The organism is Staphylococcus sp. 11007852 (assembly GCF_011394325.1).
Classification (GTDB): domain Bacteria; phylum Bacillota; class Bacilli; order Staphylococcales; family Staphylococcaceae; genus Staphylococcus; species Staphylococcus agnetis.
Genome location: NZ_JAANBJ010000022.1, coordinates 57,672 through 173,014, shown reverse-complemented (window position 1 = coordinate 173,014; position 115,343 = coordinate 57,672). Strand labels below are relative to the sequence as shown.

Sequence of the window (115,343 nt, the reverse complement as noted above, 5' to 3'; positions counted from 1 at the left end):
ACTTGGGATGTGTTTAATATTCTCACTAATCTCATTCCATGTCATACTATCTCGCAAACTAAACATGTCTTTAAGAATACTAATACTATAGTTATTGAAAACAAATGTACTTAACTGACCATCAGAAGGTGACAAATCGGTCATTGGTATTTTACCACCACCAATAAAACGGCCATTGGCGAAAAGAATCATTGAGGTTTCACCGGAGTAAGTTTTTCCATCGATTTCAAGGTCATAATTAAAATGTTCTGGATTGGCTAAAGTTTTAAAAGTTGAGGAAATGTAACTTAGTTTTCCGAAAACATCTTTAGACTTACCCTCTACATTTTCAGCATTTTGAACCATAAGTCCAATTCCCGCAAAATTTAAAGCATATTGGTCATTCACTTTCATCACATCATAAGATTTAGGTTCTGATAGAAGTAGATCATGTGCTGCATCACCTGCATTGTTTGAAAGGTTTAACGTCTTTGCAAAATCATTAAATGTCCCTCCTGGAATTACTCCAACAGGAAGGTCTAATTCATTTTTTAAGACACCATTGATTAATTCATTGACTGTACCGTCACCGCCTAAAATAAAAAGAACATCAATGTCATCAGCGTTATTGGACTGCGCAATTTGTTCGCAATAACGTTCGATATCTCCTTCGTTTTCACTCAGTTGAATTGAGAACTTCTTGCATAATTGTGTTAATGCGACAGTGACTTCGCCTAACCCTTCATGAATTTTATTTAACCCTGAATGTTGATGATAAAATAATAATCCATTGTTATATTGATATGCCATACAACTTCCTTCTTTCATTAAACCTATTTACTGACATATATACCGCATTGAAATGTTTTTTAATCCTCTTTATGTGAATTCGTTAAAAAATCAACCGTAAGGATAAACATTGCTTTAGTGTGGGGGAACATACGATGGCTATATAAAAAGGGGATTTGACTCTTCTGAAATGAGAGCACTCGTACATGGCTATTAAGAAATTGAATAAAGGTGCTTCTCTCACTTTCGCGCCATCATTAAAATCATTACTAGAGCGCAAATAAATAGCCCCTCAACGTTCGTAGATAACTATTTTGAAGGGCATAGCTTGCATGTAACGTATTTATTTTACACCTTGCATTAATTTTCTAATGAATGGTGAGATGAGGAAAAGTAATATACCGATAACAATAGCGACAATACCTGAATACATAAAATACTTGTTAGGGTCGATAGATGTATAAACTTCAACCATCTGAGCATTTAAACCTTGAGCCATTGCATTGGATAAGAACCAAATACTCATCATTTGAGCAGTAAATGCTTCAGGTGCCAACTTTGTTGTCGTAGATAATCCAATTGGAGAAATACATAATTCACCTAACGTTACGATTAGGAAACTCGCGATTAACCAAAATGGATTTATTAACGGTGCGTCCGCTGATAATGGCACGACCATAATTAAATAAGAGACACCCGCTAAAATAACACCAATAGCAAATTTAAGTACAGTAGGAGGATTAAAGCGTCCTAATTTTACCCAAAGAATAGAAAACAATGGCGCCAATAATACAATAAAAAATGGATTTAATGATTGGAACCATGCAGGCGGGATATGGAAATCAATGAGACCACCTGTTACTTTAGCTAAACTCAATTGTGTTTTAGTGTCAGCGAATTGTGCGAGGACTGTAGAACCTTGTTCTTGAATCATCCAGAACGCAACGGATGCTATGAATAATGGAAAATATGCAAAAACGCGTTTGCGCTCATAACTTTTTGTTTTCTTACTGATAATGATTTTACCGAAGTATAATAATGGAATGACAACGCCAAGAATTGTTACCAAGTTAGCAAAATTAGACAACGTCATCATATTTAAATAAGCTGACACCAATGTTAATAATGCTAGAACTACAACTACGATGGCAACAATTTTAATAATTTTAATACGTTCTGCTTTAGATAAAGGGTCTGGTACTTCGAGACCAGCCACACCTAAATTTTTCTTGTTCGTAATTAAATAAGTGAGCAATCCAAGGAACATACCTACAGCGGCAATTGCAAAACCTAAATGGAAACCAATATTGGCTTGTGTCCATCCTACAAGTAATGGCGAAATTAATGCACCTAAATTGATCGACATGTAAAAAATGGTAAATGCTGCGTCTAAGCGTGGGTCATTTTTATCATAAAGAAGCCCAACAGTTGATGAAATATTAGGTTTTAATAGCCCTGTACCAATAATTAAAAATAGTAACGCAATAAGAAGTAATGTGAAGTTGTTCGGCAGTGATAAAAGAATGTGACCGACCATAATAAGAACGCCACCATAAAATAGTGCGTGTCGAGTACCTGTAATACGATCGGCAATCCAACCGCCAATAACACCACTCATATAAATAAGTGCACCATAAATGGATACAATTTGTAGTGCTAATCCTTGATCAAGTCCAAATCCACCATTTGAGACGGAGTAATAGATATAATAAGCTAAAATTGCTCTCATACCATAATAACTAAATCGTTCCCAGAATTCTGTGAAAAAGAGTGTACTTAACCCTTTTGGATGCCCGAAGAACCCTTTGCGGGGCGTACTAGCAAGGATTTCTTCTTTGCTATAGTGTTGATTCATCTAATCATTTCCCCCCTAAATGTTGAACATAGAACCATTTTAAACCTAATGTAAATTTTTAACAAGAAAATTCAGTAAATTTTGAATGATTCAGAGGCAAATTCGTGACAAATGCTAACTAAATGCCATGTTTTTAATATTAAATACTACTTCACAATAATATTGATAAAGCAAAATCAAAAAACCTTCAAAATTCATCATAATGTGAATTTTGAAGGTGATATAAGTCTTCAGTTGGTAGAAACCGAACTATTTAAGATGTAAAATGTGCACTGTTTCCAAACGGAGTTGTATGTTCAATTTCATTGCGCTTGAACGCTTAAGGTAAATAGCTATAATGTATCAATGGTTAAAGACAAACCGCTTTATGCAATTTGAAGCATAATCGTTAAAATTAATAACAAATCAATGCTTATCGGTTATCAATATTTTCAGGATACATATCGTGATTCATGAGACGATGTTCGGCCATTTTTTCATATTTTGAATTAGGGCGACCATAGTTTGTATAAGGATCGATTGAAATACCGCCACGTGGCGTAAATTTGCCCCAAACTTCGATGTAGTGAGGATCCATTAAGTCAATTAAATCATTCATAATAATATTCATGCAGTCTTCATGAAAATCGCCATGATTTCTAAAACTAAATAAGTATAATTTTAATGATTTAGATTCGACCATTTTAACATTTGGAATATATGAAATATAAATTGTTGCAAAGTCGGGTTGTCCCGTAATTGGACATAAAGATGTGAATTCTGGACAATTGAATTTCACAAAATAGTCGCGCCCTTGGTGTTTATTATCAAATGATTCGAGCACATCAGGGCGGTAATCAAATTCATATTTGTTATTTTGATTGCCAAGTAAAGTGATGTCTTGCAGTTCGTCTTTAGAACGTCCTTCTGTCATAGTATGACCTCCATTAATTTGATGTGTTTTTATGAGATTGTTGAGCACGTGTTTCTTGTCTTGCTTTTTCAAACATAAAGTAACTTGCGCTTAAAATAATGACGTAACCGATGACAGCGATAAAATCGGGGGATTCGCCAAATAAAATAAAACCTATACATGCAGTAAAGATAATAGATGCGTAAGTGAAAATAGATATGTCTTTTGCAGGTGCATAACTATAGGCAACAGTAATTCCGATTTGACCCACAGCTGCGGATAGTCCGGCTAAAACAAGATAAATGATTTGTATTGTTGTCATAGGTTGATACGTAAATATGACGAACGGAAAAAGTGCAACGACTGAAAATAGTGAGAAATAAAAAACAATCGTATAAGGTGCCTCTCTCGTACTCAATGCACGCACTGCTGTATAGGCTGCTGCTGCAAAAATACCAGATAATAAGCCCATTAAGGCAGGTATGATATCTGATGAAAATTCAGGTTTGACTACAAACAACATACCAATAATGGCAATCATCATTGCTGTAATTTGATATTTTTGAATGTATTCTTTTAAGAAGATAAGACTTAATAGAATCGTCCAAAAGGGGTTAAGTTTCATTAAAATGTCAGCATCACTTAAAACCATATGATCGATGGCATAAATATTAAGAAGTACACCCGTTAATCCAAGTATTGAGCGTGTGATCAAAAGGGGTTGGCTACTTAGCTTACCAAACATGGGTTGCTGATATTTTATAATAAAAAATAAGGGTATCAACATCGCGACTAAATTACGTGCTAATGATTTTTGAAAGACTGGTAAATCACCAGCAAGACGAAAAAAAACTGCCATAAAACTAAATCCAATAGCAGATATCAAGATAGCGATGATGCCTTTCATTTTTGAATTCATAATATCGCCTCTTATTTTTAAAATCAATGTGTTTATAGTAGCATAGTTTCATCTTTTATGCATAAGAAGTTGCAAAAATTTCATAATAACGTTACACTAAAAACGAACAAATGTTCGGTATAATACTACTTTCTGCATCGAAAGTCAAGCCATATTAGATAGATAAATTGATAAAAATTAGGCTTTCAATTTTCATGAATTTTCATTTGTTGATATGACCGCATTTGGTGACAATCGGTGTCAAAAAAATTTTTTTCTGCTTTAAAAACTATGGCGACTGATGTACAATGAAACACATAATATAGTATGAACTTAGAACGTTAAACACAATATATAGTGTTTTAAAGGGGTAATACATAATACGAAACTACAAGTAGTAAGCAAGATTACACTTTTGGATGAGGATGAAAACCCTCTCATTTACAACATCTTGTAGTTACGTTTAATCAGTCGGTTAACACTAAAAGAAAAGGGGAACGCTTTTATCACACCCTCATTTAAATGATTAAAACAACCGAAATATATGTTCGCGTCTATGTCATTTTATTAAGAGATTGCTATCTTCTGTTATTTAACTCTTTTTTATTTTACCAATAAAACATAATGCGCCATACGTCATACACAAATGATAAGTAACCAGATTAAATAGATAAGCAACATGTTGAGTCAAAGCACGTTTAATAGCGCACAAGAAAGGAAGTCCTTGAGTATGAAAGTGGTATTTTATTCTTTTACAGGAAATGTTAAACGTTTTATTAAACGAACAGAGCTTACCGACACAATGGAGTTGACTGAAAACTGTGCCTCAGAGCGTATTGAGGACCCATTTATTATTGTAACAGGGACTATTGGCTTTGGTGAGGTACCTCAGCCAGTAAAACAATTTTTAAATGTAAACCATGACAATTTAAGAGGTGTAGCCGCTAGCGGTAATCGAAATTGGGGACAAAATTTTGCAAAAGCGGGCATTGCGATTGCAGATGAATATAATGTCCCATTGTTAATGAAATTTGAATTGCATGGAAGTATACAAGATACGAAGGAATTTAAGGAGAAGGTGGTTAATTTTTATGAAGACAATGGAACAAAAGCAGTATAATCATATCGAATTGAATAACCAAGTCACTAAGCGTAATGAAACAGGCTTTTTTGATCTAGAAAAAGATCAACAAGCGCTTGAAGTTTACTTAGAAGAAATTGACGATAAAACAGTAAAATTCGATAGTGAAATAGAACGTTTACATTTTTTAGTTGATCAAAACTTCTACTATAATGTATTTAAAGATTACAGCGAAGAAAAATTAAATGAAATTATCACCTTTGCTAATGCTATTCCATTCCATTTTGCAAGTTATATGTCAGCAAGTAAATTTTTTAAAGACTATGCGTTAAAAACAAATGATAAAGCCAAATATCTTGAAAATTATCATCAACATGTTGTGATAGTGTCACTTTATTTAGCAAATGGACAAGTTGAATTGGCAAAGCAATTTGTACGTGCCATGATTGAACAACGCTATCAACCAGCGACACCGACCTTTTTAAATGCGGGTCGTGCGCGTCGTGGAGAGCTTGTGTCTTGTTTTTTATTAGAAGTGGACGATAGCTTAAATTCAATTAACTTTATAGATTCAACAGCCAAACAACTTAGTAAAATTGGTGGCGGTGTAGCCATTAACCTTTCTAAACTACGTGCACGTGGTGAAGCAATTAAAGGCATTAAAGGTGTGGCTAAAGGTGTGCTACCTGTTGCAAAAGCACTTGAGGGCGGATTTAGTTATGCGGATCAACTTGGCCAACGACCAGGTGCGGGTGCTGTATATTTAAATATTTTCCATTATGATGTCGAGGAATTTTTAGATACTAAAAAAGTAAATGCGGACGAAGACTTACGATTATCTACAATTTCTACAGGTTTAATTGTGCCTTCTAAGTTTTTTGAACTCGCGAAGGAAGGCAAAGATTTCTTCATGTTTGCACCGCATACTGTTGAGGCAGAATATGGTGTGACATTAGATGATATTGATATTGATGAATATTACGATCGTCTGGTTGAAAATCCAAACATCATGAAAAAGTCTAAAGATGCGCGTGAAATGTTAAATATGATTGCGCAAACGCAGTTACAATCTGGATATCCTTATTTAATGTTTAAAGACAACGCCAATAAAGTACATCCAAATGCCAATATTGGCCAAATTAAAATGAGTAATTTGTGTACAGAAATCTTCCAACTTCAAGAAACGTCAATTATTAATGACTACGGTGTTGAAGATGAAATTAAACGTGATATTTCATGTAATTTAGGTTCTTTAAATATTGTGAATGTAATGGAATCCAATCGTTTTAGAGATTCTGTTCATACAGGGATGGACGCGCTCACATTCGTCAGTGACGAAGCCAATATCCAAAATGCCCCTGGTGTCAAAAAAGCAAACCGTGAATTACACTCTGTAGGTTTAGGTGTCATGAACTTACACGGGTTTTTAGCTAAAAATCAAATTAATTACGAATCTGAAGAAGCAAAAGATTTCGCAAATGTTTTTTTTATGATGATGAATTTCTATTCATTAGAACGTTCAATGGAAATTGCTAAAGAACGTGGCGAAAAGTTTGCAGATTTCGATAAATCGGATTATGCAAATGGGCGTTATTTTGAAAAATATACGACGCAAGACTTTTTACCAAAGTATGATAAAGTAAAAGCATTATTTGCACATCACACGATTCCGACTAAAGAAGATTGGAAAGCGTTACAACATGAGGTACAACAATACGGTTTATATCATGCTTATCGTCTAGCGATTGCGCCAACACAAAGTATTTCGTACGTACAAAATGCGACAAGTTCAGTCATGCCAATCGTGGATCAAATTGAACGTCGTACGTATGGTAATGCAGAAACATTTTATCCTATGCCATTTTTATCTCCACAAACAATGTGGTATTACAAATCAGCATTCAATACGGATCAAATGAAACTGATTGACCTTATTGCAACTATCCAAACACATATAGACCAAGGTATCTCGACAATTCTTTATGTTAACTCTGAAATTTCGACACGTGAATTATCACGTCTCTATGTCTATGCACATTATAAAGGATTGAAATCGTTATACTACACACGTAACAAATTATTAAGTGTTGAAGAATGTACGAGTTGTTCAGTTTAATTTCAATGGGTTTCTAAATGTATGGGGGACGCATTTACGTTATGGAGAATCAATGTGTACAAACCTTACACGTAATATCCAGGTATGAGTTGATTGGTATGAAGGGAATATCAGACTCATTTGAAGAGAGGTAATATTAAAGATACATGTAGCATGTATGAATATTATCTCTCATTCATCATAATAAGATAAGAATAGGAGATCTAAATTGCGATGATAGCTGTAAATTGGAATACTCAAGAAGATATGACAAATATGTTTTGGCGCCAAAATATTGCACAAATGTGGGTAGAAACAGAATTTAAAGTTTCAAAAGATATTGCAAGTTGGAAAACATTAACAGACGATGAACAAAATGCCTTTAAAAAAGCGCTTGCGGGTTTAACAGGATTAGACACACATCAAGCAGATGATGGCATGCCACTCATCATGTTGCATACGAAAGACTTACGTAAAAAAGCAGTGTATGCATTTATGGGTATGATGGAACAAATCCATGCGAAAAGTTATTCGCATATTTTTACTACGCTGCTGCCATCTAAAGAAACGAACTATTTATTAGATGAATGGGTGTTACAAGAACCGCACTTAAAATTTAAATCTGAAAAAATTGTTGGTACGTATCATAAACTCTGGGGAGAAGAAGCCTCAATTTATGATCAATATATGGCAAGAGTAGCGAGTGTATTTTTAGAAACATTCCTATTTTACTCTGGGTTTTATTATCCACTCTATCTTGCAGGACAAGGTCGTATGACAACGTCAGGAGAAATCATTCGTAAAATTTTACTTGATGAATCGATTCATGGTGTTTTCACTGGTCTTGATGCACAACATTTACGTAATGAATTATCTGAAAGTGAAAAATTAAAAGCAGATCAGGAAATGTATAAATTGCTTGAAGAGCTTTACCAAAATGAAGCGTCATATACACGTGAATTATATGCGCCTTTAGGTCTTGAAGAAGACGTATTGAACTACGTACGCTATAACGGTAACAAAGCATTATCAAACCTTGGATTTGAACCTTATTTTGAGGAACGCGAATTCAATCCGATTATTGAAAATGCGTTAGATACATCTACGAAAAATCATGACTTCTTCTCAGTAAAAGGGGACGGATATGTCCTTGCTTTAAATGTTGAAGGACTTAAAGACGAAGATTTTATATTTGATGATAAATAAAACAAAAAAAGCATATTGTGGCTAAGTATATTCAAATCTTAGCCACAATATGCTTTTTTATATTTCGAAATATAAATGGTAATGTAGCTTACAACGACTGTTGAAATGTGCATTACACCGAGGGCATGCTTCTATAAGCATATACTCATTAATCGTCATTTCATGCTTACAAACACCACATAAAATTGCCTTTTCATTAAATTCATGTTCTTTCCACCGTTTAGGTCGGTGAGATTCCGCTTCGTTATGACATTTGTAACACGGGTAATATTTATTACAACATTTAAACTTAATCGCAATAACATCTAGTATAGTTGAATAATGGACACAACGTGTTTCATCATCAATGACTTGACCATAAACAGTAGGCATCATTTCTACTCCTTTACTGACGTTCGTCTATTTTTTCGCCAATAATACGCACTTCGCGTTCTAATGTAACATCAAATTTAGATTTTACGACTTTTTGTACATAATGAATTAAGTCTTCATAGTCTGTTGCCGTACCATGATCAACATTTACCATAAATCCAGCGTGTTTCGTTGACACTTCTACACCACCGATGCGGTGACCTTGAAGATGCGCATCTTGGATGAGTTTTCCAGCAAAGTAGCCTGGTGGTCGACGGAATACACTGCCACAAGAAGGATACTCTAATGGTTGTTTAGATTCACGACGCTCAGTTAAATCATCCATCACACTTTGAATGTCAGCTTGTTTCCCAGGTGCTAAAGTAAAAGCGGCCTCTAATACGACATAATGTTCTTGTTGAATAATGCTATTACGATAATCAAGCTCTAATTCATTATGCGTAAGTTGAATCATTTCACCTTTTTCATTAATAACACGCGCATAATCAATGACATCTTTAATTTCTCCGCCATATGCCCCTGCATTCATATAAACAGCACCACCTACTGAACCGGGAATGCCACATGCAAACTCAAGACCTGTTAAAGATAAATCTCTCGCTTTTCGTGAAACATCAATAATAGCTGCACCACTGCCAGCGATTATCGTTGTATCCGAAGCATCGATATAATTGAGTTCTAAAAGGCTAAGGACAATGCCTCTAATACCACCATCACGAATGATAATATTTGAACCATTGCCTAAATAAGTTAAAGGAATGCCAGCATTGTAAGCATATTTAACAACAGCTTGAACCTCTTCATATTTATGAGGCGTGATATAAAAATCCGCGTTACCTCCAGTTTTCGTATATGTGTAGCGTTTTAGTGGTTCGTTTACTTTGATGATATGTTCTGGGATGATTTCTTTTAATTGTTGTAAGATGTTAGCGTTATCCAAAAATAACATCCTTTCTTTGATTTCATTACTTTTATTTTAACGCTTTTGAGCCTCCAAAGTCATCTCGTAACGTTAATTTGATTGGTTGAGGTGTAACAAATTTTTGAAATGTTCATTCTTAAGATTTTCATATTCTCGAATAGATAATGTTGATGAAATGTCTGTCTTAAATGCTTTAAATTGTGCTATTGCCATTGGATTTGAAGTGAGTAATGCATCTAGTGCTTCATACTGATGATATGTTTCAGTGTTGCGTTGAATAATGTGTAATCGTACGGTTTGTTTTAATTCAGTTAAATTATTGAACTTTGCCATTAGTACTTTTTTATACATTGGCTGATGTATACGATAAAATCCAGCGTAATTCAAACGCTTTTCATCTAAAGAGGTAATATCATGTAAATTATCAACACCGACCAAAATATCAAGGATTGGTTCAGTAGGGTAGTTAAAATGTTTTGTTCCACCTATATGTTGGGTACTTTTAATAGGTGAGTCTAAAAGGTTAAATAATATTTCACGGTATGCTTGATACTGTTCGTTATAGTTCATTTGAGATGATTTTGAGATAAATGGTTGAACGTGGTGATACATCGTATACTCCTTTTATTATTCATAAATTCTGAACTACTATACCATACATCATTTTTAAGTTGAATATGATTGGAGAAAAATCTATAAGGAGGGATGCTATGAAGCATATTTTCTTATGTTTACTTGTAATTTTAATGCTATTGGCACTTGTAGGTTGTGGTCATCATAATGCGCAAGAAAAAGCAACTTTTGACCATAAAATGAAAATAGTCGAACAAAAAGAAAAAGCTTATTATAATGAACTTGAGGCAGCTCATTTAGAACAACTTAAATCAATAAATCGTAATGATGCTATAGAGGATAATAAAGCATTGTTTGAAAAGAAAAACGAAACGATGCAACATACGTTAGAGCCAAAATTTAATGTCTACAAAAAAGCGGCAAATCAATTACCCGCAAACAATCATGAGTTAGATACTCTAAAAACAACCTATATGGAAGCAGTGAAGAAAAAAGAACATGCACTTAAACGAATAGAAGCGTTCCTTTCATTGTATTTACAAACAATTGAATCAAACGAAAATATTGTAGCGCATACTCAAAAATTTGACGCATTACGTTCAAAGGTAGAGCGCAATTTAATGGCATCTAAAGCGACACAAAATGGCAATAATGAAAGTGAGCAACTTGAAGAAACGCTCATTAATCAAAATGCGCATATTAAGAGAGTGGCCACGAATGTGCTTGAAGAAAAAGATGGGCGTCAACAATCTGAAAGTATTAAATCAGAAGTAGTGCCAGTTATTGAACAAAATGTAAAAACATTAAATCAACTGCGCATTAACGATGCAAACGTAAATAAAGCACGCCAAAATGCGATTCAAATGAATTATGCTTTAGAAGATTTTTATAAAGAACGTGCCCAAAGTGCGACTTATAGTCACCGTTTATCTAAAATAAATATTAAACAGATTGTTAAAACGCCTGAAGAATTAGAGGCTTATGAAGCGAAATATAATGAAAAAAATGATGAAATTGAAAGTAAATTGCAATAACATTTCCTTAACTGGGAATATCGTTTTTTAAAATAAGGTTAACAATAACTTAGATTATGTGTATAATGAATACCATTGAGAAAATACACAAGATGTACGAATAAAATAATAAACAAGAAAATAACTTAGAGGTGAAAAGTATGGCGACGAAGCTGACGTCTATTGATCAGTTTGAACAAGTCATCCAACAGAATCCATATATCTTTGTATTAAAACATAGTAATACGTGCCCGATATCAGAACGTGCAATGGATCAATTTAATAAATTCCTTTATGAAAGGGATATGGATGGGTATTATCTCATCGTTCAAGAAGAACGCGAATTATCCAATTATATTGAAGAGAAAACAGGGGTTAAACATGAGTCACCCCAAGCATTCTATTTTGTGAATGGTACAGCGACTTGGCATGGCAATCATGATCAAATTACTGTCGCAACATTAGCTAAAGCTGAGTAAAGTGATTAAGAACGCTTTTAGGTTAAATGTCATGACCTATTAGCGTTCTGTTCATTTGTATTTAAATATCAAGCAAGGCTATAATGGATAATAATTAAACATGTCAAGAGGTGACAAATATGAGAGTACTCGTAGCGATGGACGAATTTAATGGCATCCTTTCAAGTTATGACGCCAACCGGTATGTTGAAGAAGCGGTTGCGAGTCAAATTAAAGATGCAGACATCGTGCAAGTACCATTATTTAATGGTCGACACGAATTATTAAATTCTGTATTTATGTGGAAATCAGGAACACAATATCGTATTCAGGCGCATGATGCAGAAATGAATGATATAGAAGTGCGTTACGGTCAAACAGAAGATGGTTTGACCGTGATTCAAGCTGAACAATTTTTAAAGGGAACATCTAATTATTTGAATCATACAAGTTACGGCCTTGGTGAAGTCATTCATCATGCTTTAAGTAAAAATGCGAAAACAATAGCGATATCTGTTGGAGGAACTGACACATTTGACGGCGGTGCAGGATTGTTACAAGCGTTAGGTGCAGTATTTTATAACGATGATGGCGAGATTGTAGATATGCGAAAAGGATTAAATCAACTGAAGCATATCCGTCGTATAGATACGCGTGGACTAGATGAAAGATTGAATCAAACGCACTTTCAAATTCTGATTGATTTTGATAGTAAAATGTACGGTAAGCATAGTGCCATTTTACAAAGTTACCAAGCATTACACTTATCGCGTGATGAAGCGGTTGAAATCGACAATTTAATTTGGTATTTCAGTGAGATTTTAAAACACGAGTTACAACTATCATTGGGTCACATTGAGCGTGGTGGCGCTGGTGGGGGTATTGCTGCTGTATTTAAAGCAATGTTTAATGCTGAATTAATGACAAGTCACGAACTGGTAGATCAAATTACTGGTCTCGAATCTTTAGTCAAACAAGCTGACCTTATCATCTTTGGTGAAGGCATCAATGAACGTGATTTGGTTATTGATACGTCATCATTACGTATTGCTGAATTAGCCCATCAATATGATAAAGTTGCTGTAGCCATATGCGGTACTTCTGAGAAATTTGAACGTTATGAAAAACAAGGTATAACTGCAATGTTCAATTTATTTGATGAAATGCCACCGCTTTATCCAGATTTTAAATTAGGAGTGCAACTCCGTACACATGTAATTCAATCTATCAATTTATTAAAAGCATCTTTATAAAGAAACCGACGAAGTTAGGAATGATGACTTTCCTAATTTCGCCGGTTTTATTTATGCTTCTTTTTCAATTTCTTGAACAATACCTACAATGACTTTGATAGCTTGTGCCATCACATCAATTGATGCGTATTCATATGGACCATGAAAATGATCACAACCTGTAAATAAATTCGGTGTAGGGAGGCCCATAAATGACAATTGAGAGCCGTCCGTCCCACCGCGTATTGGTGCAGTATTTGGTGTAATGTCCAACGCTTTATAAACACGTTTTGGTATTTCAATAATTTGCGGATGTGGCGTGATTTTTTCAGCCATATTGCGATATTGGTCATTAATCACAATACGAACAGGATCGTAGTAGTATTGCGTGTTAATGTCTTTTTGAAGTTGAATCAATTTTTGTTTGCGTTTTTCAAATGTTTCATAGTCATGATCACGTATGATATAGTGTAACGATGCTTTTTCAACAGTGCCATTCATTTCTGTTAAATGGTAAAAGCCTTCATAACCTTCAGTATGTTCAGGAACTTCTTTTTTAGGCAATTGTGAGTGAAATGACGTTGCGAGCGATAGGGCATTCACCATTTTATCTTTAGCAGAACCTGGGTGCACATTGACTCCTTCAAAGAAGATGTGCGCTTCAGCAGCGTTAAAGCTTTCAAATTGCAATTCGCCTAACTGACTGCCATCCATCGTATAAGCAAAATCAGCATTAAATCGTTCGACATCGAATTGATGTGGCCCGCGTCCAATTTCCTCGTCAGGAGTAAATCCAATGCGTATGCGTCCGTGTTTAATTTCTGGGTGATCGATTAAAAATTGCAGTGCCTCCATGATTTCTACAATGCCGGCTTTATCATCCGCACCGAGGAGAGTTGTACCATCGGTAGTCATTAATGTATGGCCTTTGACTTGATGCATATCAGGAAAAACTTGAGGATCTATAGTTTTGCCAGAATCGCCTAAATGAATGATACCGCCGTCATAGTTTTCGACAATTTGAGGTGATACGTCTTTAGCATTAAAGTCAGGGGATGTGTCTACATGTGCTAAAAATCCAACTGTAGGAACGGTTTTTTGCGTGTTACTTTCAAGCGTGGCAAATAAATACCCATGGCCATCTAATTCCGTTTTCAAACCCATTGATTTAAGTTCATCTTCTAATAAACGTAGTAAATCCCACTGTACGCTAGAAGATGGTGTCGATTCGCTGTTGGGGTCGGATTGTGTATTAATTTTGACATAACGTTCTAATCTTTCGATGATGTTTGCTTTCATGTTAACACTCCCTTATATACGATTATTCATATGATAGCCTCTTTTGTAAGACTTACCTTTTAGTTTAGCATAGTGGTGTTTCATTCGCGTATAAATGTAATAAAAGATTTCAGCACATAATATCCCGAATGCAATCGCGCCAGAAGTTAAAGTAACTTCTAAAAATTGGTTCACAGCTTTGGTATATTCATTTGAAACAAGTAACCGTGTCGCTTCATAAGCGGCGCCACCGGGTACAAGTGGAATAATACCAGGGACGATAAAGATAATAACAGGACGTTTGTAACGCCGGCTCATAACGTGACTCATTACACCTAAAATAAAGCTGCCTAAAAAGGCGGCCGGAACAGCTCCATAATTTAAATCAATCGTGAATTTATAAATGATCCATCCCATTGCGCCAACAAAACCTACAGCAACAAGTAATTTTTTAGGTGCGTTAAAGATTATTGAAAATAACATTGTGGAAATAAAACTGATTAAAAATTGAGCAATATAATAAAACATATACGTCATTTTCTACACACCTTCCTAAAATATAATTAATACGACTGCTACGCCAGCCCCAATAGCAAATGCAGTAAGCGCAGCTTCAACACCGCGTGACATACCTGCAAGGAGTTCTCCAGCCATTAAATCACGTATAGCGTTGGTAATTAAAATACCAGGAACTAAGGGCATAACCCCAGCAATCGTTATGATATCTTGGTTGACCGTCATTCCTAACTTTGTAAAAGAGGCAGCAATAGTAATAACAACCATGGAACTTATAAATTCAGAGAAAAATTTAATTTGAATATAGCGTTGAACGAGGTCAAATGTTAAAAATGCACCGGCACCAGCCATAACAGCATAAATAAAATCATGCGCGACGCCACCAAACATAAATAGAAAGAACCCAGAAGCAATGGCAGCTGAAATAAATTTTAGAATAAACGAATATTGTAGTGACGCATGCTCAAGATGGATTAACTCGGATTTTGCTTGATCTAAAGTCAGTTGATTTTGCGAAATTTTTCGAGAAACATTATTGGCAATCGCAATCTTTTCAAGATCTGTTGTTCTTTCGCGTACACGTACTAAACGCGTATTCGTACGGTCGTTTAATGAAAACATGATTGCTGTTGATGTGACAAATGCGTACGTATCTTCGAGACCAAAACTCGCCGCAATTCGCCCCATGGTATCTTCAACACGGTATGTTTCGGCACCACTTTCTAATAAAACTTTTCCAGCTAATAGCACAACATCAATGACTTTATTTTCATCGATAATTGTTAAGGAATCTGCCATGTGCTTCTCCTCCTTATCTTTTAAATCAATTGTCAGTCTACATGTGATAGGGTGATGTTGCAAGAGACTGAGGTAGAAAACGTTGATAATTTATCATGTGTGTGATTTCAAAAACAGAATAGTTTGGACCATCATTTGATATAATGTTGGCATGTTTCAATCACTTAACATGTTTATTGAATAAATAACATCAGGATTCTTATCCCATTATCTCATATTTCGTGACGTGCTAGTCGGTGAGGTTATTCATTTTGTTATTGTCACCTATACAGCAACATAAATGAAACCATCTAAAGATATATAAGTGTAACTCCCGAAATCGTTCTGTTACATGCAATGACTTCGGGAGTTGACAACTATCTTAGATGGTTTGTTATTTGAGTTTAATAATTGGATTAAACATCACTTTATTACGACCTTCATTTTTAGCGATATGCAACATATCGTCTGCATCTTTAAAGACCTTACGTTGTGATTTGTAATCTTCATTTGTTAAATAGCCTACACCAATAGAAACTGATAACTTAATAACCGATTTATTAGGTAAATGAAAATTAGATTTTTCTACCCCTTTACGGATACTTTCGGCTAATTTCACACATTCATCTAATGAATAATTTTTAATAACAATAGAAAACTCTTCGCCACCGTTTCTAAAGATTTTATGTTTTGGTGGCACATAATTTTGAAGTAAGTGTGAAATCTGTTTTAAAATAGCATCACCAGCCTCATGTGAATGCGCATCATTTACATCTTTGAACCCATCGATATCAATTAATATTAATGCGAGACTTTGTTTTTTAGCTTCAGCACGTTGCGTGAGTGCATTAAGATGACGATCAAACTCTTTTACATTTCCTAAGCCGGTTAAATAATCAATTTTACTTTCGTTATCGTAACGATCAATGAGAGTAAAGAACCGATGTAAATCAACATAAAAAAGTGCAGTGATTAATGTCGCAATGATGGATAATGGGAGTAAATATAAGACTTCAATGATATCGAAACTCGGTACAAATATGGCGATGATACATAGTAGTACGATTGTAATAATATTTAAAATTTGAATGGCAATAATATGATTTTGTCTTATAAATGGTCCAATAGTACTCACTACGATTGCTATCATTAAAAGTGTAATTGCAAATATTAATGGTGTCGCTAGGACAAAGTAGCTCACTGTTGCAATCAGTAATGCCGATATAAATGTATAGAACGCATTCGTATAACGGCCTAAAAATAATAAAGGAACAAATGAAAGTTGAATGTGATATGTTTCAATAGGAACTGGATAAAGTGCCAGTAATAATCCAACAATCGTCATCAATACAGTAATATAACTTTTTGAGAACCTAAAATCGTGAGATTCTGCATATTGAAGACGGTGAAATAGATAGATACCAGCAATGGATACTGATATATTATAAATAATGGCTTCAATCATAGTTATGACTCCTTTACTTAACCCTATGTTATTGTAAGTGAAAAGTTACATTTTGTCATTAAATAAATGGTGATATTGTTAAGTAATTGTAAATCTCAGATTGATTTTATTCATAATATAAAAAGTTCACCTTCAAGTATGTATTTAAACGTATATTGCGGGGAGTCACAGTGAAGAAAGCCTTCGAAATTCAAGTGAGAATTTTGAAGGCTTTCAATAGTTTGCATCTACAATCAATGATTTGAGGTGGGCGGAGAAAATAAATTTAACCGATGACGCCGCCACCTCTCTTTATAAAAAGGGCAAAATATATTTATGAAATTTATGAGCGAAGGAGAGTTGCTTATTTAAAAACACAGGGTGTTACTTCTTGATAAAAGTCATTTTAGGTGAGGTTCCTAAAGCATTTACATTTTTAATATTTAGTATAATTTCAGTTGGATGAGCGATGTGTATTTCTATAATAATTGAGCTGTTCTTTTTATGATACAGTAAAATATCATGGCGTGTTTTATTGACGCGTTCACATATAAAATGAGAAGCATCAGGTGAGTCCAGTTTAAACTTCAAAGGTTTCGTATCTATACCTTCAGGGTACCACTCTCCCTTAAGTAAATGAAGAAGATCTTGCGTTTCCTCGATAGAACATTGTTTATCTATACTAAATACGTCAAAATGTGTCATACTATAAAATCCTTTCTAATTTAATCGCTATTAATATCCGTAGATAGAAGAATACCAGTGATAATGATCACCATTAGATACTGGAATAACTCTACTTTGTGCATCTTGTGTCATAAAATCTCTATCCCATGGATTCCAAACGATAATGACTTCTTTACCGTTTTCCAATTTTGCATTTCCAACTACAGCCATTGCATGACCAGCATGAAGACCATTAGTGGATTCAATTTGTTTTCCTAAAATGGCAATCCCTTTATTTTGATTAGTGAGATCATTTACTTCATCATATGAAGTCATTCTGTTTAATAATTTTGGGTCTCTACCTTGATCTCTTCCAAATTTAATCATTTCATCAGAGGTTAAACCAGTAAATTGAAAATCTTCGCCAGTTAAATCTGGGTGAAGATACCTCATTACACCTTCAGCATAATACTTATCAGTATTGTAAGTGGCATTTAATAATGCAGCCATTGTATAACCCGCACACCAACCATTATTACCTTGTTGTTCACGGATTTTGAAGTTTTTAAGTTTATTTACGTACATATTATTATATGTCGCAGTATTTTTTTGATATTGACGTGTAGGTTTTGTAACAGAGGCTTTATGTTTGAATTCAGTAATATCTGTCACTTTCGATGTATCATCTGATTCTTTTAAATTATCTTTACTTAAACGTGGGGTTTTTAAAACTTGTTTAGCTTTATGATTTCGAGTGAGCACATAATAACCTTTAGAATTGGTTAAAATTGTAATGTCTTGATTTTTGTATTGATTTAAAGCTTTTGATAAAAATGGAGAGACGTTAATCGTATAATTCGATTTTAAATCAGGATTTTTAGCGGTTTTAGGAGATATTGTAACAATGTAAGAGACGTTACCTTTCTCATCTAATACAGGGAAGTAATAGTTACCATCACTTTTTTTATTAAACTTATAGATTTTGAAAGGTTCACCTAATGTGTAGGATGATTTTTCTTTGTTATATAATTTGTCTAAAGAAGTGACGTAAGAAAGGTACTCTTTTTGAGCCAAGTTTTGAACGGCAACAGGAACGCCTTTATCAGCAACATTGACTTGTACATGCTGTTTGTCAGCTGTATTAATTTGTGAATTCACCTCGGCATTAGCGACAGAAGTAGTGCTTAGAGAAAAGACTAAACTGAGCAACACAAAACTACATAATTTTTTGTTCATATAAAAACTCCTTTCATTAATATAAATCTATTATACAAAAATTTTAGAAAAATGCAAAAAAATAATTGGAAAAATAAAAAAATATTTCTTTTGGGGTTCGGTGAAGTATATGTCAAAGGGCTTGTATAACGTGTGTTTATCTATATCAAAGGCTTTATCATAAAACAAAAAGCGTTAAAAAAGAACTTAATTATAGAAAATATTTAATTAACTGTGTATTATATTTATGATTTAGAATAGATTTAAGTGACAATGAATACAATTATGTATGAACATCTAGAAAATCTCATGTGCCCATAGTGGGTCGTTTCAAAATATGTTAGTTTAAAAGTACGTGTAATGTACCGTTTTTTTTATTATGTGATGATAATTTATGCTCCAATGCTATGTGAGAGAAAGCACACGTTTTAAACGGTGTAATGATATCAATTATTGGTTGTTATATAGAACATAGAGGTTATGAAGAGAAGTCTTTTTATATAAAATTATATATATGAAATTATTCATACATAATACTTAAATTTGTTAGAATGAAAATAACTATTTGACAGCGCTACATTACTTTTAGCATCATGTATTTTTAAGATTATATTGAACAGTGATGCCTTACATGTCATTTCGTGTTACTATATAATCAGATTGTTTGACTGAAACAGTTGTTTTTAAATTTAAAATTAAAATGTAACAGATATATTATTTTGAAATTTGTAGGTGAACGGATGTATACTCTAACGTTGATAGTATTTTCAATGATTGTCAGCTTAATCTTAACACCTATAGTAATAGCAGTTTCCAAAAAATTAGATATCGTTGATCGTCCTAACTTTAGGAAAATACATACGAAACCTATTTCAATGTTAGGTGGTTCAGCGATATTGCTATCTTTTTTCATAGGAATTTGGCTCGGTGCTCCTATTGAACGTGAAATCAAACCGCTATTACTGGGTGCTATCGTCATTTATTTCGTTGGTCTTATTGATGATTTATACGATTTAAAGCCAATATTAAAATTGATTGGGCAAATTTTTGCTGCGACCATTGTCGTTTATTATGGTGTGACGATTGATTTCATATCAATTCCGATTGGACCGACAATTCATTTCGGTTTATTTAGTATTCCAATTACGATATTTTGGATTGTAGCAATAACGAATGCGATTAATTTAATTGATGGTTTAGACGGTTTGGCTGCCGGTGTCTCTATGATTGCGTTAGTGACAATCGCATTTATCGCAATCTTGCAAGGAAATATATTTATTATCATGATTTGTAGTGTCCTCATCGGTTCGCTATTAGGATTTCTTGTATTTAATTTTCATCCTGCTAAAATCTTTCTTGGAGATAGTGGGGCTTTATTACTAGGATTTATAATCGGCTTCTTATCTTTATTAGGGTTTAAAAATATTACGTTTATATCATTATTCTTCCCAATCGTTATTTTAGCGGTGCCATTTATTGACACATTATTTGCGATGATTCGAAGAGTGAAGCAAGGACAGCATATTATGCAAGCGGATAAATCCCATCTTCATCATAAATTATTAGATTTAGGCTATACGCATAGACAAACAGTTATTTTAATATATGCGATGGCAATCATGTTTAGTGTCGTGAGCGTTATTTTATATTTATCCCAACCATGGGGTGTCTTTTTAACAATCATCCTCATCATTGTCACAATTGAACTTATTGTTGAATTTACCGGACTTATCGATGATGATTATCGGCCATTATTAAATTTAATATCTCGTCGACATACAAAATAGAAATCCTGTTACTTTAAGCAACACGTGCTTAAAAGTAACAGGATTTTTTATGTTTCAATATCAAATGCGAGCGGTTTGACGTCTTTTTCAGTTAAATCAAATTGACCTTGCGTATGTTGATTTAGAAATTGTATAAATGCGTCACGTTCTGCTTCTATGACATCAATGTGATACGTAACTTTATCTGTATATGTTGTATCTCTTAAATAAAAAGAGGTGGATTGAAGTTCATATTCGAACTTTCCTGTCAGATCATAAGCAATAGTGACATGACATGGGATGGCTGGTTTCAGTTCCACGCGTCCCACTGCTTTAATCACATCTCGCACAGCGCCTCCATATGCACGAATTAAACCGCCAGTCCCTAATTTAATACCACCAAAATAACGCGTAACCACGACAGCGGCATTATGTATCTCGTGTTTTTTTAACATCTCTAACATAGGCACACCGGCAGTACCACTAGGCTCACCGTCATCATTCGCTTTTTGAATATGCATCGTATCTCCAATTGTATATGCGGAACAATTATGAGTTGCTTCGCGGTGTTCTTTTTTCTTAGCATCTATAAACGCTTTTGCTTCCTCTTCAGATTGAACTGGCTTTATATGCGCGATAAAGCGTGATTTACTAATTACATTTTCAATGATATGTTCGTCCTTTATAGTAATGATGTTATCTTCCACAAGCCCATCTCCAATCTACAAAAGTGTGTATGATGATTATACTATAATTTATAGTTGAACTTGAAAAAAATCAATAGCTTAAATGACTGAAATTTGATATAAAAGATTGTATGATAGTATTAATCAAAAATTAAAAAGTACCATACGATGACATCTTAAATATGTTGTTTAATATAAGTGTATTAGCGTTACTTTCTGAGATTGACATTGAATAGGCGGTAGATCTTTTAATGAAATCATAGATCATTAGATTTTATTCGCTCTCCATTAAGTTATAAAGATGAATTTTGTTCAAAATTTAGGAGGACAAGAAAAAATGAAAATAGCTGTTATGACAGATTCAACAAGTTACATTCCTCAACACTATTTAAAAGAAAATAATATCCGTGTAGTGCCGTTAAGTATTACGTTAGAAAATGGCGAAAATCATAAAGAAAATGAATCCATCACTTCAGAAGAATTTTATTCAATATTAGCAAAATCAAATTCAATACCGACAACAAGTCAACCAGCTATAGGAGAAATGATTCATGCATTTGAAGCTTATAAAGCTGAGGGATATACAGATGTCATTACAGTACATTTATCTAGCGGTATTAGTGGTGCATATCAAACCTCTGTTCAAGCCGCTTCGATGGTTGAGGGGATTAATGTTCACCCCATTGATTCCAAAATCGCATGTCTAGTTGAAGGTGCCCTTGTCATTAGAGCCATTGATTTGATTAATGAGGGAAAGCATATTGACGAGATTTTAGAAGATTTAGAAGATATGCGTCAACACACAGGTGCCTACCTCGTTGTGGATGATTTGAAAAACTTAAGTAAAAGTGGTCGCATCACAGGTGCACAAGCTTGGATAGGTAATTTACTAAAAATGAAACCTGTTTTAACATTTGAAGATGGTCTCATTGTACCTTACGAAAAAGTTCGCACGAAAAAGAAGGCGCTAAAATTGATTGAAGATAAAGCGATTGAAATGTCCAATCAATATAACATTGCAACGGTAATAATTATTGGTGGAGACAACAAAGATGAATCGCAACGTGTATTGAATGATTTAAAAGCCAAGTATCCTGAAAAAAACATCATTTTCTCTGAATTCGGCCCCGTCATCTCTTCTCACTTAGGACTAGGTGGCTTTGGCATAGGTGTTGTGAATAGACATATTGAATTGTATTAATTGCTTAAACAGTAGCGCATTCATAAGAATGTTGTTGCTGTTTTTTATTTTAATATATGCAGTGGCAAATAAATGATGTAATGAAAATGGGAAAAGTAAATGACCGCGTTAGATCGAGTATATAAGTGAAAGGAGGCATTCATTGAAACGATATGGTCAATTAGTTAGATTACCTGATACTTTAACGGATGAAAAAATTGCTGAAACCACGCCTGGTGTTTGTCAAACAGATAAAGGTTTTAAGTGTATCCAATGTGGTACAACGGAGAGGTTTCACTTTTACTGTTATAAAAGCCCTTTTTTCAAAGAAGATATTATATATTGTCGGAATTGTATTGCGATGGGGAGGATGGATACAAAGCGCCATGTTGTTATAACTCAAACGAAAAGAATGAAGAGTGACGGATATTATCAGCTGCCATTTTCACTATCTGAACAGCAAACGTATGCCTCTCGCAAAATAGTATCTGCCGTCGAATCAAAGCAACCGTTACTTTTGCATGCGGTTACAGGTGCCGGCAAGACTGAGATGATGTTTGAAGCCATTTCTGTAGCACGTCAAAAAGGAGACAATATTGCCATCGTCTCGCCGCGTGTAGATGTAGTGGTAGAAGTGAGTCAACGTGTATGTCAAACGTTTACAAGAGAAGAAATTGATATTTTACATCAGTCGAGTAGACAAAAATACAATGGTCATTTTGTCATTGCAACAGTGCATCAATTATACCGATTTAAAAATCATTTTGATGTCATTTTCATAGATGAAGTGGATGCATTTCCACTCTCGATGGATCGACAGTTACAACAAACGATTGCACGGGCTGCACGCGCGACACATGCCTGTATATACATGACTGCTACACCTCCAAAACCTCTCATGCGTTCGTTTCATGCTACTCAAATCATTACGTTACCTGCACGGTTTCACCGTCATCCTCTAGTTGTACCAGAATTCCGCTACATGAAAATAAAATATTCACAAGCACAACATAGTCTTATAAGTGAGTTAAAAAATCAAATGAACCGTCAACGTACGACATTACTGTTTTTTAGTAATATTGAAAACATGAAACGCTTTTATAGTGCATATCGTACAACTTTCAAAAACATGTGTTATGTCTATAGTGAAGATGCTGATAGATTAGAAAAAGTACAACAGCTTAGAAATGGTATGTATCAAATTGTCTTAACAACAACGATTTTAGAACGAGGTTTTACAATGGCGTTTCTAGATGTATGGGTAATGGATAGTCATCATTTTACAGCTGATGCGCTCGTGCAAATTGCTGGGAGAGTAGGGCGAAAACAAGAATCTCCCAATGGATTGGTTCGTTTTTACCATGAAGGGAGGACATTAGCAATGTACAAAGCTCGACGTAACATACGCCAAATGAATCGAATGGCATATCTTAAAGGATGGGTTGATTATTGAGATGTCACATTTGTCATTCGTTTTATGATGAATTATTTACTTTAGAGCTGTTATTTCAACCCACAAACATTCTATGTGAACATTGTAGGAATTTATTAGAACAATGCATTTTTAATTCTACGGGGAGATGTAGCTATTGTTTAGGTGAATACCAGAATTCAAAATGTATCAATTGTGACTCAGTTAAATACGTTTATACATTTGATTCGATAGATGCATGCTTTCATTATGAAGGTTTTTATAAAACCCTTTTCCATCAATACAAATTTCTTGGGGATGTTGCACTTGCTCAAGTTATTGCAAAGTACATATCCATTAAAGCTCAACATTATGATTACATTATTCCAGTACCGTCTGTAAAAGAGAATGACATCGAAAGGACTTTCAATCCTGTACAAGTTAATTTTAAGTGCGTTAAGTATCGATTTTGAAGACTGTTTAAAGATGCATCGACGACCAAAACAATACCAACTCACTTTAAAAGAGCGAATGTCATTAAGTAATGATATTGAAGTGAAAGGTGATATAAACCTCGAAAATAAACGTATTTTACTTGTGGATGATATTTACACAACAGGCCGAACTGCGCATAACGTTGCGGTTAAGCTGTTTCAAAGAAAAGTCAGAAAATTGAGTATGTTAACGTTTGCACGTTAGCATAAACATGGTAAAATATAAGTAAGAAATACAATAACAAGAGGTTGAAAGGAGCGAGCACTATGATTAACTTTGAAATTCATGGAGACAACCTCACAATCACAGATGCTATTCGCAATTACATTGAAGACAAGATTGGTAAATTAGAAAGATATTTCACTAACGTACCTAATGCAACAGCACACGTTAAAGTGAAAACTTACCAAAATTCAGGTACAAAAATTGAAGTAACAATTCCGTTGAAAAATGTTACTTTAAGAGCGGAAGAGCGTCATGATGATTTATATGCAGGCATCGACTTAATTACGAATAAATTAGAACGTCAAGTTCGTAAATATAAAACGCGTGTTAACCGCAAAAATCGCGACCGTGGAAATGAACAAGATATTTTTGTAGATGCTGAAGCAACATCACCGGATATCGACAACGAATCAAGTGATTCGGAAATCGAAATTATCCGTTCTAAAACATTTGGATTAAAACCAATGGATTCTGAAGAAGCAGTACTTCAGATGAATTTATTAGGCCATGATTTCTTCGTGTTCCATGACAGAGATACTGAAGGAACAAGTATTGTTTATCGTAGAAAAGACGGAAAATATGGATTGATTGAAACAGAATCATTAGAATAAATGATTGAATCTCATACGAGTTGTATCACTTTAGGGGCTGGGACATAATGTAAATGTTCTGGTCCCTTAGTCCATTATAAAATGATAGTGATAGTCATTCCGGTTCATCACTTTATCATTAATTCGTGTAGCTATGTTTTTGAGGATGTATAGGATGCGCATTTAGGTGATTGATTCACAATACAAAATCAACATAAATAGAGCGTAATTGAACATTGCGTTAAATCTTCAAAGTTTTAACACGTATGTTGCCTCATTATGATGTGTTGAAACTTAGATCTACGTTAAATTGAGGTCATACATTATTCTCCTGAGAACCATTAATGAGTTGCTACAGTATACACTTAACAAGCGTTTAAAAATAATAAAGCATGGTGTTTTATTTTCATAGCTCAATAAGTTTTGAATAGGGCTATTAATATTAGTATTTTCTTAAGACATAAGTATATGAGTATAAATTTATACCTAAAAATGATATGATGTGTTGTTGTAAGCGATAGAGTTTATTGCTAAAGGAGCGAAATAAATGGGTTTTATAACAAAACTGGTTGAAGGTAATAACCGAGAAGTGAAACGTCTTGGAAAAATTGCTGATAAAGTCATTGCATTAGAAGAAGATATGGCAATTTTAACTGATGATGAGATCAAAGCAAAAACACGTGCGTTTCAAGAACAATTACAAAGTATTGAAGATAAAAGAAAACAAGATAATATGTTAGATGAGATATTACCAGAGGCATTTGCATTAGTTAGAGAAGCATCAAAACGTGTCTTCGGTATGATTCCTTATAGAGTTCAAATTATGGGTGGTATTGCCATTCATAAAGGTGATATTGCGGAAATGAGAACAGGTGAAGGTAAGACCTTAACAGCAACGATGCCAACGTATTTAAATGCACTCACAGGTCGCGGTGTACACGTTATCACAGTCAATGAATATCTTGCATCATCACAAAGTGAAGAAATGGCGCACTTATATGAATTTTTAGGCCTAACAGTTGGTTTGAATACAAACAATTTACAAACAGATGAAAAACGTGAAGCATATGCGCAAGATATCACTTATAGTACTAACAATGAACTTGGTTTTGACTATTTAAGAGATAACATGGTGAATTACAAAGAAGACCGTGTCATGCGTAAGCTGAATTTTGCGATTATTGATGAGGTTGACTCTATTTTAATTGATGAAGCACGTACCCCTTTAATTATTTCGGGAGAAGCGGAAAAATCAACATCATTATATACACAAGCGAATGTTTTTGCCAAAATGCTTAAAGCTGAAGATGATTACAACTATGATGTTCAAACGAAAGCCATTCAACTTACAGAACAAGGCATCGATAAAGCAGAACGCATGTTTAAATTAGACAACTTATATGATGTTAGACATGTGGATATCATTCATCATATCAACCTTGCGTTAAGAGCGCATTATACAATGGCTAGAGATATCGACTACATGGTTACTAATGGTGAAATCTTAATCGTCGATCAATTTACTGGACGTACAATGCCAGGGCGCCGTTTTTCTGAAGGGCTTCATCAAGCGATTGAGGCTAAAGAATCAGTTAAAATTCAAAATGAATCTAAAACTATGGCCTCAATTACATTCCAAAACTATTTCAGAATGTATAACAAATTAGCAGGAATGACAGGTACAGCGAAAACAGAAGAAGAAGAGTTCAGAAATATTTATAATATGACGGTAACTCAAATTCCAACGAATCGCCCTGTACAACGTGTGGACCATTCTGACCTAATCTACGTAAGTCAAAAAGGGAAATTTGACGCAGTTGTTGAAGAAGTAATTGAAAAACACCGTAAAGGTCAACCAGTCTTATTAGGTACTGTAGCAGTGGAAACAAGTGAATACATTTCTAATTTACTTAAAAAACGCGGTATTCGTCATAGTGTCTTAAATGCTAAAAACCATGAACGTGAAGCTGAAATCGTCGCTGATGCGGGTCAACGTGGTGCAGTTACGATTGCAACAAACATGGCTGGTCGTGGTACAGATATTAAATTAGGTGAAGGTGTAGAAGAGCTTGGTGGACTTGCCGTTATCGGGACTGAAAGACATGAGTCACGTCGTATTGATGATCAGTTACGTGGACGTTCAGGACGTCAAGGCGACCGAGGAGATAGTCGTTTCTATTTATCATTACAAGATGATTTGATGGTGCGTTTTGGTTCAGAGCGTATGCAAGCAATGATGAATCGTTTAGGCATGGATGACTCTACGCCAATTGAATCTAAAATGGTTTCGCGCGCTGTAGAATCAGCCCAAAAACGTGTTGAAGGTAACAACTTTGATGCACGTAAACGTATTCTTGAATACGATGAAGTATTGCGAAAACAACGTGAAATTATGTATGAAGAACGTAATCGTATTATTGATGATGAAAGCAGTTCAGAACTTGTAATCGAAATGTTGAAATCGACGTTACAACGTACGATTCAATATCATGTCAATGAAGATGCAGAAAATCCAGATTATGAACCGTTAATTCATTACGTAGAGGATGTATTCCTCCATGAAGGAGAATTAAAAGAATCTGAAATCAATGGTAAAGATCGTGAAGATATGTTTGATATCATTTGGGCTAAAATTGAACAAGCATATCAACGTCAAAAAGATGCATTGGGTGACCGTATGCCTGAATTTGAACGTATGATTTTACTACGTTCTATTGATGAAAGATGGACATCTCACATTGATACTATGGACCAATTAAGACAAGGGATTCATTTACGTTCTTATGGTCAACAAAATCCGTTACGTGATTATCAAAATGAAGGTCATGAACTGTTCGACATTATGATGCAAGGCATTGAGGAAGATGTAAGTAAATATATCTTAAAATCTGTAGTCACTGTTGAAGATGATGTACAACGTGAAAAAACAAAAGAGTTTGAAGGTCAACACGTTTCAGCTAATGATGGCAAAGAAAAAGTAAAACCAAAACCAATTGTTAAAGATCAAGAAATAGGACGTAATGAACCATGCCCATGTGGTAGTGGTAAAAAGTATAAAAATTGCTGTGGCAATTAAACTTTGATGATTAGGAGTACAGACATGGAACGATCTGAAATTAAACGTGTAATTGAAAATTTCGAGTCAAAACTCGATCAACTCAGGGGGTCTCTTTGACTTAGAAAAAAAAGAGACAGATATACAAGAATATGAAGAAATGATGGCGCAACCCAACTTTTGGGATGATCAAGCGAAAGCGCAAGAAATCATTGACCAAAATAATGCTTTAAAGGCAATCGTGACTACGTATCATGACATTAATAATGAAATCGAAGACATGAAAGCAACGTTTGAACTTTTGCAAGAAGATGATGATGAAGAACTCAAAAATGAACTGGAATCACTCGTTGAAAGCTATGGTACAACAATTGACCGCTTTGAGCTTCAACTTTTACTTGATGGTGAACATGATGCAAATAATGCGATTTTGGAGTTGCATCCAGGTGCTGGTGGTACAGAATCGCAGGACTGGACAAATATGTTGCTCAGAATGTACCAGCGCTTTTGTGAACAACAAGGGTTTAAAGTAGAAATCGTTGACTATCAAGCTGGTGATGAAGCAGGAGTTAAGAGTGTGACGATGATTGTTAAAGGTCATAATGCTTATGGTTATTTAAAAGCTGAGAAAGGTGTGCATCGCTTAGTACGCATTTCACCATTTGATTCTTCAGGACGTCGTCATACATCATTTGCTTCATGTGATGTCATACCTGAATTCAATAATGAAAAAATCGAAATTGAGATTAATCCTGATGACATAACTGTCGACACGTTCCGTGCTTCGGGTGCTGGTGGTCAGCATATTAATAAAACAGAATCAGCAATCCGAATTACGCATCATCCGACTGGTATTGTCGTAAACAACCAAAATGAGCGTTCACAAATTAAAAACCGTGAAGCTGCAATGAAAATGCTAAAAGCGAAATTGTATCAACTTGAAATTGAGCAAAAAGAGCGTGAACTTGCTGAAATTCGTGGAGAACAAAAAGAAATTGGTTGGGGCAGTCAAATTAGATCGTATGTTTTTCACCCGTATTCTATGGTGAAAGACCATCGTACCAATGCGGAAACGGGAAATGTAAACGCGGTTATGGACGGAGAAATTGGGCCGTTTATAGATGCTTACCTTAGAAGCCAATTGAATTAAAATGTATAGAAACTTGGAGTGTGGACTTGAACGTAATACTCCAAGTTTTTCTATTTAGAAAGGAGTACAGAAAGAATCTATGTTACGAACTTATGTCATTGCGTTGATCGTTGCGAACACATCACTCACACAAAGTATTGATGTCCATAATCGTGCATCACTGAACGATTTGTCACAAAAAACAGGTATATCTGTTCAAGAATTAAAAAGTTTAAATCCCTCATATGGGCAACCATCGCAAACGATTAAAAAAATTCGTATCCCTAATAAACATGTTCATATTGTAGAAGAAGGTGATACCTTAAATCGTATTTTGGCACGTTATCATTTAACAACGCACACATTTTATCAATATAATCCGACCTTTAAAACATTAGTACCCAAACAATGGTTAGCGATATCTCCTAAAGGAGCCGCGTTGTTATTTCAACCACGACAGATACCAACGCCTACGATAGCATCTCCCTCGCGTACTTCCCAACCAAAACATCACACATCGTATCAAGATAGGTCACTTTCCACTTTAAATATTCTTCATAAAACAACAGCCTATTTCCAAGGAAACAAAACCTCCTCAAAAACACAGCCACCTATTAAAGATAAATCAACATTAAACTTTTTAAATCATAAATCAGATTCCTCGCAAAATTTATATTTACAAGGTCAATGCACGTATTATGCTTTTCAAAGACGAATGGCACTAGGACGTCCGATTCACAATCATTGGGGTGATGCCAAACATTGGTATGCACATGCGCGAGCCCAAGGATTTCATGTTTCAACGTCACCTCAAATAGGTGCAATCATGGTTTCGCAGGAAGGCCCTTTTGGGCATGTGGCCATTGTCGAAACGATAAAAAGCAATGCAATCGTCGTATCAGAAATGAATTGGGTGGCACCTTTTGTCGTCAATCATCGCGTGATTGAATCATATGAACAATTTTATTTTATTCATTAAATTTGAATATTTATCGTACATTAATTTATATAGTGATAGAATCCTTCATTTTGTGTTATATTATCATCAAACTAGAAAAATACTTTCGCTTACGGTAATAGAACGGTTTCAAAACATTAAAGGAGGTCTGGTAATGGGTGTACATCAATATTTTAAAAGACTATCAGATTTAGAAAAACTAATTCGTTTGCCAGGTAAATTTAAATATTTTGAACATAATGTCGCTGCCCACTCTTTCAAAGTGACTAAGATTGCGCAATATTTAGGAACGGTTGAAGAATATCATGGCAAAGATGTTGATTGGAAAAGTTTGTATGAAAAAGCGTTAAATCATGATTTTGCAGAAGTGTTTACCGGAGATATCAAAACACCTGTAAAATATGCGAGTGGAGAATTAAAAAAATTATTTTCACAAGTTGAAGAAGAAATGGTGGATACCTTTATTACCGAGGAAATACCAGAACGATATAGAGCAATATATCGACAACGTCTTCAAGAGGGGAAAGACGATTCTTTAGAAGGGCAAATATTAGCAGTCGCAGACAAAATTGATCTTTTGTATGAAACTTTTGGGGAAATTCAAAAACGTAATCCAGAACCTCTATTCTTTGAAATTTATGAAATGAGTTTAGAAACAATTATGCAATTTGATCATTTGCATGCGGTTCAAGATTTTATTGAAAACATCATTCCTGAGATGTTAACAGAAAAATTCATACCTCGTACAGAATTACGAGAAATGACGATGCAAATTCTTAAAAATAGGAAAGTGTGATAATCATGATATGGTATATGTTAGCCGCATTCTTTCCATGTGTTCTCGTAGTTATATTTAGTGCAATCACGAGAAGCAAGTGGGTGGGCACACTCATTACACTTATTTTAATAGGTGCATCAGTATATAAAGAATTCTTTCACAATGAATGGATTATCTTTTTAGATGTTGTATCGTTATTAGCTGGCTATATTATTGTTGACCAGTTGCAAATTCATAAACAACAGGATAATGAAGGGTAAGATTTCCTTAAGAAAGGAATCTTATCCTTATTTGTGTTTAAGATAAGAAAAGTTAATTACTAAAATCCCGAACAGATGTTTGTACTTGCTGTGAAATTTTTGCTAAAATAAACTTACTATTGCGTTGAAAGGAGCGTACACGAATGGAGCATCATGCTTTTAAAATTGCATCCACATTTGACCCTCAAGGTGATCAACCTAAAGCGATTGCTGAACTTGCTAAAGGTATTAAAGAAGGTAAGCGTCATCAAACCCTTTTAGGGGCTACAGGTACCGGCAAAACGTTTACAATGAGTAATGTGATTAAAGAAGTCGGTAAGCCGACATTAATCATTGCACATAATAAAACATTAGCGGGTCAATTGTATAGTGAATTTAAAGAGTTTTTCCCTGACAATAGAGTGGAATATTTTGTAAGTTATTATGACTATTACCAACCAGAAGCGTACGTCCCGTCAACAGATACGTTTATTGAAAAAGATGCTTCTATTAATGATGAAATTGATCAGTTGCGTCACTCTGCAACAAGTGCATTATTTGAGCGTGATGATGTCATTATTATCGCAAGTGTGAGTTGTATTTATGGTTTAGGTAACCCAGAAGAATATAAAGATTTAGTGGTAAGTATTCGTGTGGGCATGGAAATGGATCGTAGTGAACTATTAAGAAAACTTGTTGATGTACAATATACACGGAATGACATTGATTTTAAACGGGGAACATTTCGGGTTAGAGGCGATGTCGTAGAAATCTTCCCAGCCTCTAGAGATGAGTTATGTATCCGTGTGGAATTTTTTGGCGACGAAATTGACCGAGTCAGTGAAATTAATTATTTAACAGGAGAAGTGCTACGTGAACGTGAACATTTTGCACTATTTCCAGCATCTCACTTCGTTACCCGCGAGGAAAAAATGAAGATTGCTATTGACCGTATTGAAAAAGAATTAGCCACGCAACTTGAAAAATTGCGTAATGAAAACAAACTACTTGAAGCCCAAAGATTAGAGCAACGCACGAACTACGATTTAGAAATGATGCGTGAGATGGGATTTTGTTCAGGTATTGAAAATTATTCTGTGCACTTAACGTTACGTCCGTTAGGTTCAACGCCGTATACGTTACTCGATTATTTTGGAGACGATTGGCTAATTATGATAGATGAGTCACATGTGACTTTACCTCAAATTAGAGGGATGTACAATGGTGACCAAGCACGAAAAAATGTGTTAGTTGAACATGGTTTCCGTTTGCCTAGCGCATTGGATAACCGTCCTTTAAAATTTGAAGAATTTGAATCGAAAGCACGACAACTGGTCTATGTATCCGCTACACCTGGTCCTTATGAACTAGAGCATACGGATGAAATGGTTGAACAAATTATAAGACCAACTGGATTATTAGATCCTAAAATTGAAGTGCGACCGACAAAAAATCAGATTGATGATTTATTATCTGAAATACAAGAGCGTGTAGACCGTAATGAACGTGTGCTCATTACGACATTAACGAAAAAAATGAGTGAAGATTTAACAACATATCTTAAAGAAGCTGGGGTAAAGGTAAACTATCTCCATTCAGAAATTAAAACGCTAGAACGTATCGAAATCATTCGTGATTTACGTATGGGGACGTTTGATGTTTTAATAGGCATTAATTTATTAAGAGAGGGTATCGATATTCCAGAAGTGTCATTAGTTGTTATATTAGATGCAGATAAAGAAGGATTTTTACGTTCGGAGAGATCGCTCATTCAAACCATTGGACGCGCTGCACGTAATGATAAAGGTGAAGTGATTATGTATGCTGACAAAATCACTGATTCTATGCAATATGCGATTGATGAGACAGAACGACGTCGTAGTATACAAATGGCCTATAACGAAAAACATGGTATCACACCAACTACTATTAATAAAAAAATACATGATGTCATTAGTGCTACGGTTGAAACAGATGAAATCAATGATGACCACCGTAAAGAAGTCCCTAAAAAACTGACGAAAAAAGAACGAGAAAAAACGATTAAAAATATAGAAAAAGAAATGAAAGAAGCTGCAAAAGCGTTAGACTTTGAAAGAGCTACGGAACTCAGAGATATGTTATTTGAATTAAAAGCAGAAGGGTGAATAAAATGAAAGAACCGTCAATCGTTGTGAAAGGTGCTCGTGCACATAATTTAAAAAATGTAGATATTGAATTGCCGAAACATAAACTTATTGTCATGACAGGATTGTCAGGTTCTGGTAAGTCTTCTCTTGCTTTTGATACGATTTATGCAGAAGGACAACGCCGGTATGTGGAGTCGTTAAGTGCTTATGCCAGACAGTTTTTGGGTCAGATGGATAAACCTGATGTAGACACGATTGAAGGACTTTCTCCGGCAATTTCTATTGATCAGAAGACTACAAGTAAGAACCCTCGCTCAACAGTGGCGACAGTCACGGAAATTTATGATTATATTCGACTATTATATGCTAGAATCGGCAAACCTTTTTGTCCGAATCACGGCATTGAAATTGAATCACAAACGGTTCAACAAATGGCCGACCGTATACTTCAATTAGAAGAACGGACGAAAATTCAATTGCTCGCACCTATCGTGAATCATCGTAAAGGGACACATGAAAAATTACTCAATGATATTAGCAAAAAAGGATATGTACGGGTGCGCGTTGATGGGGACATCATGGATATAACGGCAGTACCTGAATTAGATAAGAATAAAAATCATACGATAGAAATTGTAGTCGATCGTTTAGTTGTGAAACCTGGCATCGAAACACGTCTCGCAGATTCAATTGAAACCGTTTTAGAATTATCAGAAGGTCGACTCGTTGTAGATGTGATAGACGGAGAACAATTGGAGTTCTCTGAAAAACACGCCTGTCCAATCTGTGGGTTTTCAATTGGTGAATTAGAACCACGGATGTTTAGTTTTAATAGCCCATTCGGTGCATGTCCAACGTGTGATGGTTTAGGACAAAAGTTAACAGTAGATTTAGACTTGGTTGTTCCGGATAAAGAAAAGAGCCTCAATGAGGGGGCTATTTTAGCCTGGGAACCTACAAGTTCTGATTATTATCCAACACTTCTTAAACGCGTATGTGAAGTGTATAAAATTAATATGGATAAACCGTATAAAAAGCTCACCGAGCGTCAAAAAAATATTATTTTGTATGGATCTGGAGACAAGGAAATTACGTTTACTTTTAAATCGAAATTTGGCCAGTCGCGTAAAAGAACGATGGTTTTTGAAGGTGTCGTTCCTAATATTGAACGTCGCTATCATGATTCACCGTCAGAGTATGTTCGAGAAATGATGCAAAAATATATGGCAGAGCAAGTATGTGAAACGTGTCAGGGTCAGCGTTTAAGTAAAGAAGCGTTATCTGTCTATGTTGCAGGTAAAAATATTGGAGAAGTCGTTTCACAATCTATTCACGACGCATTACATTATTATCAAAATATCCAGTTGTCTAACCAAGATCAGCAGATTGCACGACTGATCTTAAAAGAAATCATTGCACGATTAGAATTTTTAAATAATGTTGGATTAGGATATTTAACGTTAAACCGTGCTTCAGGTACATTGTCAGGTGGCGAGGCACAACGTATACGCCTTGCGACGCAAATCGGTTCACGTTTGTCTGGGGTGCTCTATGTTCTTGATGAACCTTCAATCGGTTTACATCAACGTGATAACGATCGTTTGATTTCAACATTAAAAGATATGCGTGATTTAGGAAATACCCTTATCGTTGTTGAACATGATGAAGACACGATGATGGAAGCGGATTATCTTGTCGATATTGGTCCTGGAGCTGGAGAACATGGTGGTCAAGTGGTTGCAAATGGCACACCGAAACAAGTGATGCGAAATAAAAAATCGCTGACAGGTCAATATTTGAGTGGCAAAAAATTTATTCCTGTTCCAGAAGCACGGCGTGACATTACAGAACGTAAAATTGAAATTAAAGGGGCACGCAGCAATAATTTGAAAAATGTTGATGTTGCTTTTCCGCTCTCTGTGATGAATGTCGTGACAGGTGTGTCGGGTTCTGGTAAAAGTTCTCTTGTAAATGAAGTGTTATATAAAGCATTAGCAAAGCAAATTAACAAATCTAAAGTACGTCCAGGTGCCCATGTTGCGATTCACGGTGTAGATGAAATTGATAAAATTATTGATATTGATCAATCGCCAATTGGGCGTACACCACGCTCAAATCCTGCAACGTATACCGGCGTATTTGATGATATTCGTGATGTTTTTGCATCTACAAATGAAGCGAAAGTAAGAGGGTATCAAAAAGGGCGTTTCAGTTTTAACGTGAAAGGTGGCCGTTGTGAGGCGTGTAAAGGTGACGGTATCATAAAAATTGAAATGCATTTCTTACCTGATGTGTATGTACCTTGTGAAGTGTGCGAAGGCAAACGATATAATCGTGAAACATTAGAAGTCACTTATAAGGGCAAAAACATTGCTGATGTTCTAGCTATGACTGTTGAAGATGCAACACGCTTTTTTGAAAATATACCTAAAATTAAACGTAAATTACAAACACTTGTAGATGTTGGTTTAGGATATATTACACTTGGACAGCCTGCTACTACATTGTCTGGTGGAGAAGCGCAACGTGTTAAATTAGCCTCTGAATTGCATAAACGGTCGACCGGTCGCTCAATATACATTTTAGATGAACCTACAACAGGACTACACGTTGATGATATTAGTCGATTGCTTAAAGTGCTTAACAAAATCGTCGATAACGGTGATACGGTTGTTATTATTGAACATAATTTAGACGTGATTAAAACAGCAGATCACCTTATCGATTTAGGACCTGAAGGTGGAGAAGGTGGTGGCACCATTTTAGCTACTGGGACACCTGAAGAAATTGCTGAAACAAAATCGTCCTACACGGGCAAATATTTAAAACAAGTTCTTGCCCGTGATAAAGCACGGATGGAGGGTGAGCTATGAAAGAGGCACAAATGAAAGTTTTAGAATTGTTAGAAGCGCATAAAATTTCTGTGGAGTCTGCGGCGATTTTATTGGATGCAATGTATGGGAAAACACATGAGCATCAACAATCTGAGTGTAAAACAACCCAACACCAAGACATGTCAGCGAAGCCTCCAAATCACTCAACAGAAAATCAGTCGCATTCACATCAACACGAACGTCAATCCGATTCTTCAATGGAAGACTTTATGAATCAAACATTGAAACAAGTCACATCTACATTAAAAAAAGCTACAGATAAAAAGAATGAGTCCTCAAAAAAAGACCGTGAACAAAATGATAGTGCCATGGATACGTTTAGCCAAATTGAAAAAACATTTCGTGATGTGACTGAAAAACTGAATAAGTATGGCAAATAGCTTTTAAATCACAGGGTGAGCGTTGAAAATAAGTCAAAAAGATTTATTTTTATACTCTCACCCTGTTCATGTATAATGGAATGATAAACGATGAAACTTTATACGTATAGATTATTTTGTATACTATAATTGAAATCATTGATGAAAGCACTAATTGAGGTGAACGTATGTTAACGACAAAAGACTTAGTGGAAAAGTTCAAATTGAATGTGATTGCTGGTGAAAAAGGATTGGATCGACCGATAATGAATACAGATATCTCTCGACCTGGTTTAGAAATGGCAGGCTATTTTTCACATTATGCATCCAATCGGATTCAACTTTTAGGGACAACAGAATTATCTTTTTACAATTTATTGCCTTTGGAAGAACGTAAAGGACGGATGCGTAAATTATGTAGGCCTGAAACCCCAGCGATTATTATCACAAGAGGTCATGAAGCACCAGAAGAATTAATAGAAGCTTCACATGCAACGGATACGCCACTTATGTATATTGATGAAGCCACAACACGTGTTATGGGACGATTTACAACATTTTTAGAGCATGAACTTGCGAATTCAACATCATTGCACGGTGTGCTTGTCGATGTTTACGGCGTAGGTGTATTAATTACGGGTGATTCTGGTATTGGTAAAAGTGAAACAGCATTAGAGCTGGTTAAACGTGGACACCGATTAGTAGCTGACGACAATGTAGAAATTAAGGAGATTAATAAAGATCAACTCATTGGAAAACCACCTAAAATTATCGAGCACTTATTAGAAATTAGAGGATTAGGCATTATCAATGTGATGACTCTATTTGGTGCAGGATCAATATTAACGCAAAAGCGTATTCGTCTCAATATTAATTTAGAGACTTGGCGACAAGATAAACTGTATGATCGTGTTGGCTTAAATGAAGAAACATTAAAAATTATGGATACTGAAATTACAAAGAAAACGATACCCGTACGTCCAGGACGCAATGTCGCAGTCATTATTGAAGTCGCGGCGATGAATTACCGATTAAATATTATGGGGATCAACACTGCAGAAGAATTTAACGAGCGGTTAAATGCTGAAATATTAAAAAATAGTCAACGTAAAGGAGATGTGTAATGTTGTTAGGTTATATCGATCCTATCGCATTTTCACTTGGGCCAATTCATGTGCGATGGTATGGCATTATTATTGCAACTGCCATTTTATTAGGGTATGTCCTTGCACAAAAAAGCGCTCAAAAAATTGGTTTTAAAGAGGAAGAACTTATCAATACGATACTCGTTTGTGTTGTAGTTGCAATTTTAACTGCACGGCTTTATTTTGTAGTCTTTAATCTCAATTACTATCTCATGCATCCCGTCGAAATACCGATGATTTGGTTAGGTGGACTCGCGATACATGGAGGGCTCATAGGGGCATTTATTACAGGGATTTATTACTGCTATCGCAAAGATTGGCATCCATTCCAATTAGGTGATATTGCCGCGCCGAGCATCATTTTAGCACAAGCCATTGGACGTTGGGGTAATTTTATGAATCATGAAGCACATGGTGGTCCGGTGTCTCGTGCCTTTTTAGAAGATTTACACTTACCTCAATTTATCATTGATAATATGTTGATTGATGGTGTGTATTATCATCCTACATTCTTGTATGAATCGTTATGGAACCTTATTGGGTTTATCATTCTTATTTCACTGCGCAAGCATCTACTTGTAGGTGAAACCTTCTTCTTATACTTAATATGGTATTCTATCGGTCGTTTCTTTGTAGAAGGTTTACGTACAGATAGTTTGATGTTAACTGAGACAATACGTGTGGCACAGTTAATGTCTATCTTGCTCATACTCATAGGTGTAGGTATGATTTTATGGAGAAGATTAAAAGTAAAACCACCGAAATATAAAGATGTTTCAATTTTACCTTGGCCAACGCAAAGGAAGGGTAAGTCTTATGGCAAGAAAGGTTAAGGTCATAGTATCAAAAGGCAAATATAACCCATTGTGGTATTTGTATCGATTTATTTCGTTTGCCAAATTATTCAAAAATGTAATCATTATCGAATGTTTGCGCTATTTTCCATGGATTCAGCTTAAACCTCTGTTGTATCGACGTTTACTACATATGAATATTGGTAACCATACAGCTATTGCTTTTAAAGTTGTACCTGATTTAATGTATCCAGAGAAAATCACAATAGGGCACAATGTGACTATAGGCTACCATACGACAATATTAACGCATGAATTTTTACCTGATCAGTTACGGTTAGGTGATGTCAATATTGGAAACGATACGCTTATAGGTGCAAATGTTACAATTTTACCTGGCGTGACAATTGGAGATAACGTACTAATAGGGGCCAATGCCGTCGTATCCAAAGATATTCCTAGTAATTCGAAAGCGATAGGCAATCCAATACAAATTAAACCGTTGTGAAAGTGAGGTGACAAGGATGACACAGCAGCGCAAAATTATTCAACTTGATACTGATGTAGCATTATATGAGCGATTGGCACATCAAAAAATGTTACAGCAAGAATACGCAAAAGCAAAAAAATATTTGGACAAAGTGTTAGAATTGTCACCAGATAATTTTGATGCAAAACAACAACTTGCAACGTGTTATGTGAAGTTACGTCAGCCTAAAAAAGCGGAAGCGATTTATTATGAAGCATTGAGCAAAGATGATGAAATTGAAACGTGTTTGTATGAATTGAGTCAGTTAAACATTGACTTGAATGAACCGAATAAAGCGTATTTATTCGGGCTGCGGTATGCGTTTTTAACGCAAGATGAAGATTATCGTGATGAATTAGAACACATGTTTGAAGTTACATTGATGGGTGACGCGCAATTAGAGCTTGAAAGTGAATTATTTGTCGCTCAAATCATCTTTCAATATTTATTTGGTCAAGGTAGACTACTTGATGCACGTGAATATATATTGAACCAAGAAACGCATATTAAAAATCATAAAGTCATGAGAAACCTTTTAGCAATGTGTTATCTTTACCTCAATGAAAATAAAGAAGCTAAAGCAATGTTTGAGACTTTATTAGAGGAAGACGCGTCAGATGTACATGCGTTATGTCATTACACGTTACTTTTATATAACATGAATGAAACAAAGCAATATGCGCATTACATTAAAGTTTTAAACAAAATTATACCAATGAATGATGACCAATCTTTTAAATTGGGTATCGTTTTAAGTTATTTAAAGCAATATGAGGCGTCGCAACAATTACTTTTACCCCTTCATCGAAAAGGAAGTTTCCAAACGTTCCAACTGTTTCATGCCTTGTCTTTTAATTATTATTATTTAGGTCAACCATCTCAAAGCGAACACTTCTGGAAAAGATTGCAAGATTTTGCTAAAGCCACGCCGGGTGTGCCGCCATGGATTATGGATACGAGTGAGACTTATTTTAACGAACACATCGCGCCATTACTTACGAGTGATGATGGGCATCGACGTCTTTACGGATTGTTTTTACTTCATCAACTGAATGGAAAAGAAGTATTGATGACGAAAGATGTTTGGTCAATATTGGAAGATATGGGAGATTATGAAAAACTATATTTATCGTATCTCATCCAAGGTCTACAATTGCGAAAGTTAAATTTTATTCACAAAGGAATGCAACAGATATATCAAATATCTGAAACGAAAGACGAAACAGCATTGTTTTTAAGTTGGATTAATTATGCCGAATCTTTATTAGAAACGGACGTAGATACAGACAATGTCAATGCGTATACTGCAGCAGTAAGTTATTTGTACTTTAATACAACAAATCAATCGATGCTAAAATCAAAGTTAAGTGAAATGTTCGGTGTTTCAGAAGATAAGTTAGAACGTGCATTAGCGCATTTATTGAGCATTTAACTTCATATTTAGGCTCAAAATGTTGTAAAATGCGTATGATAAAGAATAGAGGAGGATTCATCTATGTCAGAACAAAAAAGATATGATGTTGCGATTATCGGTGCGGGTCCAGCAGGTATGACAGCATCAGTATATGCCTCACGTGCGAATTTAGACACAGTTATGATTGAACGTGGTATGCCAGGTGGTCAAATGGCAAATACCGAAGAAGTAGAGAATTTCCCGGGTTTTGAAATGATTTCAGGGCCGGATTTATCTACTAAAATGTTTGAACATGCCAAAAAATTTGGTGCGGAATATAAATACGGTGACATCAAAGGTATTGAAGATAAAGGTGATTACAAAGTTATCGATTTAGGTTCTAGTCAAGTTGAAGCGACTGCTGTGATTATCGCTACAGGTGCAGAATACAAAAAAATTGGTGTGCCAGGTGAATCTGAGCTTGGTGGCAGAGGTGTAAGTTATTGTGCCGTTTGTGATGGTGCATTCTTTAAAAATAAAAATGTTTACGTGATTGGTGGAGGTGACTCTGCGGTTGAGGAAGGGACATTTTTAACTAAATTCGCAGATAAAGTGACAATCGTACATCGACGCGATAAATTACGTGCACAAAAAATTCTTCAAGACCGTGCATTTAAAAATGAAAAAATCGATTTTATTTGGAACCACACTTTAAAATCTGTAAATGAAAAAGACGGTAAAGTGGGTTCATTAACACTTGTATCTACTGAGGATGGTTCAGAACAAACAGTAGATGCAGACGGATTATTTATTTATATCGGTATGAAACCATTAACGCAACCATTCGAAAATTTAGGTATTACGAATGAAGCTGGGTACATTGTTGCAAACCCAGATATGAGTACTGCAGTTGAAGGTATATATGTTGCGGGAGATGTTAGAGAAAAAGGCTTACGTCAAATCGTTACTGCAACAAGTGATGGTAGTATTGCTGCACAAAGTGTTCAAGAATATATCGAAGAACTTAAAGATAAAGCCGAAGCTTAATTTATGATAAATATTTAGGTCATAACTTCATATACAAAAAGAGTGGGTCAGTCCATCAAATGCACATGATGAGAACACTGATGCACTCTTTTTTTACACAAACGCTACTACTGAAGTAGGATTTCATGTACACTTAAATAGAATATGATTGGATGGTGGATACGTATGCAACATGAAGAAAAAAATGAAATCGTCAAAAGCGAATTATTAGTGATCACTGGGTTGTCGGGGGCTGGAAAGTCAGTTGTGATACAAAGTTTAGAAGACTTAGGTTATTTTTGTGTCGATAATTTACCACCGATCTTGTTACCGAAATTTGTAGAATTGATGGAACAAGGAAATCCGACATTACAAAAGGTGGCTATTGGCATTGACTTAAGAGGACGCGAATTTTTTAAATCGCTAGTTAAAGAAATTGATGATATTTTAAGTCGTAAAAATGTTATTACGGATGTACTATTTGTAGACGCAACGACTGAAAAATTAATATCACGCTATAAAGAAACAAGACGTCGACACCCATTACAAGATCAAAATAATTTAACGTTAGTAGAAGCTATAAGTGAGGAGCGAAATTTATTATCTGATATTCGCAGTATGGCAAATTATAATGTGGACACTACACATTTAAAGCCAAAAGAATTACGTTCTCGTGTATATGAATATTTCAATAAATCGAATCATCCTACTTTTACGATTAATGTACAAAGTTTTGGGTTTAAGCATGGGATACAAATCGATGCCGATCTTGTTTTTGATGTTCGATTTTTACCGAATCCATATTACGTTAAATCATTACGTCCATTAACAGGGATGGATGATGATGTCTATAATTATGTAATGAAATGGAAAGAAACTAACACATTTTACGAAAAATTATTAGATTTATTATTATTTATGATTCCAGGGTATAAAAAAGAAGGGAAGTCACAACTTGTTATCGCAATCGGATGTACAGGTGGTCAACATCGATCCGTTGCATTAGCACAACGTCTATCTGAAGATCTTAGACAGCACTTTGACTATGATATTCATGTGCATCATAGAGACGCACATATTGAAAGTGGCGATAAGCATGAAGCAAATTAAAATAGTGTTAATTGGAGGCGGCACAGGACTATCTGTGCTTGCGAGAGGCTTAAAAAAGTTTCCAATAGATATTACGTGTATTGTTACTGTTGCGGATGATGGAGGCAGTACAGGTAAAATACGGCATGAAATGGACATTCCAGCTCCTGGTGATGTACGAAATGTGCTTGCGGCATTAAGTGATGTCGAACCTACGTTAGAGCAATTATTCCAATATCGCTTTGAAGAAGATAAAATCAGCGGTCATTCATTAGGTAACTTACTCATCGCTGCAATGACAAACATTACAGATGATTTCGGGCATGCGATTAAGGAATTAAGCCGAATATTAAATATAAAAGGTCGCGTCATTCCCTCAACCATATCCAGCGTGTCTCTTAACGCTGTGATGGAAGATGGTGAAATTGTCGTTGGTGAATCGAATATCCCAAGTAAACATAAAAAAATTAGCCACGTATTTCTTGAGCCAGCGAATGCTGAGCCTATGGATGAAGCCGTCGAAGCTTTGTTGGAAGCGGATTTAATTGTTTTAGGACCAGGGTCACTTTACACTAGCGTGATTTCAAATTTATGTGTAAAAGGAATTGCGAATGCCATTGTTAAAAGCGAAGCAAAAAAATTATATGTATCGAATATTATGACACAACCAGGTGAAACAGATGGATACTCTGTTCTTGATCATATTGATGCGATTCATCAGCAGTTAGGCCATCATGTTATCGATTTTGTCATTGCGAACGAAATCACGTTTTCGAATGAAATATTGGAAAAGTATGAGCAAAAAGGGGCACGGCCAGTCTATTATGATGCCGGCGAACTTATAAAAAGTGGGATTAAGCTTGTCACAGGTAAAGGACTGGCTCAAATATCTGAAAATCATCATGTACGACATTGTAATGATGTTTTGGCGGACATGATTTATGATATTGCTCTTGAGGAAATCAGCACCATTGAATTTGATCCGAACCGTATCAAACATCGACGAAAAAGATAATGATGACAATATCGCTTTCGGACAATGAATTGAAAACAATGATAGTGGTGCACCTCGTTTAATCACATTCATGATACAATGAAAGATAAGCATTCTATTAAAGATAATGTACGGTGAAGAGAGGAATCGATAATCATGAGCTTTGCATCCGAAATGAAAAATGAATTAACCCGCATAGAAACAGATGCGAACAATGCAAAAGCAGAGCTCAGCGCATTGATTCGAATGAATGGGGCTTTGAATTTTTCGAACCAGCAATTTGTTATTAATATTCAAACAGAAAATGCGACGACTGCACGACGCATTTATTCTTTAATCAAACTTGTTTTTCATGTAGAAGTCGAAATATTAGTGCGTAAAAAAATGAAATTAAAGAAAAACAATATTTATATCTGTCGTATTAAGATGAAGACAAAAGAGATATTAGATGAACTTGGCATTTTAAAGGACGGTATGTTTAGTCATGATATTGATGACGAAATGGTTAAAGACGATGATATGAAACGTAGTTATTTACGTGGTGCATTTTTAGCAGGGGGTTCTGTGAATAATCCAGAAACGTCTTCTTATCATTTAGAAATATTTTCACTTTATGAAGGTCATTCTGAAGGGTTAACCGCTTTAATGAATGATTATGAGTTAAATGCCAAAAAATTAGAGCGCAAAAAAGGATGGATCACATATATTAAAGAGGCTGAACGTATCGCAGAATTTTTAAGTTTAATTGGCGGTTATCAAGCATTATTAAAGTTTGAAGATGTACGTATTGTACGCGATATGCGTAATTCAGTTAATCGACTTGTGAATTGCGAGACAGCGAATTTAAACAAAACAGTGAGTGCCGCTATGAAACAAGTTGAAAGTATTCAATTAATTGATCAAGAAATTGGTTTGGATAATTTGCCTGACCGCTTACGTGAAGTTGCTAAATTAAGAATTGAACATCAAGATGTATCGCTTAAAGACCTAGGAGAGATGGTCAGTACTGGTACGATTTCTAAGTCGGGTATTAATCATCGTTTGCGAAAATTAAATGAAATGGCTGATAAAATTAGAAATGGCGAACCATTTGAAGTATAAAAAAGCGAGCCATCTCAAAGTTGGCTCGCTTTTTATCATTTTTATTCAGGGTGCATAACTTCGTCAATTAAGCCATATTCTTTAGCTTCTTCAGCTGTAAGGAAGTTATCGCGATCTGTATCTTTTTGGATTTTTTCAATCGATTGACCTGTACGCTCTGATAAAATTTTATTTAATTTCGCGCGTGTTTTTAAAATGTGATTCGCTGCAATTTCAATTTCGGTTGCCTGACCTTGCGCACCACCTAATGGTTGGTGAATCATTACTTCAGCATTTGGTAATGCATAACGTTTACCTTTAGCACCTGCTGCAAGTAAGAATGAACCCATTGAAGCTGCCATACCGATACAAATTGTTTGTACATCTGGTTTAATGTGTTGAATCGTATCATAAATAGCAAATCCAGCAGTTACACTACCACCTGGAGAATTAATATAAAGATAAATATCTTTTTCAGCATCTTGTGCTTGTAAAAATAAAAGTTGTGATACAATAGAATTTGCGACATTGTCATCAATCGCAGAGCCTAACATAATAATACGGTCTTTTAAAAGACGTGAGTAAATATCATATGCGCGTTCACCGCGGTTTGTTGTTTCAATAACTGTAGGAATTAAATTCATAACTCTTTCCTCCTATAAATAGCTTTGAATCTATTTTAACTTAAAAGTCAAAAATGGTCAAAAAATAAACATTTGAATCGCTATTGATTTTAAGGCATTAGAAACGGCTTTACCAATTTAATACTATTAACCCCTCGTAGTGTAATGGATAACACTTAAGATTCCGGTTCTTACAATAGAGGTTCGATTCCTCTCGAGGGGGTTATATAACTAATTACTCGGGGTTTTGGGTTCGAAAAGAGTTCCATTCTCTTTTGGCAATAAGGGCAACTGTTACGACGGTTGCCCTTTTTTTATTAATGACTTCAGTCAGTTGAGCACGTAAAACGTGCGAAACAATAAACCACCTGCTATGGGGGTGGGCAACAAAAGTTATACTAAAAAATCCCTGCTTAGCGTTATAATTAAGGTGTTCAAGCCAAATTAATAACGAAAGTAGGGATTTGTTATGGCTAATGAAGCCAAGAGTTTAGCACATACAAAATGGATGTGTAAATACCACATTGTATTTACTCCAAAGTATAGAAGAAAAAGCATATACAATCAATACAGACCATCAATTATTGAAATTATAAAGTTATTGTGCAAATACAAAGGTGTGGAGATTATAGAAGGACATATGATGCCAGATCATGTACATCTATTAGTGAGCATCCCACCTAAAATAAGCGTTTCAAGCTTTATGGGGTATTTAAAAGGTAAAAGCGCTTTGATGATATTTGATAGACATGCAAATTTGAAATATAAATTTGGAAATCGTCACTTTTGGGCAGAAGGATATTATGTAAGTACAGTTGGATTAAATGAAGCTACAATAAAAAAATATATACAGAACCAAGAAAAACACGATAAAGCGATTGATAAGTTGAGCGTAAGAGAATATGAAGACCCTTTTAAGGGTTATTGAAGTTAGTCAAAAGCCTCTTTAGAGGCTAGCTAAAGAGACAATGGCATTTTGGCTTGAGCATGAAATGAAAAAGCCAGCGCCTTTAGACGTTAGCCGGTATAGCGGGCTTATAGCCCAAGAGCAAACCACCCGTTTTACGGCTGGTCCTGATTAATTGGTCACTCTGTGGTAACAAAAATGGGTTAAATCCTATTATTACGTATATAACCTCTCTCGAGGGGGTTATTGTCATCTTTAAACATGGATTTAGAGGCGTTTTTTAATATTATAGAAAATTATGTGCTTTAAGAACGGATATCATAACATTCCTATTGCAGTGATTTGACATCCTGTTAATTGTTTTTGTAATATAATTTCTTATGATTAAAGAGAGATGAAAAAGAGGGTTGGAGTTATGGGGAATAAGATAGATTTGGTTTCAATACCTAAAGTAGAGTTGCATTGTCATTTAGATGGTTCTGTAAGTTTTGAATTTTTAAAAAGACAATCGGCACTACAAAATATCACAATCGATTTTCATAAAATAACGGTAGGGGAAACGTGTAAAAGTTTGGATGAGTACTTGCAATCCTTCGATGAAATTTTAAAAGTAATGCAAACAGCACAGAGTTTAAAAGAAAGTGTCATTGATGTTGCTAAACAAGCCGCACGTGATGGTGTGAAATATATTGAAATCAGATTTGCGCCAAGGTTACATACGCATAAAGAAGAATCAATTGCTTCTGTTTTACAAGCGGTATGTGAAGGTGCGAAAGAGGCTGAATCTGCATGTAATATGACCATTCGGATTTTAGTGTGTGGCATGAAACATCATTCAGAACAAGATAATATTGAAATTTTAAAAGAAATTAAAGCCAATGCGTTACTAGAATATTATATTGTTGGTGGGGATTTGGCAGGTGGTGAACAGGATGCCTCTATGTCCAAGTTCTCTGAAGTGCTTCAATATGCGAACTCAATAAATTTAAATATGACCTTACATACTGGAGAGTGTGGTTGTATTAAAAATGTTCATGATGCGGTTGCACTTTGAGCTAAAAGAATTGGTCATGGTGTTGCTTTATTTCAAGACAAAGAAGCGCTCTACAATTTTAAAAATAACGATGTGTTATTAGAAATCTGTCCAAAAAGTAATCTTCAAACGAAAGCGATCAACCACATCCATGAGTTGGATTTACCGCAATTAAAGCAATACGGGATTCCATATTTAATCAACACAGATAATCGCGTTGTGACGCAAACAAATTTAATAGAAGAATATGAATTATTGTTACATCATGACTTAATTACAATTGAAGAAATAGAAAGAATTAATTTAGAAGCAGTATCTTATACATTTTTAAACGACGCACAAAAACAATTACTTTTAAATCATTCGTTTAATAATAAATGATTCAAAGGTGATAGAAAGTAGATACGCTGATTTAAAACACTATGTACGGTCAATCAGAATCATATCCTTTAAAAAGCTATTCACCCCGCTAAATTTCAAAAAGTGCTTACTATTCATTATTGAATGTGAGCGCTTTTTTATATGGATAGGTAATGTTAAATATAGATCATCATCTTGACCTCATTTAAAAAATGAATATGTAACAAAATCATTCGATGAAAATGAGCGCATAATATAAACGTGCATATTTGATTTTAATCTTTGTGAGGTCATGTTGTAGGTTAGACTCAAGTGTAAATATGTGAGAGTTTAATATATGTGATAAAGATTTAAAAAAATAAGCACATCATTCATAAGAATGTGTGCTTATTGTTATGTTATTCAGTCATGTTATTGATACGTTTTTGTACTTTTTCATATTTTTTTGCAGTGTCTTCGCCTAAATGCTTTTTAATATCATCTAAAGTAATACCGCCCATATCGACTTTCTTAGACTCTTCTTCATATTTTTTCATATCTGCTGCGAATTCTTTTTCAGAGATTTCTTTTTTAAAGAATTTATCTAAACTCGTTGCGATACCATTATATCCTTTAGAAACAGACTTGTTTGACTCTAAAAAGCTAGATTCAATTTTACTTAAAGTTTCTGGTGTTTTAGCATCGACTTTCTTAGATTCATAATTTTTTCTTGATTCATCTAATGATTGTGAGACTGATTTGAATTCTTTTACAATTTTATCTTTATTGCTCAAGTCTAAGTTTGACAATTTGTCCATCGTATTGTCGTAAGTATCAAGATCTTTGTTAACAAACGTCTTTAAGTTTTCTTTGTATTTTTTTAACGTGTCTTCTTTTTGCTGTGTTTCTTGTTTAGCTTCTTTTTTACCTGAGTCGTTTTGACCACATGCACCTAATACTAATAAGCTCGATAAACTAATAACTGCCAATTGTTTCAATTTCATAATTTAAACCCCTTAATATGTAATGTTTTAGTATATGTCCACAAATTTAAACAGAATTTAAGAATGTGGGTCACAATGATTATATCAAAAAAAGCGTATCAATATTAGTGTTTTTTTATAAAATGTTGTAGTTTTTCTTATGGTTCATAATCAGATTGTTTATACATAATAACGTTAAAAGAAAAGAATGATTTATAATTATATTAGAGAGGGTTTTTGGAGTGTAAAGAGAAAAAAATACAAGAATTTAAAGTTTTTCTTTACATTTGGTCAAATTGCGTGTATAGTTAACTTTATCGTAATAAAAGATCGTGAAATTGATTGAAGTTTATTATTTAGAATATACTCCTTTTAATGAATGAATTTTTTTTACAAATAAAACGTGCATCATGCACAACGGAGGTATTCTATATGTATAACGGTACAGTAAAATGGTTTAACGCAGAAAAAGGTTTTGGATTTATCGAAAGAGAAAATGGCGACGATGTATTCGTACATTTTTCAGCAATCGTTGGAGATGGATACAAATCTTTAGAAGAAGGTCAAAACGTTGATTTCGAAATCGTTAACGGTGACCGTGGCGAGCAAGCTGCTAACGTAGTAAAAATGTAATTAACATAAATCAGACCGTGTCGAAAGAAAATTCGACACGGTCTTTTTTTATACATAAACGCGACCATATTCATCAGCTGGTATAAGTAATACTAAAATACCACTAATGATGGCAATGATATGAGGGATACCAGTCCAAAAGAATGCGATGTGCAAGAGACCTTGAATGGGTTTACCAGCATAAAACTTGTGGATACCAAAGGATCCTAAAAAGAATGCTAATAAAATATAGGCTAATTTATTTACATACATAAAAATCCTCCTTTATAAATTGAGAATTATTTATTCCAAATATATATGAAATTAACTGTAATTACTATTTAAGTGCTCGGAGTACTTAAGTCTAAGAGTAATTTGGAGCAATGTAACAGCATATGTGGTATATTTAATATACTTAAATATATTCAAGTGAGGTGTCGAGATGGATTTTCATCATTCTAATCTCATTCATGTCAATCGTATCACTTTAAATGTAAAATCTTTACAAAAACAAAAAAGGTTTTATCATTCCATTTTAGGCATGCCAATCAAACATGAAACCCCAATTCAAATCATCTTTGCTATTGGTGATTGGGGAGATGAATTGGTCTTAAATTTGCTCGAAAATGGCCGTACTGCTGAAAGTAGTGAAGAAGGTTTATTTCATTTAGCATTGTTATTAGACCGTGAGGAACAACTAGGTGCGTTCATAAAACATATGTCTTCACACAACATTCCTATTGGTGGTGGAGATCATTTAGTAAGTCAAGCGGTATATTTTACTGATTTTGAAGGTAATGGGATAGAAGTATATGTGGACAGACCTTTTAATAAATGGGAATGGGTAGATGACATGGTAAAAATGGATACTTTACCACTTAATGTAGAAGATATTTTACATCACGCGGAAGGTACTTTATGGGGAGGTATGAAGACAGGTGCACGCATTGGACATTTACATTTAAAAGCAGCGAATTTAACAGAAGCGCAACAGTTTTATGAAAATGTAGGGTTTCAACTCGTGTCAACTTTCCCGAAGGCGTTATTCATGTCTGATTACCATTATCATCATCATCTTGCTTTAAATAATTGGCAGTCTCATAATAAACGAATTCATTTAAATGAAACGTATGGATTAACATCTTTTAATATTGTTAAACCAGACGCAACTGAAGTGGCATTAACGACGCCTGAAGGTATAGTAATGACTATAAATAGAGCTTCAAAAACAAATGCTGAGACAACTTAATGTCTCAGCATTTGTGCCTTATCAATAGCTGATAGGGCGATAACTTGAATCGAAATTGACGTATGTTGGTGATACATATGTTTTTATCTTTATATACATATTTACAATACATCATCGTTCAAGTAATGATTTCGTTCATATTTATAAATGATGAAGGAGTATTAGGAAAATAGAGAAGTGTATATATTTAAAGTTTCAAACGCAAAAATTCATAAAAGTCTTAAACGCCTACTTCGTTCCACGCTTCAGTAACTTTTTGTTTCGCAGATGCACCATATAAATCTTGTGCTGATTGTTCAAGCGCACGTTTTGCATCAGCAAATTGAGAAGTAGATGTTAAATATTGAGAAAGCGCACGATAGTAGATTTTTTCTGATTTTGATTTACCTAACTTTTGAGTAGTTAAGTATGCAGCTTTGTTCGGAATACCTGAGTTAATATGAACGCCACCATTATCGTAGCGGACATGTTTATAATCTCTCATATGTGCTGGTTGATTGAATTTTGTTGGGTCGCTAAAACTACGGAAAGCTTTGTTAGGACCAGGATTGATGTATGCATCCTCACCTAATAACGTATCTTCAAAATCAATAAAGTAAGCAAATACATCTGAAAAACTTTCGTTTAATGCACCTGGTTGATCTTGATAAACTAAAGCAGCAGTTTCTTGTGTCACGCCATGTGTGATTTCGTGTGCAATAATATCATCAGCAGCAGCTAAACTATGCATTTCACGACCATCACCATCACCGTAAATCATTTTATCACCTAACCAAGCAGCGTTTGTACTATTATCTTCACCTTGGAAAGTATTTACGTGTGTAATAGAAGCAATCGGACTACCTTTGTCATCATAAGAATCTCTGTTGTGAACATTCTTATAGTAATCATAAACCTTACCTGCATAATAGTTTGCATCTACCCCAGCTTTTTGATCATTTGCATCAAATGTACGATCTCTGTCTGTAATTAAGTTTGCAGTATCAGTAGCTTGATTATAACTATATGCAGATAATACACCGTTACGTGTAACATCTTCTAATGTGTAACCGCCTGATGTTGAATTAATATTAATTTGCTTGCGATCGTTACGGACACCCACTCCCGTACCTGTTGCAGCAGCATGTTTGATTAAGTCTTGCTTTTCAACAACTTGACCTGTTTTAGCATCGATTTGTACTTTCCAGTGCGATGGTTGAGGATCAATTGTTGTGATTTCGACTTCATAAACAAACTTGTTTTCATCACCATTGATGACAACTTCATTAGATTTTACAACTTCGTCTTTACCATTTTTTACTTCGCTACGATTTAATTTTACCGCTTTGAAAGCATCATTTACAGCATCCTCTTTGCTTAGCGAAACGTCATTTTTAGGTTTAACTTCCGGTGCTTTAACTTCACCGTTCACCATTACCACTTTACCTTTAGGATCGACGTGAACTTTTACTTCACGGTCTTTCGCAATGTGATTTTTCACTTTAGGATACAGTGTGTAATGCGTGTAACCCATGTCATCCTTTTGTTCTTTTTCAATGCTGTAATACTTGTTGTAATTTTTAATGCCTTTGTCTGGTGCTATTTGCTTGAGCGCTTTCATCACGTCAGATTTATTTTTGACAGTGATTTGGTCGGTAGGTGCTACAGACTCAGCCCCAGCAGTTGGTGTGTAGACGGTACCTAAAAGAGATAAAGATAATGCACAAATTCCAAGTTTTTGATACATTTAAAAACCTCCTAATTAAAAGATAATTTTATTATATCATAAATGAGGGAATAAATAATAAACATATTTTAAGATAAAAAATTGTTTCACATACTATGGTTTCCCATAATACAATATATCTAAAGGGCATGAGGCGGTATGATAGCACTTAATATATTATTTATTCAAAATTATTAGAAAATTTAGCGAATGAGGTATTTTTATGATTAGAGAAGCAACGATAGGGGATATTCCAGCAATAACTGAAATTTACAATGATGCCATCATCAATACGACGGCAGTTTATACATATCATGAAACCACAGTAGAAGAACGTGAAAAGTGGTTTGAGAATAAAGTGAATGCTCAGTGGCCAATATGGGTTTTTGACATAGATGGTAATGTGGCAGGATTTGCCACTTATGGTACATTTAGAAATTGGCCGGGATATCAATATACGGTAGAACATTCAATATATGTTAGTACATCTTACCGGAGACAACGCATTGCCTCGCAACTGCTTGAATACATGATAAAAGATGCAACGCATAAGGGGTTTAAAACGATGATTGCGGGTATTGATGCTGCGAACCAAGGAAGTATTCATCTGCATGAAACATACGGTTTTGAAGCGGCTGGCACACTCAAGCAAGTCGGTTATAAATTTAATCGATGGTTAGACCTAACATTTTACCAATTATTATTAAAATGACAACACATAAGTTTGATTTTAAATGAGTATATAATAAAAAAACGTCTTCAGAGTAAATGGTTTTACCTTTGAAGACGTCATTCATTTAAGCGTTGTATGACAAGCTAGTTTTGATAAATAGCTTGAAGTGCGGAATTTAATTCAGGATATTCAAATTTAAAACCTAACATTTGTATACGTTCAGGTACCATATATTGCGTATCTAAAATAAGTGTCGACATTTCGCCTAACATGACACGCAACATAAAACCGGGAACGCGTGTATAATGCGGTCGATGTAATGCGCGACCTAACGCAATACCAAAATCATTTTGTGTTTCTGGAAGTGGGGCATTGAGATTATAAACACCTTGAGCGTCAGGATGCTTAATTAAGAATAGAATGCTTTGTACTAAATCATTGAGATGAATCCATGAATACCATTGCTTACCATCGCCTACTTTACCACCGACACCATATTGGTATGGCAGAGCCATCATCGGTAATGCACCACCTTGATCGGATAATATTAATCCGAAACGACCTTTAATCACACGAGTGCCTAACGTTGAAAAATGATCAGCTTCACGTTCCCACTGATAGACAATCTCAGATAAAAAATCATGGGGTAAGGTTTTATAGTTTTCGGTGTAAGCATCTTTTTTGGATGGTGGATAGTAGCCCATGGCACTGGCATTAAATAAGATGTTTGGTTGATGCGTTCGATTTTCAAATAACTCAAATAATGCATGTGTAGCTTGAATGCGACTGGTCATCATAAGTTGCTTGTGCGCGTCCGTCCAACGTTTGTTTAAGCTAGCACCTGCAAGATTAATCACAATATCAATATCAGGTACTTGGTCTTCCCACTGTACTTTTTGCCAGTTAATATATGTCACGCGTGGATGTTCAGATGTTCGAGCAGAACGCGTTAAAATATAAATAATATTATCCGTTGCTTTCAAAAGTTCATCCACAAGATGCCGGCCCACTAAACCGGTGCCTCCTGAAATTAAAATGTTTGTCATAATATCCCTCCGTTTCATGTCGTTCATAAAGAGGTCAAAAATCTGTCAAGAATCTATCAAAAAAATGGCGTTTGACTATGTTTATTTTTTCACAAACTACGTTATAATAAAAGTGCCTTCGATAAATTGGTTAATTAACCCATCTCTTAGTTAGCGTATACCCCATAATATACGACGAAGGTTTAACTCCCTTTAGTTAAGAAAGGCCAGAATGATGCAGCATTCTGGTCTTACCTTTTTTTATTAAAGAAATTTGAGATTAACTTAATGACTACCACTCGAATAATCATACGTAAAATAGATTTCAACATGTAAACCCCCTAATTACCAATCTGTCCTAGTCTTTATGTTCCTTATTTTTACCAAAATTAAACGCAGATTAAGAAATAAATGATGTAAGTCTAAAAGGTAAACGTTTATTTTTATTTTTTACTGGAGAGTTGTTATAATGAATCATACTGAAAATATAAATAGGCGGTCTGTAATTAACAAAAATATTCTAAGTCATCACATGTCATGTCAGTATTAAAAAGTGAGGTTAGATTATGGGGTTAAACAACCAACAAATTCCTTCGCATAATGATGGGAATCAAAAGAAAAAAGTAGCTACAGGTTGTTTGAGTATACTGATCATATTGTTATTGATCGGAGGTTTAATTTTTGCAATATTTGCTTTTGTAGATCAATCACACAAAGGTAATGAGCGTCTTCATGACAAGTCTGTGGAGGAACAACAAAAGAAAAAAGAGGCTGAAAAAGAAAAAGCGCGCCAACAACGTGTAAAAGAAAAAAGGGAACGAGAGGCAAGTTTAGAACAACAACAAGCGATACAAGCATCACTTGAGCAAGAACGACAAGCTTCACTTGAGCAACAGAGATTAGCCTCTATCGAAGCGGCGCAACGAGCGAACAGTAAACCAAAGACGACTGAGCAACCTACGAAAGAAGATAAAAAGCCACAAGAAAAACCTTCATCAGAAGAAAAACCACCTTCAACAGAAGAGAAGCCCACTCAAGAACATACAAATGAGCCACCATCAACAGCTGAACCTTCTACAGAAAACAAGTCACCTCAGCCATCTACTGAAACTAGACGGTCAACTGAGACAAGTCATAATGGCTCACGACAAACAACGACAAGAGAGACATCGAACGAACAAGCACATACACGTTCAACAACGACGACAACACAATCAGCAAAACCATAACAATATGAGAAATCCCATTGAGCACATGTTTAATGAAATAACAGTGCCCAATGGGATTTTTTATGATAAAAACATATTTAATAATAGGGTGAGGATGATGGACAATATAATTGAGAAAAGGCACCCTGGAAAACACCCAGGCGTACATCCATAAGAACGATAATAGATATGTCTACCATTTCTCTCGGAATCTTGATATCGATGATTATAAAAATCGCGGTCTTGATGTTGACCATTTTGGCGGTTAAAATCTTCAGGCTTTCTATATCGAGGGTCATCAGGATCTATAACTTCGGGCTTATCATCAGAATATCTCATTTAGAACCTCCTTCATATGAAACGATTATACACGTAAATCACATACCCGTTCATCTTTAACTACATACATAAATTGAAAATACTATTAAATTTAGCATAATATCACTTTGTTTGGGACGTTATAAGTCCAACCAATTTCGAAGTGGGATTGTTTTTGACTTGCATTTTTGTTTAAACCATAGTATGATGAAAAATGTAAACAGGTTATATTTTTTTGTGACGCATGGGACTGAATTTGTCAACGCTTGGCTTTTACACGACCATCCTGTTTCACTAATAAGGAGGCATGCCTCTTGAAAAACATCATTCAAGTGCAGCAAAAGATTGTTCCTGATTTGGTAGACAAGATGTATCGGCGTTTTTCAATTTTAAGCACCATCCAAAAGTATCAACCTGTTGGACGTCGGACACTTAGTGATAAATTAAATCTTACTGAACGTGTCTTACGTTCTGAAACCGATCTTTTAAAAGCTCAAGATTTAATTTCGGTCAAATCAACAGGAATGACATTAACTCATGTTGGTATCGACGTATTGAGTGAACTCAATGTCTACTTTAACAATTACACAGACTACCACAGTTTAGCGAAACAAATTAAAGATTTGTATCAAATCAAGGAAGTACACGTGGTGCCTGGCAACAGTGATAAAGATTTGAGTGTTAAGGTAGAAATCGGACGCATAGCAGGTCAGCTGTTAGAAAAACAATTATATAATGATGCAATTGTCGCTGTAACAGGTGGATCTACCATGGCATCTGTTAGTGATGCGATGTCACCATTACCCTTTGATGTATTGTTTGTACCAGCACGAGGCGGTCTTGGTGAAAATGTAGTGTTCCAAGCAAATACAATTTGTTCGACTATGGCTCATCGTACAGGCGGTAGTTATACGACACTGTATGTACCTGATAATGTGAGCGAACTTACTTATCAAAATTTACTTAAAGAACCTGCAGTGATACAAACATTAGAGAAAATTAAAGATTCACAAATAACAATTCATGGTATCGGTGATGCGCTGAAAATGGCTAAGAGAAGACAATCTTCGCCAGAAGTAATAGAGAAACTTCAACATCATAATGCCGTAGGTGAAGCATTTGGTTATTACTTTGATGAACATGGCCAGATTATTCACAAAGTAAATACAATTGGACTTCAACTAGAAGAAGTTCGTCTGAAAGAGCATAATTTTGCTGTGGCAGGAGGTTGTTCGAAAGGTAATGCAATGAAGGCTTACCTTAAGATCGCTCCTAAAAACACTGTTTTGATTACAGATGAAGAAGCAGCAAAAATGATTGTTGAGCAATAATTATTAAAATAAGTAAAAAGTGGTTTATAAATCATGCTGAATTGAGCTTGTTTTCAAGACTTCAATGAAAGTACTGTTTCAGAGAGACAAGTCTAACAGTCGGGGCATATAACACTTTTTAAATATCATTAAAGGAGGCCATTAACATGGCAGTAAAAGTAGCAATTAACGGATTTGGTAGAATTGGTCGTTTAGCATTTAGAAGAATTCAAGACGTAGAAAACATTGAGGTAGTAGCTGTCAATGATTTAACTGACGACGACATGCTTGCACACTTATTAAAGTATGATACTATGCAAGGACGTTTTACTGAAGAAGTAGATGTAATTGATGGTGGTTTCCGCGTAAATGGTAAAGAAGTGAAATCATTCTCTGAACCAGAACCATCTAAATTACCTTGGAAAGATTTAGAAGTAGATGTTGTATTAGAATGTACTGGTTTCTTCACATCTAAAGAAAAAGCTGAAGCACACATCGAAGCTGGTGCTAAAAAAGTTTTAATTTCAGCTCCAGGTACTGGCGATCTTAAAACAATCGTATATAACGTTAACCATGAAGAATTAGACGGTTCAGAAACAGTTGTTTCAGGTGCATCTTGTACTACAAACTCATTAGCACCAGTAGCGAAAACATTACACGATGAATTTGGCATCGTTGAAGGTTTAATGACTACGATTCACGCTTACACAGGTGACCAAAATACACAAGACTCACCTCACAGAAAAGGTGACAAACGTCGTGCACGTGCAGCAGCTGAAAACATCATCCCTAACTCAACTGGTGCTGCAAAAGCAATCGGTTTAGTTATTCCAGAAATCGCTGGTAAATTAGATGGTGGGGCACAACGTGTACCAGTTGCTACAGGTTCATTAACAGAATTAACTGTTGTTTTAGAAAAAGAAGTTTCTGTTGAAGAAGTAAACAATGCTATGAAAAATGCAACGAATGAATCATTCGGTTACACTGAAGATGAAATCGTATCTTCTGACGTTGTAGGTATGACATTTGGTGCATTATTCGACGCAACTCAAACACGCGTTATGACTGTTGGCGATCGTCAATTAGTTAAAGTTGCATCTTGGTATGACAATGAAATGTCATATACAGCACAATTAGTTCGTACATTAGAATATTTAGCAAGTCATGCTAAATAATTAGATTTATAATATACTAAAAGGGGTAGGACTTACGCGTTTAAATTGCGTTTGCCACTCTCTTAACTGGTATAAGTTAAGCAAGTATTAAATGTACGTGCTTCTAACTGAAATTTAGCTTATAGTAAGCGGAGGAGCACAACGCTTCTCCGCTTATTTTAAAATAACGAGTGTTTTTGAGGAGGATTTTTATGGCTAAAAAAGATGTAACAGATGTTTCGTTAAAAGGTAAAGTTGTCTTAGTTCGTGCAGACTTCAATGTGCCAATGAAAGATGGAGAAATTACGAATGATAACCGTATTGTCCAAGCTTTGCCAACGTTAGAATATATTATTGAACAAGGTGGTAAAATTGTAGTTTTCTCTCACTTAGGTAAAGTTAAAGAAGAAAGCGACAAAGAAAAGTTAACATTGGCCCCTGTAGCGAAAAGATTATCTGAAAAGTTAAATAAAGATGTTACGTTTATTCCTGAAACACGTGGTGAAAAATTAGAAACAGCGATCAAAGAACTTAATGACGGAGATGTCTTAATGTTTGAAAATACGCGTTTCGAAGATTTAGATGGTAAGAAAGAATCGAAAAATGATAGCGAACTTGGTAAATACTGGGCATCATTAGGTGACATTTTCGTTAATGATGCATTTGGTACAGCACACCGTGAACATGCGTCTAACGTAGGGATTTCAACACATTTAGAAACAGTCGCTGGTTTCTTAATGGAAAAAGAAATCAAATTTATCGGTGGCGTTGTCGAAAATCCAGACAAACCAGTTGTTGCGATTCTAGGTGGCGCTAAAGTTTCAGACAAAATTGGCGTTATTGAAAACTTACTTAAAATTGCCGATAAAGTACTTATCGGTGGTGGTATGGCTTATACATTCTTAAAAGCGCAAGGTAAAGAAATTGGTTTATCACTTTTAGAAGCTGATAAAATTGATTTCGCTAAAGATTTACTTGACCGTGCTGGCGATCAAATTGTCTTACCAGTAGACGGTAAAGTAGCTAAGGAATTTTCTAATGATGCGGCTATTTCAACAGTGTCTATTGATGACATTCCAGTTGATCAAGAAGCAATGGATATTGGACCTGAAACAGTTGAATTATTTAAAAAACAACTTGAAGGTGCACACACTGTTGTATGGAATGGACCGATGGGCGTCTTTGAATTTAGTAACTTTGCGCAAGGTACAATAGGTGTATGTGAAGCGATTGCTGAATTAAAAGATGCTACGACAATTATCGGTGGAGGAGATTCAGCAGCTGCTGCAATGCAATTAGGATTTGAAAAAGACTTTACACACATTTCTACGGGCGGCGGTGCGTCTCTAGAATACTTAGAAGGTAAAGAATTACCAGGTATTAAAGCAATTGCAAATAAGTAACAAAAATATAGAAGTATTCAAGACATATTTAATGTCTTGAATACTTATAGGAGTGTTTTAATTGAGAAAACCAATTATTGCAGGTAACTGGAAAATGAACAAAACAGTTGCAGAAGCAAAAGATTTTGTTAATGCGTTACCAGCATTACCAGATACGAATGAAGTAGAGGCAGTAATTTGTGCGCCTACAATTCAATTAGACGCATTAATTTCGTTAACAAAAGAAGGTGTTGCGCCTGGTTTGAAAATTGGAGCGCAAAATACATTTTATGAAGAAAGTGGTGCGTTTACTGGTGAAACATCGCCTGTTGCGCTTCAAGATTTAGGTGTGAGCTACGTTGTGATTGGTCACTCTGAACGTCGTGATATCTTCCATGAAACAGATGAGGATATTAACAAAAAAGCACATGCTGTTTTCAATCATGGTATGACACCAATTATTTGTGTTGGTGAAAGTGATGAAGAACGTGAAAATGGCAAAGCCAACGATGTTGTTGAAGGCCAAGTTGAAAAAGCACTTGAAGGTTTATCTGACGACCAAGTGAAAAAAGTAGTGATTGCCTATGAACCAATTTGGGCTATCGGTACTGGTAAATCATCTACAGCTAAAGATGCTAACGAAATGTGTGCTGCGGTACGTCAAAAAATCGCAAAATTGACGAATGAAGATGTCGCAGAAGCCGTACGTATCCAATATGGCGGTAGCGTTAAACCAAACAACATTAAAGAATACATGGCTGAAACTGATATCGATGGTGCTTTAGTCGGCGGCGCTTCATTAAAAGTAGACGACTACGTTCAATTGTTAGAAGGTGCGAAATAATATGGCAAAAAAACCAACAGCACTTATTATCTTAGATGGCTTTGCGAATAGAGATGAAGTCCACGGTAACGCTGTTAAACAAGCGCATAAACCTAATTTTGATCGCTATTATGAAAAGTATCCAACTACACAAATCGAAGCGAGTGGTCTAGATGTTGGTCTACCAGAAGGTCAAATGGGTAACTCTGAGGTAGGTCACATGAATATCGGTGCGGGACGTATCGTGTACCAAAGCTTAACACGTATTAACAAATCGATTGAAGATGGTGACTTTTACGATAACGATGTTTTAAATCGTGCAATTGATCACGCACTTCAACACCAATCAGCGCTTCATGTGTTTGGATTACTATCTGATGGTGGGGTACACAGTCACTATCAACATCTATTTGCTATTTTAAAACTTGCGAAGAAAAAAGGTTTAGATAAAGTGTATGTCCATGCCTTTTTAGATGGACGCGATGTTGATCAAAAATCAGCGCTTATTTATATTGATGAAACTGAACAACAATTCAAAGAAATTGGTGTCGGTCAATTTGCCTCTGTAGCAGGACGTTATTACGCGATGGATAGAGATAAACGTTGGGATCGTGAGCAAAAAGCATATGATGCTATCCGAGCATTTGATTCAGCACCACGCTATGCCTCAGCGCGTGAAGGTGTAGAAGCAAACTATGCTGAAGACTTAACAGATGAATTTATCGTTCCATTTGTTGTTGAAAATCAAAATAACGGTGTGAATGATGGAGATGCAGTAATATTCTATAACTTCCGTCCAGACCGTGCAGGCCAACTTTCTGAAATCTTTACTGATAAAGCATTTAATGGTTTTAAAGTAGAACGTGTCAACGATTTATTCTATGCAACGTTTACTAAATACAATGATAATGTAGATGCAGAAATTGTCTTTGAAAAAGTAGATTTAACGAATACAATCGGTGAAGTGGCGCAAGACAATGGTTTAACACAATTGCGTATCGCTGAAACTGAAAAATATCCTCATGTAACGTACTTTATGAATGGTGGACAAAATGAAGAGTTCAAAGGTGAACGTCGTCGTTTAATTAACTCACCTAAAGTAGCGACTTATGACTTGAAACCTGAAATGAGTGCGTATGAAGTTAAAGATGCATTACTTGAAGAATTAGCAAAAGGTGACCTTGATTTAATCATTCTTAACTTTGCGAACCCAGATATGGTAGGGCATAGTGGTATGTTAGAACCTACCATTAAAGCGATCGAAGCGGTAGATGAATGTCTTGGCGCTGTTGTAGATAAAATTTTAGAAATGGATGGTTATGCGATTATTACAGCGGACCACGGTAACTCAGATGAAGTATTAACGGATGATGATCAACCGATGACAACGCATACGACGAATCCAGTTCCAGTGATTGTGACGAAGGAAGGCGTAGAATTACGTGAAACAGGTCGTTTAGGTGATCTTGCGCCAACGTTACTTGATTTATTGAATTTAAAACAACCTGCTGAAATGACAGGTGAAAGCTTAATCAAGCATTAAAATAGTTGAGTCCATTTGAAAACCAGTTATAATGAAGATGAACTCATGTAACCAGTTTTGTAATAGGGCGTGGCGCTCTGTCAAAGCCCTGTTGCAACACTGTTATGGTTAAATACTATCATGAAAAAGGAGATTTAATATTATGCCAATTATTACGGATGTTTATGCTCGCGAGGTACTTGATTCACGTGGGAACCCAACAGTAGAGGTTGAAGTTTTAACAGAAAGTGGTGCGTTTGGTCGTGCTTTAGTACCATCAGGTGCATCAACAGGTGAACATGAAGCTGTTGAATTACGTGATGGCGACAGTGAACGCTACCTTGGTAAAGGTGTTGAAAAAGCTGTTGAAAACGTTAATGAAATCATCGCTCCAGAAATTATTGAAGGTGAATTCTCAGCTTTAGAACAAGTTTCAATCGATAAAATGATGATTCAATTAGATGGCACTGCGAACAAAGGTAAATTAGGTGCAAATGCAATTTTAGGTGTTTCTATTGCCGTAGCACGTGCAGCTGCTGATTTCTTAGGTCAACCTTTATACAAATATTTAGGTGGCTTCAACTCAACAGTACTACCTACACCAATGATGAACATCGTTAATGGTGGTTCGCATTCTGATGCACCAATCGCATTCCAAGAGTTCATGATTTTACCTGTAGGTGCAGACAGTTTTAAAGAAGCATTACGCTGGGGTGCAGAAGTATTCCATGCATTGGCTAAAATCTTAAAATCTCGTGGTTTAGTAACAGCAGTAGGTGATGAAGGTGGTTTCGCTCCTAAATTCGAAGGTACTGAAGACGGAGTAGAAACAATCATTGAAGCCATTAAAAAAGCAGGTTACGAGCCAGGTAAAGACATTTTCTTAGGATTCGACTGTGCATCTTCTGAATTCTATGAAAATGGCGTATACGATTACACGAAATTCGAAGGCGATAAAGGTGCTAAACGTACTGCTAAAGAACAAGTGGATTACTTAGAAGAATTAGTTAATAAATATCCTATCATCTCTATCGAAGACGGTATGGATGAAAATGACTGGGAAGGTTGGAAGCTATTAACTGAGCGTATCGGTGACCGCGTACAACTAGTTGGTGACGATTTATTCGTTACGAATACTGAAATTCTTGCTAAAGGTATCGACAACAATATCGGTAACTCTATCTTAATTAAAGTAAACCAAATCGGTACTTTAACTGAAACGTTTGAAGCAATTGAAATGGCTCAAAAAGCTGGCTACACTGCAGTAGTATCACACCGTTCAGGTGAAACAGAAGATACTACAATTGCTGATATCGCTGTTGCGACAAATGCTGGTCAAATTAAAACAGGTTCATTATCTCGTACAGATCGTATTGCGAAATACAACCAATTATTACGCATTGAAGATGAACTTTATGAAACAGCTAAATATGAAGGTTTAAAATCATTTTATAACTTAGATAAATAAGTTTAAAGTTGGTTCACAAAACTACGTTTATCTAACTCAAGCCCTTGAGATTCTCGTTTATGATGAATCTTAAGGGCTTTTCTAATCCTCAGTATCGAAGTTTTATGGTTTGTGATCGTTTAATTGCTATTCATCATCTTTTAATGTTGAAAGTCATATGATAATGCGCATGACAATACTGTCATTTTAAGGTGTTTAAGAAGTGAGTTTGTGTAGTAGCTTGAAGTTGATGATATAAATGATGCGTCATTTCATTGAACGTTTTAACCTGATATAATGATGATAAGTGAATATTAAAAAGGAGCACATTTATATGGATCAAAATTTATCAAGTGACGCACGTGCGACCCATACAGGTCGTCTGCTTGCATATATTTCATTTTTATTTGCGGTGTGTCTTGTAATTCATCAAGTTGTAATCGTTGACGGTCAAGTGATTAGTTATATGTTAGAACACTCTGGTAATCAAATATCGCAAAATGCAATCAATGCGATTAATAATAGCTTAAGGTATACAGGTATTTTATATATTTTGGCCTATTCTGCTGGTGTTGTAGCAATTAAATATCAACATCCATATTTATGGTGGTTTATGGTTGCTGTTTTTATATCACAACTATTTAACGCATTACTTAATCCACCTATTTTATATACAGCTATTTTTAATGTGAAAGGGTTCTTTGCGTTAATCCCATACATCATTGTATGCATTGGCTCACTCATTTTAGCTGTTTTTATGATAATCGTGAGTATAAAGCGTAAATCAACGTTCAATCGTTAATGAAAGTTGTGTAAAGGCCCTAAATGTGGTAGAATACCTTCGTATATGATGAATGGAGGACAATCTGATGCACACATTTTTTGTTGTATTACTAATTATTGACTGTATCGCACTCATCACAGTTGTTTTATTACAAGAAGGTAAAAGTAATGGCTTATCAGGTGCCATCAGTGGTGGAGCTGAACAGTTATTTGGTAAACAAAAACAACGTGGTGTAGATTTATTTTTGCATAGATTGACAATTGTACTTTCAATTATTTTCTTTGTATTAATGTTAGGTATCAGTTACTTTAATTTATAAGTCTGACGGTAAACGTTAAAAATAGAGTTAACAATTTCGACCGTTTAGAAAATCTAAGTCCGACAGTTGATAAGTCGGGCTTTTTTATTTGTAGCGCCACTGTCGAAACTATAAAATAGAACTAGATGTGACTTGAAAGGACGGAATGATGAATGAAAATTCAATTACCAAAGCCTTTCTTATTTGAAGAAGGCAAACGTGCAGTGTTGTTATTACATGGTTTTACAGGGAATAGTTCTGATGTAAGACAACTCGGGCGTTTTTTACAAAAAAAAGGATATACGTCTTACGCACCTCACTACGAAGGGCATGCAGCACCGCCAGAAGAAATTTTGAAGTCGAGTCCACATGTATGGTATAAAGATGCATTGGATGGTTACGATTATTTGGTGGAACAAGGTTATGATGAAATTGCGGTTGCAGGTTTGTCCCTTGGTGGCGTTTTTGCACTAAAATTAAGCTTAAACCGTGATGTTAAGGGAATTGTGACGATGTGTTCGCCGATGTACATTAAAACTGAAGGGTCAATGTACAAAGGGGTATTAGAGTATGCACGCCAATTCAAAAAATATGAAGGCAAAGATGAAGCCACGATAGAAAGAGAAATGCAAGCCTTTCAACCAACGAGTACGTTACGTGAATTACAAGATACGATTCAAGGTGTGAGAGATCACGTTGAAGACGTTATCGAACCGCTCCTCGTGATCCAATCTGAACATGATGAAATGATTAATACAGATTCAGCCAATATTATTTATAATGAAGCAGCATCAGAGGATAAACATTTATCATGGTACAAAAATTCAGGCCACGTAATCACGATTGATAAAGAAAAAGAAGCAGTATTTGAGGAAGTGTATCAATTTTTAGAATCACTAGATTGGACGGAATAGTCATTTAGCATATTAAAGAGAAAGGAGGACCTCTTATGCATTTAAAATCGCAAATTAAAGCCATAATTGAACGTTCAAGTTATGAACCGATGTCTGTCTCTGACTTTCAAGATGAGCTCGGCTTAAGTAGCGCTGAAAGTTTTCGTGACCTTATTAAAGTACTCAATGAGTTAGAGCAAGAGGGTAAAGTAAAACGTACGAAACAAGATAGATATCAAAAGCAAGGTCCTAAACCAGGACTTATTCGAGGGACGTTAAGTCAAAATAAAAAGGGATTTGCCTTTTTAAGACCAGATGAAGAAGGGATAGAAGATATTTTTATCCCGCCTACAAAAATCAATCGTGCTATGGATGGAGATATTGTTATCGTTGAAATTCAAAAATCACGTGGTGACCATCGTAAAGGCAAAGTTGAAGGTGAAGTAAAATCCATTGAAACGCATGCCGTTAAACAAGTTGTAGGGACCTACACAGAAGCGCGTCATTTTGGCTTTGTAGTACCTGATGATAAGCGTATCATGCAGGACATCTTTATACCTAAAGGGCAAGATTTAGGGGCTGTAGATGGACATAAAGTACTTGTTCAAATTACACAATACTCTGATGGCTCTAACAATCCAGAAGGTCATATTTCGGCTATTTTAGGTCATAAAAATGACCCTGGAGTAGATATTTTATCTATTATTTATCAACATGGTATTGAAATTGAATTTCCAGTCGACGTATTAAAAGAAGCTGAAGCGATTCCTGAGTCGATTGAATCTACTGAATTAGAAGGCCGTCGTGATTTACGTCAGGATTTAACAATTACAATCGATGGCGCGGATGCGAAAGATTTAGACGATGCTATCGCAATTAAGGCTCTTTCAAATGGCAATATGGAATTAACAGTAAGCATTGCAGATGTCAGCTATTATGTAACTGAAGGCTCTGCGCTAGATCGAGAAGCATACGATCGTGCAACAAGTGTGTATCTAGTAGACCGTGTGATTCCAATGATTCCACATCGTTTAAGTAATGGTATATGTTCATTAAATCCCAATGTAGATCGATTAACGATGAGTTGCCGTATGGAAATTGATGCCCAAGGTCATGTCGTCAAACATGAAATTTTCGATAGTGTGATTCATTCAGATGCACGTATGACGTATGCGGAAGTGAATGAAATCATCACCGACCATAACCCTCACACGCGTGAGAAATATAAAGACATTACGCCGATGCTTGAAATGGCAAAGCGCTTATCACAACAACTCATCGACATGCGTCGCCGTCGTGGTGAAATCGATTTTGATATAAAAGAAGCGAAAGTGCTAGTGAATGAAGAAGGGATTCCACAAGAAGTTGTCGCACGTGAACGTGGAGAAGGTGAGCGATTAATTGAATCGTTCATGCTTGCGGCTAATGAAACCATTGCAGAGCATTTTAGTAAAATGGATGTGCCGTTTATTTATCGTGTGCATGAACAACCGAAGTCGGAACGTTTACGTCAATTTTTTGATTTCATTACCAACTTTGGCATTATGATTAAAGGAACTGGAGAAGATATTCACCCAAGTACACTTCAAAGCATTACCCAAGAAATAGAAGGGCGACCAGAAGATATGGTCATTTCAACGATGATGCTTCGCTCTATGCAACAAGCACATTATGATGCAGATAATTTAGGACATTTTGGACTTGCAGCTGATTATTATACGCATTTCACTTCACCTATCCGTCGTTATCCTGACTTAATCGTGCATCGTTTGGTGCGTAAATATCTCATTGAAAAATCAATGGATGGTAAAGCGCAACACGAGTGGCAAGAAAAATTACCACAAATGGCTGAACATACCTCTAATCGAGAGCGTCGTGCAATTGATGCTGAGCGTGATACGGATGACTTGAAAAAAGCTGAATATATGATTCAACATCTTGGTGATGAATTTGAAGGTGTCGTTAGCTCAGTGGCTAATTTTGGTATGTTTGTAGAGTTGCCTAATACGATTGAAGGTATGGTAACCATCCAAAATATGTCCGACGATTATTACCATTTCGATGAGCGCCAAATGGCATTGATAGGTGAACGTAAAGCCGCAGTTTACCGTATTGGTGACGTCATCAAAGTGAAAGTGATTCATGTTGATATAGATGAGCGTCAAATTGACTTCCAAATTGTAGGAATGCCAATCGATGTTCACCCACGTAGAGAGAAGAAATCTCGAGGAACTACTATACAAGCGAAATCAAAAGGGCAGACATTTAAAAAAGATAAAGACACTAACAAGAAGCGAAAGCAACGTAAAGGTAAAAATGCCAGAAAACGTGAAAAATCCGGCAATACTAAGCATAAACCTTTTTATAAAGATAAACGTGTCAAAAAGAAGGGTAAAAAGAAGAAAAAGTAAACTGAGGTGATGCGCAATGTCCAAAAAAACATCAAAAGGAACATTAGCGGAAAATCGTAAAGCACGTCATGACTACAATATAGAAGATACGATTGAAGCAGGCATTGCTTTACAAGGGACTGAAATTAAATCAATACGCCGTGGTAGTGCGAATTTAAAAGACAGCTATGCGCAAGTCAAAGGTGGCGAAATTTATTTGCATAACATGCATATCGCGCCTTATGAAGAAGGGAATCGCTTTAACCATGATCCAAGACGTGTACGTAAATTATTACTGCATAAACGTGAGATTAGTAAACTTGGAGACCAAACACGTGAAGTGGGTTATTCGATTGTACCTTTAAAATTGTATCTTAAACATGGCATGTGCAAAGTCTTACTTGGTGTCGCAAGAGGTAAAAAGAAATATGATAAGCGACAAGCTTTAAAAGAAAAAGCGGTTAAACGCGATATTGATCGTGCAATGAAACAAAATTATTAAATGATTGCTAAGAATGTTAAGATTCGATATAATTAAATGTGCTTTCTTTAAGGAAAGTACATTTTTATTACGGGGGCGTTTATGGATTCGACAGGGGTCCCCAGAGCTTATGAAGCGTGTCGGAGGGTTGTCTCCGTAAAAACACATCAGTTTATAATAACTGGCAAAACTAACAATAACTTAGCAGTAGCTGCCTAATCGCGCTCTGCATCACCTAATCGCATCGCCTATGTGCGATTAACGTGATTCAACTATAGTAGGATACGCTCGCCACTGCCGTTTGAAGTCTGGCGAGAAGAGATGAACCAAGCTCGCATAATGTCAGTTGTCTGTTTCTAATCATTATGTTAAATCTTCAAATAGACTACACACGTAGAAACATTTGTATCAGGACCTTTGGACGCGGGTTCAAATCCCGCCGTCTCCACTATGTAGCCTATAACCCTTTTGGTTATGGGCTTTTTATTTCAAAGTTCACAAAAAGTGCACAGAAAATGCACAGCACACAAAAAACACCACCAAATTAAGCAGGTGGTGTTTCATAAATATTTAACTATTTCTTTTTGAGTGCTAGGGTATAAGTGACCGTATCTGTTATATACCTCATTACTATCTGCATGGCCTAAACGTTGTGCAATTACCATAATACTAGCACCATGATTGACTAACATAGACGCGTGGCTATGTCTTAGTTCGTGGATTACGATTCTAGGGAATGTTTGACCGTCTGGAAGTTGGTTATCTAATACTTTTAACGCAGTAGCAAACCAACGATCAATGGTAGATTCACTATAGGCTTTGAAGAATGTACCAAACAATACATAATCGTCCTTGTATATGTTATTTTCTTTATACCAAATTAAGTAATCTTTGATGTCGTCCATCATGTGAGTAGGCAAATATATATCACGTATGGCTGATTTTGTTTTAGGGGCTGTTACTTCACCGTGATAGTCCGTTTTGTTTATATGGATAAATTCATCATCAAAGTTAACGTCTTGCCATGTAAGAGCCCTAATTTCGCCCTTTCTTGCGCCAGAATAGAACAATAATTTGAAGAATAACTTTTGTTGTTTCGTAGCAAGTGCATCATAGAACTGATTAAATTGTTCTAGCGTCCAATAGTTAAGACGTTTCTGTGATTCTATTTCAAAATTACCTACAAGAGAGGCAACATTTTGTTTTAGATCATAAAACTTCATAGCATGGTTCAACAAAGATACTAAATACACATGCATTTTCTTTAAGTAATCCCCAGAATGTCCCTCTTTTAATTTCTTATTCTGAAACTTCATAACATCTTGTGTAGTCATTTTAAATACGTCCATAGACTTAAAATAAGGTAGCAAGTGGTTGTTTGTATGTGTCTTTAATGCTTTTACACTAGAGGACTTTCTACGCGTTGAATACCAGTCTATATACTCAGCAACGAGCTTATCGAAAGGCAAATTGTTAAGTTGTCCTATACCCTCTAATTCGTCCATAATCTCATTACATTTCATCACGGCTTCTTTACGTTGTTTGAAGCCTTTACGTGTGATGTATTGCCTTTTATTTGTCTTGTCATAGTATGTGATACGGAAATAGTAAGTTCCACGTTGCGCGTCTTTATAAATGTTGTGGGATAGCCTTAAATTATGTGTCATGGGTGTCACCTAGTTTTAAAAATAATTTTTTCATTATCTTCTGTGAAATTTAGTATCCCGCTTTCATTTATTTCTCTTATGTTGAATAAATAATAATTTGATTTTTTCAAATCATTGTTTTTTAAATCTAACATTCCAGTGTTAGAAGTAGAAAATACATCAGTTTTTATATCATAAGTTATCCTCTTTTTCGAAATACGAAATTTGCTATTAAATATTTCTTCTAATTCTTTATAATTTATTTTTAAAATTGAATTCAAAAGGTGAATATTTATTAAACTGCGTATAGTGATATCCAATTTTTCATCTAAAGGCAAAAATAATCTATAAAATTCATCTTCTTTGATATGTAATTTTATATGTAACTCAGATTCTGCAGTTTTTAAGACATTCATCTTTATACTAATAACATAAGGAAAATAAAAATCGTAAACTTTTCCATCTATGTCAATTGAACAAATTAAAATTTTATCATCATATGTGGCTCTGCTATTTATACCTATATCCGAACTCCGAACATTCTTTAGAACAGTGCGTATTTGAATTTCATCAAATGAAATTGTAAATAACTCATTGATACTAACATCAATTACTCGGGATATTTTTTCTAAAGTATCAAATTGAATCCCTCTACTTCTACCATTTACCAATAGACCTAGTGAATTTCTAGATATACCTGTTAACTCACTTAATTCACTTATAGTCATGCCTTTATTTTTTAGGTATGTCTTTAAATTAAAGTGCAACATTACTATTCCTCCCTTTCACAAATAATATACCATATAAACATGTCATTTTAAAAATAATAATATAACAATAGTTGACAAAATTGTTTTGACATGTTTATAATGCATACATAGGTTTTAAAGACAACTATATATGTCTAAAAGTTCAAAGGAGGAAAACTAAAATGACGAAAATTCATTATCCAGTTCTTTATATCACACGAAAGGAACACGGACACACTCAAAACTATGTGGCTAGAAAATTAAATTTATCACCACAAAGACTTAGTCTAAAAGAGCTAGGAAAAGCCAATTGGACTCTACCAGAAGCACAAAAACTAAGTGAAATGTATGGCATTCCAATTGAGCAATTATTCTCAACTGAATTTCCAGTAGCATAATATGGAGGTCAATATGAAGGATTTTTACTGATGGTGTTACTCGCCTATTTTTTACTAAGCACATTGGATTTCCATTTAGCAATCGCAACATATTTTTACTGTGTGTTGACGTTGCTAGGGATTGAAGAACTAAAAAATATGGAGGTATTTAAGTATGGAAAATAATTTATTTGAAGAGATTTATGAAATTCTAGAATCAACTGTTAATGATCCTCGTTCAGAATTTAAACACAAGATTTCGCAAGACGGTAAAGAACGTGTTGAAGTGTATAACAGAGAGCAACATTTACACTTTGTTTGTGAAGTAGTTATGGAAATGATTGAAAACAATATTGATTTTGAAGGAGAGAAAGAGTAATGAAACTATTTAAAAAGAAATATGATCATAAAAAAGTTAATCGTGTGAAGGATGCAATTCTATATACAGCTAATGCTATTGAAGCTGACACTTATGGAAAAGCAATTGAATTGTTAAAAGATAACAACAAGCACAAAGCCATCGAAATTATGTATGAAAGATTAATTGAAGCACAAAAACAAGAGTATGAATTGAAATTACAATTAAAGAAAGCGTCATCTGATATGAATAGTTTGGCGACTAAATCAGATAACGCATAGTAATAAAAATAAGCAACAGAGTAATCTAGAAATTACACATTTTTATTATAACATCTTTGCTCTGTTGTTTCATTAGAGGTGTTGAAATTGAACAAAATTGAATTAGAACACGATACAACAGTTAGCGTTGTTTGGTATGAAAGTCTAGATGCACGATCATTTAAGCAATTTTCACAACCAAAGTGGAGTGAGCTTATGAATAGGCTATCCATACCACAATATAACTCAAATAAGTATGCAAGAGGTTTAGCAGTATACGGCGATGTTGCTGATAGTGATGATGTGAAGAAACTTCGTAAAGATGACAATGTGATTTATCGTGATGTCATTGCTTTAGATTATGATGATATTAATGACATTAAAGAAATTTACGAGGCTATTAAAGAGCGTTTAAGCGACATCAGTTATTTTTGGCATACTACATTCAGTCATAGTAAAGATAACCATAGAATCCGCCTCTATGTACCTGTGAATGAACGTTTAAACCCCTTCTATTACCGTAGTTATACAAGGGTATTAGCTGAACGAATTGGATTTAAAGTGGATGAAGGTAGTTATCAACCAAGTCGAGCTATGGCGTTGCCTGTCGTACAGAGTAAAAGCCACACATTTTTGTATAGGTACAATGATGCACCTATCTTGGATTGTCCTACTTTGGAACGATGGTCTAAAGAATGTGCAGCTAAAGAGGAGAATACTGCAGAAACTCCTGTTATAGCTCGTGATACTTCACATTGGCGTGATATTGCATGGGGTGTAGGTGAAGGACAGCGTAATCAGTCTCTAGCATCAATTATAGGCCATTTATTACGGCGTTATGTTGACGCAAATTTAGCGTATGGCCTTGTGAGTGCTTGGGCGATGACCTGTAACCCTCCTATAAAACAAAGTGAAGTCAATAAAACGTTTAAATCGATTTTAAAAAAGCACCATAACATGTAGAAAGGGGTCTCATATGGAAGTAACTAAAAATGACGTCCTTAAAGATATTGAAGCACTTGAAAAAAGTGATGAAATACCTCAAGAAATCATACCTAAAGGATATGAAGTTGAACATCATCAATATGGTGTAGCATTGTATCAGATTATTCCAAGTAAAAAAGAGGGAGAACCTGATAAAAAAGTTTTTATTACAAGTACAATACCAATGATTACTGAACGATTTGAAGATATTGAAAGTAACGAAGTTAGTTTTAATATGAAATTTTACGATAACAAATATCCAGTGAATTTAAGTGTTAGTGCTGAAGAAATATCGGATCATCGCCAGTTATTAAAGTTGGTCAATAGAAAGCTTGATGTGACATCTTCGACTTCAATTAAACTTATAGATTATATCAATAAAGTTAAGCGATATAACCCGCCAATTAATGTTAAAGTAGCGACACGACTAGGCCATGTTAAGCAATATTTTATTTACCCTTATCAAAAGGAAATGAAAAACAGCAATGTGAAATTATTTAATAACGATAAAGGGTTTCAAAAGTTGATTAATTCATTTTCAAGTAAAGGGACTCTACAAGATTATTCTGAAAAAGTGTTTCAGAAAGTTAAAGATTTACCAATGGTTATGGTGATGTTATATGCGTCATTAGGATCAGTCTTATTACGTGAATTCGGTTTGCCTCCATTTATAGTTGAAATCTCTGGGAGTACCTCAACAGGCAAGACATTTACATTGAATTTAGTATCAAGTGTTTGGGGGACAAGTGAGCTTGTCACTTCATGGGGTTCTACAAAAAATAGTATTGAGGCAATGGCATCATTTCTGAATTCATTTCCAGTGTTTAAAGATGATACACGAAACACATCGCCTTATATGGTGACTGATACTGTTTATAATTTTTCTAGTGGTGAAAGCAAAGGGCGCAGCAATAAGAACTTAACCATAAACGAAAAGAAAGAGTGGCAAAATATCTTATTGTCAACAGGTGAAGCATCTATAGCGAATATGGCAGATGAAAAAGCTGGTGTGTCAGCTCGTGTCATTACATTGCAAGACCAGCCTTACCCAGACGATTTTGATTTTATAGCCCTAGATAAAGCTTTTAGAGAAAACTATGGCACATTAGGTATGGCGTTTATAAAACAATATGAACTCAAAAAAGAGTCTTATAAAAAAGCGTTTGAAAGTTCACTGCAGTATTTCAATGAAAAAGGTACTAATGAAATCATGAAACGTTTAGGACGAGCTTTTGCCTTATTACAAATTACTGGTGAAATACTTAATGACATTGACGGTTTTGAACATGATCACTTTAAAATAATCGACCAATCCTATAAGAGTATGGTTGAAAATAATAAAACTATAGACAAACCCAAGCAGCTACTGGAAGAAATATTGCAGTATTTAGATGCGAATAGAAATAACATTGCTGGTGAAGGTTATGGCCAAGTTAAACATGGTGACCTCAAAGCTATATATAAGCGTGACTTCTTGTGCATATTAGGTGAAACAGTCAAAGATAAGTTAGGTCATGAAATGCAGACTATTACAGGTCAGTGGGATAAAAAGGGATACTTAATAAAAGGTGAAAAAGACAGATTACAAAAGCAGGTTAAACATGAAACGGTGAAATACAGGGGACTTGCTATAAGAAGAGAGGTACTAGAAGAATTAGGTTTTGATTTTTCAAATTCATATAATCCTAATTCTGATTATTGATGAGTCCCCATAAGTACCCGTTGAGTACCCATTTATAAGTGCAAGACGGGTACTCAATAAACACAGTAATATCAAGGATTTGAAGCCAATAGTACCCGAAGTACCCATATTATATTAATAGTGTTTAATTAATATGGAGTGTTTATATAAGAAAGTATGTATAACACAGATTTCTTATTATAAAAATACGGGTACAACGGGTACTATTTTTATCTAATGCTGTAATGATAAGGATTTAAGAGTACCCATAGTTAAAATTGAGTGGGTACTGACTGTGTACTAGTACCCGAATACAAGTTTGGAGGACAAAAATGACAACAATTACAGAAAAAGGTCATCAACTTTTTAAAGAATTAAGTAACAGTTCGGCATTTAGAAAACATGTTAAATCGAATCAAGATGAAGTAATAAAAGGTGCTTGTTTAAGTGTATTTCTTGCACCTTCTGAACCACAATTGACGTTTGTAAAAAGGGTTATTCAACTTCATAAGAAATACTATTTATATTGCGACAGTGGAAATTTTTTACTATTCACTAAAGATTTTAAAGGGATGATTAAATTTAACATCAGGAAACCCAATATCAAATTTAAACGACATTTCAACGGTAATTGGATGGTCGAAATAGATAATTTGAATTCTCTTAAAAAAGGCTATGGGAAGATGTTGTTAGAAGAAGTTTTACTGATAGCTAATGAAATAAAGTGCGAAGTTTGCTTGTGGACGGAAAATCGAAGTAATAACAATTATTTTAAAAAGTTTGGATTTGAAAGTTATGGTTGTATTGGTGACGCAAAAGAAAATTTAATGATTAAGAGGCAGGTTAAATGATATGAACATAGAAACTATCGCGAATCAATTTGAAACAAGAGCAGGTACATTATTAAGGTATTATACAGGATTGTTAGAAAGTAGTAGGGATAACAATTTTGCTTTTAAGATTTACAATGATCCGTTTGATGTAGTTTATATCGTCATGAGAGGTAAATTGTTTGGTCATGTGTACATTAAAGATTGTAAAGTAAGACAATCGTTTGAATTAGCATCTCCTAAGCACACAGAGGGGCTTATAAGAAGTATAGAGGGTCATTATACAGGATATGAACTACATGATGGTACAACGCTTTCCATAAGCGATATGATGGCCAAAAGTTTATTTGAAGATGAGTATTTTATGTATGGATTAGAAACCTTTGTCGAAAGTAATAACACGGATATGTTTGAGTACATGGAAGGTGGAGTGAATGTTGAAGAATTAGAGGGGGTTCAGTCTAGTAATGCTGATGTAATAGGTAACCTTGTAGTGTTGTATCAACTAGCTATGGGGATTAATGAACCCGCACATGAGCTTGTTGAGGGGCTTAAATTAGTAACGGAATTTGTACAAGATGAAAAGGCTACAAAAGAGGATTACAAAGCGTTAGAACGTAAATTAAATGATCTAAAATCGTCTTACTATAGTTTGAGTAAATAATGTTATGAGGGAGTCGCGTGTATTATGTGGCTCCTTATAAAACAACGGCAAGGTTTGTGCAAGGTATAGCAGTTTAAAACCCAAAGGTTTCCCAAAGGTGCGAAGAATTTAAATTTGAGAGGCGAGAGGAATTAAAAAAATTATATAACGTTGATACTAAGCTATTTTATAGTTTTGAAAATGATAAGTTTATGTAAAGGTATTAGCTTTTAAAGCCCAAAGATGAGCAGCCTCTGAGAACAAAGAAATAGGAAAGGTTTAAGGAAGGTAAACAAGATTAAAAAGGGCGAGAAAAGGGCGAGGTATAGAATGTTTCAGGTAGAAATAAAACAATGTTTTATACAAAGGTTATACAAAGGTTTCTGAAAAAATACTAAGTTTATACAAAGGTTACAAAATGGTGCGAAAAGGGATAGGTAGGGGCAATTGAATCAATTAGAAGTAAAAGCCTCAAGTTTTTCCGTAGATTGTAAAATAGTGAGGTTTTAGATAGGTACGAAGAATTTCGTCAATAAAGAAAACTAAAGGTAAGTGTTTTTTGATTTTGATAAAAATCGGAAGGCTTCCGGAAAGTATGCGAAATTTAAAAGAGATAAAATATGTTAATGTTCGTTATTTTTAAAGAGGGAAAAAGTTTTGTTGTTCGTATTTTGTTTGTGTAAAAAACGAGAACTTAAGTTCTGTATAAATTACTACATTTTACTACAAAAAAGTGCAAAAAGCTTTTTTATTAATGTTTTAAGAGGAACATGAAATAATGCTAAACACCTGATATAATGCGCTTTATAGCGAACATAAGTTTGATTTTAAGGTGTAAAATTGGTATAATTAGAGTAAGCAAATAACAGAAAGTGTGGTGAGAGAATGAGCGAATTTGAAGTAAAAGAAAAGACGTACAACTTACCGAATGAACACCGCCAAGTACTCAATGTGATAAGAAATACGTCTAATAAATATATTACTAAAACAAAGCTGCTTAATCAATTGGGATATGAAGTCAATAAGGCTAACAATAGATGGTTAACACAAGTCATTACAAGCTTAATCATTAATTATCATTATCCTATCGGATATAGCTATAAAAAGGATGCTAGAGGTTATTACATCATTAAAACACAAGCCGATAAGATAGAGGCTATCAAAAGTATTAAGGGCTTAATTGAGGGTAGTCAGAACCGTCTAAAAGCCCTAGAAGATATTGAAGTGTAACATGATAATTATGAAATGAAAGAGGTTAACATAAATGAAATCAGATCATTTATTTGAAAAATATTCCGATGAAATAAAAGGCTACAAAGAAGAAATTAATAATTTAGAATCTAAAATTGAAGATACTACAAAGACTATTGAAGATCTATCTTCCAAATATAAAGAGTACATAAAAGTTGGCAATGATAATGAGGCTGATAAGACGTTCAATAAGATTTCTAAATTAGAAGATGAGAAAGCAAAAGATATTAAAAGGTTCGAAACTAAAAAGGAATTATTTAACAGCATTAAACGAGAAAAACTTATAGATTTATTGTTGAATAGGAAGAATATTCCTGAATTATATCAAGATGAAGCACAAAGTTTAGCACGCGAGTTAGAAGATACAATCGAGCAGTTTAATAGTGTTATTGAAAAAATTAACAATGTGAATGAAGAATATCGAAAAGATATGCATAAGTTCGATTCCTTGATAGATCAAAATGAAATGAAAAAAGATGATTTATTTAGACAACGATATGGCGAAGTGATTGTACTTTACCTCAATAACTTTCTTATTAATACAAAATCAATTCGTTTCAATGAGCACCAAAAATTGGAGGTTGAGAAATAATGCAATTTAGTAAAACATTAGAATCAATAAACAATGCTGAATTAGATGAAAACCAACGCTTATCGATTTTAGAAGCACTTAAAGAAGATGTGAACGATGAGGAAAAAAGAAACGTAAGAGATGTTCCAACTATTTCAGATTTAGCTGATGAAGTAAATATTAGAAAAAACAAATAGACAAAAGCCAAGCCTTAATTGGTTTGGCTTTATTAAGTAGTGGGGTGGATAAATGAAACTGAGTAAATCTAAGAACGTTTTATATTATCGTAATAATGGCAACAAGCTATCCGAGTATCAACTATTAACACAATTTAACCCAGTGTTTATCAATAAGAAAATTCAGATGTGTGAGTATCAAATCGAGAGTATGTATCATATGAATACGTCTACGACAACGTGTGATGAAATATTCGGCGTTGTATCCGTCTCTTATCCTATTGAAAAGTTGGCTATTAAAATTATTGAGGCGAAAGCTGGCTTAGTAAATTATAAAAAACGTTCTATGCGTAATATGGAGATATTAAAGTCTGTCCTTAATCAATATACTGAAAAAGAAAAGAAACAAGTTGTAAGATACATGCGTTCTAATGGTCGATATAAGCCCTATAACGTGATTGAACGACTACAGATTGATTTATACCACCTTAACATTAAACAACGTATAGCGCGTCAAAAACAAAGGGATATGATGATTGAAAATAGTAAGCGTGAACGTGTGAATGAGTATCATAAGAAACCAATGTTAAAAGTGGTGTAACTATGGATAAGCAGCACATAAAAGACTTCATATTTCGCTATCATAAACAAATTGATAATGATGACACACTAAAAGATGATGATTTCAACACTGATGACTTCTTTAACGTTGGTAATACGGTTACAAACGAATGGTTAGAAACTGATAATGTAGATGATCACATTCTAAAGAATCACTTAGAGATGTTAGTTGACCAAGTGGCCACGGATAAAGAATTCTATATCTTCGATGCTTTAATACATGGGCGTAGTTACAAAGATATTAGTCTAGTTTTAGAATGTTCCACAGAATCAGTCAGACAATGGTTTGGAAAATTATTAGATAAAATGATGGAGGTGATAGAATGAGTGAATTAACGCCTAGACAAGTCCGTTTTGTCAATGAGTATATTAAGACATTAAACATCACGCAAAGCGCTATCAAGGCAGGTTATGCCCCAAATTCAGCACACGTGACGGGAAGTAGATTATTACGTAATGAAAAGGTCGATGAATATATCAAAAGCCAACAGGATAAAATTATGGACGACAGTATTCTCACCGCTAAAGAGTTACTGCATCTGTTAACTAATGCAGCAGTAGGCGATGAGACTGAAACAAAAGAAGTTGTAGTAAAGCGAAGTTCATTTGAGAAGAACCCAGACACTGGACGTATGAACCTCGTTTACAATGAACATGTGGAGCTTGTGGAAGTTCCTATCAAGCCAAGTGATCGTTTAAAAGCAAGAGATATGTTAGGGAAGTACTACAGCTTGTTTACAGATAAATTAGACGTGAGTCTTGTGACACCAGAATTTGTTGATGATATACCATCTGTTGATAGTTAAAAATACTTTATATTAGTGATTTTAATGATATGATGGAAAATTACTAATAAAGTCTATTGTAAATGTTTATACAATATCATAGTATAAATGAGCGACCCTTTATTTGTAATATTATGCAACTTTGTAAGTAGTGCTTTAGAGTAATCCTATGGATTGCTCTTTTTTTGCGTTTTTTAGTAAAAGGATATTTATTTCACTAATCAGTTAATATTTAAGGAATATTTAATTAAAAATTAATAAAAAAATATAAATTTAAACATTATAATAATAATGTGTTTTAATAATTGGGAGTTTTTAAAACACATTTCTATCATAATTATGATATTTTCCGAGATTAAGGTGTTACATTTGGGCGAGTATTTAAAATATATAAGAATTGGAGAAATCAACATGAAAATCAACATGATAAAAAAAGGTTTTATAATTTTAACTTTAGCAGCTGTGACCCCGATAACTCTACAATCATATGATACCCCATTAACAAAATATACTTTTGCAAATGAGCTTAGTAAAGAAGAACATCAAGAGAAATGGGACAAATATAATAAACAAAACCCTCTTTATCTACCGGAGGGATATTTTACAAAAGTTTCTAATACTCAAGAGTCACCTTATCAATCAGTTGGATTAATAACTGTTAAAGGTGTAATGAATGCTACAGCATCTGTTGTTGGTAAAAACAAAATTATTACTAATTTTCATGTAGCTCGAGAAGCCAAAAAAGATCCATCTAAAATTATTTTTAGACCTGGTACAACAACAGATGACCAAAGAAACTTAAATACGCCATATGGTGAGTTTCAAGCAGAGTCTATCGATGAAGCTCCATTTGGTGAAGGTGTAGATTTGGCAATCATAACATTAAAACCTAATGCTGATAATAAAGAAGTTGGAGAAGTGGTAAAACCCCTTGAATTTGGTTTTGGAGAGTCTTTGAGTTCTAACCAAGTACTTAATTTAGTTGGATACCCAAATAACACTGTGCAAAATCAAATGTTTAAGCAAAGAATTGAAGTACATTCTACTGATCAAAACCTTAAATATTTTGGATATACTGAGGAAGGTAACTCAGGGTCTCCAATCTTTGATGATGACAATAATTTAGTTGGTATGCACATTGGTAAGTCAAAAATCGAGGGTAAAGGTGATATTTTAGTAGGCAGACTATTTGATAGCAAATTTGTTAAAATTTTAAAAGACAAGTTAAAAAGTTAATTAGGTAATTTGATATTTTATAATTTATTTAAAGGACTTTGATAATTTGCTAAAGGGGGTAATGGTTTTTGCCCCCTTTTTATATTAAGATAATGTAAAACTATCTTTTACTAAAAGAGGGTGTGTTTTATGATAAAAAAAATTTTAATATTATCCATTGTTATTTTTCTTCCTATAACCAATGAAAAAATGTCAGACTTAAAAGCAAATGAAAATCATGGAAAACAAGTAATTGTAACTGACACCACAAAAGACCCGATAGGAAAAAGGGTAGCTAAATTTGAAAAAGATGGACATCATTGTACAGCTACTATGATAAATTCTAAAGTTGGTATTACTTCTTCGCACTGTAGTGATAATAACTTTGAAGATAATGCAAATGGTAGATTATACCCTGCTGAATCTGCTTTAAAGACTCCTTTTGGATATATGGACATTACCTTATTTAATCCTTATGATAATGGAAATAAACTATATGATATTGCTTTAATTGGGGGCAAAGAATCAAATAAGTCAAGTGACTATAAATTTTATGGTAAAGAATTCGATATAGCTCCTGTTAAAGTTATGGGGATAAGAAACATTAATGATTTAGTTGGGGAAGAAGTTTATTCATTTGGTTACCCTTATGAAAAAAGTGGATACGTTCAATATAGAAGTGAAGGAACGATAACTCATACTGATCAATTTAATTTATATAGTGATATACCAAGCTATCCTGGTCAGTCTGGTTCAGCTGTATTCTTGAAGAAAAACAATCAATTAATAGGTATAATTCATGGTGGAGTTGGTACTAGAACATCTATAAAACCTATTACATCAGAAATATCTAATTGGTTTAATGATAAAAGCAATAATTGGTTAGAAAATGATAAGTGATAAACACACTAAAAAAGTATGTAAATATTGTAAACTCACAAATATATATTTATGAGTATATTTAACAATTTTGAAAGCCTAAAAGTGTAAAATCGATTTAATTCTATAGCCACATTAATGACTATTTAATAATTAGTTAATTACATTTATAAAGGTATCGGTATAAAAAGTTTGCAGCTTGATATAAATTAAAAAATAGAAAGGTGGTATTAACAGTGAAAAACACAATAATAAAAAGTATGACTTTGTTAACTTTAATTGCTTCAGTAGGAACTATTGATAGTTTTTATAATAACAGCATTAATGTAGCTAGAGCAGAAGAAAATACTGGAGCGAAAGCGAAAATAGAAGCAGTTAAAAATTCGTTTCACTCACCTTACAATATAGTTACTAAAATAGAGGGACCGAATTTTTCTGCAACTGGTTTTGTTTCGGGTAAAACTACTGTAATGACTAATAAGCATGTTCTAAAGTCTATTTTGAAAGAGGGTACTTTAAAGACCAATGTAATATTAGCAAAAAATAATGCAAACGAGGGATCTAAAAAAGATTTAGGAACTTTTAAAATTAGAGATTACACCGAAGTCCCTGGGGATATAGACGTAGTTATTTTGGAAATGAGTCCAAATGAAAAAGGTCAAAACATTGGCGATGTAGTAAATCCAGCTAAAATAAAAAGTGCCGATGACATAAACCAAGAATGGATTGACAAAAACAAAGATAAAAAATTTTATTTAGCTGGATATCCTGGAGGAAGAGATATTGACACTATGTGGTCTAGTGAGGGTGGATTATTATTTTTCATCGGTAGAACCGACCCTTTAAAATTCTTCGGAAGTATGCCAGGGGCACCTGGAAGTTCAGGTTCACCAGTATTCAATGATAAACACGAGGTTGTTGGTATTGTGTATAGCGGATGGGAAGCTAACCAAGGTGTTAATGGATACTTATTTAGGGAAGACTTATACAAGTTTATTGAAGCTAATACTTAAAAGAGGAACTATAGATATAGTGTAATCTATTAAATAAAGTAACAATAATATGTATGAAAAGCGGCCTGTAAAAAGGTCGTTTTTCATGTTTGAATAAACACTAAGTGTAGCAAGGGTCTGATAAAATATTTTGTTCGGTAAGCTCCACTACATGGAGTTGTTTAGCTTAATCTTTTTGAATTCTATATCATCGTATGCATTAATTCAATATTTACTTATGTATTCAGTAGTATCATTATGTCTTTTAGTCTAAAACTATTTACAGATTAGACAATTTGGGTATAATAAAGTAAGTAATGCGTGTATATATACGTATGCTAAATAATGAAGGAGGGGGAATTATGAATATTTTTAAAAAGAGTAGAGATAGATATCATTTAAGCTTAGATTATGTAAGTAAAAAGACTGGAATTTCTATTAATGTTATCAATAGATTAGAAAATGATAAAATTAATAATATTAATTATTCATCTGAAATTACTTGTCTAGCAGAATTTTACGACCTTGCTTTAACTGATGTTCATTCGAATATAAGCCCTCAATCTTCTTTTATTGCAAGACATAAAGGTAGTATCAATGAACATGATAAAATGCAAATCACTAAATTATATAAATTACAGGAAGTATTAGGATGAGTGAAAGTAAACAAGATTTTCTTAATTTGTTAAGAGAATCCTCGCATAGAATGCAAGATGGTAGAGAACTTGCAGAGTATACTTTAAATACGTGTTTTGATGAAGGCATCCATAGTAAACTGGATGTCTTTAGTTTATGCAGGATGTTGGATGCAAACTATGTACCGAGTGATTTAGATGATGTTGATGGTATTTATATTACTGAAAAAAGAGATGAAGAAAAGGTTCATAATAGGGCGATTATAGGATTAAATATAAATAAAGTGAGTTTAAGATGTTTGAAATTTACTTTAGCTCATGAATTATGTCACCATATTAAAGACTTTGAAATACAACAACAAGTAACATTAAATGAAGATTTAAATATTCCGTACAGTAAAGTTGAAAAGTTTGCCAATACATTTGCTTCGTACCTTTTGGTACCGCACCTTGAGTTGAGATATAAATTAGATGAATTTAAGGGAAAACAAAAATTGAGCGATGCAGATATAATTTGTTTAGCAGACTTTTTTGAAGTCAGTAAATCTGTGATTACCTACAGGCTTGACCGATTAAATATTAGCTATGATTTAGGTAGTAGGAATTTAAGTACCGATATAGATTTAAAGATAAAACTTCAATATGTCAAAGGTGTTTTTTCGAATTCTAAAAAACTGTTTGACTCTTATCGTAAAGTCAATATCATGGAAATAGTTTCAAATGATTCTAGGTTTGAGGGAATCAATTTAGAAATTGAAGAAATTTCAGAAATAATTTTCGATATTGAAGGCTTTTTAGACGAAGGTAAAATATTAAGTAAAAATGAAATTGAAATTATCGGTTTATATTATATGTATGAGAAACTTTTAGAAGAAAATGATATACCTGACCAATATAAGTTACAAGATTATCATTCATATTTATATAAATTGTCTAAAGAGTATGTCAAAGGCTTTAGACAATCTAGTAACTATATAACTGGGGTAAAATTTCATACTCCACCACCAACTAAAGTTCAAGAGGAAATGTATTTGCTAGCTAAAGATATACGCTTTATATTTGATGAAAGCTTTAGAGAGGTGAATTTAGAATTCATAAATAGTTTAGCAATGATACATCAAAAAATAACTTGGATACACCCTTTTAGCGATGGAAACGGAAGAGTATCGAGATTGTTAAATAATTGGTTGTTACAATTAAAAGAGTATCCTTATATGGTTATAAAGTTAAAGGATAAAGATAGTTACCTAAAATGTTTGCAAGAAGCAGATGAGTATAATTTTAAACCTTTGGTAAAACTGTTGATCGATACTATTTATGAGAATTACAACGATTACATCTTGGCTAATTTATAAAGAGACAAAAAAGATTATAAGGCAAGTGAGTGAATATAATAAGCTTGAGTAACCCAGTTATCACAAAAATCTCACACGCTGCAGGCAGTGAATACGTTAATTATGAAGTGAACTCGGGTGCACAAATTTTAATTGTTTTATCAATTTTAACATTTTACACTGATATAAGTGTACAATGAAAACGTTGATATGACAGCTTCCAAGACGTATAACACACTATTAAATAAACGGATAAATCTACTCCCGCCGCCTCCACTATGTAGCCTATAACCATTGCGGTTATAGGCTTGTTTTTTACACTTAATATAGAGAAAGGGCATCTATATGAATCAACGTTATTGTTCATTGCAAGATGACTTATATACAGAAAGCCAAACATCTTTAACTTTTGAATTTCTAAAAGTGAATAAAGAAGATGCGTTAACAATCTATGATTTTAAAATCATTGTTTCATTCGAAAACTCACACTTTCACACAGATTTCTCACTTTTTGATATGGATATAGAGAATTTAAAAAAATTCAAATGTAAATCACGGTTATCAGAAATTTACTTTTTAGAACCAGATTTGACGTTTACAATAATCAAAAGAAATAGACATGATTTAACTGTGTTTGTGACACTTGATTCTGGATTGAGACGTTCGAATAGTGTGTCGGAATCAGGATGCACAATTAAATTAAATGTCACTAAAAAAACGTTTGATCAATTTCTTAATGAACTCATTAAGATTGAACAACATGTGTAAATGTTATCGCGTATGAAGTGTTTGGTGATTTTAAAAATAGCCTTCAACATTCAATGGAAGATGAATGTTGAAGGCTATATTACTTTCTCAAAGTTGAAGCGTATCCAAAATTTCAGCTGTAATAAAACCGTATATTAACACATGAAGGTAGTCAGAAAATTAGTTTTTATTTACGCTTGGCCACGATGCGCCGACTTTTACCAAAGAAAAATTGAGCGATAGAGGATATGAGTAAAATACTACTTAAAAGAATCATCACAAAAAAGAGGTCATGTGTGGCATCCATAAATACGTTATGAATATGTTTCATGATGATAGCTTTATTATCTATGTGATTATATTTGACGTCATTAAAGCCTTTTTGGATTCTATGCTTCATAAACACGGCTATGATTGGAACGAGTATCGCAGCAAAGTAATTACGTATAGAATGCATTGTCAGTGAACGATGTGACGCACGTGTCAAATCACCATCTAAAAGTGTAGACATTGCACCGCTTACAAGGACCATACTCGCACCAAATCCAATAATCATCCCTTGAAAGTAAAGAGTGTGAAGATCAAGGTTATTTTGCATGATATACCAATGTGTGCTGACGTATAGGAGGGCGAGGGAACCAATGGTACCTAATACACCCGGCCCCCACGCACTATAAAACACCATTTTTAAAACGCCTGTTATAAATACGCCGATAAAGAAGTAAATATAAAAAAGCTGGATTTGATGTGGGGGTAAATGAATCACTTGTAATAAGTAAAAATTGATTGCTGCAATGCCAATAAGTAGCGTCAGATGTGAGACAATCGCCATAATTGAGCCAAGTAATGGTTTCGGATACAACAATGTCGAAAAATGAACAATAGGTGTATGACTCTGCTTATTTTTATATAAGAAAATCACAAATAAAATCAACGTCACGATAGACCATGGCCAGACTTTAATAGAATCAAAACGATATTGCGTAATAAGACAAAGTGGTATTAATAATGAAAGAGATGAAAGCGCTAAAAAGAAAACGACAGTATGGTCTTCTTTCGTAGTACTTTGATGTGTCGTGTCATCTTTTTCGAAATACAACCAACCTACAAGTAAACTGATGATTGCTGACATTATGTTAAAGATATAAACCCATTGCCATTGGGCATAAAATAACGTGATGCTTCCAGTTAAGCCTCCAAGGGCGTTTGCGCCGAACAACCCAACGATAATCATAAATAAAAAGACATTTTTAAACCGTTTTGGAAATACATGAAAGGTTTTAGGTAGCATCGTAAAGAATAACACACCTGTACTTAAACCTTGTATCACTTTAGATATAGATAAGGATATGATACCTAACGAGAAAAAGCCTAAAATTGAACCAAGTAAGAATATAAATGAGAAAAGTAAAAAGTTTTTCTTGAAGCCTAATTTATGAACGAGAAAATGTCCGAGAGGGACACCAAAAGCAAATGCAAAGTTTCCCATAATTGCTGGTATAATAAGTAAATTAGAATGTATACCTAATGCATAATGGTAGAGCCCTTGATTTAAGCTATATGCCAAATTTAAATAAAATTGAGATCCTATCCCAATTATTGTAAGAAAGGACAACAAAGCAATTTCTATCATGCGTGTCCTTTTAGACCATAATAATTTCATAATTCGCACCCTTAATAATTAATTTACAACGAGACATTATAGCATGGTTTGGATGAGAATTGTACATTTGAGATATTATAATTAAATAGTTTTGTGGAAGGATAATGTCATTATTGAACTGTTTAAAAGATATTGTTCATCGTATTTTATAGCTAAATGTTGTATGAATTGAATACATGTGTCATATGAAGGAGATGTTGTTTGAAGTTGATTAACGAACGTAGTGTATAACGCTTTTTCATTCTGAGTTGCGTATTTTTTAAAATAGCCCCATAAGTGTTGAAATGTATTGAGAAACGCAGAACGTTGAATGGGCGTATTTAAAATTTCATCAATTCTAGTTTTGATAGCGTCATAGGAGTGTCCAAGTTTAATCATCGTTTTAATTTCTGTATAGTTATTATAATTGTGCATCATCACATGATATTTTTCATACTGCCATAATTTTTGAATTTTCGTTATTTCTTTCATACATACTCCTTGTCAAAATAATAAACGAGCCAATGTTCGTCAACGTATTTATTATTAAATTTTCGTGCATGTATTTCAAGCGCTAGAAACTCAAATCCCAAATGATCACAAAACACTTTCGCAGCGATGTTGTTTGATGCAACAGCGAGTACGAGTTGTTCGATACCTTTTTGGTGCGCATAAGCAATAAGGGTTTCCATCAATGCGCGACCTATTTGTTGACCGCGGTACTCAGGCTTCACATATAAGCCTTGAACAGTGGCTTTATGACTTTTTGAAGAATATGGAAAAAAATTAAGTTGAACAAAGCCAACGAGTGTATCATCGTCAAAAGCGCCAAAAAAGATTTGAAGATGATGATTTTTAGGGTGTAATACTTGCGCGATGTCTCGTTCAGTATAATTTGAACGTTCATTAATTTCATGGACGAAAGCAAATGGATGAAGATGAAATGCTTCACACGTAAGTTCATAAAAAGCTTTCGTATCCGTTTCATTTAGCACTCTAATCATACGCAACCTCCTAAATAAAACTATGCTTATCATATTAATCATATAAAAGTAGATACATTAATGCAATAAAATTTTAGAATATTCAGTTAAATTGTATATGATTAAATCAACATTGAAATGATAAAGTATTTAAATGATATTAAAAGACTTAATGCAAGGTTGTTTGCTAGTGTTTTCCATATATAGTATAAACATTTTTGTGTTCAAAGAGATTCTTTCTTTTCAATACAAAAAAGATAAGATACTATTAGAAATACTATAGGACGTATAGAGGTGGAATTGTATGATAACCCAAATAGTAGGGAGTTTTATGCCTAAAACGATAGAATGTTTAAAAGATGATATTGCGCGTATAAAAACGCATGAAGATGACTTTGATATTTTAGAAATCAGAATTGATGCTATTAAAAATGTTACGGCTCAACATATTGAATGTATATTGCGTCAATTAAAGGAAGCGTCGATTCATTGTGAAAAACTCATTACATTTAGAACGGAGCAACAAGGTGGTGAAAGTGGGATCACAGAAGAAGCGTATTGGTCGCTCATGCGTGAACTTGCAGATATGAAAGATGTTACGTACATAGATATAGAGTGGGATCGAACATTGAATCGAAAACAATTGGTAAATGAGCTTCAATCTAAAGGAATTCAAGTTGTTATCTCATATCATAATTTTGAGGAAACACCTCAATTAGAAGTCTTGAAAAAAACATATTACTACATGTCGCAATGGGGTGGCACCCATTTAAAAATAGCAGTGATGCCTCACACTAAAAATGATGTCATTACATTGTTACAAGTTGTTTCTGAAGCGAGTGATGCGCTACAACAATGGGTGACGGGAATTTCAATGTCAAAACTCGGTGTCGTATCTAGAACTGCGCAACAAACATTTGGTGGTGCCCTTACTTATGGTTCTATTCAAGAAGGTGTTGCACCCGGCCAATTAAATGTAAAAACATTAAAAAGTGCGATGGCTTTGTATCAGTAATTTGAAAAGCAAGGGTTCCTTAGTTATAATTGATAATGGTTATCAATGAAAAGGGGAAGATGAAGATGGAACTTCAACACGCTATTAAATATCGAAGAAGTATAAAGAAGTTCGATAGAAACATGCATATTGATGAAGATGCAGTAAGGGAGGCTGTTGTGGAGGCAGCAAATGCACCTAATCATGGTATGCGTGAACCGTGGCGCGTGGTTTATGTACCAAAACATAAACTTGGTGAGATGAGTCGTGAAGTCTCACGCTATGCATTTCCACGGGAAAAAGACAAGCAACAAAGTCATTATGATGCGGTAACGAATTTAGGTGGCTTTCTTGCGATTATTATGAAATGTGATGCACGTCAACGGGAAGAAAATGAAAACTATTTAGCGGTTGGGGCATATGCACAAAACTTATTACTTTTGTTATATGAAAAAGGTATTGGTACATGTTGGAAAACGCCGACATATATATTCCATCCAAAAGTAAGAAATGTATTTGGTGTTTTACCTGATGAACGTCTTATTGGATTTATTTATTTAACTGATTTAGAAAACGATAATGATAAAGAGCCTAAACGTAATAATAAAGGAATCTATACAGAGTACATTTAATAGATGTACGCGTACGGTTAAAATTGCATATCTATTCATAAAAAAATCGTCTTCAAATTGCTTAAAGTTATTTGAAGACGATTTTAATATGTTCTTTTTTAACGTTAACCTAAACTCTCGGATAAGAATGATTCGACTTGTTCAGGTGATTTTGCGTTGGCTGAATGTAAATGATGCAGCTTTTCGCCATTTTTGAAAATAAGAATACTTGGGATACCCATCACATCGTTTTCGATTGCAGCTTCTTCAACTTCGTCACGATTTACAACAAACCATTCATATTGATTGTATTTTTCAACAATAGGGCTGATCCACATATCCATGGCTTTGCAATCAGGGCACCATCCTGCCTCGAATTTGACGATAACTGTTTCATCTTTATTAATGATTGATTTAAATGTTTCCATGTCTTGAATCTTTTGCATGTTGCATACCTCCACTATGTTATATGTTCTAAATTATAACGGATATCTTAGTCGACGTCATATGTCGTGATTAATAAAAAACAAAATTATGAAAGTAGTATAAAAAATAGTCTAATTTAACAAATTTTGTTATATTTGATATAAGTCAAGCGAGGAGGTTAAAGCATGATTAAGTTTTATCAGTATCCTAATTGTACTACATGTAAAAAAGCAGCTAAATTTTTATCTGAGCAAGGTGTAAGTTTTGAACCTATAGATATCGTTCAGTTAACACCTACGAAAGATGAATTTAAAGATATTGTAGGCCGTTCAGGTATTGAAATTAAAAAATTATTCAATACACACGGTGCAAAGTATCGTGAATTAAACTTAAAGGATAAATTAGATACGTTGTCAGATGACGAAAAGTTAGAACTTTTAGCGTCCGATGGTATGCTAGTGAAACGTCCTTTAGCGATTTTAGGTGACAAAGTTACAGTTGGTTTTAATGAACAAGTTTATCGTGAAACTTGGTTATAATAAAATAGTTGATTGATAAAAACATGTGTGTCATGATTATCTTGTAAACAAATATAGGAGGGGATTCAAGTGGCAGTGCCAAGTGAATTAAAATATTCTAAAGAACATGAATGGGTAAAAGTTGAAGGAAATGTTGCAACTGTTGGTATTACAGACTTTGCACAAAACGAATTAGGAGATATCGTATTCGTTGAGCTTCCAGAAGTTGATGACGAAGTATCAGAAGGCGAAACTTTCGGTAGCGTTGAATCTGTAAAAACAGTTTCAGAATTATATTCACCAGTATCTGGTAAAATCATTGAAGTGAATGAAGATCTTGAAGATGAACCAGAAGCTGTAAATGAATCACCATATGAAAAAGCTTGGATGGTGAAAGTTGAATTAAGCGACGAAAGTGAACTTGATGCTTTAATGGATGCACAAGGTTATCAAGAAATGATCGGCGAATAATAATTATTAAACTCCTAGATATTCCTTGGACTATCTTGGAGTTTTTTTGCACTGAATACTATCTTTTTAGAAGGTGAAGACCATGGCGATGATTAATAAAGTAATTGTTGTAGAAGGCAAATCTGATAAAAAAAGAGTTAAGGAAGTGTTATTAGAACCAGTCGATATCATATGTACGCATGGCACAATGGGAATTGAGAAACTAGACAATATGATAGAATCATTATATGGTAAGCAAGTATACATTCTTGTTGATGCTGATGCTGAGGGGCGAAAGATACGAAAATGGTTTTCGAAGTATTTAAGTGAAAGTACAGATATTTTTATTGATTCAACTTATAGTGAAGTGGCACGTTGCCCAAGAGATTACCTCTCAAACGTTTTAGGGCGTCATGGATTTGATGTTAAAACGGATTTTTATGTTAAAGGAAAATATTCATATCATGAGTGTTTCAGAGCAATTGAACAATACATTTAAAGAAAAAAAGCACAATATACACTTAATTTTCGGCTATACTCCGATGTGTGGGACATGTAAAGTCTCAGAACGAATGTTGCATATTGTAAATGAAGTGACACAGTTACCTATAGAAAAACGCGACCTCAATTTTTATCCTGAATTTAGCCAAGCCTTTGAAATACAATCAGTACCCATTTTGTTAATCATGCGTGATGACAAAGAAGTGGACCGCATTTATGCTTTTCAGTCTGTCCCATTTTTATTAGAAAGATTGAAAAAAGTGATTGACGAAACTTGAGGATAATGATAAGATTTAAACAATTCAATATTCAGAAAACTCTTATCTAGAGTGGTGGAGGGATGTGCCCTATGAAGCCCGGCAACCGTCTATATTTAGAAATGGTGCCAATTCACATAAAGTATCTTTACTTTTGAAGATGAGAGAAACGCATCGGAATCTATGCTTTCTCTTATTTTTATATAGGAGAAAGCTTTTTTTATTCTGATATTTGATGATTTGCAACACATAAGGGGGAGCAATATGATTGAGCTTAAGGATATCGTCAAACAGTACGAGAGCAAATCCAAATCCGTTTTAGCTGTTGATCACGTTAATTTAACAATCAATAAAGGTACCATATTTGGTATTATCGGTTTTTCTGGAGCGGGTAAAAGTACGTTAGTGCGATTATTTAATTATCTTGAAACACCTACATCAGGTGATGTCATCATCGGTGGAGATCATATAGGGAAATTGAGCAAACGTGCTTTAAGGTATAAGCGCCAAAAGGTGAGTATGATCTTCCAACATTTCAATTTACTATGGTCACGCACGGTGCTTGACAATGTATTATTTCCATTAGAAATTGCAGGCGTTTCTAAACGAGAGGCTAAGTTAAAAGCTTTAGAACTCATTGAACGAGTTGGATTAAAGGGACGTGAACACGCCTATCCATCAGAATTGTCCGGGGGACAAAAACAACGTGTGGGTATTGCAAGGGCGCTGGCAAACGACCCGGAAGTATTACTCTGTGATGAAGCAACAAGTGCACTTGATCCACAAACAACAGATGAAATACTTGATTTACTCATTCAATTGAAAAAGGAACAAAATTTAACGATTATTATTATCACTCATGAAATGCATGTCATTCGTCGTATTTGTGATGAAGTGGCAGTAATGGAAGATGGAAAGGTAATTGAACAAGGTAAAGTATCTGAAGTTTTCGAAAATCCAGAACATTCTGTCACTAAGCGTTTTGTTCAAGAAGATCTTCAACCTAATGCTGAGTTTGAGGATATTTCAGGCCTTGTAAAATTAAATTCAAATGACAAGCTCGTTAAACTTAACTTTTCAGGTGAAGCAACAACACAACCTATCGTTTCATATATCTCAAAAACACATGACGTTGAGGTAAATATTTTAGAGGCTAATATTAAACATTCTAAGTCAGGTGCCATAGGATTTATTGTTTTACATATTCCAAATGTTGCGCAAGCAGACTTTGAACAACTGACACATGATTTAGAATTGAAACACATTGAAGTAGAGGTGATTGCACATGGGTAAGAGTTTTGGTGAAATATTACATGAAATGATGACAATGCCAAATGTACGTTGGCCAGAGGTCTGGGTTGCAACATACGAAACGCTCTATATGACAATCATTGCTACACTATTTTCTTTTATATTTGGGTTAATAACAGGAGTCATATTATTTTTAACATCAAAAAGTAAATCTAAAATCGGTCGTATATTTTATAATATCGTGTCATTTTTCGTTAATTTATTTCGAGCGATTCCATTTATTATACTGATTCTATTATTGATTCCATTTACAAGTTTGATTTTAGGAACAATCAGTGGTCCAACAGGTGCATTACCTGCATTGATTATTGGTGCTTCACCGTTTTACGCACGTCTTGTCGAGATTGCCTTAAAAGAAATTGATAAAGGGGTTATTGAAGCGGCTTGGTCAATGGGGGCAAACACATGGACAGTCATTCGAAAGGTTTTAATTCCAGAATCGCTTCCGGCTTTAATTTCTGGCATCACTGTTACAGCCATTGCTTTAGTAGGTTCAACAGCTGTTGCGGGCGTCATAGGTGCAGGAGGTTTAGGGAATTTAGCGTATTTAACAGGTTTTACACGTAACCAAAATGATGTCATTTTAATATCAACCATTTTAATTTTAGTTATCGTCTTCGTTATTCAATTTTTGGGAGATTGGACAACGAATAAAATAGACAAACGATAAATATAGGACAAGGAGAATGTAAAAATGAAAAGATTTTTATCAATTGCATTAATTTTAGTTTTATCAGTCGTATTAGCAGCTTGTGGGAATGATTCAAAAAGTGGTGATAAAGAAGATAAAAAAATCGTGGTAGGTGCTTCACCAGCGCCACATGCTGAAATTTTAGAACAGGCAAAACCATTATTAGAAAAAGAAGGTTATGATTTAGAAATTAAAACTATTAATGATTATACAACACCGAATAAATTATTAGATGCTGGAGAATTAGATGCGAACTTCTTCCAACATACCCCTTACTTAGATACTGAGAAAAAAGATAAAAAGTATAAAATTGAATCTGCTGGCAATGTACACTTAGAACCTATGGCTGTTTATTCACAAAAACATAAAAGTTTAAAAGATTTACCTAAAGGTGCTGAGATTTTCGTTTCAAACAACCCTGCAGAACAAGGTCGATTCTTAAAATTCTTTGTAGATGAAGGACTTATTAAAATCAAAAAAGGCGTTAAAATCCAAGATGCGACATTTGATGACATTGTAGAAAACAAAAAAGATATCAAATTTAATAATAAACAAGCGGCAGAATTTTTACCAAAAACGTACCAAAATAATGAAGGAGACGCAGTTATCATTAACTCTAACTTCGCGATTGAGCAGAAGTTAAATCCTCAAAAAGATTCTATCGCAGTTGAAAAATCAGATAACAACCCATATGCAAATTTAATTGCTGTACAAGATGGACATAAAGATGACAAGAAAATCAAAGCTCTAATCAAAGTTTTACAGTCTGATGACATTAAAAAATTCATTAAAGACAAATATGACGGTGCTGTCACACCAGCTGAATAAAGCAAAATGCCTTGATCACAATAAGCGTGATCAAGGCATTTTTTTATGAATCTGCCGAAAAACGACCTAAAATATAACTCACAATGAAACCTAAGATTAACGTTGAAATAGATATTATCCATGTTAAGCCAGAAGTTGGCAAGCCAGGAAATACAGAAAATAATGACCCAATAACTAAGCCTAAGATAGCAGCATAGGTGAAGTACGTATAGTGTGTGAGTAAATATTTGATTAATTTACTCGCAACAATAAATCCGACAAGTACGCCAAAACCGACTAACATAATAACGGGTAACGCTTGAAAGTTAAAGCGAACAACCTCTGATATTGCAAATGTAACCGTGCTATATACGCCAAGTAATAATAAAATGAATGAGCCTGAAATACCAGGGAGTAACATGGCGCTTGAGGCTAATATCCCAGCAACAAAATATTTAATGAGCATAGGTGCTGATAAATCGATGTGTGTTGGTGCCGCATGTGATGTATCTCCCTTTAAAAATGCCATTGCTGCAAGTAATAACGTAAAAAGAACGACAATTATCCAGTGCGATGCTTTAAAAGTTTTATTGTAATGAGAAATTCTTAATAAAAATGGAATCACACCAATGATTAATCCTGTAAAGAAAAACATCGTTGGTACTTGGTGATATGCTAATAAATAATTAATAAGACTGCTTAATATACCAATTGCTAATCCCATTCCAATAATAATAGGAAGTAAAAACATCATACTTCGTTTAAAGTTTTTTGAGAAAATACCACTTACTGAAGCAATAAAGTCATCATAGATGCCAAGAAGTAAAGCAATCGTTCCGCCGCTAACGCCAGGGATTAAATCGCTGACACCCATAGCAAAACCACGAGGAAGATTTGAAATTTTAAATCGAGCCATAATCAAACGTGTTCCTTTCTTAATAGGATTACTTTATATTAACTGAAATGTCATATTACAACAATACATTTGAATACGCAACGATGATCCTTTCTGATTGAGAACAAGCCATTGTCTATTATCAATAACTTTTCTAATTACAGTAAAAAAATGATTCGAAAATAAACCGCTTTTTTCAACCCTAAATGTTTTATAATTCCCGTTATTTTCGTTATAATGAGCATTTAGAAAGATTAGAAATCCTTTTGACGTTACTTTAAAATTATTATAAACTAGTTATTGTAATCTAACTTTTTGGAGGGAATAGTAATGCCATCAACATTAGAAATTAAAGACTTACATGTGTCTATTGACGATAAAGAGATTTTAAAAGGGGTTAACCTAACGATTAAAACGGGTGAAATCCATGCCATTATGGGACCAAATGGTACGGGTAAATCTACGCTATCTTCAGCTATTATGGGACATCCTTCATATGAAGTGACTCAAGGTGAAGTGTTATTAGACGGCGAGAACATTTTAGAGATGGAAGTTGATGAACGTGCTAAAGCTGGACTCTTTTTAGCAATGCAATATCCATCCGAAATTACAGGGGTAACGAATGCGGACTTTATGCGTTCGGCAATCAACTCACAACGTGAAGAAGGTCAAGAAATCAACTTAATGCAATTCATTAAAAAATTAGACAAACATATGGATTTCTTAGACATGGATAAAGATATGGCACAACGTTATCTTAATGAAGGATTCTCAGGTGGAGAGAAAAAACGTAACGAAATCCTTCAATTAATGATGTTACAACCTAAATTTGCTATTTTAGATGAAATTGACTCAGGTTTAGATATTGACGCATTAAAAGTTGTTTCTAAAGGTATCAACGAAATGCGCGGTGATGAATTTGGTTCACTTATTATTACGCACTACCAACGTTTATTAAACTACATTACACCAGACCACGTACATGTGATGTATAACGGTATCGTTGTTAAATCGGGTGGTGCTGAATTAGCCAAACGCCTTGAAGAAGAAGGATACGAGTGGGTTAAAGAAGAATACGATTCAGTAGTAGCGAACCAATAATCATCTTAGGAGGAAATAAGTATGACGACTGAAACATTAAATATTTCTGAAGCTCAACTTGTTGATTATTCACAAGCGCACCACGAACCTTCTTGGATGACACATTTGAGAAAAGATGCATTGAAACAATCTGAGTCTTTAGAAATGCCAAAACCAGATAAGACAAAAATTGATAAATGGGATTTTGACACTTTTAAACAACATGAAACGACAGGTAGCACGTACGAAAACCTTCAAGATCTCCCTAATGAAATTGACCGTATTATTAATGTTGAAGCAAGTGAGAACTTAATTATTCAACATAATAATACGCTAGCATACTCAAAAGTAAATGCGAAAGCGAAAGAAGACGGCGTCATTATTGAACATATAAGTGAGGCGCTCCAAAATCATAGTGACCTTGTAGAAAAATATTATATGAAAGATGCAGTTACTATCGATGAACATCGTTTAACAGCATTAAATGCGGCCCTTATGAATGGTGGGGTATTTGTTTATGTACCGCGTAACGTCGTTGTTGAACATCCAATTCAATACGTGGTTTTACATGATGATTCACAAGCAAGTTTCTTCAATCATGTGATTTTAGTTACTGAAGAAAGTGCTGAAGTGACTTATGTTGAAAACTACCTTTCTACGGTTTCTGGCGAGGGTTGCCAGGTTAATATTATTTCTGAAGTTATAGCTGGTGCAAATTCCAAAGTTGCTTATGGTTCCGTAGACTTTTTAGACAAAGGATTCACGGGTCATATTATTCGTCGTGGTACAACTGCTGCAGACGCTACGATTAACTGGTCGCTCGGTCTTATGAACGAAGGAAATCAAATCATTGACAACACTACAAATTTAATTGGTGATCGTTCAACATCAGATTTAAAATCTGTAGTAGTAGGCCGTGGGGAACAAACAATTAATTTAACATCTCGTATCGTTCAATATGGTAAAGAAACAGATGGCCACATTCTTAAACATGGTGTAATGAAAGAAAAAGCGTCATCTATCTTTAACGGTATTGGGTACATTAAACATGGTGGTTCAGGTTCTTCAGCAAATCAAGAATCACGTGTATTAATGTTATCTGAAAATGCACGTGGCGATGCGAATCCAATTCTTTTAATTGATGAAGATGATGTAGAAGCAGGACATGCTGCTTCAGTCGGGCGCGTTGATCCTGAACAACTTTATTACCTTATGAGCCGTGGTATTTCACAACATGAAGCAGAACGTTTAGTTATTCACGGTTTCTTAGATCCTGTTGTACGTGAACTTCCAATTGAAGATGTTCAACGTCAATTAAGAGAAGTTATCGAACTTAAAGTCGGTAAATAAGCATTTGAATGAAGTATCAAAAGTGGCCTTATATAACATACGTTTAAGCGCCACTTTGTTACATTTTAGTTTTAGGATAATGTCAGTAACTATTTGGAGAAAGGTCTGTGATAACAGTGACCGAAACACAATTTGATGTTGAAGCAATTATTAAAGACTTTCCCATATTAAAGCAAAAGATCAATGGGAAACGACTGGCTTATTTAGATTCAACTGCGACAAGTCAGAAACCGCAACAAGTGATTCAAGCCATTGATGATTATTATCATCGCTACAATTCAAACGTGCATCGTGGGGTACACACTTTAGGCTCACTTGCTACAGATGGTTATGAAGGTGCACGTGAAACTGTACGTCGATTTATACATGCGACATACTTTGAGGAAATTATTTTTACACGTGGCACTACAGCGGCAATTAATCTTGTAGCACATAGTTATGGAGATGCACATATTCAAGAGGGTGATGAAATTGTTGTCACTCAAATGGAACACCATGCGAATATTGTGCCATGGCAACAACTGGCTAAGCGTAAAAACGCAACACTTAAATTTATTCCAATGACTGAATCAGGGGAATTAACGATTGAAGCTGTTCAAGAAACGATAACAGATCGAACTAAAATTGTTGCAATCGCGCACGTTTCCAATGTATTAGGAACAATCAATGACATTAAGACCATTGCCCAAATCGCACACGAACATGGCGCAATCATTGCAGTAGACGGTGCGCAATCAGTGCCTCATATGAAGGTGGATGTTCAAGATTTAGATGTCGACTTCTATAGCTTTAGTGGTCATAAAATGCTTGGACCGACTGGTATAGGTGTTTTATATGGTCGCCGTGCGTTATTAAAAGACATGGAACCGATTGAGTTTGGTGGCGATATGATAGATTTCGTAGGACTTCATGAAAGTACTTGGACTGATTTGCCAACGAAATTTGAGGCGGGTACGCCATTAATTGCGCAAGCTATAGGATTGAAAGCCGCGATTGAATATTTAGAACGCATCGGCTTTGATGCGATACATGAACATGAAGCAGAGATAACAGCGTATGCTTATGATAGAATGTCTGAAATTGATGGTATAGAGATATATGGCCCAGATAAAGATAAACGTGCAGGCATCATCACATTTAATCTTAAAGATGTACATCCTCATGACGTTGCGACTGCTTTAGATACAGAAGGTGTTGCAGTACGTGCGGGTCACCACTGTGCGCAACCTTTAATGAAATGGTTGAACGTTTCGTCAACAGCACGTGCAAGTTTCTACATTTATAATACTAAAGAAGATGTAGACCAACTTATAGAAGGGTTGAAACAAACAAAGGAGTTTTTCTCTTATGAATTTTAATAATCTTGATCAATTATATCGTTCAGTGATTATGGATCATTATAAAAACCCACGCAACAGAGGTGTTATAGAAGACGGCACAATGACTGTTGATATGAACAATCCAACTTGTGGGGATAGAATACGACTCACTTTTGATATTGTAGATGGCATTATTAAAGATGCAAAATTCGAAGGTGAAGGGTGCTCGATTTCGATGTCAAGTGCATCTATGATGACAGAGGCGATCAAAGGACACAGTCTTAAGGAAGCCATGGAAATGAGTCAAGAATTTACAAAAATGATGCTCGGTGAAGATTATGTCATTACTGACGACATGGGTGACATTGAGGCATTACAAGGTGTATCTCAATTCCCAGCACGTATCAAGTGTGCCACTTTAGCATGGAAAGCACTGGAAAAGGGTACAGTGGAACAAGAAGGCAAAATAGAAGAATAAACGTAACTAGAACCGCGTTAGTATAGAGTGTATCGATAAAGATACAAAAATGAGTGAATAGGAGTGATCGTTGATGGCTAAAAAAGCACCTGATGTAGGCGATTATAAATATGGATTCCACGATGAAGATGTGTCGATTTTTAGATCTGAACGTGGATTAACAGAAAATATCGTACGTGAAATTTCAAATATGAAAGATGAACCGGAATGGATGTTGGACTTTCGTTTAAAGGCATTAAAATTATTTTATAAAATGCCGATGCCACAATGGGGTGGAGATTTATCTGAATTAGATTTTGATGATATTACGTATTATGTTAAACCGTCTGAGCGTTCTGAACGTTCTTGGGACGAAGTGCCTGAAGAAATTAAACGTACATTTGATAAATTAGGTATTCCGGAAGCGGAACAAAAATATTTAGCAGGTGTTTCTGCGCAATACGAATCTGAAGTTGTATACCATAATATGGAAAAAGAACTTGAAGAAAAAGGTATTGTGTTTAAAGATACGGATACAGCATTAAAAGAAAATGAAGACTTGTTTAAGAAGTATTTTGCATCTGTTATTCCTGCGGGTGACAATAAGTTTGCAGCATTAAACTCTGCGGTTTGGTCTGGTGGATCATTTATTTACATTCCTAAGAATGTTAAATTAGATACACCATTACAAGCATACTTCCGTATTAACTCTGAAAATATGGGACAATTTGAACGTACGTTAATTATTGCTGATGAAGGTGCATCAGTGAACTATGTAGAAGGATGTACTGCACCTGTGTATACGACAAATTCATTACACTCTGCAGTTGTTGAAATTATCGTTCACAAAGACGCCCACGTACGTTACACTACAATCCAAAACTGGGCAAACAATGTTTATAACCTTGTTACTAAACGTACACTAGTTCACGAAAATGGTAACATGGAATGGGTTGACGGTAACTTAGGTTCAAAATTAACTATGAAGTACCCGGCTTGTGTACTTGTTGGTGAAGGTGCAAAAGGTAGCACGTTATCTATTGCATTTGCTGGTAAAGGACAAGTACAAGATGCTGGTGCCAAAATGATTCATAAAGCACCGAATACATCTTCTACTATCGTCTCTAAATCCATTTCTAAAGATGGCGGTAAAGTAGTGTACCGTGGTATTGTACACTTTGGTCGTAAAGCCAAAGGTGCACGCTCTAATATCGAGTGTGACACGTTAATTTTAGATAATGAGTCAACATCAGACACAATCCCATACAATGAAATCTTTAATGACAATATCTCCTTAGAACACGAAGCGAAAGTATCAAAAGTGTCAGAAGAACAACTTTTCTACTTAATGTCTCGTGGTATTTCAGAAGAAGAAGCAACTGAAATGATTGTTATGGGCTTCATTGAACCATTTACAAAAGAATTGCCAATGGAATATGCCGTTGAAATGAACCGATTAATTAAGTTCGAGATGGAGGGCTCTATTGGTTAATCAAATATGATTGTATCAACGCTTTATGGTTATTCATAAAGCGTTGATACTTTTTTAATTTCTTAGTAATATCTGCCGGTGCATGGAGACGTTGGGAATGAAATGCGTTACGTCTTCAGTACACCAATGGGCATGCATGAATAGGTGATCAATAGTGTAAGGTGCGTAAAACTTGGAAAGCGCATGCGTCATCCAGTCATCTATTGTCTTTTACTTCGTGAAAGCTATTTAAAGAGTTCTGTGTTCAAAGTGAATTTTGATTTCGGCTTGATGTCTCAGAAGTCTCGCCTAAGGAAACAAATAAAACAATAGATTAATTCTGCTTGCTTTTTGGTTAGAAGGGCGCTATGTTTTGCCCTCGTTAACCTATTCAACTTTTTAAATGATGACGTACCTCGCATAAAAAATCAGAATGTTATCAGTGTATCTATAAAGATGTATGGTAAAATACTGGTGGTACAACATTTTATGTTTTATCAGACGAAATAATGTCAAAAAATTTTAAGTAGCTGAAATTTGGACGTATCGGAAGGAGAACTGCTTAATGATCATTGCGATCATTGTATTAATTTGTGTATCTTTTTTCTTTTCAGGTAGTGAAACGGCACTGACCGCTGCGAATAAAGTGAAATTACAAGCGGAAGCGGATGCGAATCAAAAGTCTGCAAAATTATTGAAATTATTAGATAAACCGAGTGAATTCATTACAACCATCCTTATAGGGAATAATATCGCGAATATCCTTTTACCCACATTGGTGACCATTTTAGCTGTAGATATGGGTGTCAATGTCGGTGTGGCTTCAGCGGTGTTGACGGTTGTCATTATTTTATTTGCGGAAGTCATACCTAAATCAATAGCGGCAACGATACCTGATCCTATTGCAAGACTTGTTTTTCCTGTTATACACATTTTTGTGATTTTATTTAAGCCATTAACAAAAATATTAAATTTGATTACGGATACGATTAACCATTTGATTACACGTGGCCGTGATCAAGAGGGTATGTCGAAGGAAGAAGTACGCGCAATGGTTTCGATTGCTGGTAGTGATGGTGCGTTTAATGAAATTGAAAAAAATCGTATTCAAGGTGTTATTAATTTCGATCGTTTGAAAATTAATGATGTGAATACGACACCTCGTGTCAATGTTACCTCTTTGAGTGTCGATGATGATTATAATGAAGTTTACGATGTTGTAATGAATCATCCATACACACGTTATCCTGTATATGAAGGGGATATTGATCATGTGGTAGGCGTTTTTCATTCAAAATATTTACTTGCATGGAGCCAAACACCTGAAAAATCATTGCGAGAATTTTGTTCTGAACCTTTATTTGTCTATGAACATAATCACGCAGAATGGGTACTGCGTAAAATGACGGTGACCCGAAAACATTTAGCCATTGTTATTGATGAATACGGTGGTACGGATGCGATTGTTACTCATGAAGATTTGATTGAAGAGATGTTAGGCATGGAAATTGAAGATGAGATGGATCGTGTTGAAAGTAAAATGGTAGAACAAGTGCGTTAAAACTTACCCTTACAATATACAATTTAAGGTGACACGCCTTTTGTATCAATGTATAAAATGATTCGAGACTAGGGCGAAAAGACGTCCTAGTCTTTTTTCGATAACGTTACCATCTTATTTTGCATATTAGGTTATCACGGAGTGAATGCGGTTAAATAAGATATAATGTGGTACATCGCAATGCTTTAATGCACAATGTAGAAACGAGCACCAAGATGACAAAGATGTATAGTGGCAAATGGGCGCGAGGTATAGAGAATCAATTTATTCATGACATGCGTGCACAACAAGTAACACTACTTCCGTATCCAATACAAAATGATTTAACAAAGGCATTACGTTAACAGGCGATTGAACATAAGGACGAAAGCGTGACGCATTTGTGGGCGGGTCAAGGCTTAAGGATAACACGCGAAATGGCTGTGTCACAATTGATGACAACGTTAGAATATGAAACAGATCTCACGTTCAGACGAAATCTCAATACTTCTGAATGAATATAAGAGGAGAGTACACACATTACATTCATGCGCATTTAAAACGTCATTTATATAGATATTCAGATTTTCTTGTGCTCAGTAAATGCAATGACCGCAATGTTTGCCAAGTGAATGCATCAAAAAGGGAGAGAAACCAGATGATTTGGTTCTCTCTCGCCATTGATGACTAGGCGAATTGTTTCAGCCAAGATAACAAGAGTTTAAAATGTGTTCCTTCTGGATTGATACAATCTAAATGGTCTAAATAAGGCAAAGCATAAAACGTGATATAATGTCCTTTTTGATAATTTTCATGAATAAATGAGATAGATGTATCGATATGTACAGCATTATCATTAAAACCATGAACAATCAGTGCGTCACAAGATATAGGAAGCTGTGTAATTGGGGAGGCTTGTCTTAATAATTTTGTAGCGCGTGTTTCAAAATATTCTGCAACGGCATCTTGACCTAGGTGGTGATGTAACGTATAGAGCACATCGGTCACAGGTGCCAAACCTACGAGTGCATCCAAATCGCGATGATTTAATAATACTAGCTGTCCGCCTACAGAATGCCCGATGCCTACAATCCTTTTAGGTGCATATGAAGTGTGTTTAAAATGATTTAACGCTTCATGGACATCATTTGCGGGTATGGGCCACTGATGTTTAGGTCCACGACGATACTCAATATTAATAATGGAAAACCCCGCGTCTATAAAAGCGTCGATAAGGGGATTTAACATATGTTTGTCGAATTTTTCACGCCAATAGCCACCATGAACAAGTGCAAGCCAAGTGGTGTTTTCAGCTGACTCATTAAGATATACATCATAATGTTGCGCTTGGTGCGTACCATACATGTATGATTCCATTTTCATCACTCCTGTTTATCTTTTTTATCTCTTTACCCTTAGAAAGATTGAGGAAACGACCGGAAGTACCTTGAAGTCGTCGATTGTCAAATGAATGTGATAAAATGAAATCGGTGATAAATATGATAGAAATAGGCTTAACGGGTTGGGGAGATCATGACGGACTCTACGAAGATTTAGCACGTAAAACTGATAAATTAAAAACGTATGCCAGTCATTTTCCTATTGTTGAATTAGATGCTTCTTATTATGCGATTCAACCTGAACGTAATATTTTAAAGTGGATCAAAGAAACACCTGAACGTTTTAAATTTGTAGTTAAAATTCATCAAGCTTTAACGTTACATGCTGATTATAAAGATTATGCTGAATCGATAGAAGCATTATTTCAAGCATTTAATCAAATGCTTGAGCCTCTAGTAAAAGCAAACAAACTTGCGATGGTACTTGTTCAATTTCCACCGTGGTTTGATTGTAATGTAAAAAACATTCATTATATTCGTTTTGTAAAATCTCAACTCAAAGATATACCGATTTGTATTGAGTTTAGGCATCAATCGTGGTTTACACCACAGATGAAAGAAAATACACTCGCGTTTTTAACAGAACAACACTTGATTCATGCCGTTTGTGATGAACCTCAAGCAGGAGAGGGGTCTATTCCATTTGTAAATAGAGTAACGCATGATGTGGCATTTGTACGTTTACATGGAAGAAATGTGCACGGTTGGACGAAAAAGGATATGACGGACCAAGAATGGCGAGATGTACGCTATTTATATGATTACAATGACAATGAGTTACAAGATATAGCTGAAAAGATACAAATTTTAGCGCAAAAAGTTAAAAAAGTGTATGTCATTTTAAACAATAATTCAGGTGGCCATGCTGCACAGAACGCAAAAACACTACAAAGATTTCTTAAAATCGATTATGAAGGGCTTGCACCACAACAACTTAAACTTTTTTAACAGGGAGGCAATGTGATGAGCATTGTAATATTAATCATTATCGGACTTTTATCAGCAATCATAGGTTCTATTGTTGGTATTGGTGGCGGCATTATCATCGTGCCAACTTTAATATACTTTGGAATCACTCAAGGGATTTTGCATCATATTACGCCTCAAACAGCGATTGGAACATCTTCAATCATACTAATCGCAACAGGCTTATCTTCTACCTTGGGATATTTAAAAGTTAAACAAGTTGATATACGAAATGGCTTGATTTTAATTATAGGTATTCTTCCAGGCGCTTTTATAGGTGCTTATCTCAGTCGCTTTTTAACGATGCATTCATTTAATTTATATTTCGGCTTATTTTTAATACTTGTATCCATCTTATTAATGATACGTTATAAAATTCCACCACTTAAACTATGTCAAAAGCCAAAATATATGAAAACATATATTGATGGTAGTGGTGAACGTCATGTTTATGGTGTCGCACCTGTCATTGCGGTTGTTGCTGCTTTTATAGTTGGACTTACATCTGGTCTTTTTGGTATCGGTGGCGGTGTGCTCATGACGCCATTTTTGCTCATTGTGTTTCGTTTCCCACCTCACGTTGCTGTCGGTACGAGTATGATGATCATTTTCTTTTCAAGCGTTGCGGGCTCAATTGGGCATGTCATCCAAGGACATGTCGTTTGGAGTTACGGTTTAATTTTAATACTGTCTAGTTACATCGGTGCACAAATAGGTGTAAAGGTCAATAAAACGATTAAATCAGATATGGTCGTACTTATATTACGGATAGTCATGTTAATATTAGGTCTCTATTTAATTCTTCAATCATTTAGTGGATAAGGAGAGATGCTCATGCGAATTACAATTTATCATACGAATGATATACATAGTCATTTACATGAATTTCAACGTATTGCCGCATATATGAATCAAGAACGACCTCATTTATCACATCCATCTTTATATATAGATATTGGTGACCATGTAGATTTATCTTTACCTGTTACAGAAGGAACGATGGGTAAACGCAACATAGAGTTGTTAAATCAAGCATCCTGTGACATTGCTACTATTGGCAACAATGAAGGGATGACGATTTCGCATGAAGCATTACAAACCCTTTATTCAAATGCAACATTTGACGTTACGTGTTCGAACGTCTTTGATGAACATGGTGAATTGCCACAACACTTTGTTTCCTCAGTGATGAAACATATTGAAGGCGTACGTCTTCTTTTTGTAGCAGTCACAGCACCTTTTACGCCTTTTTATCGCGCTTTAGATTGGGTTGTGACTAACCCTTTTGAAGCGATAAAAGAAGAGATTGCAAAATACCAACGTAACTATGATGTGCTAATAGTGATGAGTCATGTCGGTATTTTCTTTGATGAAAAGTTATGTGAAGAACTTCCTGAAATTGATGTCATTTTTGGTGCACATACACATCATTATTTTGAAAATGGTCAAATTGAAAATGGTGTGTTAATGGCAGCAGCAGGGAAGTATGGTCATTATTTAGGTGAAGTGACTTTAGACATTGAGGCGCGTCAAGTCGTACATAAGCGTGCAACATTGCATCCATTGCACACATTACCAGAAGTGTCGACATCATTTGATGTAGAAGGAAAGCAATTACTTAATGATGCTGTTGTGTCACGACCAATGACTTTGAAACAAGGGACGAATCATGTGACCGAAGCAGGTTATTTATTAGCAGAAAGTGTTCATGAATTCACCGAGGCGGATTGTACCATTATTAATGCGGGGTTAATTGTAAAAAGCTATCATCAAAAAGTTTTAACAGAATATGATATCCATCAAATGTTACCTCATCCGATTAATACTGTAAGGATTAAACTTAGTGGACATAAATTAAAAGAAGTTTTATTTCTAGCTAATGAAAATAAATATATGTATCAACATGCGCAAGGTTTAGGCTTTCGTGGGGATATTTTTGGAGGATATATTATCTATGAGGCAGGGTTGATACAATCATCTCAGCGCTATTTCGTTCAAGGAAAAGAGATTGTTGATGATGAGGTATACACTTTAGGAACAATAGATATGTACACGTTCGGACGTTATTTCCCACTGTTAAAAGAAGAAAAAGTGAATTATTTAATGCCGGAATTTTTGAGAGACATTTTCAAAGAAAAATTATTGCAATTATGATTTTTAAGTCGGTAGATTTTAATTTACCGTAAAGTTCGTTATAATGTAATGAGATGTAAAACTACAGGAGGGTATCTGCTGTTATGGCTACTAAAAATGAAGAAATTCTACGTAAACCGGATTGGTTAAAAATAAAATTAAATACAAACGAGAACTACACAGGTCTCAAAAAAATGATGCGCGAAAAAAACTTACATACAGTATGTGAGGAAGCGAAATGTCCGAATATACATGAATGTTGGGGGGCACGCCGTACAGCAACATTTATGATTTTAGGGGCAGTTTGTACACGTGCATGTCGTTTTTGTGCAGTTAAAACGGGTTTACCGAACGAGCTTGATTTAGAAGAACCAGAACGCGTAGCAGAGTCTGTTGAATTAATGAATCTTAAACACGTCGTGATTACTGCAGTTGCACGTGATGACTTAAAAGATGCGGGTTCTAATGTTTATGCAGAAACGGTACGTAAAGTACGTGAACGTAATCCATTTACGACAATCGAAATTTTACCGTCAGATATGGGCGGAGATTTTGAAGCATTAAAAACGTTAATGGATTCTAAACCAGACATCTTGAATCACAATATTGAAACAGTACGTCGTTTAACGCCAAGAGTGCGTGCGCGTGCAACCTATGATCGAACGCTTGAATTTTTGAAACGTTCTAAAGAAATTCAACCAGATATCCCAACGAAATCAAGTTTAATGGTTGGTTTAGGTGAAACAATCGAAGAAATTTATGAAACTATGGATGATTTACGTGCGATCGATGTAGATATTTTAACGATTGGACAATATTTACAACCGTCTCGTAAACATTTAAAAGTACAAAAATACTATACACCATTAGAATTTGGTAAATTACGCAAAGTGGCAATGGAAAAAGGCTTTAAACATTGTCAAGCAGGTCCTTTAGTGCGTAGTTCTTACCATGCTGATGAACAAGTAAATGAAGCAGCCAAAGAAAAACAACGTCTTGGTGATGCACAATTAAATCAATAAAATCAAGGTGTGATACGCATGATTAAAGTAGGTCAGCATTATTTTGAACTTCTAGAATCCTATGAAAATGGTTTTATTGAAGAGGACTTTGTGGCTCGATACTCTGAGATATTAGATAAATATGATTTTATTGTTGGGGATTATGGTTATGAGCAATTGCGCTTAAAAGGTTTTTATTATGATTCCAATCGTAAAGCGGATTTTAACAAACGTTTTTCAACAATCCAGGATTATATATATGAATACTGTAATTTTGGATGTGCGTATTTCATTGTTCGACGTCTTAGTAAACATGAAGCGGAAAAACATCTTGCGGAAGATGCACATATTATCAATGAAGATAAGCTCAAAGATGTTAAAATTCAACCCACGATACAAGAGTAATGGGCTTTTATGCTCAGCGTAACACATTAAGTCCTTTCATTAATAAAGATTACAGCATGCATATAATTCGTAATGCAATATGATGTGGTGAATGGTAATGAAACATCCAACATCACTAAAAAAGCCTTCGGAATTCAAACGAATTTCGAAGGCTTTTTTGTACTATTTGAGTAAGCTTGGTAGATATAAGAATGGGTAAAGTGAGGCCGATATGCCAAATGATAAATGTGTAATTTATTAAAAATCCATTCACTGAGCTGTGAAAAGGGGGACAGCATCAACTATTGAATTACTTCATGTAAGAAAGCAGTAATTTCCTCAGCTTCATCATCGTTAACCCCTAAAATATATGCGATATAGCCTTCTTCTTCTAAATCGTCAGTACCAATAATTCCGAATTTATTTGTTTGTGTATTCAACACAATCGTTTTACCGTAATGACGATCTGTTTGAAGTAACACCAAGTCATATCGACTATGGTCTCCTACAAATCCTACGAATCGAACTTGAGAAGGTTCGAGATCATCATATAAAAACATATCAATCATGTTCGTGTACTCCTTCAATAAAATGTTAAGGCAAGTATAACGATAAATGAATCGAACTGCAAAATTGTGATATGATTAAGACAATAGAGGTGACTAAAATGTATTTTGTAAATAAGGAACAATTATCTCGAAAACTTACATATTTGAAACAATTAACTGATGATTATGCACATGTCAAAGATAATCACTATGCATTTGAACGTGTGGCTCAAATGCTTATAGAGTCTTCTGTAGATATAGGCAATATGATTATTGATGCCTTTATATTAAGAGATCCTGGTAATTATAAAGATGTGATTGATATTTTAGAACTTGAGGGTGCGATTTCAAAAGATACTCAATTGCAACTTCACCGAACAATCGATGTGCGAAAACAATTCGTTCATTTATATGATGAGCTTCACGTAAATGAAGTACAAACGTTATTTGATGAAGTCCTCCCATATTACCGTCAATTTATAGATGAAGTAGTACATTTTTTAGAAAATGAAAATGTTCCAGTTACCGCTTTTGGAAAGGGCGGGAATGAATCATGAAAAACTATAAAGCATATTTAATCGACTTAGATGGGACGTTATATAAAGGTAACGAAATCATTCCAGGAGCCAAGGAATTTATTGATTATCTAAATGAACATGAGATTCCACATCTTTATGTTACAAATAACTCAACGAAATCGCCGACGGATGTAGTAGCAAAATTAAAACAAATGAATATCCACGCGCGACCTCAAGAAGTTGTTACATCAGCGATGGCTACAGCAGATTATATTGCTTCTGAACAACCGGGAGCAACGGTATTTATGGTTGGTGCGTCAGGGTTAGAAACCGCATTAAAAGATGCTGGTTTAACACTTAAATCAGATACAAATGTAGATTATGTAGTGATGGGATTAGACGAAGCGATTACATATGAAAAACTAACAACAGCAACACTCGCTGTTCAAAAAGGTGCGGTGTTTATTTCGACAAATAAAGATCCATCAATTCCTAAAGAACAAGGATTTTTACCGGGGAACGGCTCTTTAACAAGCGTGGTTACAGTGTCTTCAAAAACTGAACCTAAATTTATTGGAAAACCTGAAACCCCGATTATGAATAAAGCCCTTGATTTACTACAATTGGATCGTTCTGAGGTTGCAATGATTGGCGACTTATATGATACGGATATTTTATCGGGTATTAATATTGGCATGGACACCATTCATGTTCAAACAGGTGTCACTTCAAAAGTTGACGCAATGAACAAACCTATACCACCTACTTATAGCATCAAAGATTTATTTGTTTTAATACAGAAACTTGAAAAGGGTAGTGATATACATGAATAAAATTCTCGTAACGCGTCAAATTCCGGAAAAGTTTAAAGCGCGTTTGGAACAATATGCAGAGGTTGAGATGTGGGACCACCACTTGACACCGATGCCGAGAACACAATTTTTAGAAGCGGCTAAAGATAAAACGGCATTGCTCGTTACTTTAAGTGAACAAATAGATGAAACATTATTTCAAGCTGCCCCTCACTTGAAAATCGTTGCAAATATGGCAGTTGGGTATGACAATATAGATTTAGCGGCAGCAGAACGTCATGAGGTTGTCGTAACGAACACACCACATGTGTTAACCGAAACGACAGCTGAATTAGGATTTGCGCTCATGTTGGCCACATCTCGTCGTATCGTAGAAGCTGAAAAATACGTTCAAGATGGTAAATGGGAAAGTTGGGGACCTTATTTACTTGCGGGTAAAGATATATATCGTTCTAAAGTTGGCATATATGGTATGGGTGAAATTGGTAGAGCGTTTGCAAGACGATTAAAAGGTTTTAATGCTGATATTTTATACCATAATCGCTCGCGCAATGCAAAAGCAGAACATGAGCTCGGCGCGTTTTATACGTCATTTGAAACGCTAGTCAAAGAAAGTGATTTTATTATTTCTACAGCGCCGTCAACGCCTGAAACGCAAAGTAAATTTAATTATGATGTATTTAAAATGATGAGAAATGATGCCATTTTTATCAATATTGGTAGAGGAGATTTGGTTGTAGAAGAAGATTTAATTCGCGCATTAGAGGAACAGGAAATTGCAGGTGCAGGGTTAGATGTTGTGCGCAATGAACCGATTCAAATGGATCACCCGTTGTTGAAGTTTCCTAATGTGATTATTACTCCTCATATTGGAAGTGCATCGATATTAACACGCGACCAAATGATTCAAGCATGTATATTAAATATAGAAGATGTATTTAACGGATGCGAAGCTCGTAATAAAATAAGTTTTAAATAGCTTGCAATCAATCTCACATCATTATATTTAAGTTTATGATTTAACCTATAGTGAATAATATAGTATGATGAAAAACAAACATACGTCACGTGCGCTGTATGTTTGTTTTTCTACGACTTAAGACCTATTTAGTTTAAATTTCACTTAAATTATTCAAAAAATGAGATATAATGAGTGAATAGTATTATAATATTACGTGTGTAAATGAATGGAACAGATGCATGAGAAATGTGACGGATGTTTTAAATTGGGAAAAGCTATAAGGAAGTCAGTGTTAAACTAGGGACGCATTGGGTCACTTCTGGTAATACCAATTCTATGCACGACAATTTTTTAGAAAAGAGAAGTGAGTACTATGAAATTGGCAGATCATGTGTATCTAAAGTCATTTTTATTAATGGTGTTTTATTTCGCTATTATGATGGCTTTATACTTGTTGTACGGGGACAGCGGTGCACAAAGTACATTTGTCTATAACGAATTTTAAACTAAGAGGGAGTGTTAACGATGAGAGATATTTTAGAAGCCATTCGTTATTTTAGTGAAGCCACTCCAAATAAAAATGCTGTACAACATCAAACTGATGCTTTAACTTATTCCGAATTAGAAGCATATTCAAATCAACTTGCAATTCAATTAAAGGATGAGACACAACCGATTGTTGTTTATGGACATATGTCGCCATATATGATTGTTGGAATGATTGCAGCATTAAAAGCAGGATGTGGCTACGTACCTATTGATTATTCGATTCCTGCGAATCGTATCGAATCAATTGTTAACAGGATTCAACCAAGTCTGTTTTTAAATACAATGACAGATACAATGACGTTAGATAATGTCAAAGTTGTTGACGTTAAAACGTTGAACCTTACAGGGGAAACAGCTCATGTTTCAAATATTCAACCAGATTCAATCGCATATACTATTTTCACTTCAGGTTCAACGGGTGAACCTAAAGGTGTACAAATTTATTATGATAGTTTAGTCGATTTTGCTAATTGGGTAGACGATTTAAATCAAAATAAAGAAGGTCAAGTATGGTTGAACCAGGCACCACTTTCGTTTGATTTATCAGTGATGTCAGTGTATCCGGCATTAGTTTCTGGAGGTACCATTCAATTTGTATCAAAAGATATGATTATTAACCCTAAAGCGTTACATGAGCTATTTGTTGCTCAACCGATAGATGTGTGGGTGTCTACACCTTCATTTATGGAAATGTGTTTACTATTACCTTCATTTAATACAGAACACATGCCGAATTTATCGACATTCTTATTCTGTGGTGAAGTATTTGGCCATAAATCTGCACAACGCTTATTAAAACAATTTCCGCAAGCTGCGATTTACAATACGTATGGCCCTACGGAAGCGACAGTTGCCATTACAAGTATTTTGGTGACACAAGATGTATTAGATCAATTTGAGAGTGTACCTATCGGTCAACCGAGACCAGGCGTAAACTTACGTGTCACAGATGAAAATGAACTTGTTATAGAAGGATCATGTGTAAGTGCTGGTTACGTCAAAGATGAAGAACGCAGTGCACGTGTGTTCTTCGAGACAAATGGAACGCGAGGTTATCTCACTGGAGATAGTGCTAAATTTGTAGACGATCAATGGTTTATCCAAGGACGTATTGATAATCAAATTAAATACAACGGTTATCGTATGGAATTAGAAGAAATAGAGGCGAAATTAAACCGTTTAGATGAAATTATTAATGCGATGGTTGTGCCTGTACGCAAAAATAATAAAGTAAAATTACTTAAAGGTGTGCTTCAATTATCATCTCGAGATTTAGATGAAAAAGAAGCGATTAAAGTCATTAAATCCCGTATTAAAGAAGAATTACCGGATTACATGATTCCACAACAGTGGGTGTGTGTTGAGCAAATGCCGTTAAATAACAACGGTAAAATCGACCGAAAAATGATTAACGAGGTATACCAATCATGACACCATATGCTTCATTTCACTTTTTCTTAATCGCGTTTATCATTTTATTACCTGTCATCATTTTAGGGTTATTCGGTAAACGTTCTAAAATTTATAATGCACTCAGCACTATCGTCATGTTGGTCATCATTTTTGCAGACCACAAACATAACTTTTTAGGAATTAAATATTTAAGTTATCATACGATGACGTTTTTCCTATATATCATTTGGCAAGTTTTAGTGATTAAAGGGTATGAAAAACTCAATAAAAATAAAGAAAAGAATTCGACAGCGCTATATGTCACAGTACTTTTCTTATCACTTTTACCTTTAATTGCCGTTAAAGTACTTCAAAGCTCATGGTTAGGAACTGGACAAGTACATATATACAGTTCTAAATTACTTGGCTTATTTGGCTTTTTAGGTATTTCATACATTGCATTTAAGAGTATCCAATTGATTATGGAGATTCGAGATCATTCTATTAAAGAAATACCTCTCAGAAAATTGTTGGCATTTATGACGTTCTTCCCAACAATATCATCAGGACCAATTGATCGTTTCAGACGTTTTGTTAAAGATGATAAAAAAGTTCCGGATGCAGCACAATACAAATTACTCCTAGAAAAAGCAGTACACTTTGTGATGTTAGGGTTCTTATACAAATATATTGTGGCATTTTTAATTCAAAAATATGTAACAACCCCAATGGGCAACCATCTGACAACGTTTACTGATTATTGGATTTACATGTATGGATATACGTTCTACCTATTCTTTGATTTTGCAGGATATAGTTTATTTGCGGTAGCATTTAGTTACATTTATGGTATTCAAACGCCAATGAACTTTAATAAACCATTTATCGCTAAAAACATTAAAGACTTCTGGAATCGTTGGCACATGTCACTGTCATTCTGGTTCAGAGACTGTGTATATATGCGTATCGTCTTCTTTATGACGAAGAAGAAATATATGAAATCAACGTTTCATATTTCAAATCTTGCATTTTTAGTCAATTTCGGAATTATGGGGATTTGGCATGGTCTTGAATGGTTCTATATCATTTATGGTTTATATCATGCAGCATTATTTATAGGTTATGCGTATTATGAAAAATGGCGTAAAAAACGTTTTGGCCAGCTCAAACATCCATTTTTCAATGTAATGGGAATACTCATTACATTCCACTTTATAGCTTTTGGACTATTAATATTCTCAGGAAAACTGATTTAATTTAGGAGTGATTGATATGGAATTTAGAGAACAAGTATTAAATATTTTAGAAGACGTTACAGAAGATAGCATTGTTAAGGAACAACCAGATGTTCGTTTATTTGATGAAGGTATTTTAGATTCTATGCAAACAGTACAACTTATTTTAGCAATTCAAAATGAGTTGGATATTGAAGTATCAATTATGGACTTCGATCGTGAAGCATGGGCAACACCAAATAAAATTGTTGAAGTATTATCTGAATTACAATGAAGTTAAAACATCCAGCAATTTTAGCTTTTCTCGTTAGTGGACTTTTATTTGGTGCTTTTGTTTTAATACCTGCATCATGGCTTCAGCCTAACTGGTCTCACCAGAAATTGTTAAAACAACAAGTTGCAAATTCTGATAACGTCATTAAAGGATCTGCCATTCAGCATGCCATGTTAAAAGATAAAAACTTTTATCCTGTGTATGGGTCAAGTGAACTGCGTAAAGACGACCCGTACCAACCTGTTATCTTGTTAAAAGGTAAAAAGCCAGACTTATTTTATGTAGGTACGGGTGGACAAACAGATTTATTACAGGCTATTGCTTTGGGTGCGCAATATGATCAGTTAAAAAATAAAAAAATGACGATCATTATTTCACCGCAATGGTTCACACGAAAAGGTATGTTAGAAAATAACTACTTAGGTCGTGTGTCTAAAGTTCAGATTAACCTATATTTCGATAATCCAAATATACCGAATCATCTTAAACAACGTCTCGCTCAACGTTTATTACATTTTAAAACAAATAAGCATGATGACTTTTTAAAACAGGTCGCTAAAACAGGTGAAGTTAAAGGTCATTACTTAAACCCATTTTATGCGAACCATTTAGAAAAAATGGAAATTTTGAAAAGTTATATTCCGATGTCTGTAGAAACAGATAAGTTAACCAAACTGCTTGATAAATCTAAACCAAATACAAAATCATATGCACAATTAGATAAGGAAGCTGAAAAGTATGGTAAAAGCCGTAGTTCAACGAATCCTTA

General features: G+C 34.8%; 121 protein-coding genes, 1 other RNA gene, 1 pseudogene and 1 riboswitch (2 of these 124 cut by a window edge). Of the genes and pseudogenes, 94 read left to right on the top strand and 29 right to left on the bottom strand.

Features of this window, described 5'->3' with window-relative positions; translation table 11 throughout:
- The 4 genes from G8Y85_RS06740 to G8Y85_RS06725 form a co-directional block, all read right to left on the bottom strand.
- Positions 1 to 789 carry the 5' portion of a diacylglycerol/lipid kinase family protein gene (locus G8Y85_RS06740; protein ID WP_037567823.1) on the bottom strand. 141 nt of this gene lie to the left of the window's left edge, so the window shows 789 of its 930 coding nt (coding positions 1-789); it begins with the start codon at positions 787 to 789; its stop codon lies off the left edge, out of view.
- Positions 790 to 1,111: 322 nt separating this feature from the next.
- Positions 1,112 to 2,623, bottom strand: a complete 1,512-nt coding sequence (locus tag G8Y85_RS06735) for a peptide MFS transporter (RefSeq protein WP_037567826.1) — start codon at positions 2,621 to 2,623, stop codon at positions 1,112 to 1,114.
- Positions 2,624 to 3,035: 412 nt separating this feature from the next.
- Positions 3,036 to 3,536, bottom strand: coding sequence for a preQ(1) synthase (queF, locus tag G8Y85_RS06730; protein ID WP_037567828.1), 501 nt, complete (start codon positions 3,534 to 3,536; stop codon positions 3,036 to 3,038).
- A gap of 13 nt (positions 3,537 to 3,549) precedes the next feature.
- A complete protein-coding gene (locus tag G8Y85_RS06725; RefSeq protein ID WP_165805599.1) occupies positions 3,550 to 4,434 on the bottom strand; it encodes a DMT family transporter in 885 nt (294 codons plus the stop codon).
- Positions 4,435 to 5,143: 709 nt separating this feature from the next.
- Here G8Y85_RS06725 and nrdI point away from each other — a divergent pair.
- From nrdI to nrdF, 3 genes are all read left to right on the top strand, one after another.
- Positions 5,144 to 5,533, top strand: a complete 390-nt coding sequence (gene nrdI / locus G8Y85_RS06720) for a class Ib ribonucleoside-diphosphate reductase assembly flavoprotein NrdI (protein ID WP_037567834.1) — start codon at positions 5,144 to 5,146, stop codon at positions 5,531 to 5,533.
- Positions 5,505 to 7,610, top strand: a complete 2,106-nt coding sequence (gene nrdE, locus G8Y85_RS06715) for a class 1b ribonucleoside-diphosphate reductase subunit alpha (RefSeq protein WP_060552442.1) — start codon at positions 5,505 to 5,507, stop codon at positions 7,608 to 7,610. The genes nrdI and nrdE overlap by 29 nt, the downstream gene beginning before the upstream one ends.
- Before the next feature lie 213 nt (positions 7,611 to 7,823).
- Complete coding sequence (gene nrdF, locus G8Y85_RS06710) at positions 7,824 to 8,795, top strand: class 1b ribonucleoside-diphosphate reductase subunit beta (RefSeq protein WP_037567838.1); 972 nt, start codon at positions 7,824 to 7,826, stop codon at positions 8,793 to 8,795.
- Positions 8,796 to 8,852: 57 nt separating this feature from the next.
- Here the strand turns inward: nrdF and G8Y85_RS06705 are convergent, their stop codons facing one another.
- The 3 genes from G8Y85_RS06705 to G8Y85_RS06695 all read right to left on the bottom strand — a co-directional run bounded on the left by G8Y85_RS06705 (position 8,853) and on the right by G8Y85_RS06695 (position 10,701).
- On the bottom strand, positions 8,853 to 9,167 hold the full coding sequence (locus G8Y85_RS06705; RefSeq protein WP_037567840.1) for a CHY zinc finger protein: 315 nt from the start codon (positions 9,165 to 9,167) through the stop codon (positions 8,853 to 8,855).
- A 13-nt stretch (positions 9,168 to 9,180) separates the two neighbouring features.
- Complete coding sequence (gene murB / locus G8Y85_RS06700; protein ID WP_086375128.1) at positions 9,181 to 10,107, bottom strand: UDP-N-acetylmuramate dehydrogenase; 927 nt, start codon at positions 10,105 to 10,107, stop codon at positions 9,181 to 9,183.
- A gap of 72 nt (positions 10,108 to 10,179) precedes the next feature.
- A complete protein-coding gene (locus G8Y85_RS06695; protein ID WP_037567844.1) occupies positions 10,180 to 10,701 on the bottom strand; it encodes a GrpB family protein in 522 nt (173 codons plus the stop codon).
- A gap of 98 nt (positions 10,702 to 10,799) precedes the next feature.
- On the opposite strand from G8Y85_RS06695, the gene G8Y85_RS06690 reads away from it, so the two are divergent.
- The 3 genes from G8Y85_RS06690 (at position 10,800) to G8Y85_RS06680 (ending at position 13,386) form a co-directional block, all read left to right on the top strand.
- A complete protein-coding gene (locus G8Y85_RS06690; RefSeq protein ID WP_157950521.1) occupies positions 10,800 to 11,696 on the top strand; it encodes an EMYY motif lipoprotein in 897 nt (298 codons plus the stop codon).
- Between the two features lie 140 nt (positions 11,697 to 11,836).
- Entirely contained in the window at positions 11,837 to 12,154 is a 318-nt protein-coding gene (gene ytxJ / locus G8Y85_RS06685) for a bacillithiol system redox-active protein YtxJ (protein WP_037567847.1), read from the top strand.
- 119 nt (positions 12,155 to 12,273) lie between these two features.
- Positions 12,274 to 13,386, top strand: a complete 1,113-nt coding sequence (locus tag G8Y85_RS06680) for a glycerate kinase (protein ID WP_085622714.1) — start codon at positions 12,274 to 12,276, stop codon at positions 13,384 to 13,386.
- A 51-nt stretch (positions 13,387 to 13,437) separates the two neighbouring features.
- Here G8Y85_RS06680 and pepT read toward each other — a convergent pair whose 3' ends face one another.
- The 6 genes from pepT to G8Y85_RS06650 all read right to left on the bottom strand — a co-directional run bounded on the left by pepT (position 13,438) and on the right by G8Y85_RS06650 (position 19,282).
- Complete coding sequence (gene pepT / locus G8Y85_RS06675) at positions 13,438 to 14,664, bottom strand: peptidase T (RefSeq protein WP_060552446.1); 1,227 nt, start codon at positions 14,662 to 14,664, stop codon at positions 13,438 to 13,440.
- A 12-nt stretch (positions 14,665 to 14,676) separates the two neighbouring features.
- The gene (locus G8Y85_RS06670) at positions 14,677 to 15,171 is read right to left on the bottom strand and encodes a threonine/serine exporter family protein (protein WP_037567866.1); all 495 of its coding nucleotides are present in this window, start codon (positions 15,169 to 15,171) and stop codon (positions 14,677 to 14,679) included.
- Positions 15,172 to 15,195: 24 nt separating this feature from the next.
- Positions 15,196 to 15,957, bottom strand: coding sequence for a threonine/serine exporter family protein (locus tag G8Y85_RS06665; protein WP_037567853.1), 762 nt, complete (start codon positions 15,955 to 15,957; stop codon positions 15,196 to 15,198).
- 373 nt (positions 15,958 to 16,330) lie between these two features.
- Entirely contained in the window at positions 16,331 to 17,401 is a 1,071-nt protein-coding gene (gene gdpS / locus G8Y85_RS06660; RefSeq protein WP_037567855.1) for a GGDEF domain-containing protein GdpS, read from the bottom strand.
- Positions 17,402 to 17,764: 363 nt separating this feature from the next.
- Positions 17,765 to 18,085, bottom strand: coding sequence for a staphostatin A (locus G8Y85_RS06655; protein ID WP_060552447.1), 321 nt, complete (start codon positions 18,083 to 18,085; stop codon positions 17,765 to 17,767).
- 30 nt (positions 18,086 to 18,115) lie between these two features.
- On the bottom strand, positions 18,116 to 19,282 hold the full coding sequence (locus G8Y85_RS06650; RefSeq protein ID WP_105971485.1) for a C47 family peptidase: 1,167 nt from the start codon (positions 19,280 to 19,282) through the stop codon (positions 18,116 to 18,118).
- A gap of 719 nt (positions 19,283 to 20,001) precedes the next feature.
- Between G8Y85_RS06650 and G8Y85_RS06645 the strand changes: the two genes are divergently transcribed.
- On the top strand, positions 20,002 to 21,048 hold the full coding sequence (locus G8Y85_RS06645) for a glycosyltransferase family 4 protein (RefSeq protein ID WP_060552449.1): 1,047 nt from the start codon (positions 20,002 to 20,004) through the stop codon (positions 21,046 to 21,048).
- 47 nt (positions 21,049 to 21,095) lie between these two features.
- Here G8Y85_RS06645 and G8Y85_RS06640 read toward each other — a convergent pair whose 3' ends face one another.
- Positions 21,096 to 21,734 carry a YigZ family protein gene (locus G8Y85_RS06640; protein WP_103346398.1) on the bottom strand — a complete coding sequence of 213 codons (639 nt, stop codon included), beginning with the start codon at positions 21,732 to 21,734 and terminating at the stop codon, positions 21,096 to 21,098.
- Between the two features lie 316 nt (positions 21,735 to 22,050).
- On the opposite strand from G8Y85_RS06640, the gene fakB1 reads away from it, so the two are divergent.
- The 20 genes from fakB1 to whiA all read left to right on the top strand — a co-directional run bounded on the left by fakB1 (position 22,051) and on the right by whiA (position 45,226).
- Positions 22,051 to 22,914: a fatty acid kinase binding subunit FakB1 gene (gene fakB1 / locus G8Y85_RS06635; RefSeq protein WP_241954769.1), complete on the top strand. Its 864-nt coding sequence runs from the start codon at positions 22,051 to 22,053 to the stop codon at positions 22,912 to 22,914.
- 142 nt (positions 22,915 to 23,056) lie between these two features.
- Complete coding sequence (locus tag G8Y85_RS06630; protein ID WP_209104208.1) at positions 23,057 to 24,346, top strand: DEAD/DEAH box helicase family protein; 1,290 nt, start codon at positions 23,057 to 23,059, stop codon at positions 24,344 to 24,346.
- A 366-nt stretch (positions 24,347 to 24,712) separates the two neighbouring features.
- Complete coding sequence (locus G8Y85_RS12355; RefSeq protein ID WP_246864157.1) at positions 24,713 to 25,003, top strand: ComF family protein; 291 nt, start codon at positions 24,713 to 24,715, stop codon at positions 25,001 to 25,003.
- A 62-nt stretch (positions 25,004 to 25,065) separates the two neighbouring features.
- Complete coding sequence (hpf, locus tag G8Y85_RS06620) at positions 25,066 to 25,635, top strand: ribosome hibernation-promoting factor, HPF/YfiA family (RefSeq protein WP_060552454.1); 570 nt, start codon at positions 25,066 to 25,068, stop codon at positions 25,633 to 25,635.
- A gap of 526 nt (positions 25,636 to 26,161) precedes the next feature.
- On the top strand, positions 26,162 to 28,690 hold the full coding sequence (gene secA / locus G8Y85_RS06615) for a preprotein translocase subunit SecA (protein ID WP_107371285.1): 2,529 nt from the start codon (positions 26,162 to 26,164) through the stop codon (positions 28,688 to 28,690).
- Positions 28,691 to 28,714: 24 nt separating this feature from the next.
- Positions 28,715 to 29,819, top strand: a protein-coding gene (gene prfB, locus G8Y85_RS06610; RefSeq protein ID WP_103345551.1) for a peptide chain release factor 2 whose coding sequence is annotated in 2 segments (ribosomal slippage) — positions 28,715 to 28,786 and positions 28,788 to 29,819 — 1,104 coding nt in all. Because the reading frame shifts where the segments join, the coding sequence is not laid out codon by codon here.
- Between the two features lie 79 nt (positions 29,820 to 29,898).
- Complete coding sequence (locus tag G8Y85_RS06605; RefSeq protein WP_165805598.1) at positions 29,899 to 30,777, top strand: COG3942 and LysM peptidoglycan-binding domain-containing protein; 879 nt, start codon at positions 29,899 to 29,901, stop codon at positions 30,775 to 30,777.
- A gap of 133 nt (positions 30,778 to 30,910) precedes the next feature.
- The gene (locus tag G8Y85_RS06600; protein ID WP_037567881.1) at positions 30,911 to 31,552 is read left to right on the top strand and encodes a YfbR-like 5'-deoxynucleotidase; all 642 of its coding nucleotides are present in this window, start codon (positions 30,911 to 30,913) and stop codon (positions 31,550 to 31,552) included.
- Between the two features lie 5 nt (positions 31,553 to 31,557).
- A complete protein-coding gene (locus G8Y85_RS06595) occupies positions 31,558 to 31,794 on the top strand; it encodes a CsbA family protein (protein WP_037567884.1) in 237 nt (78 codons plus the stop codon).
- Between the two features lie 143 nt (positions 31,795 to 31,937).
- A complete protein-coding gene (uvrB, locus tag G8Y85_RS06590) occupies positions 31,938 to 33,920 on the top strand; it encodes an excinuclease ABC subunit UvrB (protein WP_107376392.1) in 1,983 nt (660 codons plus the stop codon).
- Positions 33,921 to 33,925: 5 nt separating this feature from the next.
- Positions 33,926 to 36,775, top strand: a complete 2,850-nt coding sequence (gene uvrA / locus G8Y85_RS06585; RefSeq protein ID WP_165805597.1) for an excinuclease ABC subunit UvrA — start codon at positions 33,926 to 33,928, stop codon at positions 36,773 to 36,775.
- Positions 36,772 to 37,176 (top strand): hypothetical protein, encoded by a 405-nt coding sequence (locus tag G8Y85_RS06580; protein ID WP_103345548.1) that lies wholly within the window; start codon positions 36,772 to 36,774, stop codon positions 37,174 to 37,176. The genes uvrA and G8Y85_RS06580 overlap by 4 nt, the downstream gene beginning before the upstream one ends.
- 167 nt (positions 37,177 to 37,343) lie before the next feature.
- Positions 37,344 to 38,279 carry an HPr(Ser) kinase/phosphatase gene (gene hprK / locus G8Y85_RS06575; RefSeq protein WP_060550609.1) on the top strand — a complete coding sequence of 312 codons (936 nt, stop codon included), beginning with the start codon at positions 37,344 to 37,346 and terminating at the stop codon, positions 38,277 to 38,279.
- Positions 38,279 to 39,133 (top strand): prolipoprotein diacylglyceryl transferase, encoded by an 855-nt coding sequence (gene lgt, locus G8Y85_RS06570; RefSeq protein ID WP_060550610.1) that lies wholly within the window; start codon positions 38,279 to 38,281, stop codon positions 39,131 to 39,133. The genes hprK and lgt overlap by 1 nt, the downstream gene beginning before the upstream one ends.
- Positions 39,117 to 39,602, top strand: coding sequence for an acyltransferase (locus G8Y85_RS06565; protein ID WP_103345547.1), 486 nt, complete (start codon positions 39,117 to 39,119; stop codon positions 39,600 to 39,602). The genes lgt and G8Y85_RS06565 overlap by 17 nt, the downstream gene beginning before the upstream one ends.
- A 16-nt stretch (positions 39,603 to 39,618) precedes the next feature.
- The gene (locus tag G8Y85_RS06560; protein WP_165805596.1) at positions 39,619 to 41,055 is read left to right on the top strand and encodes a tetratricopeptide repeat protein; all 1,437 of its coding nucleotides are present in this window, start codon (positions 39,619 to 39,621) and stop codon (positions 41,053 to 41,055) included.
- Positions 41,056 to 41,118: 63 nt separating this feature from the next.
- The gene (gene trxB / locus G8Y85_RS06555) at positions 41,119 to 42,063 is read left to right on the top strand and encodes a thioredoxin-disulfide reductase (protein ID WP_037567899.1); all 945 of its coding nucleotides are present in this window, start codon (positions 41,119 to 41,121) and stop codon (positions 42,061 to 42,063) included.
- A gap of 165 nt (positions 42,064 to 42,228) precedes the next feature.
- On the top strand, positions 42,229 to 43,152 hold the full coding sequence (rapZ, locus tag G8Y85_RS06550) for an RNase adapter RapZ (RefSeq protein WP_060550614.1): 924 nt from the start codon (positions 42,229 to 42,231) through the stop codon (positions 43,150 to 43,152).
- On the top strand, positions 43,139 to 44,146 hold the full coding sequence (locus G8Y85_RS06545) for a gluconeogenesis factor YvcK family protein (protein ID WP_165805595.1): 1,008 nt from the start codon (positions 43,139 to 43,141) through the stop codon (positions 44,144 to 44,146). The genes rapZ and G8Y85_RS06545 overlap by 14 nt, the downstream gene beginning before the upstream one ends.
- Before the next feature lie 135 nt (positions 44,147 to 44,281).
- The gene (gene whiA, locus G8Y85_RS06540; protein ID WP_165805594.1) at positions 44,282 to 45,226 is read left to right on the top strand and encodes a DNA-binding protein WhiA; all 945 of its coding nucleotides are present in this window, start codon (positions 44,282 to 44,284) and stop codon (positions 45,224 to 45,226) included.
- A gap of 41 nt (positions 45,227 to 45,267) precedes the next feature.
- Here whiA and clpP read toward each other — a convergent pair whose 3' ends face one another.
- The gene (gene clpP, locus G8Y85_RS06535) at positions 45,268 to 45,849 is read right to left on the bottom strand and encodes an ATP-dependent Clp endopeptidase proteolytic subunit ClpP (protein WP_037567907.1); all 582 of its coding nucleotides are present in this window, start codon (positions 45,847 to 45,849) and stop codon (positions 45,268 to 45,270) included.
- 448 nt (positions 45,850 to 46,297) lie between these two features.
- Here clpP and tnpA point away from each other — a divergent pair, with 448 nt between their 5' ends.
- Together tnpA and add are read left to right on the top strand one after the other, a co-directional pair.
- Entirely contained in the window at positions 46,298 to 46,756 is a 459-nt protein-coding gene (tnpA, locus tag G8Y85_RS06530) for an IS200/IS605 family transposase (RefSeq protein ID WP_103345497.1), read from the top strand.
- A 373-nt stretch (positions 46,757 to 47,129) separates the two neighbouring features.
- Positions 47,130 to 48,149 (top strand): annotated as a pseudogene (gene add, locus G8Y85_RS06525) (adenosine deaminase).
- A gap of 377 nt (positions 48,150 to 48,526) precedes the next feature.
- Here add and G8Y85_RS06520 read toward each other — a convergent pair.
- Positions 48,527 to 49,111: a hypothetical protein gene (locus tag G8Y85_RS06520; RefSeq protein ID WP_165805593.1), complete on the bottom strand. Its 585-nt coding sequence runs from the start codon at positions 49,109 to 49,111 to the stop codon at positions 48,527 to 48,529.
- Between the two features lie 411 nt (positions 49,112 to 49,522).
- Here G8Y85_RS06520 and G8Y85_RS06515 point away from each other — a divergent pair, with 411 nt between their 5' ends.
- Positions 49,523 to 49,723, top strand: coding sequence for a cold-shock protein (locus G8Y85_RS06515; protein WP_037567914.1), 201 nt, complete (start codon positions 49,523 to 49,525; stop codon positions 49,721 to 49,723).
- Positions 49,724 to 49,771: 48 nt separating this feature from the next.
- On the opposite strand, the gene G8Y85_RS06510 is transcribed toward G8Y85_RS06515, so the two are convergent.
- Positions 49,772 to 49,975: a TM2 domain-containing protein gene (locus G8Y85_RS06510; protein ID WP_060550616.1), complete on the bottom strand. Its 204-nt coding sequence runs from the start codon at positions 49,973 to 49,975 to the stop codon at positions 49,772 to 49,774.
- A 169-nt stretch (positions 49,976 to 50,144) separates the two neighbouring features.
- Here G8Y85_RS06510 and G8Y85_RS06505 point away from each other — a divergent pair, with 169 nt between their 5' ends.
- A complete protein-coding gene (locus G8Y85_RS06505) occupies positions 50,145 to 50,951 on the top strand; it encodes a VOC family protein (protein WP_165805592.1) in 807 nt (268 codons plus the stop codon).
- A gap of 220 nt (positions 50,952 to 51,171) precedes the next feature.
- Here G8Y85_RS06505 and G8Y85_RS06500 read toward each other — a convergent pair whose 3' ends face one another.
- Positions 51,172 to 52,677, bottom strand: coding sequence for a M4 family metallopeptidase (locus tag G8Y85_RS06500; protein ID WP_103346207.1), 1,506 nt, complete (start codon positions 52,675 to 52,677; stop codon positions 51,172 to 51,174).
- A 202-nt stretch (positions 52,678 to 52,879) separates the two neighbouring features.
- Between G8Y85_RS06500 and G8Y85_RS06495 the strand changes: the two genes are divergently transcribed.
- Complete coding sequence (locus tag G8Y85_RS06495) at positions 52,880 to 53,368, top strand: GNAT family N-acetyltransferase (protein ID WP_103346206.1); 489 nt, start codon at positions 52,880 to 52,882, stop codon at positions 53,366 to 53,368.
- Positions 53,369 to 53,472: 104 nt separating this feature from the next.
- Here the strand turns inward: G8Y85_RS06495 and G8Y85_RS06490 are convergent, their stop codons facing one another.
- Positions 53,473 to 54,375, bottom strand: a complete 903-nt coding sequence (locus G8Y85_RS06490; RefSeq protein WP_103346205.1) for a TIGR01777 family oxidoreductase — start codon at positions 54,373 to 54,375, stop codon at positions 53,473 to 53,475.
- A gap of 545 nt (positions 54,376 to 54,920) precedes the next feature.
- Here G8Y85_RS06490 and G8Y85_RS06485 point away from each other — a divergent pair.
- Positions 54,921 to 55,583 (top strand): DUF4887 domain-containing protein, encoded by a 663-nt coding sequence (locus G8Y85_RS06485; protein ID WP_107371059.1) that lies wholly within the window; start codon positions 54,921 to 54,923, stop codon positions 55,581 to 55,583.
- 60 nt (positions 55,584 to 55,643) lie between these two features.
- Here G8Y85_RS06485 and G8Y85_RS06480 read toward each other — a convergent pair whose 3' ends face one another.
- Positions 55,644 to 55,901, bottom strand: coding sequence for a hypothetical protein (locus G8Y85_RS06480; RefSeq protein ID WP_060550622.1), 258 nt, complete (start codon positions 55,899 to 55,901; stop codon positions 55,644 to 55,646).
- 293 nt (positions 55,902 to 56,194) lie between these two features.
- Here G8Y85_RS06480 and G8Y85_RS06475 point away from each other — a divergent pair, with 293 nt between their 5' ends.
- The 12 genes from G8Y85_RS06475 to ssrA all read left to right on the top strand — a co-directional run bounded on the left by G8Y85_RS06475 (position 56,195) and on the right by ssrA (position 68,815).
- The gene (locus G8Y85_RS06475) at positions 56,195 to 57,211 is read left to right on the top strand and encodes a sugar-binding transcriptional regulator (RefSeq protein ID WP_037566695.1); all 1,017 of its coding nucleotides are present in this window, start codon (positions 56,195 to 56,197) and stop codon (positions 57,209 to 57,211) included.
- Positions 57,212 to 57,357: 146 nt separating this feature from the next.
- Entirely contained in the window at positions 57,358 to 58,365 is a 1,008-nt protein-coding gene (gene gap / locus G8Y85_RS06470) for a type I glyceraldehyde-3-phosphate dehydrogenase (protein ID WP_037566696.1), read from the top strand.
- Between the two features lie 191 nt (positions 58,366 to 58,556).
- Positions 58,557 to 59,747, top strand: a complete 1,191-nt coding sequence (locus G8Y85_RS06465; RefSeq protein ID WP_060550624.1) for a phosphoglycerate kinase — start codon at positions 58,557 to 58,559, stop codon at positions 59,745 to 59,747.
- Between the two features lie 61 nt (positions 59,748 to 59,808).
- Positions 59,809 to 60,570 (top strand): triose-phosphate isomerase, encoded by a 762-nt coding sequence (tpiA, locus tag G8Y85_RS06460; protein ID WP_037566700.1) that lies wholly within the window; start codon positions 59,809 to 59,811, stop codon positions 60,568 to 60,570.
- 1 nt (position 60,571) lies between these two features.
- Positions 60,572 to 62,092 (top strand): 2,3-bisphosphoglycerate-independent phosphoglycerate mutase, encoded by a 1,521-nt coding sequence (gpmI, locus tag G8Y85_RS06455; RefSeq protein ID WP_037566702.1) that lies wholly within the window; start codon positions 60,572 to 60,574, stop codon positions 62,090 to 62,092.
- A gap of 142 nt (positions 62,093 to 62,234) precedes the next feature.
- A complete protein-coding gene (gene eno / locus G8Y85_RS06450; protein ID WP_037566704.1) occupies positions 62,235 to 63,539 on the top strand; it encodes a surface-displayed alpha-enolase in 1,305 nt (434 codons plus the stop codon).
- A 313-nt stretch (positions 63,540 to 63,852) separates the two neighbouring features.
- Positions 63,853 to 64,320 carry a hypothetical protein gene (locus G8Y85_RS06445; protein ID WP_060550626.1) on the top strand — a complete coding sequence of 156 codons (468 nt, stop codon included), beginning with the start codon at positions 63,853 to 63,855 and terminating at the stop codon, positions 64,318 to 64,320.
- Positions 64,321 to 64,387: 67 nt separating this feature from the next.
- Positions 64,388 to 64,621, top strand: coding sequence for a preprotein translocase subunit SecG (gene secG / locus G8Y85_RS06440; protein WP_037566707.1), 234 nt, complete (start codon positions 64,388 to 64,390; stop codon positions 64,619 to 64,621).
- 152 nt (positions 64,622 to 64,773) lie between these two features.
- Positions 64,774 to 65,514 (top strand): alpha/beta hydrolase, encoded by a 741-nt coding sequence (locus G8Y85_RS06435; RefSeq protein WP_165805591.1) that lies wholly within the window; start codon positions 64,774 to 64,776, stop codon positions 65,512 to 65,514.
- A 35-nt stretch (positions 65,515 to 65,549) separates the two neighbouring features.
- Positions 65,550 to 67,904: a ribonuclease R gene (gene rnr, locus G8Y85_RS06430; RefSeq protein WP_107400871.1), complete on the top strand. Its 2,355-nt coding sequence runs from the start codon at positions 65,550 to 65,552 to the stop codon at positions 67,902 to 67,904.
- A 16-nt stretch (positions 67,905 to 67,920) separates the two neighbouring features.
- On the top strand, positions 67,921 to 68,385 hold the full coding sequence (gene smpB / locus G8Y85_RS06425) for an SsrA-binding protein SmpB (protein ID WP_037566711.1): 465 nt from the start codon (positions 67,921 to 67,923) through the stop codon (positions 68,383 to 68,385).
- Positions 68,386 to 68,456: 71 nt separating this feature from the next.
- Positions 68,457 to 68,815: a transfer-messenger RNA gene (gene ssrA / locus G8Y85_RS06420) on the top strand.
- Between the two features lie 109 nt (positions 68,816 to 68,924).
- On the opposite strand, the gene G8Y85_RS06415 is transcribed toward ssrA, so the two are convergent.
- Positions 68,925 to 70,031, bottom strand: a complete 1,107-nt coding sequence (locus G8Y85_RS06415) for a tyrosine-type recombinase/integrase (protein ID WP_165805590.1) — start codon at positions 70,029 to 70,031, stop codon at positions 68,925 to 68,927.
- Positions 70,032 to 70,036: 5 nt separating this feature from the next.
- On the bottom strand, positions 70,037 to 70,780 hold the full coding sequence (locus G8Y85_RS06410; RefSeq protein ID WP_165805589.1) for a helix-turn-helix domain-containing protein: 744 nt from the start codon (positions 70,778 to 70,780) through the stop codon (positions 70,037 to 70,039).
- A 161-nt stretch (positions 70,781 to 70,941) separates the two neighbouring features.
- Here G8Y85_RS06410 and G8Y85_RS06405 point away from each other — a divergent pair, with 161 nt between their 5' ends.
- The 19 genes from G8Y85_RS06405 (at position 70,942) to G8Y85_RS06315 (ending at position 85,119) form a co-directional block, all read left to right on the top strand.
- The gene (locus G8Y85_RS06405) at positions 70,942 to 71,157 is read left to right on the top strand and encodes a helix-turn-helix transcriptional regulator (RefSeq protein WP_165805588.1); all 216 of its coding nucleotides are present in this window, start codon (positions 70,942 to 70,944) and stop codon (positions 71,155 to 71,157) included.
- Positions 71,158 to 71,311: 154 nt separating this feature from the next.
- A complete protein-coding gene (locus G8Y85_RS06400) occupies positions 71,312 to 71,515 on the top strand; it encodes a TscA family type II toxin-antitoxin system antitoxin (RefSeq protein ID WP_165805587.1) in 204 nt (67 codons plus the stop codon).
- Positions 71,515 to 71,775, top strand: coding sequence for a hypothetical protein (locus tag G8Y85_RS06395; protein WP_165805586.1), 261 nt, complete (start codon positions 71,515 to 71,517; stop codon positions 71,773 to 71,775). The genes G8Y85_RS06400 and G8Y85_RS06395 overlap by 1 nt, the downstream gene beginning before the upstream one ends.
- An 87-nt stretch (positions 71,776 to 71,862) precedes the next feature.
- Positions 71,863 to 72,717 (top strand): primase alpha helix C-terminal domain-containing protein, encoded by an 855-nt coding sequence (locus G8Y85_RS06390; protein WP_165805585.1) that lies wholly within the window; start codon positions 71,863 to 71,865, stop codon positions 72,715 to 72,717.
- 13 nt (positions 72,718 to 72,730) lie between these two features.
- Complete coding sequence (locus G8Y85_RS06385; protein ID WP_165805584.1) at positions 72,731 to 74,440, top strand: DUF927 domain-containing protein; 1,710 nt, start codon at positions 72,731 to 72,733, stop codon at positions 74,438 to 74,440.
- Between the two features lie 311 nt (positions 74,441 to 74,751).
- The gene (locus tag G8Y85_RS06380) at positions 74,752 to 75,270 is read left to right on the top strand and encodes a GNAT family N-acetyltransferase (protein WP_107396817.1); all 519 of its coding nucleotides are present in this window, start codon (positions 74,752 to 74,754) and stop codon (positions 75,268 to 75,270) included.
- 1 nt (position 75,271) lies between these two features.
- Entirely contained in the window at positions 75,272 to 75,913 is a 642-nt protein-coding gene (locus G8Y85_RS06375) for a pathogenicity island protein (protein ID WP_165805583.1), read from the top strand.
- Positions 75,914 to 76,777: 864 nt separating this feature from the next.
- Positions 76,778 to 77,122, top strand: coding sequence for a pathogenicity island protein (locus G8Y85_RS06370; protein WP_105989318.1), 345 nt, complete (start codon positions 76,778 to 76,780; stop codon positions 77,120 to 77,122).
- A gap of 34 nt (positions 77,123 to 77,156) precedes the next feature.
- Entirely contained in the window at positions 77,157 to 77,735 is a 579-nt protein-coding gene (locus tag G8Y85_RS06365; RefSeq protein WP_165805582.1) for a coiled-coil domain-containing protein, read from the top strand.
- Positions 77,735 to 77,911, top strand: coding sequence for a hypothetical protein (locus G8Y85_RS06360; protein WP_165805581.1), 177 nt, complete (start codon positions 77,735 to 77,737; stop codon positions 77,909 to 77,911). Before G8Y85_RS06365 ends, G8Y85_RS06360 begins: the two co-directional genes overlap by 1 nt.
- Positions 77,912 to 77,963: 52 nt before the next feature.
- Complete coding sequence (locus tag G8Y85_RS06355) at positions 77,964 to 78,491, top strand: spore coat protein (RefSeq protein ID WP_165805580.1); 528 nt, start codon at positions 77,964 to 77,966, stop codon at positions 78,489 to 78,491.
- 2 nt (positions 78,492 to 78,493) lie between these two features.
- Positions 78,494 to 78,838, top strand: coding sequence for a pathogenicity island protein (locus G8Y85_RS06350; RefSeq protein WP_165805579.1), 345 nt, complete (start codon positions 78,494 to 78,496; stop codon positions 78,836 to 78,838).
- On the top strand, positions 78,835 to 79,317 hold the full coding sequence (locus tag G8Y85_RS06345; RefSeq protein ID WP_165805578.1) for a terminase small subunit: 483 nt from the start codon (positions 78,835 to 78,837) through the stop codon (positions 79,315 to 79,317). The genes G8Y85_RS06350 and G8Y85_RS06345 overlap by 4 nt, the downstream gene beginning before the upstream one ends.
- Before the next feature lie 390 nt (positions 79,318 to 79,707).
- Positions 79,708 to 80,532 carry a trypsin-like serine peptidase gene (locus G8Y85_RS06340; protein WP_158694783.1) on the top strand — a complete coding sequence of 275 codons (825 nt, stop codon included), beginning with the start codon at positions 79,708 to 79,710 and terminating at the stop codon, positions 80,530 to 80,532.
- A 129-nt stretch (positions 80,533 to 80,661) separates the two neighbouring features.
- Entirely contained in the window at positions 80,662 to 81,411 is a 750-nt protein-coding gene (locus tag G8Y85_RS06335; RefSeq protein WP_105989303.1) for a trypsin-like serine peptidase, read from the top strand.
- Positions 81,412 to 81,626: 215 nt separating this feature from the next.
- Positions 81,627 to 82,403, top strand: a complete 777-nt coding sequence (locus G8Y85_RS06330) for a trypsin-like peptidase domain-containing protein (protein WP_165805577.1) — start codon at positions 81,627 to 81,629, stop codon at positions 82,401 to 82,403.
- 341 nt (positions 82,404 to 82,744) lie between these two features.
- On the top strand, positions 82,745 to 83,038 hold the full coding sequence (locus G8Y85_RS06325) for a helix-turn-helix domain-containing protein (protein ID WP_103346515.1): 294 nt from the start codon (positions 82,745 to 82,747) through the stop codon (positions 83,036 to 83,038).
- A complete protein-coding gene (locus G8Y85_RS06320) occupies positions 83,035 to 84,372 on the top strand; it encodes a Fic family protein (protein WP_165805576.1) in 1,338 nt (445 codons plus the stop codon). Before G8Y85_RS06325 ends, G8Y85_RS06320 begins: the two co-directional genes overlap by 4 nt.
- 324 nt (positions 84,373 to 84,696) lie before the next feature.
- A complete protein-coding gene (locus tag G8Y85_RS06315) occupies positions 84,697 to 85,119 on the top strand; it encodes a hypothetical protein (protein ID WP_165805575.1) in 423 nt (140 codons plus the stop codon).
- A gap of 166 nt (positions 85,120 to 85,285) precedes the next feature.
- Here G8Y85_RS06315 and G8Y85_RS06310 read toward each other — a convergent pair whose 3' ends face one another.
- The 3 genes from G8Y85_RS06310 to G8Y85_RS06300 all read right to left on the bottom strand — a co-directional run bounded on the left by G8Y85_RS06310 (position 85,286) and on the right by G8Y85_RS06300 (position 87,744).
- Positions 85,286 to 86,761, bottom strand: coding sequence for an MFS transporter (locus G8Y85_RS06310; RefSeq protein ID WP_103346200.1), 1,476 nt, complete (start codon positions 86,759 to 86,761; stop codon positions 85,286 to 85,288).
- Positions 86,762 to 86,842: 81 nt separating this feature from the next.
- Complete coding sequence (locus G8Y85_RS06305) at positions 86,843 to 87,232, bottom strand: DUF1722 domain-containing protein (protein ID WP_060550631.1); 390 nt, start codon at positions 87,230 to 87,232, stop codon at positions 86,843 to 86,845.
- Positions 87,229 to 87,744, bottom strand: a complete 516-nt coding sequence (locus tag G8Y85_RS06300; protein ID WP_060550632.1) for a GNAT family N-acetyltransferase — start codon at positions 87,742 to 87,744, stop codon at positions 87,229 to 87,231. The genes G8Y85_RS06305 and G8Y85_RS06300 overlap by 4 nt, the downstream gene beginning before the upstream one ends.
- Before the next feature lie 283 nt (positions 87,745 to 88,027).
- Between G8Y85_RS06300 and aroD the strand changes: the two genes are divergently transcribed.
- Positions 88,028 to 88,738 (top strand): type I 3-dehydroquinate dehydratase, encoded by a 711-nt coding sequence (gene aroD / locus G8Y85_RS06295; RefSeq protein ID WP_105995789.1) that lies wholly within the window; start codon positions 88,028 to 88,030, stop codon positions 88,736 to 88,738.
- A 65-nt stretch (positions 88,739 to 88,803) separates the two neighbouring features.
- Positions 88,804 to 89,349: a nitroreductase family protein gene (locus tag G8Y85_RS06290; RefSeq protein WP_107400870.1), complete on the top strand. Its 546-nt coding sequence runs from the start codon at positions 88,804 to 88,806 to the stop codon at positions 89,347 to 89,349.
- Positions 89,350 to 89,453: 104 nt separating this feature from the next.
- On the opposite strand, the gene G8Y85_RS06285 is transcribed toward G8Y85_RS06290, so the two are convergent.
- A complete protein-coding gene (locus tag G8Y85_RS06285; RefSeq protein ID WP_037566729.1) occupies positions 89,454 to 89,774 on the bottom strand; it encodes a thioredoxin family protein in 321 nt (106 codons plus the stop codon).
- Between the two features lie 165 nt (positions 89,775 to 89,939).
- Between G8Y85_RS06285 and G8Y85_RS06280 the strand changes: the two genes are divergently transcribed.
- The 7 genes from G8Y85_RS06280 (at position 89,940) to G8Y85_RS06250 (ending at position 94,310) form a co-directional block, all read left to right on the top strand.
- A complete protein-coding gene (locus G8Y85_RS06280) occupies positions 89,940 to 90,293 on the top strand; it encodes an arsenate reductase family protein (RefSeq protein ID WP_165805574.1) in 354 nt (117 codons plus the stop codon).
- 69 nt (positions 90,294 to 90,362) lie between these two features.
- Entirely contained in the window at positions 90,363 to 90,743 is a 381-nt protein-coding gene (gcvH, locus tag G8Y85_RS06275) for a glycine cleavage system protein GcvH (RefSeq protein ID WP_037566731.1), read from the top strand.
- An 82-nt stretch (positions 90,744 to 90,825) separates the two neighbouring features.
- Positions 90,826 to 91,221: a toprim domain-containing protein gene (locus G8Y85_RS06270; RefSeq protein WP_060550635.1), complete on the top strand. Its 396-nt coding sequence runs from the start codon at positions 90,826 to 90,828 to the stop codon at positions 91,219 to 91,221.
- Positions 91,187 to 91,501: a thioredoxin family protein gene (locus G8Y85_RS06265; RefSeq protein ID WP_037566733.1), complete on the top strand. Its 315-nt coding sequence runs from the start codon at positions 91,187 to 91,189 to the stop codon at positions 91,499 to 91,501. Before G8Y85_RS06270 ends, G8Y85_RS06265 begins: the two co-directional genes overlap by 35 nt.
- A gap of 39 nt (positions 91,502 to 91,540) precedes the next feature.
- A riboswitch (SAM riboswitch) is annotated at positions 91,541 to 91,647 on the top strand.
- A 97-nt stretch (positions 91,648 to 91,744) separates the two neighbouring features.
- On the top strand, positions 91,745 to 92,773 hold the full coding sequence (locus tag G8Y85_RS06260; RefSeq protein ID WP_060550637.1) for a methionine ABC transporter ATP-binding protein: 1,029 nt from the start codon (positions 91,745 to 91,747) through the stop codon (positions 92,771 to 92,773).
- Positions 92,766 to 93,461, top strand: coding sequence for a methionine ABC transporter permease (locus G8Y85_RS06255; protein ID WP_037566735.1), 696 nt, complete (start codon positions 92,766 to 92,768; stop codon positions 93,459 to 93,461). Before G8Y85_RS06260 ends, G8Y85_RS06255 begins: the two co-directional genes overlap by 8 nt.
- Before the next feature lie 24 nt (positions 93,462 to 93,485).
- Positions 93,486 to 94,310: a MetQ/NlpA family ABC transporter substrate-binding protein gene (locus tag G8Y85_RS06250; protein ID WP_105995791.1), complete on the top strand. Its 825-nt coding sequence runs from the start codon at positions 93,486 to 93,488 to the stop codon at positions 94,308 to 94,310.
- 43 nt (positions 94,311 to 94,353) lie between these two features.
- Here the strand turns inward: G8Y85_RS06250 and popT are convergent, their stop codons facing one another.
- Positions 94,354 to 95,205 carry a polyprenyl-phosphate transporter PopT gene (gene popT, locus G8Y85_RS06245; protein ID WP_103346223.1) on the bottom strand — a complete coding sequence of 284 codons (852 nt, stop codon included), beginning with the start codon at positions 95,203 to 95,205 and terminating at the stop codon, positions 94,354 to 94,356.
- A gap of 309 nt (positions 95,206 to 95,514) precedes the next feature.
- Here popT and sufC point away from each other — a divergent pair, with 309 nt between their 5' ends.
- The 8 genes from sufC to G8Y85_RS12455 all read left to right on the top strand — a co-directional run bounded on the left by sufC (position 95,515) and on the right by G8Y85_RS12455 (position 102,919).
- Positions 95,515 to 96,285 carry a Fe-S cluster assembly ATPase SufC gene (gene sufC / locus G8Y85_RS06240; protein WP_060550640.1) on the top strand — a complete coding sequence of 257 codons (771 nt, stop codon included), beginning with the start codon at positions 95,515 to 95,517 and terminating at the stop codon, positions 96,283 to 96,285.
- A gap of 21 nt (positions 96,286 to 96,306) precedes the next feature.
- Positions 96,307 to 97,614: a Fe-S cluster assembly protein SufD gene (sufD, locus tag G8Y85_RS06235; protein ID WP_165805573.1), complete on the top strand. Its 1,308-nt coding sequence runs from the start codon at positions 96,307 to 96,309 to the stop codon at positions 97,612 to 97,614.
- Between the two features lie 116 nt (positions 97,615 to 97,730).
- Positions 97,731 to 98,972, top strand: a complete 1,242-nt coding sequence (locus tag G8Y85_RS06230) for a cysteine desulfurase (RefSeq protein ID WP_103346227.1) — start codon at positions 97,731 to 97,733, stop codon at positions 98,970 to 98,972.
- The gene (sufU, locus tag G8Y85_RS06225) at positions 98,962 to 99,411 is read left to right on the top strand and encodes a Fe-S cluster assembly sulfur transfer protein SufU (protein WP_037566742.1); all 450 of its coding nucleotides are present in this window, start codon (positions 98,962 to 98,964) and stop codon (positions 99,409 to 99,411) included. The genes G8Y85_RS06230 and sufU overlap by 11 nt, the downstream gene beginning before the upstream one ends.
- Before the next feature lie 73 nt (positions 99,412 to 99,484).
- A complete protein-coding gene (gene sufB, locus G8Y85_RS06220; RefSeq protein ID WP_060550641.1) occupies positions 99,485 to 100,882 on the top strand; it encodes a Fe-S cluster assembly protein SufB in 1,398 nt (465 codons plus the stop codon).
- Between the two features lie 544 nt (positions 100,883 to 101,426).
- A complete protein-coding gene (locus G8Y85_RS06215; protein WP_103346221.1) occupies positions 101,427 to 102,422 on the top strand; it encodes a hemolysin family protein in 996 nt (331 codons plus the stop codon).
- Between the two features lie 167 nt (positions 102,423 to 102,589).
- Positions 102,590 to 102,766 carry a hypothetical protein gene (locus G8Y85_RS12350; protein WP_342448009.1) on the top strand — a complete coding sequence of 59 codons (177 nt, stop codon included), beginning with the start codon at positions 102,590 to 102,592 and terminating at the stop codon, positions 102,764 to 102,766.
- A 27-nt stretch (positions 102,767 to 102,793) separates the two neighbouring features.
- On the top strand, positions 102,794 to 102,919 hold the full coding sequence (locus G8Y85_RS12455; RefSeq protein ID WP_282593885.1) for a hypothetical protein: 126 nt from the start codon (positions 102,794 to 102,796) through the stop codon (positions 102,917 to 102,919).
- Positions 102,920 to 103,088: 169 nt separating this feature from the next.
- Here G8Y85_RS12455 and G8Y85_RS06210 read toward each other — a convergent pair whose 3' ends face one another.
- Positions 103,089 to 103,778 (bottom strand): alpha/beta hydrolase, encoded by a 690-nt coding sequence (locus G8Y85_RS06210; protein ID WP_103346220.1) that lies wholly within the window; start codon positions 103,776 to 103,778, stop codon positions 103,089 to 103,091.
- A 122-nt stretch (positions 103,779 to 103,900) separates the two neighbouring features.
- On the opposite strand from G8Y85_RS06210, the gene G8Y85_RS06205 reads away from it, so the two are divergent.
- The 5 genes from G8Y85_RS06205 to G8Y85_RS06185 all read left to right on the top strand — a co-directional run bounded on the left by G8Y85_RS06205 (position 103,901) and on the right by G8Y85_RS06185 (position 108,306).
- Complete coding sequence (locus tag G8Y85_RS06205) at positions 103,901 to 104,749, top strand: DUF72 domain-containing protein (RefSeq protein WP_165805603.1); 849 nt, start codon at positions 103,901 to 103,903, stop codon at positions 104,747 to 104,749.
- A gap of 15 nt (positions 104,750 to 104,764) precedes the next feature.
- Positions 104,765 to 105,589, top strand: coding sequence for a sulfite exporter TauE/SafE family protein (locus tag G8Y85_RS06200; protein ID WP_165805572.1), 825 nt, complete (start codon positions 104,765 to 104,767; stop codon positions 105,587 to 105,589).
- A gap of 12 nt (positions 105,590 to 105,601) precedes the next feature.
- Positions 105,602 to 106,921 (top strand): bifunctional metallophosphatase/5'-nucleotidase, encoded by a 1,320-nt coding sequence (locus tag G8Y85_RS06195; protein ID WP_107370956.1) that lies wholly within the window; start codon positions 105,602 to 105,604, stop codon positions 106,919 to 106,921.
- An 83-nt stretch (positions 106,922 to 107,004) separates the two neighbouring features.
- Positions 107,005 to 107,922: a lipoyl synthase gene (gene lipA, locus G8Y85_RS06190; protein WP_037566754.1), complete on the top strand. Its 918-nt coding sequence runs from the start codon at positions 107,005 to 107,007 to the stop codon at positions 107,920 to 107,922.
- Positions 107,923 to 107,940: 18 nt separating this feature from the next.
- Positions 107,941 to 108,306: a YutD family protein gene (locus G8Y85_RS06185; RefSeq protein ID WP_037566755.1), complete on the top strand. Its 366-nt coding sequence runs from the start codon at positions 107,941 to 107,943 to the stop codon at positions 108,304 to 108,306.
- Positions 108,307 to 108,587: 281 nt separating this feature from the next.
- Here the strand turns inward: G8Y85_RS06185 and G8Y85_RS06180 are convergent, their stop codons facing one another.
- Positions 108,588 to 108,854: a DUF3055 domain-containing protein gene (locus tag G8Y85_RS06180; protein ID WP_037566756.1), complete on the bottom strand. Its 267-nt coding sequence runs from the start codon at positions 108,852 to 108,854 to the stop codon at positions 108,588 to 108,590.
- A gap of 98 nt (positions 108,855 to 108,952) precedes the next feature.
- Here G8Y85_RS06180 and G8Y85_RS06175 point away from each other — a divergent pair, with 98 nt between their 5' ends.
- The 8 genes from G8Y85_RS06175 to dltD all read left to right on the top strand — a co-directional run.
- Positions 108,953 to 109,390 (top strand): DUF86 domain-containing protein, encoded by a 438-nt coding sequence (locus G8Y85_RS06175; RefSeq protein WP_037566758.1) that lies wholly within the window; start codon positions 108,953 to 108,955, stop codon positions 109,388 to 109,390.
- A complete protein-coding gene (locus G8Y85_RS06170; protein WP_105995796.1) occupies positions 109,387 to 110,184 on the top strand; it encodes a TIGR01457 family HAD-type hydrolase in 798 nt (265 codons plus the stop codon). Before G8Y85_RS06175 ends, G8Y85_RS06170 begins: the two co-directional genes overlap by 4 nt.
- Positions 110,177 to 111,142, top strand: coding sequence for a 2-hydroxyacid dehydrogenase (locus G8Y85_RS06165; protein WP_103346215.1), 966 nt, complete (start codon positions 110,177 to 110,179; stop codon positions 111,140 to 111,142). Before G8Y85_RS06170 ends, G8Y85_RS06165 begins: the two co-directional genes overlap by 8 nt.
- A 355-nt stretch (positions 111,143 to 111,497) precedes the next feature.
- A complete protein-coding gene (locus tag G8Y85_RS06160; protein ID WP_081858211.1) occupies positions 111,498 to 111,629 on the top strand; it encodes a teichoic acid D-Ala incorporation-associated protein DltX in 132 nt (43 codons plus the stop codon).
- Positions 111,630 to 111,649: 20 nt separating this feature from the next.
- Positions 111,650 to 113,104, top strand: coding sequence for a D-alanine--poly(phosphoribitol) ligase subunit DltA (gene dltA, locus G8Y85_RS06155; protein ID WP_105995798.1), 1,455 nt, complete (start codon positions 111,650 to 111,652; stop codon positions 113,102 to 113,104).
- The gene (gene dltB, locus G8Y85_RS06150; RefSeq protein WP_060550651.1) at positions 113,101 to 114,321 is read left to right on the top strand and encodes a D-alanyl-lipoteichoic acid biosynthesis protein DltB; all 1,221 of its coding nucleotides are present in this window, start codon (positions 113,101 to 113,103) and stop codon (positions 114,319 to 114,321) included. The genes dltA and dltB overlap by 4 nt, the downstream gene beginning before the upstream one ends.
- A 16-nt stretch (positions 114,322 to 114,337) precedes the next feature.
- Positions 114,338 to 114,574, top strand: a complete 237-nt coding sequence (gene dltC / locus G8Y85_RS06145; protein ID WP_037566769.1) for a D-alanine--poly(phosphoribitol) ligase subunit 2 — start codon at positions 114,338 to 114,340, stop codon at positions 114,572 to 114,574.
- Positions 114,571 to 115,343, top strand: partial view of a D-alanyl-lipoteichoic acid biosynthesis protein DltD gene (gene dltD / locus G8Y85_RS06140; protein WP_165805571.1) — the 5' portion only. Its footprint extends 376 nt past the window's final position; only the first 773 of its 1,149 coding nucleotides appear in the window; the start codon lies at positions 114,571 to 114,573; its stop codon lies off the right edge, out of view. Before dltC ends, dltD begins: the two co-directional genes overlap by 4 nt.

What these genes read in the sequence shown, in the direction of transcription:
- popT (WP_103346223.1), bottom strand. Translation starts at nt 95,205, where the DNA reads ATGGCTCGATTTAAAATTTCAAATCTTCCTCGTGGTTTTGCTATGGGT.
- dltC (WP_037566769.1), top strand. Translation starts at nt 114,338, where the DNA reads ATGGAATTTAGAGAACAAGTATTAAATATTTTAGAAGACGTTACAGAA.
- G8Y85_RS06360 (WP_165805581.1), top strand. Translation starts at nt 77,735, where the DNA reads ATGCAATTTAGTAAAACATTAGAATCAATAAACAATGCTGAATTAGAT.
- uvrA (WP_165805597.1), top strand. Translation starts at nt 33,926, where the DNA reads ATGAAAGAACCGTCAATCGTTGTGAAAGGTGCTCGTGCACATAATTTA.
- G8Y85_RS06305 (WP_060550631.1), bottom strand. Translation starts at nt 87,232, where the DNA reads ATGAAAGAAATAACGAAAATTCAAAAATTATGGCAGTATGAAAAATAT.
- sufU (WP_037566742.1), top strand. Translation starts at nt 98,962, where the DNA reads ATGAATTTTAATAATCTTGATCAATTATATCGTTCAGTGATTATGGAT.
- hpf (WP_060552454.1), top strand. Translation starts at nt 25,066, where the DNA reads ATGATTAACTTTGAAATTCATGGAGACAACCTCACAATCACAGATGCT.
- G8Y85_RS06210 (WP_103346220.1), bottom strand. Translation starts at nt 103,778, where the DNA reads ATGGAATCATACATGTATGGTACGCACCAAGCGCAACATTATGATGTA.
- clpP (WP_037567907.1), bottom strand. Translation starts at nt 45,849, where the DNA reads ATGAATTTAATTCCTACAGTTATTGAAACAACAAACCGCGGTGAACGC.
- secA (WP_107371285.1), top strand. Translation starts at nt 26,162, where the DNA reads ATGGGTTTTATAACAAAACTGGTTGAAGGTAATAACCGAGAAGTGAAA.
- G8Y85_RS06480 (WP_060550622.1), bottom strand. Translation starts at nt 55,901, where the DNA reads ATGAGATATTCTGATGATAAGCCCGAAGTTATAGATCCTGATGACCCT.
- gdpS (WP_037567855.1), bottom strand. Translation starts at nt 17,401, where the DNA reads ATGATTGAAGCCATTATTTATAATATATCAGTATCCATTGCTGGTATC.
- sufC (WP_060550640.1), top strand. Translation starts at nt 95,515, where the DNA reads ATGCCATCAACATTAGAAATTAAAGACTTACATGTGTCTATTGACGAT.
- whiA (WP_165805594.1), top strand. Translation starts at nt 44,282, where the DNA reads ATGAGCTTTGCATCCGAAATGAAAAATGAATTAACCCGCATAGAAACA.
- G8Y85_RS06170 (WP_105995796.1), top strand. Translation starts at nt 109,387, where the DNA reads ATGAAAAACTATAAAGCATATTTAATCGACTTAGATGGGACGTTATAT.
- G8Y85_RS06215 (WP_103346221.1), top strand. Translation starts at nt 101,427, where the DNA reads ATGATCATTGCGATCATTGTATTAATTTGTGTATCTTTTTTCTTTTCA.
- G8Y85_RS06185 (WP_037566755.1), top strand. Translation starts at nt 107,941, where the DNA reads ATGATTAAAGTAGGTCAGCATTATTTTGAACTTCTAGAATCCTATGAA.
- nrdF (WP_037567838.1), top strand. Translation starts at nt 7,824, where the DNA reads ATGATAGCTGTAAATTGGAATACTCAAGAAGATATGACAAATATGTTT.
- sufB (WP_060550641.1), top strand. Translation starts at nt 99,485, where the DNA reads ATGGCTAAAAAAGCACCTGATGTAGGCGATTATAAATATGGATTCCAC.
- lgt (WP_060550610.1), top strand. Translation starts at nt 38,279, where the DNA reads ATGTTGTTAGGTTATATCGATCCTATCGCATTTTCACTTGGGCCAATT.
- G8Y85_RS06735 (WP_037567826.1), bottom strand. Translation starts at nt 2,623, where the DNA reads ATGAATCAACACTATAGCAAAGAAGAAATCCTTGCTAGTACGCCCCGC.
- G8Y85_RS06165 (WP_103346215.1), top strand. Translation starts at nt 110,177, where the DNA reads ATGAATAAAATTCTCGTAACGCGTCAAATTCCGGAAAAGTTTAAAGCG.
- nrdE (WP_060552442.1), top strand. Translation starts at nt 5,505, where the DNA reads ATGAAGACAATGGAACAAAAGCAGTATAATCATATCGAATTGAATAAC.
- G8Y85_RS06270 (WP_060550635.1), top strand. Translation starts at nt 90,826, where the DNA reads ATGGCGATGATTAATAAAGTAATTGTTGTAGAAGGCAAATCTGATAAA.
- dltB (WP_060550651.1), top strand. Translation starts at nt 113,101, where the DNA reads ATGACACCATATGCTTCATTTCACTTTTTCTTAATCGCGTTTATCATT.
- G8Y85_RS06650 (WP_105971485.1), bottom strand. Translation starts at nt 19,282, where the DNA reads ATGAACAAAAAATTATGTAGTTTTGTGTTGCTCAGTTTAGTCTTTTCT.
- G8Y85_RS06280 (WP_165805574.1), top strand. Translation starts at nt 89,940, where the DNA reads ATGATTAAGTTTTATCAGTATCCTAATTGTACTACATGTAAAAAAGCA.
- aroD (WP_105995789.1), top strand. Translation starts at nt 88,028, where the DNA reads ATGATAACCCAAATAGTAGGGAGTTTTATGCCTAAAACGATAGAATGT.
- G8Y85_RS06345 (WP_165805578.1), top strand. Translation starts at nt 78,835, where the DNA reads ATGAGTGAATTAACGCCTAGACAAGTCCGTTTTGTCAATGAGTATATT.
- G8Y85_RS06510 (WP_060550616.1), bottom strand. Translation starts at nt 49,975, where the DNA reads ATGTATGTAAATAAATTAGCCTATATTTTATTAGCATTCTTTTTAGGA.
- G8Y85_RS06355 (WP_165805580.1), top strand. Translation starts at nt 77,964, where the DNA reads ATGAAACTGAGTAAATCTAAGAACGTTTTATATTATCGTAATAATGGC.
- G8Y85_RS06605 (WP_165805598.1), top strand. Translation starts at nt 29,899, where the DNA reads ATGTTACGAACTTATGTCATTGCGTTGATCGTTGCGAACACATCACTC.
- gpmI (WP_037566702.1), top strand. Translation starts at nt 60,572, where the DNA reads ATGGCAAAAAAACCAACAGCACTTATTATCTTAGATGGCTTTGCGAAT.
- G8Y85_RS06670 (WP_037567866.1), bottom strand. Translation starts at nt 15,171, where the DNA reads ATGTTTTATTATATTGCTCAATTTTTAATCAGTTTTATTTCCACAATG.
- fakB1 (WP_241954769.1), top strand. Translation starts at nt 22,051, where the DNA reads ATGAAAATAGCTGTTATGACAGATTCAACAAGTTACATTCCTCAACAC.
- G8Y85_RS06695 (WP_037567844.1), bottom strand. Translation starts at nt 10,701, where the DNA reads ATGTATCACCACGTTCAACCATTTATCTCAAAATCATCTCAAATGAAC.
- smpB (WP_037566711.1), top strand. Translation starts at nt 67,921, where the DNA reads ATGTCCAAAAAAACATCAAAAGGAACATTAGCGGAAAATCGTAAAGCA.
- G8Y85_RS06415 (WP_165805590.1), bottom strand. Translation starts at nt 70,031, where the DNA reads ATGACACATAATTTAAGGCTATCCCACAACATTTATAAAGACGCGCAA.
- G8Y85_RS06645 (WP_060552449.1), top strand. Translation starts at nt 20,002, where the DNA reads ATGTATACTCTAACGTTGATAGTATTTTCAATGATTGTCAGCTTAATC.
- G8Y85_RS06600 (WP_037567881.1), top strand. Translation starts at nt 30,911, where the DNA reads ATGGGTGTACATCAATATTTTAAAAGACTATCAGATTTAGAAAAACTA.
- G8Y85_RS06565 (WP_103345547.1), top strand. Translation starts at nt 39,117, where the DNA reads ATGGCAAGAAAGGTTAAGGTCATAGTATCAAAAGGCAAATATAACCCA.
- G8Y85_RS06320 (WP_165805576.1), top strand. Translation starts at nt 83,035, where the DNA reads ATGAGTGAAAGTAAACAAGATTTTCTTAATTTGTTAAGAGAATCCTCG.
- G8Y85_RS06490 (WP_103346205.1), bottom strand. Translation starts at nt 54,375, where the DNA reads ATGACAAACATTTTAATTTCAGGAGGCACCGGTTTAGTGGGCCGGCAT.
- G8Y85_RS06705 (WP_037567840.1), bottom strand. Translation starts at nt 9,167, where the DNA reads ATGCCTACTGTTTATGGTCAAGTCATTGATGATGAAACACGTTGTGTC.
- G8Y85_RS06265 (WP_037566733.1), top strand. Translation starts at nt 91,187, where the DNA reads ATGAGTGTTTCAGAGCAATTGAACAATACATTTAAAGAAAAAAAGCAC.
- pepT (WP_060552446.1), bottom strand. Translation starts at nt 14,664, where the DNA reads ATGAAAGCAAACATCATCGAAAGATTAGAACGTTATGTCAAAATTAAT.
- G8Y85_RS06300 (WP_060550632.1), bottom strand. Translation starts at nt 87,744, where the DNA reads ATGATTAGAGTGCTAAATGAAACGGATACGAAAGCTTTTTATGAACTT.
- ytxJ (WP_037567847.1), top strand. Translation starts at nt 11,837, where the DNA reads ATGGCGACGAAGCTGACGTCTATTGATCAGTTTGAACAAGTCATCCAA.
- secG (WP_037566707.1), top strand. Translation starts at nt 64,388, where the DNA reads ATGCACACATTTTTTGTTGTATTACTAATTATTGACTGTATCGCACTC.
- G8Y85_RS06545 (WP_165805595.1), top strand. Translation starts at nt 43,139, where the DNA reads ATGAAGCAAATTAAAATAGTGTTAATTGGAGGCGGCACAGGACTATCT.
- uvrB (WP_107376392.1), top strand. Translation starts at nt 31,938, where the DNA reads ATGGAGCATCATGCTTTTAAAATTGCATCCACATTTGACCCTCAAGGT.
- nrdI (WP_037567834.1), top strand. Translation starts at nt 5,144, where the DNA reads ATGAAAGTGGTATTTTATTCTTTTACAGGAAATGTTAAACGTTTTATT.
- hprK (WP_060550609.1), top strand. Translation starts at nt 37,344, where the DNA reads ATGTTAACGACAAAAGACTTAGTGGAAAAGTTCAAATTGAATGTGATT.
- G8Y85_RS06435 (WP_165805591.1), top strand. Translation starts at nt 64,774, where the DNA reads ATGAAAATTCAATTACCAAAGCCTTTCTTATTTGAAGAAGGCAAACGT.
- lipA (WP_037566754.1), top strand. Translation starts at nt 107,005, where the DNA reads ATGGCTACTAAAAATGAAGAAATTCTACGTAAACCGGATTGGTTAAAA.
- G8Y85_RS06380 (WP_107396817.1), top strand. Translation starts at nt 74,752, where the DNA reads ATGACAACAATTACAGAAAAAGGTCATCAACTTTTTAAAGAATTAAGT.
- G8Y85_RS06580 (WP_103345548.1), top strand. Translation starts at nt 36,772, where the DNA reads ATGAAAGAGGCACAAATGAAAGTTTTAGAATTGTTAGAAGCGCATAAA.
- G8Y85_RS06285 (WP_037566729.1), bottom strand. Translation starts at nt 89,774, where the DNA reads ATGCAAAAGATTCAAGACATGGAAACATTTAAATCAATCATTAATAAA.
- G8Y85_RS06195 (WP_107370956.1), top strand. Translation starts at nt 105,602, where the DNA reads ATGCGAATTACAATTTATCATACGAATGATATACATAGTCATTTACAT.
- G8Y85_RS06365 (WP_165805582.1), top strand. Translation starts at nt 77,157, where the DNA reads ATGAAATCAGATCATTTATTTGAAAAATATTCCGATGAAATAAAAGGC.
- G8Y85_RS06175 (WP_037566758.1), top strand. Translation starts at nt 108,953, where the DNA reads ATGTATTTTGTAAATAAGGAACAATTATCTCGAAAACTTACATATTTG.
- G8Y85_RS06325 (WP_103346515.1), top strand. Translation starts at nt 82,745, where the DNA reads ATGAATATTTTTAAAAAGAGTAGAGATAGATATCATTTAAGCTTAGAT.
- G8Y85_RS06465 (WP_060550624.1), top strand. Translation starts at nt 58,557, where the DNA reads ATGGCTAAAAAAGATGTAACAGATGTTTCGTTAAAAGGTAAAGTTGTC.
- G8Y85_RS06500 (WP_103346207.1), bottom strand. Translation starts at nt 52,677, where the DNA reads ATGTATCAAAAACTTGGAATTTGTGCATTATCTTTATCTCTTTTAGGT.
- G8Y85_RS06495 (WP_103346206.1), top strand. Translation starts at nt 52,880, where the DNA reads ATGATTAGAGAAGCAACGATAGGGGATATTCCAGCAATAACTGAAATT.
- G8Y85_RS06395 (WP_165805586.1), top strand. Translation starts at nt 71,515, where the DNA reads ATGAAACTATTTAAAAAGAAATATGATCATAAAAAAGTTAATCGTGTG.
- G8Y85_RS06595 (WP_037567884.1), top strand. Translation starts at nt 31,558, where the DNA reads ATGATATGGTATATGTTAGCCGCATTCTTTCCATGTGTTCTCGTAGTT.
- G8Y85_RS06680 (WP_085622714.1), top strand. Translation starts at nt 12,274, where the DNA reads ATGAGAGTACTCGTAGCGATGGACGAATTTAATGGCATCCTTTCAAGT.
- G8Y85_RS06315 (WP_165805575.1), top strand. Translation starts at nt 84,697, where the DNA reads ATGAATCAACGTTATTGTTCATTGCAAGATGACTTATATACAGAAAGC.
- dltA (WP_105995798.1), top strand. Translation starts at nt 111,650, where the DNA reads ATGAGAGATATTTTAGAAGCCATTCGTTATTTTAGTGAAGCCACTCCA.
- G8Y85_RS06520 (WP_165805593.1), bottom strand. Translation starts at nt 49,111, where the DNA reads ATGAAATTGAAACAATTGGCAGTTATTAGTTTATCGAGCTTATTAGTA.
- G8Y85_RS06375 (WP_165805583.1), top strand. Translation starts at nt 75,272, where the DNA reads ATGAACATAGAAACTATCGCGAATCAATTTGAAACAAGAGCAGGTACA.
- G8Y85_RS12355 (WP_246864157.1), top strand. Translation starts at nt 24,713, where the DNA reads ATGACATCGAAAGGACTTTCAATCCTGTACAAGTTAATTTTAAGTGCG.
- queF (WP_037567828.1), bottom strand. Translation starts at nt 3,536, where the DNA reads ATGACAGAAGGACGTTCTAAAGACGAACTGCAAGACATCACTTTACTT.
- G8Y85_RS06400 (WP_165805587.1), top strand. Translation starts at nt 71,312, where the DNA reads ATGGAAAATAATTTATTTGAAGAGATTTATGAAATTCTAGAATCAACT.
- G8Y85_RS06335 (WP_105989303.1), top strand. Translation starts at nt 80,662, where the DNA reads ATGATAAAAAAAATTTTAATATTATCCATTGTTATTTTTCTTCCTATA.
- G8Y85_RS06340 (WP_158694783.1), top strand. Translation starts at nt 79,708, where the DNA reads ATGAAAATCAACATGATAAAAAAAGGTTTTATAATTTTAACTTTAGCA.
- eno (WP_037566704.1), top strand. Translation starts at nt 62,235, where the DNA reads ATGCCAATTATTACGGATGTTTATGCTCGCGAGGTACTTGATTCACGT.
- G8Y85_RS06725 (WP_165805599.1), bottom strand. Translation starts at nt 4,434, where the DNA reads ATGAATTCAAAAATGAAAGGCATCATCGCTATCTTGATATCTGCTATT.
- G8Y85_RS06205 (WP_165805603.1), top strand. Translation starts at nt 103,901, where the DNA reads ATGATAGAAATAGGCTTAACGGGTTGGGGAGATCATGACGGACTCTAC.
- sufD (WP_165805573.1), top strand. Translation starts at nt 96,307, where the DNA reads ATGACGACTGAAACATTAAATATTTCTGAAGCTCAACTTGTTGATTAT.
- G8Y85_RS06485 (WP_107371059.1), top strand. Translation starts at nt 54,921, where the DNA reads ATGGGGTTAAACAACCAACAAATTCCTTCGCATAATGATGGGAATCAA.
- G8Y85_RS06445 (WP_060550626.1), top strand. Translation starts at nt 63,853, where the DNA reads ATGGATCAAAATTTATCAAGTGACGCACGTGCGACCCATACAGGTCGT.
- G8Y85_RS06690 (WP_157950521.1), top strand. Translation starts at nt 10,800, where the DNA reads ATGAAGCATATTTTCTTATGTTTACTTGTAATTTTAATGCTATTGGCA.
- G8Y85_RS06350 (WP_165805579.1), top strand. Translation starts at nt 78,494, where the DNA reads ATGGATAAGCAGCACATAAAAGACTTCATATTTCGCTATCATAAACAA.
- G8Y85_RS06385 (WP_165805584.1), top strand. Translation starts at nt 72,731, where the DNA reads ATGGAAGTAACTAAAAATGACGTCCTTAAAGATATTGAAGCACTTGAA.
- G8Y85_RS06310 (WP_103346200.1), bottom strand. Translation starts at nt 86,761, where the DNA reads ATGAAATTATTATGGTCTAAAAGGACACGCATGATAGAAATTGCTTTG.
- gap (WP_037566696.1), top strand. Translation starts at nt 57,358, where the DNA reads ATGGCAGTAAAAGTAGCAATTAACGGATTTGGTAGAATTGGTCGTTTA.
- G8Y85_RS06180 (WP_037566756.1), bottom strand. Translation starts at nt 108,854, where the DNA reads ATGATTGATATGTTTTTATATGATGATCTCGAACCTTCTCAAGTTCGA.
- G8Y85_RS06370 (WP_105989318.1), top strand. Translation starts at nt 76,778, where the DNA reads ATGAGCGAATTTGAAGTAAAAGAAAAGACGTACAACTTACCGAATGAA.
- G8Y85_RS06405 (WP_165805588.1), top strand. Translation starts at nt 70,942, where the DNA reads ATGACGAAAATTCATTATCCAGTTCTTTATATCACACGAAAGGAACAC.
- G8Y85_RS06665 (WP_037567853.1), bottom strand. Translation starts at nt 15,957, where the DNA reads ATGGCAGATTCCTTAACAATTATCGATGAAAATAAAGTCATTGATGTT.
- G8Y85_RS06290 (WP_107400870.1), top strand. Translation starts at nt 88,804, where the DNA reads ATGGAACTTCAACACGCTATTAAATATCGAAGAAGTATAAAGAAGTTC.
- G8Y85_RS06515 (WP_037567914.1), top strand. Translation starts at nt 49,523, where the DNA reads ATGTATAACGGTACAGTAAAATGGTTTAACGCAGAAAAAGGTTTTGGA.
- G8Y85_RS06560 (WP_165805596.1), top strand. Translation starts at nt 39,619, where the DNA reads ATGACACAGCAGCGCAAAATTATTCAACTTGATACTGATGTAGCATTA.
- G8Y85_RS06260 (WP_060550637.1), top strand. Translation starts at nt 91,745, where the DNA reads ATGATTGAGCTTAAGGATATCGTCAAACAGTACGAGAGCAAATCCAAA.
- G8Y85_RS06410 (WP_165805589.1), bottom strand. Translation starts at nt 70,780, where the DNA reads ATGTTGCACTTTAATTTAAAGACATACCTAAAAAATAAAGGCATGACT.
- G8Y85_RS06250 (WP_105995791.1), top strand. Translation starts at nt 93,486, where the DNA reads ATGAAAAGATTTTTATCAATTGCATTAATTTTAGTTTTATCAGTCGTA.
- G8Y85_RS06505 (WP_165805592.1), top strand. Translation starts at nt 50,145, where the DNA reads ATGGATTTTCATCATTCTAATCTCATTCATGTCAATCGTATCACTTTA.
- G8Y85_RS06655 (WP_060552447.1), bottom strand. Translation starts at nt 18,085, where the DNA reads ATGACACATTTTGACGTATTTAGTATAGATAAACAATGTTCTATCGAG.
- rnr (WP_107400871.1), top strand. Translation starts at nt 65,550, where the DNA reads ATGCATTTAAAATCGCAAATTAAAGCCATAATTGAACGTTCAAGTTAT.
- G8Y85_RS06200 (WP_165805572.1), top strand. Translation starts at nt 104,765, where the DNA reads ATGAGCATTGTAATATTAATCATTATCGGACTTTTATCAGCAATCATA.
- G8Y85_RS06160 (WP_081858211.1), top strand. Translation starts at nt 111,498, where the DNA reads ATGAAATTGGCAGATCATGTGTATCTAAAGTCATTTTTATTAATGGTG.
- rapZ (WP_060550614.1), top strand. Translation starts at nt 42,229, where the DNA reads ATGCAACATGAAGAAAAAAATGAAATCGTCAAAAGCGAATTATTAGTG.
- tnpA (WP_103345497.1), top strand. Translation starts at nt 46,298, where the DNA reads ATGGCTAATGAAGCCAAGAGTTTAGCACATACAAAATGGATGTGTAAA.
- trxB (WP_037567899.1), top strand. Translation starts at nt 41,119, where the DNA reads ATGTCAGAACAAAAAAGATATGATGTTGCGATTATCGGTGCGGGTCCA.
- G8Y85_RS06255 (WP_037566735.1), top strand. Translation starts at nt 92,766, where the DNA reads ATGGGTAAGAGTTTTGGTGAAATATTACATGAAATGATGACAATGCCA.